The 115,343-nt window shown below is 67.9% G+C and carries 104 protein-coding genes, 1 pseudogene and 1 riboswitch (2 of these 106 cut by a window edge); of the genes and pseudogenes, 48 read left to right on the forward strand and 57 right to left on the reverse strand.

What is annotated here, in order from left to right; all coding sequences use genetic code 11:
- The 4 genes in view from MHN84_RS03860 to MHN84_RS03875 are tightly spaced (at most 54 nt apart) and all read left to right on the forward strand, a layout consistent with a single transcriptional unit that may run on beyond the window.
- Nucleotides 1-731 carry the 3' portion of a cyclopropane mycolic acid synthase family methyltransferase gene (locus MHN84_RS03860; protein WP_241203311.1) on the forward strand. Its footprint begins 217 nt before the window's first position, so the window shows 731 of its 948 coding nt (coding positions 218-948); its start codon lies beyond the left edge, outside the window; the stop codon is at nt 729-731.
- Nucleotides 732-781: 50 nt separating this feature from the next.
- A complete protein-coding gene (locus MHN84_RS03865; RefSeq protein WP_241203312.1) occupies nt 782-1,678 on the forward strand; it encodes a cyclopropane mycolic acid synthase family methyltransferase in 897 nt (298 codons plus the stop codon).
- Nucleotides 1,679-1,732: 54 nt separating this feature from the next.
- Nucleotides 1,733-1,942: a DUF2945 domain-containing protein gene (locus MHN84_RS03870; protein ID WP_241203313.1), complete on the forward strand. Its 210-nt coding sequence runs from the start codon at nt 1,733-1,735 to the stop codon at nt 1,940-1,942.
- Nucleotides 1,939-2,286 carry a DUF3140 domain-containing protein gene (locus MHN84_RS03875; RefSeq protein WP_241203314.1) on the forward strand — a complete coding sequence of 116 codons (348 nt, stop codon included), beginning with the start codon at nt 1,939-1,941 and terminating at the stop codon, nt 2,284-2,286. Before MHN84_RS03870 ends, MHN84_RS03875 begins: the two co-directional genes overlap by 4 nt.
- Nucleotides 2,287-2,356: 70 nt before the next feature.
- On the opposite strand, the gene MHN84_RS03880 is transcribed toward MHN84_RS03875, so the two are convergent.
- Entirely contained in the window at nt 2,357-3,241 is an 885-nt protein-coding gene (locus MHN84_RS03880; protein ID WP_241203315.1) for an amidohydrolase family protein, read from the reverse strand.
- 16 nt (nt 3,242-3,257) lie between these two features.
- On the reverse strand, nt 3,258-4,673 hold the full coding sequence (locus tag MHN84_RS03885) for an aldehyde dehydrogenase family protein (RefSeq protein ID WP_241203316.1): 1,416 nt from the start codon (nt 4,671-4,673) through the stop codon (nt 3,258-3,260).
- A 135-nt stretch (nt 4,674-4,808) separates the two neighbouring features.
- Here MHN84_RS03885 and MHN84_RS03890 point away from each other — a divergent pair, with 135 nt between their 5' ends.
- Nucleotides 4,809-4,964, forward strand: coding sequence for a hypothetical protein (locus MHN84_RS03890; RefSeq protein WP_241203317.1), 156 nt, complete (start codon nt 4,809-4,811; stop codon nt 4,962-4,964).
- Between the two features lie 59 nt (nt 4,965-5,023).
- The gene (locus tag MHN84_RS03895; protein WP_241203318.1) at nt 5,024-5,440 is read left to right on the forward strand and encodes a hypothetical protein; all 417 of its coding nucleotides are present in this window, start codon (nt 5,024-5,026) and stop codon (nt 5,438-5,440) included.
- Here the strand turns inward: MHN84_RS03895 and MHN84_RS03900 are convergent.
- From MHN84_RS03900 to MHN84_RS03935, 8 genes are all read right to left on the reverse strand, one after another.
- On the reverse strand, nt 5,428-6,144 hold the full coding sequence (locus MHN84_RS03900; protein ID WP_241203319.1) for an SDR family oxidoreductase: 717 nt from the start codon (nt 6,142-6,144) through the stop codon (nt 5,428-5,430). The genes MHN84_RS03895 and MHN84_RS03900 overlap by 13 nt on opposite strands.
- A complete protein-coding gene (locus MHN84_RS03905; protein ID WP_241203320.1) occupies nt 6,137-7,090 on the reverse strand; it encodes a 3-oxoacyl-[acyl-carrier-protein] synthase III C-terminal domain-containing protein in 954 nt (317 codons plus the stop codon). The genes MHN84_RS03900 and MHN84_RS03905 overlap by 8 nt, the downstream gene beginning before the upstream one ends.
- A complete protein-coding gene (locus MHN84_RS03910; RefSeq protein ID WP_241203321.1) occupies nt 7,087-7,335 on the reverse strand; it encodes an acyl carrier protein in 249 nt (82 codons plus the stop codon). Before MHN84_RS03910 ends, MHN84_RS03905 begins: the two co-directional genes overlap by 4 nt.
- 13 nt (nt 7,336-7,348) lie before the next feature.
- Entirely contained in the window at nt 7,349-7,603 is a 255-nt protein-coding gene (locus MHN84_RS03915) for a lipoyl domain-containing protein (RefSeq protein ID WP_241203322.1), read from the reverse strand.
- A complete protein-coding gene (locus MHN84_RS03920; RefSeq protein ID WP_241203323.1) occupies nt 7,600-8,580 on the reverse strand; it encodes an alpha-ketoacid dehydrogenase subunit beta in 981 nt (326 codons plus the stop codon). The genes MHN84_RS03915 and MHN84_RS03920 overlap by 4 nt, the downstream gene beginning before the upstream one ends.
- A complete protein-coding gene (locus MHN84_RS03925) occupies nt 8,577-9,476 on the reverse strand; it encodes a thiamine pyrophosphate-dependent dehydrogenase E1 component subunit alpha (protein WP_241203324.1) in 900 nt (299 codons plus the stop codon). The genes MHN84_RS03920 and MHN84_RS03925 overlap by 4 nt, the downstream gene beginning before the upstream one ends.
- Nucleotides 9,477-9,666: 190 nt before the next feature.
- Nucleotides 9,667-11,019: an ammonium transporter gene (locus tag MHN84_RS03930; RefSeq protein ID WP_241203325.1), complete on the reverse strand. Its 1,353-nt coding sequence runs from the start codon at nt 11,017-11,019 to the stop codon at nt 9,667-9,669.
- Between the two features lie 168 nt (nt 11,020-11,187).
- Nucleotides 11,188-12,030 (reverse strand): PHB depolymerase family esterase, encoded by an 843-nt coding sequence (locus tag MHN84_RS03935; RefSeq protein WP_241203326.1) that lies wholly within the window; start codon nt 12,028-12,030, stop codon nt 11,188-11,190.
- Between the two features lie 95 nt (nt 12,031-12,125).
- Here MHN84_RS03935 and MHN84_RS03940 point away from each other — a divergent pair, with 95 nt between their 5' ends.
- The gene (locus tag MHN84_RS03940) at nt 12,126-12,773 is read left to right on the forward strand and encodes an NAD(P)H-binding protein (RefSeq protein WP_241203327.1); all 648 of its coding nucleotides are present in this window, start codon (nt 12,126-12,128) and stop codon (nt 12,771-12,773) included.
- 94 nt (nt 12,774-12,867) lie between these two features.
- On the opposite strand, the gene MHN84_RS03945 is transcribed toward MHN84_RS03940, so the two are convergent.
- The 6 genes from MHN84_RS03945 to MHN84_RS03970 are packed head-to-tail and all read right to left on the reverse strand — an operon-like array spanning nt 12,868 to nt 19,439.
- On the reverse strand, nt 12,868-13,338 hold the full coding sequence (locus MHN84_RS03945; RefSeq protein WP_241203328.1) for an SRPBCC family protein: 471 nt from the start codon (nt 13,336-13,338) through the stop codon (nt 12,868-12,870).
- Nucleotides 13,339-13,343: 5 nt separating this feature from the next.
- Nucleotides 13,344-13,601 carry an antitoxin gene (locus MHN84_RS03950; protein ID WP_241203329.1) on the reverse strand — a complete coding sequence of 86 codons (258 nt, stop codon included), beginning with the start codon at nt 13,599-13,601 and terminating at the stop codon, nt 13,344-13,346.
- A gap of 10 nt (nt 13,602-13,611) precedes the next feature.
- The gene (locus MHN84_RS03955) at nt 13,612-15,990 is read right to left on the reverse strand and encodes an HAD-IC family P-type ATPase (RefSeq protein WP_241203330.1); all 2,379 of its coding nucleotides are present in this window, start codon (nt 15,988-15,990) and stop codon (nt 13,612-13,614) included.
- Entirely contained in the window at nt 15,987-17,570 is a 1,584-nt protein-coding gene (locus tag MHN84_RS03960; protein WP_241203331.1) for a serine hydrolase, read from the reverse strand. Before MHN84_RS03960 ends, MHN84_RS03955 begins: the two co-directional genes overlap by 4 nt.
- Nucleotides 17,571-17,598: 28 nt before the next feature.
- Nucleotides 17,599-18,705 carry an MBL fold metallo-hydrolase gene (locus MHN84_RS03965; RefSeq protein WP_241203332.1) on the reverse strand — a complete coding sequence of 369 codons (1,107 nt, stop codon included), beginning with the start codon at nt 18,703-18,705 and terminating at the stop codon, nt 17,599-17,601.
- Complete coding sequence (locus MHN84_RS03970; RefSeq protein WP_241203333.1) at nt 18,705-19,439, reverse strand: enoyl-CoA hydratase; 735 nt, start codon at nt 19,437-19,439, stop codon at nt 18,705-18,707. The genes MHN84_RS03965 and MHN84_RS03970 overlap by 1 nt, the downstream gene beginning before the upstream one ends.
- A 25-nt stretch (nt 19,440-19,464) precedes the next feature.
- Here MHN84_RS03970 and MHN84_RS03975 point away from each other — a divergent pair, with 25 nt between their 5' ends.
- Nucleotides 19,465-20,937: a carboxyl transferase domain-containing protein gene (locus MHN84_RS03975; protein WP_241203334.1), complete on the forward strand. Its 1,473-nt coding sequence runs from the start codon at nt 19,465-19,467 to the stop codon at nt 20,935-20,937.
- A gap of 4 nt (nt 20,938-20,941) precedes the next feature.
- Here MHN84_RS03975 and MHN84_RS03980 read toward each other — a convergent pair whose 3' ends face one another.
- The 3 genes from MHN84_RS03980 to MHN84_RS03990 are packed head-to-tail and all read right to left on the reverse strand — an operon-like array spanning nt 20,942 to nt 23,935.
- Nucleotides 20,942-21,202 (reverse strand): hypothetical protein, encoded by a 261-nt coding sequence (locus MHN84_RS03980; protein ID WP_241203335.1) that lies wholly within the window; start codon nt 21,200-21,202, stop codon nt 20,942-20,944.
- Nucleotide 21,203: 1 nt separating this feature from the next.
- The gene (locus MHN84_RS03985) at nt 21,204-23,198 is read right to left on the reverse strand and encodes a YhgE/Pip domain-containing protein (RefSeq protein WP_241203544.1); all 1,995 of its coding nucleotides are present in this window, start codon (nt 23,196-23,198) and stop codon (nt 21,204-21,206) included.
- 14 nt (nt 23,199-23,212) lie between these two features.
- The gene (locus MHN84_RS03990; protein WP_241203336.1) at nt 23,213-23,935 is read right to left on the reverse strand and encodes a hypothetical protein; all 723 of its coding nucleotides are present in this window, start codon (nt 23,933-23,935) and stop codon (nt 23,213-23,215) included.
- Nucleotides 23,936-23,976: 41 nt separating this feature from the next.
- On the opposite strand from MHN84_RS03990, the gene MHN84_RS03995 reads away from it, so the two are divergent.
- Both MHN84_RS03995 and MHN84_RS04000 read left to right on the forward strand, forming a co-directional pair.
- Nucleotides 23,977-24,669: a hypothetical protein gene (locus MHN84_RS03995; RefSeq protein ID WP_241203337.1), complete on the forward strand. Its 693-nt coding sequence runs from the start codon at nt 23,977-23,979 to the stop codon at nt 24,667-24,669.
- Nucleotides 24,670-24,696: 27 nt separating this feature from the next.
- The gene (locus tag MHN84_RS04000) at nt 24,697-25,572 is read left to right on the forward strand and encodes a crotonase/enoyl-CoA hydratase family protein (RefSeq protein ID WP_241203338.1); all 876 of its coding nucleotides are present in this window, start codon (nt 24,697-24,699) and stop codon (nt 25,570-25,572) included.
- Nucleotides 25,573-25,575: 3 nt separating this feature from the next.
- Here MHN84_RS04000 and MHN84_RS04005 read toward each other — a convergent pair whose 3' ends face one another.
- On the reverse strand, nt 25,576-26,022 hold the full coding sequence (locus tag MHN84_RS04005; protein WP_241203339.1) for a hypothetical protein: 447 nt from the start codon (nt 26,020-26,022) through the stop codon (nt 25,576-25,578).
- A 32-nt stretch (nt 26,023-26,054) separates the two neighbouring features.
- Between MHN84_RS04005 and MHN84_RS04010 the strand changes: the two genes are divergently transcribed.
- Nucleotides 26,055-27,167 (forward strand): epoxide hydrolase family protein, encoded by a 1,113-nt coding sequence (locus tag MHN84_RS04010; protein WP_241203340.1) that lies wholly within the window; start codon nt 26,055-26,057, stop codon nt 27,165-27,167.
- Here the strand turns inward: MHN84_RS04010 and MHN84_RS04015 are convergent.
- From MHN84_RS04015 to MHN84_RS04025, 3 genes are read right to left on the reverse strand one after another with little or no spacing between them, the layout of a single operon-like run.
- Nucleotides 27,164-28,780: an AMP-binding protein gene (locus MHN84_RS04015; RefSeq protein WP_241203341.1), complete on the reverse strand. Its 1,617-nt coding sequence runs from the start codon at nt 28,778-28,780 to the stop codon at nt 27,164-27,166. The two genes, MHN84_RS04010 and MHN84_RS04015, sit on opposite strands and share 4 nt — an antisense overlap.
- Complete coding sequence (locus MHN84_RS04020; RefSeq protein WP_241203342.1) at nt 28,777-30,471, reverse strand: AMP-binding protein; 1,695 nt, start codon at nt 30,469-30,471, stop codon at nt 28,777-28,779. The genes MHN84_RS04015 and MHN84_RS04020 overlap by 4 nt, the downstream gene beginning before the upstream one ends.
- A 59-nt stretch (nt 30,472-30,530) precedes the next feature.
- Nucleotides 30,531-31,445, reverse strand: coding sequence for a LysR family transcriptional regulator (locus tag MHN84_RS04025; protein WP_241203343.1), 915 nt, complete (start codon nt 31,443-31,445; stop codon nt 30,531-30,533).
- Nucleotides 31,446-31,553: 108 nt separating this feature from the next.
- Here MHN84_RS04025 and MHN84_RS04030 point away from each other — a divergent pair, with 108 nt between their 5' ends.
- The 3 genes from MHN84_RS04030 (at nt 31,554) to MHN84_RS04040 (ending at nt 35,509) form a co-directional block, all read left to right on the forward strand.
- Nucleotides 31,554-33,044: an APC family permease gene (locus MHN84_RS04030; protein WP_241203344.1), complete on the forward strand. Its 1,491-nt coding sequence runs from the start codon at nt 31,554-31,556 to the stop codon at nt 33,042-33,044.
- 159 nt (nt 33,045-33,203) lie between these two features.
- The gene (gene hisD, locus MHN84_RS04035) at nt 33,204-34,553 is read left to right on the forward strand and encodes a histidinol dehydrogenase (RefSeq protein WP_241203345.1); all 1,350 of its coding nucleotides are present in this window, start codon (nt 33,204-33,206) and stop codon (nt 34,551-34,553) included.
- Between the two features lie 5 nt (nt 34,554-34,558).
- On the forward strand, nt 34,559-35,509 hold the full coding sequence (locus MHN84_RS04040) for a carbon-nitrogen hydrolase family protein (RefSeq protein ID WP_241203346.1): 951 nt from the start codon (nt 34,559-34,561) through the stop codon (nt 35,507-35,509).
- An 8-nt stretch (nt 35,510-35,517) separates the two neighbouring features.
- Here MHN84_RS04040 and MHN84_RS04045 read toward each other — a convergent pair whose 3' ends face one another.
- Genes MHN84_RS04045 through MHN84_RS04055 form a run of 3 tightly spaced genes read right to left on the reverse strand, consistent with a single transcriptional unit; the run spans nt 35,518 to nt 41,157 of the window.
- The gene (locus MHN84_RS04045; protein ID WP_241203347.1) at nt 35,518-37,338 is read right to left on the reverse strand and encodes an ABC transporter ATP-binding protein; all 1,821 of its coding nucleotides are present in this window, start codon (nt 37,336-37,338) and stop codon (nt 35,518-35,520) included.
- Nucleotides 37,335-39,206, reverse strand: a complete 1,872-nt coding sequence (locus MHN84_RS04050) for an ABC transporter ATP-binding protein (protein WP_241203348.1) — start codon at nt 39,204-39,206, stop codon at nt 37,335-37,337. Before MHN84_RS04050 ends, MHN84_RS04045 begins: the two co-directional genes overlap by 4 nt.
- Nucleotides 39,199-41,157 carry an ABC transporter ATP-binding protein gene (locus MHN84_RS04055; RefSeq protein WP_241203349.1) on the reverse strand — a complete coding sequence of 653 codons (1,959 nt, stop codon included), beginning with the start codon at nt 41,155-41,157 and terminating at the stop codon, nt 39,199-39,201. Before MHN84_RS04055 ends, MHN84_RS04050 begins: the two co-directional genes overlap by 8 nt.
- A gap of 86 nt (nt 41,158-41,243) precedes the next feature.
- Between MHN84_RS04055 and MHN84_RS04060 the strand changes: the two genes are divergently transcribed.
- Genes MHN84_RS04060 through MHN84_RS04070 form a run of 3 tightly spaced genes read left to right on the forward strand, consistent with a single transcriptional unit; the run spans nt 41,244 to nt 44,118 of the window.
- A complete protein-coding gene (locus MHN84_RS04060; RefSeq protein WP_241203350.1) occupies nt 41,244-42,014 on the forward strand; it encodes a potassium channel family protein in 771 nt (256 codons plus the stop codon).
- A gap of 39 nt (nt 42,015-42,053) precedes the next feature.
- Nucleotides 42,054-42,764: a two-component system response regulator PrrA gene (gene prrA, locus MHN84_RS04065; RefSeq protein ID WP_239736230.1), complete on the forward strand. Its 711-nt coding sequence runs from the start codon at nt 42,054-42,056 to the stop codon at nt 42,762-42,764.
- A gap of 13 nt (nt 42,765-42,777) precedes the next feature.
- On the forward strand, nt 42,778-44,118 hold the full coding sequence (locus MHN84_RS04070) for a HAMP domain-containing sensor histidine kinase (RefSeq protein ID WP_241203351.1): 1,341 nt from the start codon (nt 42,778-42,780) through the stop codon (nt 44,116-44,118).
- A 7-nt stretch (nt 44,119-44,125) separates the two neighbouring features.
- Here the strand turns inward: MHN84_RS04070 and MHN84_RS04075 are convergent, their stop codons facing one another.
- Entirely contained in the window at nt 44,126-44,488 is a 363-nt protein-coding gene (locus tag MHN84_RS04075; protein WP_241203352.1) for an FKBP-type peptidyl-prolyl cis-trans isomerase, read from the reverse strand.
- Between the two features lie 9 nt (nt 44,489-44,497).
- Nucleotides 44,498-45,235 (reverse strand): SDR family oxidoreductase, encoded by a 738-nt coding sequence (locus tag MHN84_RS04080; RefSeq protein WP_241203545.1) that lies wholly within the window; start codon nt 45,233-45,235, stop codon nt 44,498-44,500.
- 43 nt (nt 45,236-45,278) lie between these two features.
- On the opposite strand from MHN84_RS04080, the gene MHN84_RS04085 reads away from it, so the two are divergent.
- Both MHN84_RS04085 and MHN84_RS04090 read left to right on the forward strand, forming a co-directional pair.
- Nucleotides 45,279-45,527 (forward strand): DUF2630 family protein, encoded by a 249-nt coding sequence (locus MHN84_RS04085; protein ID WP_241203353.1) that lies wholly within the window; start codon nt 45,279-45,281, stop codon nt 45,525-45,527.
- Entirely contained in the window at nt 45,524-47,092 is a 1,569-nt protein-coding gene (locus tag MHN84_RS04090; RefSeq protein ID WP_241203546.1) for an NAD(P)/FAD-dependent oxidoreductase, read from the forward strand. Before MHN84_RS04085 ends, MHN84_RS04090 begins: the two co-directional genes overlap by 4 nt.
- On the opposite strand, the pseudogene MHN84_RS04095 reads toward MHN84_RS04090, so the two are convergent.
- From MHN84_RS04095 to pdxH, 7 genes and pseudogenes are all read right to left on the reverse strand, one after another.
- Nucleotides 47,089-47,319: pseudogene (locus MHN84_RS04095) on the reverse strand (HNH endonuclease); the annotation flags it as partial. The gene MHN84_RS04090 and the pseudogene MHN84_RS04095 overlap by 4 nt on opposite strands.
- 30 nt (nt 47,320-47,349) lie before the next feature.
- Entirely contained in the window at nt 47,350-47,769 is a 420-nt protein-coding gene (locus MHN84_RS04100) for a MarR family winged helix-turn-helix transcriptional regulator (protein ID WP_241203354.1), read from the reverse strand.
- A complete protein-coding gene (locus tag MHN84_RS04105; RefSeq protein ID WP_241203547.1) occupies nt 47,759-49,192 on the reverse strand; it encodes an MFS transporter in 1,434 nt (477 codons plus the stop codon). Before MHN84_RS04105 ends, MHN84_RS04100 begins: the two co-directional genes overlap by 11 nt.
- Nucleotides 49,193-49,335: 143 nt before the next feature.
- Nucleotides 49,336-50,640, reverse strand: a complete 1,305-nt coding sequence (locus MHN84_RS04110) for a citrate synthase (protein WP_241203355.1) — start codon at nt 50,638-50,640, stop codon at nt 49,336-49,338.
- 123 nt (nt 50,641-50,763) lie between these two features.
- The gene (locus tag MHN84_RS04115; protein ID WP_241203356.1) at nt 50,764-51,414 is read right to left on the reverse strand and encodes a TetR family transcriptional regulator; all 651 of its coding nucleotides are present in this window, start codon (nt 51,412-51,414) and stop codon (nt 50,764-50,766) included.
- A gap of 70 nt (nt 51,415-51,484) precedes the next feature.
- The gene (locus MHN84_RS04120) at nt 51,485-52,756 is read right to left on the reverse strand and encodes an MFS transporter (protein WP_241203357.1); all 1,272 of its coding nucleotides are present in this window, start codon (nt 52,754-52,756) and stop codon (nt 51,485-51,487) included.
- Nucleotides 52,756-53,385, reverse strand: coding sequence for a pyridoxamine 5'-phosphate oxidase (pdxH, locus tag MHN84_RS04125; protein WP_241203548.1), 630 nt, complete (start codon nt 53,383-53,385; stop codon nt 52,756-52,758). The genes MHN84_RS04120 and pdxH overlap by 1 nt, the downstream gene beginning before the upstream one ends.
- A gap of 95 nt (nt 53,386-53,480) precedes the next feature.
- Between pdxH and MHN84_RS04130 the strand changes: the two genes are divergently transcribed.
- The 4 genes from MHN84_RS04130 (at nt 53,481) to MHN84_RS04145 (ending at nt 56,576) form a co-directional block, all read left to right on the forward strand.
- Nucleotides 53,481-54,599, forward strand: coding sequence for a citrate synthase 2 (locus MHN84_RS04130; RefSeq protein WP_241203358.1), 1,119 nt, complete (start codon nt 53,481-53,483; stop codon nt 54,597-54,599).
- A complete protein-coding gene (locus tag MHN84_RS04135) occupies nt 54,596-55,210 on the forward strand; it encodes a maleylpyruvate isomerase family mycothiol-dependent enzyme (RefSeq protein WP_241203359.1) in 615 nt (204 codons plus the stop codon). The genes MHN84_RS04130 and MHN84_RS04135 overlap by 4 nt, the downstream gene beginning before the upstream one ends.
- Nucleotides 55,211-55,312: 102 nt before the next feature.
- Complete coding sequence (locus MHN84_RS04140; RefSeq protein ID WP_241203549.1) at nt 55,313-55,744, forward strand: VOC family protein; 432 nt, start codon at nt 55,313-55,315, stop codon at nt 55,742-55,744.
- Nucleotides 55,745-55,799: 55 nt separating this feature from the next.
- Nucleotides 55,800-56,576, forward strand: a complete 777-nt coding sequence (locus MHN84_RS04145) for a DUF4239 domain-containing protein (RefSeq protein WP_241203360.1) — start codon at nt 55,800-55,802, stop codon at nt 56,574-56,576.
- Here MHN84_RS04145 and MHN84_RS04150 read toward each other — a convergent pair.
- Nucleotides 56,573-58,246 carry a 4Fe-4S binding protein gene (locus MHN84_RS04150; RefSeq protein ID WP_241203361.1) on the reverse strand — a complete coding sequence of 558 codons (1,674 nt, stop codon included), beginning with the start codon at nt 58,244-58,246 and terminating at the stop codon, nt 56,573-56,575. The two genes, MHN84_RS04145 and MHN84_RS04150, sit on opposite strands and share 4 nt — an antisense overlap.
- A gap of 18 nt (nt 58,247-58,264) precedes the next feature.
- Nucleotides 58,265-59,293 carry a diiron oxygenase gene (locus MHN84_RS04155; RefSeq protein WP_241203362.1) on the reverse strand — a complete coding sequence of 343 codons (1,029 nt, stop codon included), beginning with the start codon at nt 59,291-59,293 and terminating at the stop codon, nt 58,265-58,267.
- 216 nt (nt 59,294-59,509) lie between these two features.
- On the opposite strand from MHN84_RS04155, the gene serC reads away from it, so the two are divergent.
- Both serC and sepH read left to right on the forward strand, forming a co-directional pair.
- A complete protein-coding gene (serC, locus tag MHN84_RS04160; RefSeq protein ID WP_241203363.1) occupies nt 59,510-60,625 on the forward strand; it encodes a phosphoserine transaminase in 1,116 nt (371 codons plus the stop codon).
- Between the two features lie 88 nt (nt 60,626-60,713).
- Entirely contained in the window at nt 60,714-61,535 is an 822-nt protein-coding gene (sepH, locus tag MHN84_RS04165) for a septation protein SepH (RefSeq protein WP_241203364.1), read from the forward strand.
- On the opposite strand, the gene MHN84_RS04170 is transcribed toward sepH, so the two are convergent.
- The gene (locus MHN84_RS04170) at nt 61,503-61,787 is read right to left on the reverse strand and encodes a DUF2537 domain-containing protein (protein ID WP_241203365.1); all 285 of its coding nucleotides are present in this window, start codon (nt 61,785-61,787) and stop codon (nt 61,503-61,505) included. The two genes, sepH and MHN84_RS04170, sit on opposite strands and share 33 nt — an antisense overlap.
- Nucleotides 61,784-62,605, reverse strand: coding sequence for an RNA methyltransferase (locus tag MHN84_RS04175; RefSeq protein ID WP_241203366.1), 822 nt, complete (start codon nt 62,603-62,605; stop codon nt 61,784-61,786). The genes MHN84_RS04170 and MHN84_RS04175 overlap by 4 nt, the downstream gene beginning before the upstream one ends.
- Before the next feature lie 44 nt (nt 62,606-62,649).
- Here MHN84_RS04175 and MHN84_RS04180 point away from each other — a divergent pair, with 44 nt between their 5' ends.
- Complete coding sequence (locus tag MHN84_RS04180; protein WP_241203367.1) at nt 62,650-62,898, forward strand: DUF2530 domain-containing protein; 249 nt, start codon at nt 62,650-62,652, stop codon at nt 62,896-62,898.
- An 18-nt stretch (nt 62,899-62,916) separates the two neighbouring features.
- On the forward strand, nt 62,917-63,372 hold the full coding sequence (locus tag MHN84_RS04185; RefSeq protein WP_241203368.1) for an SRPBCC family protein: 456 nt from the start codon (nt 62,917-62,919) through the stop codon (nt 63,370-63,372).
- A gap of 4 nt (nt 63,373-63,376) precedes the next feature.
- Here MHN84_RS04185 and MHN84_RS04190 read toward each other — a convergent pair whose 3' ends face one another.
- Nucleotides 63,377-64,126, reverse strand: coding sequence for a DUF3027 domain-containing protein (locus tag MHN84_RS04190; protein ID WP_241203550.1), 750 nt, complete (start codon nt 64,124-64,126; stop codon nt 63,377-63,379).
- Between the two features lie 245 nt (nt 64,127-64,371).
- On the opposite strand from MHN84_RS04190, the gene MHN84_RS04195 reads away from it, so the two are divergent.
- Both MHN84_RS04195 and MHN84_RS04200 read left to right on the forward strand, forming a co-directional pair.
- On the forward strand, nt 64,372-66,039 hold the full coding sequence (locus MHN84_RS04195; RefSeq protein ID WP_374238310.1) for an MFS transporter: 1,668 nt from the start codon (nt 64,372-64,374) through the stop codon (nt 66,037-66,039).
- Nucleotides 66,036-66,518 carry a DUF2771 domain-containing protein gene (locus tag MHN84_RS04200; RefSeq protein WP_241203369.1) on the forward strand — a complete coding sequence of 161 codons (483 nt, stop codon included), beginning with the start codon at nt 66,036-66,038 and terminating at the stop codon, nt 66,516-66,518. The genes MHN84_RS04195 and MHN84_RS04200 overlap by 4 nt, the downstream gene beginning before the upstream one ends.
- Nucleotides 66,519-66,590: 72 nt before the next feature.
- On the opposite strand, the gene MHN84_RS04205 is transcribed toward MHN84_RS04200, so the two are convergent.
- Together MHN84_RS04205 and MHN84_RS04210 are read right to left on the reverse strand one after the other, a co-directional pair.
- The gene (locus MHN84_RS04205) at nt 66,591-67,607 is read right to left on the reverse strand and encodes a glutathione S-transferase family protein (protein ID WP_241203370.1); all 1,017 of its coding nucleotides are present in this window, start codon (nt 67,605-67,607) and stop codon (nt 66,591-66,593) included.
- Nucleotides 67,608-67,641: 34 nt separating this feature from the next.
- Nucleotides 67,642-68,052, reverse strand: a complete 411-nt coding sequence (locus tag MHN84_RS04210) for a cold-shock protein (protein WP_143818490.1) — start codon at nt 68,050-68,052, stop codon at nt 67,642-67,644.
- 177 nt (nt 68,053-68,229) lie between these two features.
- On the opposite strand from MHN84_RS04210, the gene MHN84_RS04215 reads away from it, so the two are divergent.
- The 4 genes from MHN84_RS04215 (at nt 68,230) to MHN84_RS04230 (ending at nt 71,726) form a co-directional block, all read left to right on the forward strand.
- The gene (locus tag MHN84_RS04215; protein WP_241203371.1) at nt 68,230-68,643 is read left to right on the forward strand and encodes a YccF domain-containing protein; all 414 of its coding nucleotides are present in this window, start codon (nt 68,230-68,232) and stop codon (nt 68,641-68,643) included.
- Nucleotides 68,640-69,704, forward strand: a complete 1,065-nt coding sequence (gene moaA / locus MHN84_RS04220; RefSeq protein WP_241203372.1) for a GTP 3',8-cyclase MoaA — start codon at nt 68,640-68,642, stop codon at nt 69,702-69,704. The genes MHN84_RS04215 and moaA overlap by 4 nt, the downstream gene beginning before the upstream one ends.
- Before the next feature lie 2 nt (nt 69,705-69,706).
- The gene (locus MHN84_RS04225; protein ID WP_241203373.1) at nt 69,707-69,955 is read left to right on the forward strand and encodes a MoaD/ThiS family protein; all 249 of its coding nucleotides are present in this window, start codon (nt 69,707-69,709) and stop codon (nt 69,953-69,955) included.
- Between the two features lie 242 nt (nt 69,956-70,197).
- Nucleotides 70,198-70,406: riboswitch (cyclic di-AMP (ydaO/yuaA leader) on the forward strand.
- Between the two features lie 9 nt (nt 70,407-70,415).
- Nucleotides 70,416-71,726 (forward strand): transglycosylase family protein, encoded by a 1,311-nt coding sequence (locus MHN84_RS04230; RefSeq protein WP_241203374.1) that lies wholly within the window; start codon nt 70,416-70,418, stop codon nt 71,724-71,726.
- A 6-nt stretch (nt 71,727-71,732) separates the two neighbouring features.
- Here MHN84_RS04230 and MHN84_RS04235 read toward each other — a convergent pair whose 3' ends face one another.
- The 4 genes from MHN84_RS04235 to MHN84_RS04250 are packed head-to-tail and all read right to left on the reverse strand — an operon-like array spanning nt 71,733 to nt 73,313.
- Nucleotides 71,733-72,158, reverse strand: a complete 426-nt coding sequence (locus tag MHN84_RS04235) for a molybdenum cofactor biosynthesis protein MoaE (RefSeq protein WP_241203375.1) — start codon at nt 72,156-72,158, stop codon at nt 71,733-71,735.
- The gene (locus MHN84_RS04240) at nt 72,155-72,658 is read right to left on the reverse strand and encodes a molybdenum cofactor biosynthesis protein B (RefSeq protein WP_374238311.1); all 504 of its coding nucleotides are present in this window, start codon (nt 72,656-72,658) and stop codon (nt 72,155-72,157) included. The genes MHN84_RS04235 and MHN84_RS04240 overlap by 4 nt, the downstream gene beginning before the upstream one ends.
- Entirely contained in the window at nt 72,646-73,116 is a 471-nt protein-coding gene (gene moaC, locus MHN84_RS04245; protein ID WP_241203376.1) for a cyclic pyranopterin monophosphate synthase MoaC, read from the reverse strand. The genes MHN84_RS04240 and moaC overlap by 13 nt, the downstream gene beginning before the upstream one ends.
- 2 nt (nt 73,117-73,118) lie before the next feature.
- Complete coding sequence (locus tag MHN84_RS04250; RefSeq protein WP_241203377.1) at nt 73,119-73,313, reverse strand: hypothetical protein; 195 nt, start codon at nt 73,311-73,313, stop codon at nt 73,119-73,121.
- A 55-nt stretch (nt 73,314-73,368) separates the two neighbouring features.
- On the opposite strand from MHN84_RS04250, the gene MHN84_RS04255 reads away from it, so the two are divergent.
- Nucleotides 73,369-75,633: a helicase-associated domain-containing protein gene (locus MHN84_RS04255; protein WP_241203378.1), complete on the forward strand. Its 2,265-nt coding sequence runs from the start codon at nt 73,369-73,371 to the stop codon at nt 75,631-75,633.
- On the opposite strand, the gene MHN84_RS04260 is transcribed toward MHN84_RS04255, so the two are convergent.
- Nucleotides 75,630-78,737 carry a hypothetical protein gene (locus MHN84_RS04260; RefSeq protein ID WP_241203379.1) on the reverse strand — a complete coding sequence of 1,036 codons (3,108 nt, stop codon included), beginning with the start codon at nt 78,735-78,737 and terminating at the stop codon, nt 75,630-75,632. The genes MHN84_RS04255 and MHN84_RS04260 overlap by 4 nt on opposite strands.
- A 403-nt stretch (nt 78,738-79,140) precedes the next feature.
- Here MHN84_RS04260 and MHN84_RS04265 point away from each other — a divergent pair, with 403 nt between their 5' ends.
- The 3 genes from MHN84_RS04265 (at nt 79,141) to MHN84_RS04275 (ending at nt 81,841) form a co-directional block, all read left to right on the forward strand.
- Complete coding sequence (locus tag MHN84_RS04265; RefSeq protein WP_241203380.1) at nt 79,141-80,790, forward strand: DNA repair helicase XPB; 1,650 nt, start codon at nt 79,141-79,143, stop codon at nt 80,788-80,790.
- On the forward strand, nt 80,787-81,146 hold the full coding sequence (locus tag MHN84_RS04270; protein ID WP_241203381.1) for a VOC family protein: 360 nt from the start codon (nt 80,787-80,789) through the stop codon (nt 81,144-81,146). The genes MHN84_RS04265 and MHN84_RS04270 overlap by 4 nt, the downstream gene beginning before the upstream one ends.
- Nucleotides 81,147-81,223: 77 nt before the next feature.
- Entirely contained in the window at nt 81,224-81,841 is a 618-nt protein-coding gene (locus tag MHN84_RS04275; protein WP_374238312.1) for a hypothetical protein, read from the forward strand.
- 189 nt (nt 81,842-82,030) lie between these two features.
- Here MHN84_RS04275 and MHN84_RS04280 read toward each other — a convergent pair whose 3' ends face one another.
- The 3 genes from MHN84_RS04280 to MHN84_RS04290 all read right to left on the reverse strand — a co-directional run bounded on the left by MHN84_RS04280 (nt 82,031) and on the right by MHN84_RS04290 (nt 97,223).
- Nucleotides 82,031-94,573: an Ig-like domain-containing protein gene (locus MHN84_RS04280; RefSeq protein WP_241203382.1), complete on the reverse strand. Its 12,543-nt coding sequence runs from the start codon at nt 94,571-94,573 to the stop codon at nt 82,031-82,033.
- Between the two features lie 659 nt (nt 94,574-95,232).
- Nucleotides 95,233-96,225, reverse strand: a complete 993-nt coding sequence (locus tag MHN84_RS04285; protein ID WP_241203383.1) for an LLM class F420-dependent oxidoreductase — start codon at nt 96,223-96,225, stop codon at nt 95,233-95,235.
- A gap of 23 nt (nt 96,226-96,248) precedes the next feature.
- On the reverse strand, nt 96,249-97,223 hold the full coding sequence (locus tag MHN84_RS04290; protein ID WP_241203384.1) for a helix-turn-helix domain-containing protein: 975 nt from the start codon (nt 97,221-97,223) through the stop codon (nt 96,249-96,251).
- Nucleotides 97,224-97,293: 70 nt separating this feature from the next.
- On the opposite strand from MHN84_RS04290, the gene MHN84_RS04295 reads away from it, so the two are divergent.
- Complete coding sequence (locus MHN84_RS04295; RefSeq protein ID WP_241203385.1) at nt 97,294-97,452, forward strand: hypothetical protein; 159 nt, start codon at nt 97,294-97,296, stop codon at nt 97,450-97,452.
- A gap of 133 nt (nt 97,453-97,585) precedes the next feature.
- Here the strand turns inward: MHN84_RS04295 and MHN84_RS04300 are convergent, their stop codons facing one another.
- From MHN84_RS04300 to MHN84_RS04315, 4 genes are all read right to left on the reverse strand, one after another.
- Nucleotides 97,586-99,733 (reverse strand): 3-hydroxyacyl-CoA dehydrogenase NAD-binding domain-containing protein, encoded by a 2,148-nt coding sequence (locus tag MHN84_RS04300; RefSeq protein WP_241203386.1) that lies wholly within the window; start codon nt 99,731-99,733, stop codon nt 97,586-97,588.
- Nucleotides 99,734-99,744: 11 nt separating this feature from the next.
- Complete coding sequence (locus tag MHN84_RS04305) at nt 99,745-100,956, reverse strand: acetyl-CoA C-acetyltransferase (protein WP_221351252.1); 1,212 nt, start codon at nt 100,954-100,956, stop codon at nt 99,745-99,747.
- Nucleotides 100,957-101,155: 199 nt separating this feature from the next.
- Nucleotides 101,156-101,344 carry a hypothetical protein gene (locus MHN84_RS04310; protein ID WP_241203387.1) on the reverse strand — a complete coding sequence of 63 codons (189 nt, stop codon included), beginning with the start codon at nt 101,342-101,344 and terminating at the stop codon, nt 101,156-101,158.
- Between the two features lie 51 nt (nt 101,345-101,395).
- The gene (locus MHN84_RS04315; RefSeq protein WP_241203388.1) at nt 101,396-102,406 is read right to left on the reverse strand and encodes a helix-turn-helix transcriptional regulator; all 1,011 of its coding nucleotides are present in this window, start codon (nt 102,404-102,406) and stop codon (nt 101,396-101,398) included.
- Between the two features lie 219 nt (nt 102,407-102,625).
- Between MHN84_RS04315 and urtA the strand changes: the two genes are divergently transcribed.
- The 7 genes from urtA to MHN84_RS04350 are packed head-to-tail and all read left to right on the forward strand — an operon-like array spanning nt 102,626 to nt 108,921.
- Nucleotides 102,626-103,867, forward strand: coding sequence for an urea ABC transporter substrate-binding protein (gene urtA / locus MHN84_RS04320; protein WP_241203389.1), 1,242 nt, complete (start codon nt 102,626-102,628; stop codon nt 103,865-103,867).
- A gap of 4 nt (nt 103,868-103,871) precedes the next feature.
- Nucleotides 103,872-104,579, forward strand: coding sequence for an urease subunit beta (locus MHN84_RS04325; RefSeq protein WP_241203390.1), 708 nt, complete (start codon nt 103,872-103,874; stop codon nt 104,577-104,579).
- A 1-nt stretch (nt 104,580) separates the two neighbouring features.
- Nucleotides 104,581-106,296, forward strand: coding sequence for an urease subunit alpha (ureC, locus tag MHN84_RS04330; protein WP_241203391.1), 1,716 nt, complete (start codon nt 104,581-104,583; stop codon nt 106,294-106,296).
- A 13-nt stretch (nt 106,297-106,309) separates the two neighbouring features.
- Nucleotides 106,310-106,930 carry an urease accessory protein UreG gene (gene ureG / locus MHN84_RS04335; protein ID WP_241203392.1) on the forward strand — a complete coding sequence of 207 codons (621 nt, stop codon included), beginning with the start codon at nt 106,310-106,312 and terminating at the stop codon, nt 106,928-106,930.
- Nucleotides 106,927-107,754, forward strand: coding sequence for an urease accessory protein UreD (locus MHN84_RS04340; RefSeq protein ID WP_241203393.1), 828 nt, complete (start codon nt 106,927-106,929; stop codon nt 107,752-107,754). Before ureG ends, MHN84_RS04340 begins: the two co-directional genes overlap by 4 nt.
- Entirely contained in the window at nt 107,751-108,242 is a 492-nt protein-coding gene (locus MHN84_RS04345) for an urease accessory protein UreE (RefSeq protein WP_241203394.1), read from the forward strand. Before MHN84_RS04340 ends, MHN84_RS04345 begins: the two co-directional genes overlap by 4 nt.
- Nucleotides 108,223-108,921 carry an urease accessory protein UreF gene (locus MHN84_RS04350; protein WP_241203395.1) on the forward strand — a complete coding sequence of 233 codons (699 nt, stop codon included), beginning with the start codon at nt 108,223-108,225 and terminating at the stop codon, nt 108,919-108,921. The genes MHN84_RS04345 and MHN84_RS04350 overlap by 20 nt, the downstream gene beginning before the upstream one ends.
- Here MHN84_RS04350 and MHN84_RS04355 read toward each other — a convergent pair.
- On the reverse strand, nt 108,918-110,024 hold the full coding sequence (locus MHN84_RS04355) for an alkene reductase (RefSeq protein ID WP_241203396.1): 1,107 nt from the start codon (nt 110,022-110,024) through the stop codon (nt 108,918-108,920). The genes MHN84_RS04350 and MHN84_RS04355 overlap by 4 nt on opposite strands.
- A gap of 58 nt (nt 110,025-110,082) precedes the next feature.
- On the opposite strand from MHN84_RS04355, the gene MHN84_RS04360 reads away from it, so the two are divergent.
- The gene (locus MHN84_RS04360) at nt 110,083-111,006 is read left to right on the forward strand and encodes a DUF5996 family protein (protein WP_374238315.1); all 924 of its coding nucleotides are present in this window, start codon (nt 110,083-110,085) and stop codon (nt 111,004-111,006) included.
- A gap of 14 nt (nt 111,007-111,020) precedes the next feature.
- Here MHN84_RS04360 and MHN84_RS04365 read toward each other — a convergent pair whose 3' ends face one another.
- Nucleotides 111,021-112,301, reverse strand: a complete 1,281-nt coding sequence (locus MHN84_RS04365; protein WP_241203398.1) for a dihydrolipoamide acetyltransferase family protein — start codon at nt 112,299-112,301, stop codon at nt 111,021-111,023.
- Nucleotides 112,301-114,484 (reverse strand): thiamine pyrophosphate-dependent enzyme, encoded by a 2,184-nt coding sequence (locus MHN84_RS04370; RefSeq protein ID WP_241203399.1) that lies wholly within the window; start codon nt 114,482-114,484, stop codon nt 112,301-112,303. The genes MHN84_RS04365 and MHN84_RS04370 overlap by 1 nt, the downstream gene beginning before the upstream one ends.
- A 154-nt stretch (nt 114,485-114,638) precedes the next feature.
- Between MHN84_RS04370 and MHN84_RS04375 the strand changes: the two genes are divergently transcribed.
- Nucleotides 114,639-115,163 carry a VOC family protein gene (locus tag MHN84_RS04375; protein WP_241203400.1) on the forward strand — a complete coding sequence of 175 codons (525 nt, stop codon included), beginning with the start codon at nt 114,639-114,641 and terminating at the stop codon, nt 115,161-115,163.
- Between the two features lie 4 nt (nt 115,164-115,167).
- On the forward strand, nt 115,168-115,343 hold the 5' portion of the coding sequence (locus MHN84_RS04380; protein WP_241203401.1) for a GntR family transcriptional regulator. Its footprint extends 487 nt past the window's final position; only the first 176 of its 663 coding nucleotides appear in the window; the start codon lies at nt 115,168-115,170; its stop codon lies off the right edge, out of view.

Here is a 115,343-nt window from a genome sequence, read left to right on the forward strand (position 1 = left end):
AGATCGACCTGTCGCTGGGCAAGCTGGGACTGAAGCCCGGCATGACGCTGCTGGACATCGGCTGCGGCTGGGGCGCGACGATCATGCGGGCCGTCGAGAAGTACGACGTCAACGTCATCGGGCTGACGCTGTCGGAGAACCAGAAGGAACACATCGAGAACCACTGGTTCGCCAACTCGACCAGCAAGCGCAGCATGGAGGTGCGGCTGCAGCCCTGGGAGGAGTTCGAGGGCCAGGTCGACCGCATCGTCTCAATCGGCGCCTTCGAGCACTTCGGCTTCAACAAGTACGACGACTACTTCAAGAAGACCTACAGCTGGATGCCCGACGACGGCGTCATGATGCTGCACACGATCATCATTCCCGAGGATGAGGAGATCAAGGCCAAGGGACTGCCCCTGACCATGTCCAACGTGCGGTTCATCAAGTTCATCATGGACTACATCTACCCGGGCGGTCGTTTGCCGCTGGCGTCGATGGTGCGCGATCACGCGGTCAAGGCCGGCTACACGATCACCCGCGAGCAGCACCTGCAGCCGCACTACGTGAAGACCCTCGACACGTGGGCGTCTAACTTGGAGAACAAGAAGGACGAGGCCATCGAGATCACCTCCGAGGAGATCTACGAGCGATTCCTCAAGTATTTGCAGGGCTGCGCCAACCTGTTCCGCGACGGTTACACCGACGTCGCGCAGTTCACCTGCGAAAAGCAGGCATTGACGTCTGTGTAGTAATTTGAACGTTCGCCATCGGTGCGGATGAATTGGAGGTCGGTCGGGGAATGGGTAAGGGCGCTGCAGGGCAGTCCACGACGAAAAAGGACATGACGCCCCACTTCGAAGAAGTGCAGGCGCACTACGATCTCTCCGACGAGTTCTTCGGTCTCTTCCAGGATCCGTCGCGAACGTACAGCTGTGCCTACTACGAGCGCGACGACATGACGCTCGAAGAGGCCCAGATGGCCAAGATCGATCTCGCGCTGGGCAAGCTGAACCTCGAGCCGGGTATGACGCTGCTCGACATCGGCTGCGGCTGGGGCTCGGTACTCCAGCGGGCCGTGGAGAAGCACGACGTCAACGTCGTCGGCCTCACTCTGAGCCGCAACCAGTGTAAGTTCGCGCAGGAACTGCTCGACGGGCTCGACACCGACCGCTCCCGGCGGATTCTGTTGCGCGGCTGGGAGCAGTTCGACGAACCCGTCGACCGGATCATCAGCATCGAGGCGATCGAGGCGTTCCCTCAGGAACGCTACGAGCCGTTCTTCAAGATGTGCAGCAGCGTGCTGCCCGACGGCGGGCGCATGCTGTTGCAGGCGATCCTCGGCCATCCGCTGAAGAAGTGGCCGGAGATGGGCATCCCGATCACGATGACCGATTTGAAGTTCATGCGGTTCATCGCCAAGGAGATCTTCCCGGGCGGATCGGTGCCCGGCGAGGAGAACATCGTCGAGTTGTCCACCCAGGCCGGCTTCACCGTCGAGCAGACGCAATTCCTGAACGCCGATTATGTGCGGACGCTCGACACGTGGGCCGAAGCCCTCGAGGCCCATCACGACGAGGCCGTGGCCGCGACGTCCGAAGAGGTCTACCAGCGGTACATGAAGTACCTCGTCGGCTGCAGCGATTTCTTCAACCGCGGCATCAGCGAGCTCGGGCAGTTCACGCTCGTCAAAGCCTGACCGCGTCACCCTTCGGTCACGTCTGATCACGTGCCGGCCGGGTACCCGCAGCCCATGAGCGAACTGAACAAGGGCGACAAGGTCACCTGGCAGAGCCACGGCAACACCGTGAAGGGCACCGTGGAGGAGAAGATCACCTCCGATACCGAGGCGGCGGGTCGCACGGTGCGGGCATCCTCTGACGACCCGCAGTACCGCGTGGTCAGCGACAAGAGCGGCAATGACGCCGTGCACAAGCCCGAGTCGCTGAACAAGAAGTCGTGAGCGGCTCGAGCGAGAGCGACTCCGACACCTACGACGAGTTCTCCGATGCGGTCAACATGACAGCCTCGGAGATCGAGAAGTGGCTGGACACCGACGAATCGCAGGAAGTCGGGCAGAAGTCGTCGTCAGGCGGAGAGTCGACGGGGCACGAGAGTGGACGGCGCATCGTCGAGATCCTGCACACCAAGAAGGCCGAGCTGACCGACGACGACTACGCGCACATGCGCAAGGTGGTGGGCTACGTCAAGCGCCACCGTGCGCAGGGCCCGGACTCCGACGTCGAGCACAGCCGGTGGCGGTACTCGCTGATGAACTGGGGCCACGATCCGCTGAAGAAGTCCTGACAGCCCCGGCGAGCAGACGCGAAGTCGAGCCATCCAGGCCCTGAATACTCGAGTTCGCGTCTGCTCGCCGTCATGAGGTGACCCCGAGGACCCGCAGGGCGTTCTGCTTGTAGATCAACGGCAGCGCCGCCGGGTCGATGTCGAGTGTCTCGAAGTCGCGCCGCCACCGCTCGAGTCGCAGATACGGGTAGTCGGTCCCGAACAGCGCCTTGGTGCGCAGCTGCCGACTCAGCGCGTGCACCAGCTGCGGCGGGAAGTACTTGGGGCTCCAGCCCGACAGGTCGACATAGACGTTCGGCTTGTGCGTGGCGATCGCGATCTGCGCGTCGACCCACGGCACCGCCGGGTGAGCCATCACGATGGTCAGGTCCGGGAAGTCAGCTGCGACGTCGTCGAGCAGCATCGGATCGCTGTAGCGCAGCTTGATGCCGTATCCGCCGGGCAGTCCCGATCCCATCCCCGTCTGCCCGGTGTGGAACAGCGCGGGTACCCCGGCCTCGGCGATGGCGTGATAGATCGGGTAGTGGGCTCGGTTGTTGGGCTCGAACGCTTGCATGCTGGGGTGGAACTTGAAGCCTTTGACCCCGAAGTCGCGCACCAGTTCGTGGACGCGGTGCACGGCGTGGCGGCCCTGGTGGGGATCGACGCTGCCGAACGGGATCAATACGTCGTTGTTGCGCTCCGCACCCAGCACCAGATCTTCGATGGAGTTCGGTGTGTGTCGCATTCCGTGCCGGGCGTCGATCGTGAACACGACAGCGGCGGTGTTGTGCCGGCGGTACTGGTCGGCGATGGTGTCGACGCCGGCCACGATCCCCTGCGGCATCTTGAAATACTTCGCCGTCGCCTCTATCAGGACATCGTCGTATGCACGGTGACCGTGTCCGTCGATCTCGACGTGGGTATGGATGTCGATCGCCTCGATGCGATCGAAATCGATGCCATAGGTGTACATTTCGCAACTCACCCCGCTACGCCGAGATCACCGCCTTGATCTCGAGGTACTCGTCGAAGCCGAACCGACCCCATTCGCGGCCGTTGCCGCTGCGCTTGTAACCGCCGAACGGCGCCGCGATGTCGAAGGCGTGGTTGATGGCCACCGCACCCGCGCGGATGCGCTTCGCCACAGCGCGCGCCTGATCGGAGTCGGCACCGGAAACATAGCCCGCCAACCCGTAATCGGTGTCGTTGGCGATCGCGACCGCGTGGTCGAGATCGTCGTAGCCCAGGATGCACAGCACAGGCCCGAAGATCTCCTCCCGCGCGATGGTCATGTCGTTGGTGACATCGGCGAACACCGTCGGTTTGACGTAGTAGCCGGTGTCCAGTCCCTCGGGCCGCCCGGGTCCACCGGCGACCAGCGTCGCCCCCTCGTCGATACCCCGGCTGATCAGGCCCTGGATCTTCTCATACTGGGCCTTCGACGCCACCGGGCCGATGGCTCTCGTGTCCGCCGGGTCGCCGACGCGAACGGCGAGCGCCGCCTCTCTCGCGGCGTCGATGGCCTCGGCCATGCGGGTGGCCGGGACGAGCATGCGCGATGGCGCGTTGCAGCTCTGTCCGCTGTTCAACATCATCGCGGTCGTTCCGGCGGTGACACTGCGGGCGAACCGGTCGTCGTCGAGCACGATGTTCGGGCTCTTGCCACCGAGCTCCTGGGTCACCCGCTTGACCGTTGCGGCGGCGTTCTTCGCGACCTCGATACCGGCGCGGGTGGACCCGGTGAACGAGATCATGTCGATGTCGGGATGCGCCGACAGCGCCGCCCCCACCCCGGGACCGTCACCGAACACGAGGTTGTACACACCCGCGGGAACGCCTGCCGCAGCGAGGATTTCAGTGAAGATCTGAGCGGAGAACGGCGCCAACTCCGAGGGTTTGAGCACCATCGTGGCCCCGGTGGCCAGCGCGGGGAACACCTTGCAGGCGATCTGGTTGAGCGGCCAGTTCCACGGCGTGATGAGACCGCAGACCCCGATCGGCTCCCGGACCACCTGCGTGCTGCCCTGTTGCTCGGAGAACGCGAAGGTTTTCAGCGTCTCGATCGCCGAGAGCAGGTGCCCCATTGCGAGGTTGACCTGGGTTCCCCCGGCCAGGGACGGCGGTGCCCCCATCTCTTCGTGCACCGCATCGGCGAGGTCGCCGTGACGGCTGCGGTACTCGGTGAGGATCGCCGACAGAAGGTCGAGCCGGTCGTCACGGCTGGTCTGTGACCACGTGGCGAACGCCCGCCGCGCGGCTCCGACAGCGAGGTCCACATCGGCGGAGGAGCCCAACGCGATGCGGCCGGCGACGTTTTCGGTGGCCGGATCCTCGACATCGAGGGTGTTGGGCCGCAGCGGGGGAACCCATCGGCCGTCGATGTAGAACTCGAGATATTCGCGCATGACCCCACTGTTCCTCACCGCGTCGGAGTGGGGGGGTCTTCGGCGAAGGGAATCATCGGTTTGGTTTTGACGGATCTGGTAATTCCTTCTTTCGCAATTATGACGTGACCATGTCCTTCGAAGATCGGATTGACCATGATCGTGCTCGGCATCATCCTCCTGTTGATCGGCTGGTTCACCAGCCTGAATATCCTCACCACGATCGGCGGGATCCTCGTGGTGGTCGGAGTGGTGCTGTGGATTCTCGGCGCCGTGGGCCGTCCCGTCGGCGGGCGAAAAGTCTGGTACTAGCGGGCCGACACATGCCGCCAAAGCCCACGGGCTTTGGCGGCATGCGGCATCGTTGATCCATGACCCCTCAGAAAGTCCCCAGTCCCAAGGAGATCAGGGCGGCTGCGCAGGCTGCGGCCGACGCGGCCCAGACGGTCGCGTCCACTGCGATGCGCATTCCCCCGGCCTCCATCCAACTGGCTGCCGAGATGCCCGACCTGATCGAGAACCTGGCAGCGGCCACCGCGCGACTCAATGCGGTGATCGACCGCACCGAACGCTATCTGGCGTTGGCCGACCCCATGCTGCGCACGTTGGATGCGCTGCTCCCCCAACTGGAAGCGCTCGTGGCCACCGGCAACGACGTCTACCGCACGGTGTCGACGATGCCCGGTGTGTCGACGCTGGGCAGGTTCACCAACCGAGGCGCCGAGCCACCCCGCGAGGAGAAGCCGCCGCGGCGGCGCGCCTCGCGCTCCAAACCTCAGCCCACATAGATCGTCTCTCCGGACGTCGGCGGTGCGTCGATCGCCGCCACGACCGCGTCGGCGAACTCCGCCACCGTGGGTAGAGGTCCTGCGGCCCGCCGGGCCGCCACCGCATCCGGATCGGCGCGTTGCAGCAGCCGCAGCGCCACCGACCCTTCCAGCAGATCCCCCGACACCACGACGAACGTCACGCCCCGGGCGTCGAACTCGTCCTGCAGCGCCCGCAGCGCCGTCTCCCCGGCGTGCTTGCTCTCCGCCACTTCCGCGTAGCCGGCGATCGGCACCGGCCGCCGGCCGAAGAAGTGCGCGGGATGGCTGGTGACGAACACGATCACTCCCCCGCGCGGCATGATCGCCAACGCCCGGCGCGCAACGGCCAGCTGCGCGTCCCGATTGAGCCGACGGGCGTAACCGGCGGTCGCGTGACGCTCCAGACCACCGGAGGCGTTGAGCACCAACACCTTCAAGATTCCCAAGCGGGACACCTCGTCGAACATGGCGCCCACGGCGTGCTCGTCGCACAGGTCCGCCTGTACCGCCGTCGCGTCGGCACCGGCCTCACGCACCGCAGCGACGACCTCAGCGGCGCGGCGCTGCTTCTCCCGGTAGTTGACGACGACATGCCGGCCTTCGCGTGCCGCCCCGACGGCGACCCCGGCACCGACGCCGCGTGAGGCGCCGGTCACCACGACGACGTCGGGACGATCACCCATCGGGGTCGAGGCGAGCGGCGGTGGCGCCGGAGAGGTCGTAATCGACCATGACGCCGCCCCACGCCTCACCCGAGCCGTAAGCGACCAGCAGCGCGCGACCCTCGGTGGGAATCGCATTCTGCCGCAGCGATTCTCCCAGCGCCAACGGGATCGACGCCGCCGACGTGTTGCCGAAATTCTCGACGCAGTCGACGAACACGGCGTTCCCGATGTCGGCTTCGTCGCGGACCCGTTGCAAGATGCGGGAATTGGCTTGGTGACCGATCACGATGGCCGGTTCCACGTCACCCTCTTGGAGGAGCTTCGCCGTCTCGGTCATCGTGCGGACGGCGCGATGGTAGACGCGGATCCCATCGAGCTGGATACCCTGGCCCATCTGGCCGCGCATCAGATCCGCACCCGCGCCGTCGGATCCGGCGTGCCAGCGGTGCTTGCGGAACGCCGGTCGGGGGGCGAGCAGTACCGCACCGGCGCCGTCCCCGAACAGCGGGCCCGTGTTGCGGTCGGTCTTGTCCAGCATCCGCGACATCGCCTCGACGCAGCACACGATCACCGCCGAACCGTCGCCCCCGTCGCACAGGGACAATCCGGAGATCAGGCCGTAGATGAAGCCGCTGCACGCCGCGGACATGTCGAAAGCCAGGACGTCGTGCGGCAATCCGGCCTTGGTGGCCACTCGCTGGGCGATTCCCGGCACCGCCCCGCCGGCCGAGCTGCTGACCACCAACAGCGCGGAGATGCGCAGGTCCTGGTGACGGGCGACGAGCGGAGCGCACACCCGCGCGGCGACGTCGTCGAGGGCTTCGTCGTCGTCCATCCACCACCGTGCGGCGACGCCGGTGCGGCGGCGAATCCACTCGTCGGTGAGCCCGATGCTGTCGAAGAACGCGTTCGGGACGTGCTCTCCCGTTGTGGCCGTGACGATATCGACGATGCCGGCGTTCACGGTGTGCCGATCAGTCCCATGAAGTAGCTCTTGATGTCCGCGGGGCTGACACACTCGTCGAGCCGCTCGAGGTCTGCCTCGACGCTGAACTCCTTCTCCAGGAGTTCGGTGAGTTCAGCCACGTCGAGCGAATCGAGATCGAGATCCCAGACCGCCGTGGTGAAGTCGTCGACGCCGGCGTCGGGAGATCGACGCCGGACGATCTTGAGCATGATGGTGTTCATTCGTTCTTCGATGGATGACATCGCCTTCGACCTTTCACCGTCGCTCGTCGAGTTTGTACAACACCGCTCCTGATGTGGTGATCGACCGGGCACCGACCACTATTTCAACCACCGTGCCGGCCTTTTCGGCCATCAGATCGACACTGCTCTTGTCCGTCTCGAGAACGGCGACCACATCGCCGCGCTCGACGGCATCACCGACCGAGACCAGCCACTCCACGACCAGCGCATCGGTCAACCCGTGACCGAAGTCCGGGACGTGGATGTCGACCGTCGAATCCCCGCTCACCGGCACATCTCCTCGATCACGCTGACGATGGCGGGTTGATCGACCAGATGATCGGCCTCGAAATCCGCGGGCGGGTAGATGTGGCGCGCTGGCGCCAGCCGGCGTATGGGGGCAGTGAGGTCGGGCCAGGCTCGCTCGCCCACCGTCGCGGCCAATTCCGCACCGACACCGCAGAATTCGATCGCCTCGTGCACGATCAGCAGCCGCCCCGTCCGGGACACGGAGGCGAGCACCGTGTCGACGTCCATCGGCGCGATCCAGCGCAGATCGACCACCTCCACGTCGACCACGCCGGCCAGCTCGTCAGCTGCGGCGAGAACCTCTTCGAGCACCGCGCCCCAGCCTGCCACCGTGATGTCGGTTCCGGATCTGATCACGCGTGCCCCCAACGCGGACAGCGGTTGCGAGTTCGCCCTGGCCTGCCGTCTGCGATGCCAATACAGGCGTTTGGGCTCGAAGAAGATCACCGGTGCGCCGAGGTGGCATGAGTACTCGAGCATCGCCGCCGCGTCCTCCGGCGACGACGGATAGGCGACATGCAACCCCGGTGTGTGGGCGAACAGTGCCTCGTTGGATTCACTGTGGTGCTCGACCGCGCGGATGCCACCGCCGACGGGCACCCGCACCACCAGATGCAGGTCCAGCTCACCGTTCCACCGCGTGATCATCTTCGCTGCCTGCGTGACGATCTGGTTCATCGCCAGGTACACGAAACCGTCGAACTGGATCTCGCAGATCGGTTTCAAGCCCGCCATCGACATCCCGATCGCCTGCCCGACGATCGACGATTCGGCGAGCACAGCGTCGCGCACCCGGCCCGCGCCGAAGCGGCTCTGCAGCCCCCTGGTCACCCGGAAGACACCGCCCAGGCGTCCGATGTCCTGTCCCACGAGAACGACCGAACCGTCGCGTTCCATCAGATCGGAGAGGGCGCCATTGAGCGATTCGGCCAGGCAGCTGGGCCGCGGGGAGGTCATCGACCGAATGCCTCCACCATCGCACGGCTGTGCGCTTCGATGTCGCGGTCGACCCCGGCGAGCCACGCGTCGTCCACGACGCCGGTGCTGAACAGCCTGTCGCGGTAACGCTGTACCGGATCGTTGGCGACCGCCGCGGCCAATTCCTGCTCGTCGCGATAGAGCGTGTGGGCATCGGAGCTGCTGTGTCCCGCCGTTCTGGTGGTGTGCAGCTCGATCAGGCCCGGAGTACCGGTGGCCTCGACGTGTTCGCGCGCGGTGACACATTCCCGATAGGCGACATCAGGATCCTCGGCACGCACCGACCACGAGGTGATGCCGAACCCGCGGGCCCGCTCGGCGATGCTGGTGCGCATCTGTTCGTGGCTCGGCTTGGAGATCGCCCACCCGTTGTTCTGCACGACGAACAGCACCGGTACCGATTCGACCGCCGCGAGGTTCATCGCTTCCGAGACGTCGCCCTCGCTGGTCGCCCCGTCACCGAGGTAGACCACCACCATCTCCGATAGGTTCTGCAGCCGCCGGGCGATCGCGAAGCCGACTGCGTGCAGCGTCTGTGCGGCCACCACCAGCGTGTACGGAAAGAACCGGTGCCGGCGCGGATTCCATCCGCAGAAGGTACGGCCGGCCCACTGCGCCACCAGTCCGACGCCGTCGATACCGCGCACGATCGCAACGGCGTGTTCGCGATAACTCGGGAAGATGGTGGTCGATTCGCCGATCGCCATCGCCGACGCCACCTGCGCTGCTTCCTGGCCGTGGCACGACAGCCACAGATCGACCCGGCCCTGGTTCTGGAGACGCACCGCCTCTGCGTCCACGCCGCGTGCGACCAGCATGTGGCGCAACATCGCGCGGCTGGTCTGCACATCCACAGACGTTGCCAGATCGGTCAATTCAGCACCGTTCCTGTCGGCGTCAACGACTACGACCTACCCAATGGCATCCCGCGACCAGCCCCGGGGATGCGTAGAGGTGCTCGTTCACGCAACGCTGTGACTGACCTTCGGAACAAAATTCTTAGCCACTGTAACTTACCGCACCGTCGAATACACCGGGTGCATGAATTCAGGGCACCGCTTGCCGTCAGTCCGGCTGTGACGCCTGTTCGCCAGGGGCGGTCGACCGAGGCCGTGTCGATTCCGAGGTCGGCCCTCCGGTTCCGAACGCTGCCGTCCGGGGTGGGGCGCCGTGCCCGAGCGCATGGCCGTGAACACCCTCGGCATAGGCGGTTTCGGCGTGCTGCGAGAAGTCCACGCCGGACACCTCGTCCTCGGCGCTGATGCGGAAGCCGATCACCCTGTCGATCGCCTTGGCCAGAAGAAACGATGCGGCGAAGGCGTAGCCCGCGACGACGACGACCGCCACCGCCTGCTTGCCGAGCTGACCGACGCCGCCACCGTAGAACAGACCGCTCGCCCCGCCCGTCATCGTGGCGGACGCGAGAAGCCCGATGAGCACGACCCCCACCACGCCCCCGACGAAGTGCACCCCGACGACGTCGAGGGAATCGTCGTATCCGAAACGGAACTTCAAGCCGATGGCGAAGGCACACACCACGCCGGCGACCAGACCCACCACCGCGGCACCGAACGTGGTGACGGTCCCGCACGATGGCGTGATCGCGACCAGGCCGGCCACGACGCCGGATGCCGCGCCGAACGTCGTCGGCTTGCCGTCGCGAATCTGTTCGACCGTGAGCCACCCCAGCATGCCCAGGCAGCCGGCGACCAAGGTGTTCAGGAAGATCGCGGCGGCGGTCCCGTTGGCGGCCAGGGCGGAGCCGGCGTTGAAACCGAACCACCCGAACCACAGCAGGCCCACGCCGAGTAGGACGAACGGCAGGTTGTGCGGGCGCATCGCCTCCTTCTTGAAGCCGATGCGCGGCCCCAGGACCAGGGCAAGCGCCAACGCCGATGCGCCCGAGACGATCTCGACGACCAACCCGCCGGCGTAATCGAGCACACCCCAGCGCATCAGCCATCCGCCGGGTGCCCACACCCAGTGCGCGACAACCGAATACACCACGATCACCCACAGCGGGACGAAGACCACCCACGCCGCGAACTTGGCCCGATCGGCGATCGCGCCACTGACCAGTGCGGCCGTGATGATCGCGAAGGTGAGCTGGAACGTCACGAACAGCAGCTCGGGAACCTGCCCGTGCACGGTGTCTGCGGTGATCCCGCCCAATCCGAGGTGGGACAGACTGCCGATCACCCCGCCGGCGCGGCTGTCGGAGAACGCCAGGCTGTAGCCGGCGAGCAACCACGTCACCGTGACCAATGGGATCGCGATGAAGCTCATCATGATCATGTTGAGCACGCCGGTGGTGCGGACCATCCCGCCGTAGAAGATCGCCAGACCCGGCGTCATCAACAGCACCAGGGCGGTGCTGGCCAACAGCCAGGCGGTCGCTGCGGGATCGATCTGATTCACGTTCGCACTCCTTCGGGCGGTCCCGAACGAGGATGTCGGCCGCTCGTTTCGGCAAAGCGGCGATCATGTTTCCGGCATGTTTCGCGCGGTCCCGCCCGCATGCACCCGTCTCACCCGCCGGGATCACGCCCGGCGCGGCGGGGTGCGTCGCGCCCGGCTACCCGGCGGTCAGCGCCCGTGGGCGGCGAAGAAGTCGGCGCCCGCCTGGCCGGCGTCGTAGCCGAATCCGGTGGGCCAGACGTGCCCGCCGCCGCCGATGATCACGAACTCGACCGCCGTGCCGTCGGCGCAGCCGATCGACGATGACCGACCCGGTGCGTCGACGGGCGGAGGGCATCCGTCGATGGCACGCCAGCGATTGACCAGTTCTGGTGCGGAGACGATCACGCTCGGCCCGCCTCGGCCGACCATCGGGCCGCCGCCGAACGGGACCACTGGATCGGCATCGCCGTGTACGGCGAGCACGGACACCGGCCGCGACGGCGCGCACGGCACCGTCGCACCGAGCGTCCCGGCGACCGACACCACGGCGGCGACCAGATCGGCGCGCTCACAGGCCAGCCGCTGGGCCATGAAGCCGCCGGCCGACATGCCCGTGACGAACACCCGGCCCGGGTTGACGCCGTACTCGCCGGTGAGCTGCGTGATCAACGCGGAGAGGAACCCCACGTCGTCGACGCCCTGCCGCTCGGGGACCGAACCACCGCGGCCGTCCGCCCAGCTCATGTCGACGCCGTCCGGGTACGCGACGACGAAACCGTGCCGGTCGGCGATGGCGTCGTAGTTGGTCCACGCCTCCTGGTCACGGCCCGTCTGCCCCGCACCGTGCAGGTTGATCACCAGGCCGGTGACGGCGCCAGGGGGCACGTGCACCGAGTAGGTGCGCTGCAGACCGCCGACCTGGAGGCCCTGCGCCGGCCCGGGAGCGGCGGAGGCCGGAACGGCGGATGCGACGACGGTGACCACCGATGCGGCCAGCGCGGTCAGGACACGGACGACTGCCAAATGCACGGGCGCCAGTATCGACCCGACGGTTTCGCCCGGATCACGCCGGGGCACGGTGGTACACACGCACACCAGTGTCCCCGACCGAGGAGGAATCGACGATGCAGGTTGTCATCGCAGGCGGTCACGGCAAGATCGCAGTGATCACCGAACGGCTGCTCGCCGCGCGCGGCGACCAGGCCGTGGGATTGATCCGCAACCCGGACCATGCCGCCGACGTGGAGGCCACCGGTGCCCGAGCGGTCGTGGTCGACCTCGAGAGCGCGACCGTCGACGAGGTCGCCGGCCACCTGGCCGGCGCGGACGCCGTGGTGTTCGCTGCCGGCGCGGGCCCCGGCAGCGGCGCCGCACGGAAGCAGAGCGTCGACCGGGATGCCGCGATCCTGTTGGCCGACGCCGCCGAAGCGGCCGGTGTGCAGCGCTACGTGATGATCTCGGCGATGGGTGCCGACGCCGACACACCCGATGACGCAGCCGACGACGTCTTCGTGGCCTACCTTCGCGCCAAAGGCGCCGCCGACGACGAAATACGTTCGCGGACAATCCTTTCGACGACCATTGTGCGGCCAGGCCAGCTGACCGACGACGCACCGTCCGGGCGGGTCACGATCGCCGAGAGCACCGGCCGGGGCAAGATCGCGCGGGCAGATGTCGCGGCGGTCATCGTCGCGGTGCTCGACGCACCGGCGACCGCGGGCCGCACGTTCGAAGTGATCGCCGGGGACACCCCTATCGCCGACGCGCTCTAGCCGACTCCCGCGAGCAGACGCGAACTCGAGCTTTCTGGGGCCTCCTCAGCTCGAGTTCACGTCTGCTCGCCGGCAGAACTCTCGCGGCAAGAACTCAGGAGGGCGCGAACACGGCCTTGAAGCGGTTCAGCGACTCCTGGATGTCGCTCTGCAGCGCGCTGGCCACCACCATGCCGATGGGACCGAACAGCGCAGGCCCGCCCAGATGCACGTCGAACTGCACGTTCGAGCCGACGGGAATGTCTGTGCCCGTGTCTGCGCGCGTGCCTGCGGCGGGCCGCACCTTGCCGATCAGCTTCACCTTGACCCCGCCGCGCCCGACGCCGTTGAGCGTCATGGCCTCCGGCGGCTTGAAGTGCACGACCGTCCACGAGATGCGGTTGAGCATGCCTTTCACTTCGACGATCGAGTCGAGTGTCGTGCCCTTGTCGATGGTGTCGGGCAGCGGCGAGCGCCACATCCGGTGGATGGACAACCATTCCTTGAAGCGGGACAGATCCGACGCGCTCTCCCACGCCTGTTCGGGCGGCAGAGGCACGTCGACGGACACCGAGAGCTTTGCCATCGGCGTTACGACACCGGAGGCGCCGTCGGAGGCTCCTGCTGCGGCGGAACCGGCGGCTTGGCCGTCCCGGGCTGACCGGGGGCGCCGGGCTGTCCGGTCTGGTCGCTGACGGCCTTCTTGGCGGCGTCCTGCACCTTGTCGACAGTCGAGGCGTACTTGCCCTGCGTCTTCTTGTCCACGAGGTCACCGGCCTTGTCGATCACGGTGTCCACTTTGTCGGCGTTCTTGGAGAGAAGATCTTTCGCCTTGTCCAAAAATCCCATGCCCCCGACTTTACCGTTCTGGCGAACGCCACAGCCTGCGGGTTTCACCGAGGAGCCTGCCCTGCACCCACCAGATCACCTCCACGGCCGCCGCCCCGAGCAGCCCGATGACCAGCGCCGTCGAGGTGGTCGCCAGGTTCGTCGGATCGAGCAGGAACACCTTCTGCGCCACCGGCAGGCTGAAGATCAGCACATAGGCCAGCGCGGACGCGACAACCAGGGCGACCCGCCACCACTCATAGGGTCGGGCCACCACCGCGAGCACCCACAGCGCCGACACCAACAGAGTGATCAGCGCCGCGGTCGAGGCCTGCGTCTGCTCGACCGCGGTGGCGGCGCGCCCCTGGTAGGCCAACAGGTAGGACACGAACGTCGCCAGGCCCACCACCACACCCGAGGGAAGCGCGGCGGTCATCACCCGGCGCACGAACCCGGAGTGAGCGCGCTCGGCATTGGGCGCCAACGACAGGATGAACGCCGGCACACCGATCGTGAACCAGGCGGCGATGGTGACGTGGATCGGCTGGAACGGGAACAGGAGCGGATCGGTGCCGAAGATCTTCGCCGACAGACCCGCGACCCCGACCAGGACCGCGAGCAGCACCGAATAGACGGTCTTGGTGAGGAACAGGTTGGAGACCCGCTCGATGTTGCCGATCACCCGCCTGCCCTCGCCCACGACGTAGGGCAGGGTGGCGAACTTGTTGTCCAGCAACACGATCTGAGCAACTGCGCGGGACGCCGAACTCCCCGATCCCATCGCCACGCCGATGTCGGCGTCCTTGAGGGCCAGCACGTCGTTGACGCCGTCGCCGGTCATCGCGACGGTGTGGCCGCGCGACTGCAGGGCGTGCACCATCGCCCGCTTCTGGTCGGGCCGCACCCGGCCGAACGTCGTGCATTCCTCCAAGGTCTCGGCCAGGCGATCGGGTTCGGTAGGCAACCGGCGCGCATCCATCGTCTCACCCGCGAGACCGAGGGAGGCCGCCACCGCACCCACCGACACCGCGTTGTCCCCGGAGATCACCTTCACCGAAACCCGTTGCGAGGCGAAGTATTCGAGGGTGTCGCGAGCGTCAGGCCGCACCCGCTGCTCCAGTACGACCAACGCCGCCGGGGTGACCGGGCCCGGAGCCTGCGGATCGTCGACCGGTACGTCGGCCGACCCCAGCAGCAGCACGCGCAGACCCTGCGCACCGAGCCGCTCGGCCTGCGCGGCCGCCGACGACGTCGGGTCGAGCAGCACGTCCGGCGCACCGATCACCCAGTTACCGTGCTCCCCGTACGACGCCCCGCTCCACTTGGTGGCCGACTTGAAGGGTGCGGTGGCGGTGGCCGTCCAGCCCGGCGGCATGCGGTACGCCTCGGCGATCGCGGCCATGCTGGCGTTGGGCCTGGCGTCATCGGCCGCGAGCTGGGCGAGCACGTCGGCGAAAGCGCTACCGTCCAGCGGCTCGACCTCGCTGACCCGCATCCCGTTCTCGGTGAGCGTGCCGGTCTTGTCCGCGCACACCACGTCCACCCGGGCCAGCCCCTCGATGGCGGGTAGCTCGTTGACCAGACACTGCCTCCGCCCCAGTCGGACCACGCCGACGGCGAACGCGATCGAGGTCATCAGCACCAGGCCCTCGGGCACCATCGGCACCAGCGCGCCGACCATGCGCAGGACGGATTCCCGCCAGCCCGCATCGGTGGTGAACAACTGGGTGTAGATGGTCAGCGCCCCCGCCGGCACCAGCAGGTAGGTGATGAACTGCAGGATCCTGTTGATGCCGCTGCGCAGTTCGGACTTCACCAACGTGAACTTGCTGGCCTCCTCGGCGAGCTTGGCGGCGTAGGCCTCCCGGCCCACCTTGGTGGCGCGGTAGACCCCGCTGCCCGCCACCACGAAGCTGCCCGACATCACGTGATCGCCGGAATTCTTGGTGATCGCATCCGCTTCTCCGGTCAGCAGCGACTCGTCCACCTCCAGGTTCGCCGCGTCGACGACGTCACCGTCGACGATGATCTGGTCCCCCGGGCCGAGCTCGATGAGATCGTCCAGCACCACCTCGCTCGGCTGCCGCGGCGCGGTACCGGACTGCCTGCGCACCAACGGTTTCGCCTGACCGACGATCGCGAGCCTGTCCAGGGTGCGCTTGGCCCGCAGCTCCTGGATCATGCCGATTCCACTGTTGGCGATGATCAGCAGACCGAACGCCCCGTTGATCACCGACCCGGTGGCGAGCACGATGACGAGCAGCACCCCGAGTATGGCGTTGATGCGGGTGAACACGTTGCCGCGCACGATCTCCGACACGCTGCGTGCGGCGCGCGTCGGGACGTCATTGGTCTTGCCCTCGGCAACTCGCCGGGCGACCTCGGCATCCGACAGGCCCGCGGCGGTCACCGCGTGAACACTCCCTTGCCCTCGGAGTTGTAGTAGTCCAGCGTCAGGCGGGGCCCGTCGAACGTCGCCGATGCGACCGTGCCGGGCGGCGCGTTCTCGGTGATGAAGTCGTAGGCGAATGTGTTGCCGTCCCAGTGTCGCAGCGGCACATCGAGATTCGCTCCGATCCGAAGCCGTAGGGCACCGTCGACCTCGGTCACGGTGGCGGGGCCCCAGAAGTCGTTGCGATACGTCCCCAGATAGTTCGACAGCGGCGCCGCGGGCGCCGGCGCGGCAGGTGGCTGCTTGCCGGACAGGGAACCTGTCGGTGCATCGATCTGCGCGAAGGCCTTGGCGTAGAGAGTGCGCCAGTCTTCGTGGATCTCACCGAACTGCACCAGATCGGCGAACTCGGCGGTCAGTGTCTCCGGCACCCCGGTCGGCGTCGCGTTGGTGAGCGCGACGATCGCGACGTCGGCCGACGGCAGGATCAGGATGTTCGATCCGGCACCCAACTCGAACGCGCCGGAGTGACTCAGTTCGGTGCGTGCCGCCGATGTGGTGCCGACGTTGAACCCGAATCCGTAGAAGCCCGTGCGCATCGCGGGTTCGGTGGCCGGGCTGGACACCGACTGCGGAGTCAGCGCCGGCAGCAGCGCCGCCGGGTCGATCACAGCCCGGCCCTGGAAGGTCCCGTTGCCCAGCACCATGGCCAGCCAATGCGTCATGTCCGTCACCGAGGCGCTGGCACCGCCGGCGGGGGCCTGCGCGTCGGCGTCCCGGACGAACTGCGGCCGATAGGTGCCGTCGATGCGAATGTGGCCCACCGCGCGATCGGGGCGGCGGGCGTAGTCGGCGAACCGGAAGCTGGCCGTCGTCATGCCGAGCGGACGGAACAGGACGTCGGTGGCGAGGTCCTCCCACGGCTTGCTCGCCGCCGCGGCTGTCGCCTCCGCACCGGCGGTGAATCCGAAGTTGGTGTAGGCGTAGGAGATCCGAAACGGATCGAGTGGATAGTCGCGCAGTTTCTCCAGGACCTGCCTGCGGTCGTAGCCGAGATCCTCGAGCAGGTCACCGGCGTGGTCGGGCAGCCCGGAGCGGTGCGACATCATGTCCCCGATCGAGACCATCGGGGTGACGGCCGGATCGGCGAGCGCGAACCACGGCAGCTTCGACACGACCGGGGTGTTCCAGTCGACGGTCTTCGCGCCGACCTCGTGGGCCACCACCGACGCCGACAGCGATTTCGACACCGAGGCGAGCTGGAACACGGTGTCCGAGCCGACCGCGTTGTCGGCGCCGTCGGGTCTGGTGAGATCTTTCTTGCCGAAACCTCTGGCGTACACGGTCTTTCCACCATGCACCACAGCGACGGCCATCCCGGGAATGCCGGAGGATCTCATCAGCTCCTCGGCGAGCCCGTCGAGCTGGGCCACTGCGCCTTCGACCGCGTCGGCGGGCAGCGGCATCGCCGGCACCAACGGCGGAGGCGTGTCGGCGTTCAGGCTCGGCGGAGCTGCCGACGTCGTCGTATTCGACGAGGGTGCGGCGCCGCAGCCGGCAGCCAGCAGGGACAGCACGGCGAGCACGGCCAGTTTCATGATCGAAACGGTAACCCGCGGCTGGTCGTTACAGCCGCCACCAGGGGTCGAACGTCGAGTCGCGGTCCACCCGGCCACCCGGGATGGGGACCGCGATCCGGACGCCTTCGGCGTCGGCAGCCACCACCAGCCGTTCGGCCGGCTCGGCCCAGGGGTGCGGCGCCAGCCGGAACGTCGCCCAATGGATCGGCATCATCAGTCCGCCGTCGGTCATGTCGAGGTGGGCGCGCACCGCGTCTTCGGGGTTCATGTGGATGTCGGAGAAGGCCGGGTGGTAGGCGCCGATCGGCAGCAGGGTCAGGTCGAACGGCCCGAACTCGGCACCGATCTCGGCGAAACTCTTCGTGTATCCGGTGTCACCGCCGAAGAACGCTCGGTGCTGGGGCCCCATCACCACCCACGACGCCCACAGCGTGGTGTCGCGGGTGAACAGCCGGCCGGAGAAGTGCCGGGCCGGGGTGCAGACCAGCGTGAGGTCCCCGATGCGGTGCGATTCGTACCAGTCGAGCTCGACGATGCGGCTCTCCGGGATGCCCCACTTCCGCAGATGCGCCCCGATGCCCAGCGGCACCAGGAACGGGGCCCGCTGGCTGTGCGTGAGCGCGATGACGGTGTCGATGTCGAGATGGTCGTAGTGGTCGTGGCTGATGATGATCGCGTCGACCGCGGGCAGCGCCTCGATCAGCAGCGGGATCTCGTGCATGCGCTCCGGACCGACGGCGCGCGACGGTGAGCACCGTCGGCTCCACACCGGGTCGGCCAGCACGCGGTAGCCGTCCACCTCGATCAGCGAGCTGGAGTGGCCGTACCAACTCGCCGCGACGGTCTGCGCGTCCGGATGCACCTTCGGCGGATCGGCGATCGGGATGGGCCCCGGCGGCTTGCCCTTGGAGCCGGCATTGGCCAGGTCGCGCAGCAGCGTGCGCTGCGCCTCCCGGTCCACCGTCATGCCGGACGGGGGCTCCAGATTGACGAACTTGCCGTCGCGGTACTGCGGGGAGCGCCGGGCCACCGGAGCGATCTCGGCGGGTGTGGCGCCCAACGAGGCCGAGGTGCCCTGCAGCGCCCGCAGTACCCAGCCGGCACCGAGCAGGGAGGCCGTCCCGAAGCCGAAGCGCAGCGCCGTGGAGAACATCAGGCGCCCTGGAATTTCGGCGCGCGCTTCTCGATGCGGGCCACCTGCGCCTCGATGATGTCCTGACTCTTCCACGCCTTGTCGAACAGCTCCTGATGCGCGGGCCACGGGTCCTCGTAGGCACCGTCGTCGTTGAGCACCCGCTTGGCGTGCTGCAGCGCCAGCGGCGCGTAGCCCGCGATCTCCTGGGCCCAGGCCTGGGCGTCGGCCAGCGTGCCGATCCGGTTGGCCATTCCGGTCTGCAACGCCGCCTCCGACGTCAGCCGCTCGGCGGCCAGCAGCATGCCGCGCGCGCGGCCGGCGCCCACGAGCGAGGTCAGCCGGCGGATGCTCCAGTTGTCCAGCGCTATGCCGTACTTGGCGACCGGGAACTGGAAGTAGGCCTCGGGCGCGACCACGCGCAGATCGCAGATCATCGACAGGATCACTCCGGCGCCGATGGCCGGGCCGTTCACCGCCCCGATGACGGGCAACGGCGCCCGGTCGATCGCCAGGTTCAGCGCCCGCGCCTTGTCCGGCAGCTCGTCGGCCACGCCCTGGCCGCCGGACAGATCGGCGCCGGAGCTGAACACATGGCCGGCGCCGGTGAGCACGATCGCGCGGACGTCCTCGCTGCCCGCTTTCTCGATCGCCTCGCGCAGACCGTCGACGAGTTCGGAGTTCAGGGCGTTGCGCCGCTCCGGACGCTGCATCTCCAGAGTCAGCACGTGGCCGTCACGGGTGGCTTCAATCATGGGCCCAGCCTATTAGCCTCGAGCTGTGAGCCGGATCCGCGCCCTCGAGCTGCGCGACGCCGTTCTCGACGACGAATCCTTCGTGAGCTGGGATTCCGCGCCTCTCGAGGTCCCGATGTCGGACGCCTACCGGCGCGAACTGACCGCTGCCGGCGCGGCGAGCGGTCTCGACGAGTCGGTGCTGACCGGGGAGGGCCGGGTGCTCGGCCGCCGCGTCGCGCTGGTCGTGTGCGAGTTCGACTTCCTGGCCGGGTCCATCGGCGTGGCCGCCGCGGAACGCATCGTCGCGGCGGTGCACCGGGCCACCGCCGAGCGGCTACCTCTGCTGGCCTCGCCCAGTTCGGGGGGCACCCGCATGCAGGAGGGCACCGTGGCCTTCCTGCAGATGGTCAAGATCACCGCCGCTGTGCAGCAGCACAAGCAGGCCCATCTGCCGTACCTGGTGTACCTGCGGCACCCGACCACGGGCGGGGTGTTCGCATCGTGGGGCTCGCTGGGTCATGTCACCGCCGCCGAGCCGGGCGCGCTGATCGGGTTTCTCGGACCGCGCGTCTACGAGCACCTCTACGGCGAACCCTTCCCCGCGGGCGTACAGACCGCGGAGAACCTTCGCCGTCACGGCGTGGTCGACGCGGTGGTACCGCTCGACGTCCTGCGCGCGACCATCGACCGCACCCTGACCGTGGTGTCAGACCCGCCCGGCACCGCCCCACCGGCTCCCCAGCCCGAGACGCTGCCCGACGTGCCTGCCTGGGACTCGGTCGAGCTCTCCCGGCGTCCGGACCGGCCCGGGATCGGCGCGCTGCTGCGCCACGGCTCCACCGAACGGGTCCTGCTGTCCGGTACGGGACAGGGCGAGGCCGCGACGACGGTGCTGGCGCTGGCGCGGTTCGGCGGCCAGCCCGCCGTCGTCCTCGGTCAGCAGCACATCGTCACCAGAGTGGTCGGCCCCGCTGCGCTTCGCGAGGCGCGGCGCGGCATGGCGCTGGCGGCAGGTCTGCAACTGCCCCTGGTGCTGGTGATCGACACCGCGGGCCCCGCGCTGTCGGTCGAGGCCGAGGAGGACGGTCTGGCCGGCGAGATCGCGCGCTGCCTGGCCGATCTGGTGATGCTGGACACCCCGACGCTGTCGATCCTGCTGGGGCAGGGCAGCGGCGGCCCCGCCCTGGCGATGGTGCCGGCCGATCGCGTGATCGCCGCGTTGCACGGCTGGCTCGCACCGTTACCGCCCGAGGGCGCGAGCGCGATCGTGTACCGCGATGTCGACCACGCCCCGGAACTTGCTGCGGCACAGGGTATTCGATCCACCGACCTGCTGCGCAGCGGTATCGTCGACGCGATCGTGCCAGAACATCCCGATGCCGCCGACGAACCGCGCGCGTTCATCAGCCGGCTGTCGGACACCATCGCCGCCGAGCTGCACGCCTTGAGGACGGCGCCCGCCGAGCAGCGCCTCGCCGCCCGCATCGAACGCTATCGCCGCATCGGCCTGCCCTGAGAGCTCACAGGAGCAGAGCGAACGCGCAGACCGCGACCTGCAGCACCAGCCCGCCCAACGCGAGCCACGCGGCCGGCCGCTTCCTGACCACCTGCGAGATCGTCACGGCCAGGGTGACCATGAGCATCGCGAACCCGCCGTAGCCCAACACCGCACCATCGCCGTGGGAGAGGAACATCGCAGCGCGCCAACAGAAGGCCTGCAGGAGGAGCAGCACCACGGCACCGGCGAAATCCTTGAGCCGTCGATCGTCGTCGCGGCTCACGTCAGACCTCGATCGGTGGGTGGAGCCGCTCGATCGTGTACTGGCGGTTGCGCCGCGCCGCCCAGGCACTGGCGGCCAATGAGGCCAGCAGCACCGCCGACAGGACCGCGATCGCCGTCCACAGCCGAGCATCCACACCGCCGACGATCAACTGGCGTAACCCGTTGACCGCGTAGGTCATCGGATCGAAGGGGTGCAGGATCTGGAAGGGCTTCGCGGTGGTCTCGACCGGGTAGATCCCGCCGGCCGAGACCAGCTGCAGCATCAGGAACGCCAGTGTGGCGACGCGGCCGACCGCGACGCCGAGCACCGCGTTGAACGCCTGGATGAGAGCCAGGAAGGCGCCCGCGACGAGTGCCAGGAACGCGACCGTGGCCAGCGGATAGACGGCCTGCAAGCCCACCCCGAAGTGCACGACCACGTACATCACCACCACCTGGCAGACCACGATCAGCAGGCCCGGCCAGTACGACGCCAGCACCACACGCAGCGCGCCCAGTCCGTTCACGATGGGTCGGGATTGCAACGGTGTCAACAACATCCACACGATCAGCGCGCCGATGAACAGGGCCAGCGGGAGGAAGAACGGCGCGAACCCGGTGCCGAACGTCGCCGCCGGATGGGTGTTGCGCAGATCGAGCTCGGTCGGTGCGGCGAGGGTGCGCGCGACCTCGGTACGCTGCTGCGGATTCCACGACGGGATCTGTTGCGCGCCCTGTCGCAAGCGGGTGGCCAGCTCCTGCCCACCGGTGCGCAACTGCGCGGTGCCGTCGGCGAGTTGATGCGCGCCGGAGGACAATTGGTTGCCCCCGGCCGTTAGTTGACCCAGACCCGCATTCAGGCGCTGCGCACCGGAATCCAGTTGATGGACCCCGTCGCGCAGCTGCGCGACGTCGGAACGCAGACCGCCGTTCAGAGCCCGCGTCAGGAATGTCCGTAGTCGGCTGTGGGGGTCGCCGAGTTCTCCCTCGAGCGTCGCGGCGCTGTCGCGCAGCCGGATCAGCCCGTCGTCGGTCGTGGGATCGATGCCCTGCGCACGCAGCAGGTGCTGCGCGCCGGCGAGCGCCTGCCCGGCGTCACGAGCCGCGGGATCGGGGTTGTTCTGCAGGAATCCGACGGCCTGGTCGACGATCGCAGCCGCCTGAGCACTGTTGATGTTGAGCGCGGCGATCCGGTCGGTCGTCGACCGGACGGCACCGGAGAGGTGCTGCGCGGCGCCGGCGACCTCGTCGGGATTCAGGCCCAACCCGCCCACCCGGTCGAGCACGTCGAGCAGCGGTGCGGTCGCTGTGTCGACGGACCCGCTCAGGCGCCGGGTGCCCGCGGCGAGTTGCGCCGATCCCGTCTGCGCGGCGCGCAGGCCCGAGGTCAATGTGTCCGCGCCCCCGGCGAGCCGGTGTGCGCCGTCGTCGGCGGAGACCAGACCATCGGCCAGTTGCTGGGCGCCGCCGGCAGCCTGATCGAGACCCGAGCCGGCATCGACGAGGCCGTTGACCACGGTGCCGATGCCGCGTTCTCCGATCTTCGCGTTGACCTGGTTGAGGATCTCGCGTGAGGCGTTCTGTCCGATGACGGTGCCGAGATAGTTGTTCGCGTCGTTGAACGTGAACTGCAGCGGTGCCTGCGCAGGACGGGGCCCGGCGGGTGATGCCACCAGCTCGGAGAAGTTCTCCGGCAACGTGATCGAGAAGTAGAAGCGGCCGTCGGCCACACCGTCGGCGGCCTCCTGCGCGGAGACCTCCGTGAGGTCCAGCTGGCCCGAATCGAGCAGCGCGCGGGCGACCTCGTCACCGGCGTTCACCTGGGCGCCCTGCACCTCGGCGCCGCGATCGGCATTGACCAGCGCGACCGGCACCTTGCCCACCTCGGCGAACGGATTCCAGAACGCCCACAGGTACATCGCGCCGTACAGCAGCGGCAACAGGATGATCGTGACGAGCGCGATCCGCGGCATCAACCCGTGCGAGTACCGCTTGAGATCCGTGCCCAGTGACATACCGGCCAGTACCACTACGCCCCACCTTCCTGATGTCTCGCCAGTTCGGCGCGGGCGACGCCGGCCACCGGTATCTCTCGCAGCCCGGGGCGGGCCGCGACGCCGTTGACGCTCGCCGTCAGCACGGTCTGTTCGCGGCCGAGATCGACCAGACGGTCGACCAGCAGCTCGCGGTTCGCGTCGCTGGTGACCTGCTCGAGGTTGCCCACCACGAGCAGCGCGGGGCGTCTGGTGTTGGCGAGTGCGATACGCAGCAGCAGACCGTCGAGCTCGGTCAGCTCCTCGACGAACTCCGTGCGGGGCGGCAGCGGCAACTCACCGAAGACAGGCCCGCACACGCGCCGCAGATCGTCGTCATCCGCGCGGCGAATCAGCTTGTACCAGGGCGCATCCCAGCGCAGCTGCTCGGTGATGAGATCACCCACGGTGACGGACTCGGCGACGGTGTCGAGTTCGTCGATGCCGGCCAGGGCCGCAACGGCGAAGATGTCGCGGGCGCGGGTCCGTCCGAACACCGTCAGCGACCCCGACGTCGGACGCATCCGCCCGGCCAGCGTCATCGACAGCGCAGTGCGCCCCGACCCTGCCGGACAGACCATGACCGTCACGCCCGCCGCGGGGACGTCGAGGTCGACCGGCCCGTACACCGGACCCCACGGACCGCGCAGCGTGAGCCCCCGCGCGACGATCGCGGGCTCGGAGTCGTCGGGGACTGGATCTGACGGCGCGTCCGGCACAGGGGCAATCCCACCACATGACCCGGTGGCATTCTGGGCATGTGGAGGCGCTGTTGCAGTTCGCCGGAAACTACTGGTGGCTGGTCTTCCCGCTCGGCGGGGTGATCGGCGGCGCCGCGCGCGGCATCTCGGCCGCCAACGAACGCCGTGCCCAGCGTCGGCTCGAGCGGTACCGCATCAAGCAGGAGACGAAAGTCGCGCTCGCCAGGGAGAAGGCCTCGGGCGCAGCCTCCGCCGAGACCAGGCGCCGCGAGCTGACCAAGGTGCTCGAGCGCCACGATGCCACCGATGCGCGCTGGCTCTCCTACGAACTGGACGTCGCGAAGCTGCTCGACTTCCCGGTGATGACGGACATGCGGGAGCCGTTGACGCTGGCGTTCCACAAGGCGAAGAGCCGGGCCGACCTGCTGCGGCCCGCGCACGCCGACGACGTGCTGGGCGACCGCGATGCCGCGGCCGCGTATCGCGACGCGGTCGGCGACTACGTCGCCGCGTTCGATGCCGCCGAGGCCGAAGCGACCCGGCGGCGGCGCAGCGACTTCTCCGCCGACGACCAGGACCGGCTGGCCCGCGCCCAGCATCTGTTGCGCTTGGCCGGCGACGACGCCGCCACACCGCAGGAGCGCCAGAACGCCTACGGCCGGGCGCAGAAAGAACTGGCCGGTCTCGTCGTTCTCCCCATCGCCACCCGCGCGGCGATCGAACGCACGGTGCTCGGCGAACTCGAAGCGTGAGCCGGGGCGGTCGGTAGCCTCACCGACGTGGATTACGAAACCCTGCACTGCACCGTCGATGCCGACGGGGTCGCGCTGCTGACGTTGTCGCGCCCCGATCAGCTCAACGCCTTCACGGTGACGATGGCCCGCGAACTCGAGCGGTTCTTCACCGTCGACGCCTACGACGACGCGATCCGTGCCGTCGTCGTCACCGGCGCCGGCCGCGCGTTCTGCGCGGGCATGGACCTCTCGGCCGACGGCAACGTGTTCGGTCTGGACGAGAGTCTGACGCCGACACCGGAACAGGTGCAGGCCGACTACGCGACCGAGCCGTTGCACAGCGGCATCCGCGACACCGGCGGCCGCGTCACCCTCGCGATCCACGCGCTCCCCAAACCCGTCATCGCCGCCATCAACGGCGCCGCGGTGGGCATCGGCGCGACGATGACGCTGGCCATGGACATCCGCGTGGCGTCCGAGAATGCCCGGATCGGTTTCGTGTTCGGCCGCCTGGGCATCGTGCCCGAGGCCTGCTCGTCGTGGTTCCTGCCCCGGCTGGTCGGCATTCAGCAGGCGCTGGACTGGGTGTACTCGGCCGACATCCTCACCGCCGAGGACGCGCTGGCCGGCCGGCTGCTGCGCTCGGTGCATCCGGCCGATTCGCTGGTCGCAGATGCGGTCGCGCTGGCGCGCAGCTACGTCTCCGGACGTTCGCCGGTGGCGCTGGCGCTGGCCAAGCAGTTGATCTACCGCAACGGCGCCGTCGAAACTCCGCTGCAGGCACACCTCAGCGACTCGCTGGCGATGTTCTACACCTCGCTCGGCGACGGCAAGGAAGGCGTCGCGGCGTTCCGGGAGAAGCGGGCACCGAACTTCACCGGCAGCGCGACTGAACTGCCGCGGATCTTCCCCGAGGGCTGAGCGTCACGCCATCGCCAACGCGGTGAGCATGGCGCCGGAAGTGATCAACAGCAGCGGCACCCGCAACAGATTGCGCCGCGTCCAGCGCACCGCCGCGGCCTCGTCGACGTCGGCAGGATCGGTGCGTTCGAACTCCGCCGCCCGCGGGACGAGGTCGAACAGCGCCCACAGCCGCATCGTGGCGTGGCTGACCAGCGCCACCAGCAGCGGAATCCCGATCGCCGAGTCCCCCCACGTCAGGATCAGGGTGACGATCAGGAGAACCTCGAACACGACGGGCGCGGGCAGCCAGAACCGGATGCGCGCGATACCGCCGTTGCGCGACTGAATCAGCCCCGGGCGCCTCGGCCAGTACGGATCGACGACGAGCGCCTCGTAGAGGGCGGCACCCAGGCAGACACAGGCGGCCAGCGTGGTGGCGGCGAGCAGAACGAGCGTCGGGGTGGACACGAGGTCCGATTATCCCGGTGCCAGGATGGGTCATGCCCGACATCTCCGAGTTCCGCATCGCGATCCCCGACACCGACCTCGCCGACCTGCAGGACCGGCTGACCCGGACCCGATGGCCCGAACCCGAATGCACCGACGACTGGAGCCAGGGCCTGCCGCTGTCCTACGCGCGCGAGCTCGCCGCCTACTGGCGCGATGACTACGATTGGCGCACAAGGGAAGCCGCGTTGAATCGGTTCGACCAGTTCACCACCGAGATCGACGGGTTGCCGATCCACTTCGTGCACCAGCGCAGCGGTCGCGATGACGGCGAGAAAGCCTTCCCGCTGTTGATCACCCACGGCTGGCCGGGCTCGATCGTCGAGTTCTCCAAGGTGATCGAGCCGCTGACCGCCGCCGGATTCGACGTCGTATGCCCGTCGCTTCCGGGTTACGGCTTCTCGGGCAAACCCACCGCGACCGGCTGGGGCGTCGAACGCATCGCGGCGGCGTGGGACGAGCTGATGGTTCGCCTGGGCTACCGGCGCTACGGCGCCCAGGGCGGCGACTGGGGCTCGGCAATCACCACACAGATCGGCCGCAACGAGGGCCACTGCGTGGCAATCCACACCAACATGCCGATCGGGCGGCCGCCGAAAGACCTCAGCGACATCACCGCCGAGGAGCGCGAGGTGCTCGAGGCCTACGCCGAGCACCAGCAGTGGGGCACCGGTTACTCCAAGCAGCAGTCGACGCGCCCACAGACGCTGGGCTACGGGCTCACAGATTCGCCCGTCGGACAGATGGCGTGGATCGTCGAGAAGTTCTGGGCCTGGACCGACAGCGACGGGCACCCGGAGAACGTGCTGACCAAAGACGAGATGCTCGACAACGTGATGCTCTACTGGCTGACGGCCAGCGCGGCGTCGTCGGCAAGGTTGTACTGGGAGAGCTTCGGCTCGTTCCGCGACGGCGGTCGGGTCGAATTGCCCACGGGCGTCGCGTCGTTCCCCAAGGAGATCCTGCGCTCGTCGCGCCGCTGGTGCGAAGCGACCTACAACATCACCCGCTGGACCACGATGCCTCGCGGGGGACACTTCGCCGCGTTCGAACAGCCCGAACTGTTCACCGACGACGTCGTCGCGTTCTTCTCCGAATTCCGCTAGAGGCCGAAGATCTCGACGCTGCGCTCGCGCATCTCGACCTTGCGCACCTTGCCGGTGACGGTCATCGGGAACTCGTCGACCACGTGCACGTAGCGCGGGATCTTGTAGTGCGCCAACGCCTCCGACGCGAACTGCCGCAGGGCGGCCGCGTCGAGTGCCGGCCGGCCCGGGCGCATCCGGAGCCAGGCGCAGACCTCCTCCCCGTAGGTGGGGTCCGGCACACCGATCACCTGGGCGTCCTCGATGTCGGGATGGGTGTAGAGGAACTCCTCGATCTCGCGCGGGTAGATGTTCTCCCCGCCGCGGATCACCATGTCCTTGATGCGGCCGACGATCGTGCAGTAGCCGTCCTCACGCATGACCGCGAGATCACCGGTGTGCATCCACCCGTCGGGGTCGATCGCCTGCGCGGTCTTCTCGTCGTCGTTCCAGTAACCGAGCATGACCGAGTAGCCGCGGGTACAGAACTCGCCGGGCTCGCCGCGCTCGACGGTCTCGCCGGTGTCGGGGTCGATCACCTTGATCTCCACATGCGGGTGCGCCCGCCCGATCGTCGCCGTACGCCGCTCCAGATCGTCGTCGACGCGCGTCTGGCAGGACACCGGCGACGTCTCGGTCATGCCGTAGGCGATCGCGACCTCCGCCATGTTCATGTCGTTGACGCAACGCTTCATCACCTCGACCGGGCACACCGAGCCCGCCATGATCCCCGTCCGCACCGTCGACAGGTCGCGCCGGCCGAAGTCGGCGTGGTTCTGCATCGCGATGAACATCGTCGGGACCCCGTACACCCCCGTGCACCGTTCCGCTTCGATGGCGCTCAGCGTCGATCCCGGATCGAACCCCGGCGCGGGGATCACCATCGTGGTGCCGTGACTGGTGCAACCCAGGTTGCCCATCACCATGCCGAAGCAGTGATAGAACGGCACCGGGATGCAGAGCCGATCCCCAGGGCCCAACCCGATGAGCTCGGTGGTGAAGTAGCCGTTGTTGAGGATGTTGCGATGCGAGAGCGTCGCACCCTTCGGGAAACCCGTTGTGCCCGAGGTGTACTGGATGTTGATCGGGTCGCGGTTGTCGAGCCCGGCGGCACGGCCGACGAGCTCGTCGACCCCCACCGCGGACGCCCCGGCGCGCAGCGCATCCCAGTCGGGAGTGCCGATGAACACGACATCGGTCAGATGCGGAACGGACCCCCGGACCTCACGGACCATGCTCACGTAATCCGAGGTCTTGAACGACGTCGCGGCGATCAGCAACCGCGTCCCCGATTGCTCGAGCACATAGGCGAGTTCGTGCGTTCTGTACGCCGGATTGATGTTGACCAGGATCGCGCCCACCTTGGCGCACGCGTACTGCGCGATGGTCCACTGCGCGCAGTTCGGCGCCCAGATCCCGACGCGATCGCCCTTCGCGATGCCTTTCGCCATCAGGCCGCGGGCGATGACGTCGACCTCGGCGTTCAGCTCGGCGTAGGAGTACCGAAGACCCTGCGCGACATCGACGAGCGCCTCGACACCACCGTGGCGAGCCGCGGCGCGTTCCAGGTTCGCGCCGATGGTCTCCTCGAGGATCGGCGTGTCGACCGGACCGGCCTCGTAACTGGCGCTCATGACAACAGATCCTCGTACCGGTGTTCGGTCTCGATGGGCGTACCCGCGGCATGCGCCTCCTCCTCGCGGCGGCGCAGGTCGACGCGGCGGATCTTGCCCGAGATCGTCTTGGGCAGGTCGAAGAACTCGACGCGGCGCACCTTGAGGTAGGGCGCGAGGTGGTCGCGGCTGTACTGCAAGATCTGCCGGGCTGTTTCGGCGTCGGCAGACCAGCCTTCGGCAAGTGCGACATAGGCCTTGGGCACGGCGAGGCGGGTGTCGTCGGGAGCGGGCACGACGGCCGCCTCGACGACGGCCGGGTGTTCGATGAGCACGCTCTCCAACTCGAACGGCGACACCTTGTAGTCGGAGGACTTGAAGACGTCGTCGGTGCGGCCGATGTAGGTGATGTAGCCGTCGGCGTCGCGGTTGGCCACATCCCCGGTGTGGTAGTAGCCGTCACGCATGACGTGCGTGTTGCGCGTCTCGTCGCCGAGGTAGCCGGTCATGAGATTCGGCGGAGCCTCACCCAGGTCGAGGCAGATCTCCCCCTCCTGCGCCCGTTCTCCGGTCAGCGGGTCGATCAGCACGACCGGCACCCCGGGCATCGGGCGACCCATCGAGCCGGCCTTCACGGGCTGTCCCGGGGTGTTGCCGACCGCCAACGTCGTCTCGGTCTGGCCGAACCCGTCCCGGATCGTCAGACCCCATGCCTTCTCGACCCGGGAGATCACATCCGGGTTGAGCGGCTCGCCCGCGCCGAGGATCTCCCGTAGTCCCTCGGGCCTGGCACCCAGATCGGCCTGAATCAGCATGCGCCACACGGTCGGCGGCGCGCAGAACGTGTTAACCCCGGCGCGGCGCAGCTGGTGCAGCAACGCCGCGGCGTCGAAGCGGGCGTAGTTGTAGACGAAGATCGTCGCCTCCGCGATCCACGGCGCGAAGAAGCAACTCCACGCATGCTTGGCCCACCCGGGTGAGCTGATCGCCAGGTGGACGTCACCGGGCCGCACCCCCAGCCACGCCGCCGTCGTCAGATGCCCGACCGGGTAGCTGACCTGAGAATGCTCGACCAGCTTGGGCTTGCTGGTGGTGCCCGAGGTGAAGTAGATCAGCAACGGGTCCGACGGCACCGTCCCCGGCTCGAACGGACCCGCGGGTTCCACGGCGGCGGCCTCGGCGTAGGGATGCCAGCCCGGCACCGGCTCTCCCACCGCGATGCCGACGAACGAGGCGTCCACCCCGTCGAATTTCGCGGCATCGCCGGAGTTGGCGATCACGAAACCGGCGCCGCCGCGTCGCAGCCGATCCGCGACGTCGTCGTGGCCGAGGGCCGCCGTGGTCGGCATGATCACCGCGCCGAGCTTGGCCACCGCGAGCATCGACTCCCACAGTTCGACCTGGTTGCCCAGCATCAGGATGACCCGGTCCCCGCGACCGACGCCCACCTCCTGTAACCACGTCGCCACCTGATCAGAGCGCGCGGCCATCTGCCCGAAGGTCACCTTCTCTTCGCTGCCGTCCTGCTCGACGATCCACAAGGCGACGTCCTGCGGGCGGTCGGCAGCGACGATGTCGAACCAGTCTGTCGCCCAATTGAACTGCCCCGTGATGCTGGGCCACTCGAAGGTCTCGACGGCCGTGTCGTAATCACCGATCATCTCGATGAGGTGGTCACGTGCCGCGCGATACCGATCGGTGTTGGTGGTCATGGCTGACCACGATCCACGTCACCCGGGTCCGACCGCTACCCCCCACGAGAAAATATCTGCTACTCGGGTGCGGGCGAGCGCCCGCCGGCGAGAGTCTGGCGGGCCAACTTCGCAAGCTCCTTCGTCGCGGGCGACAGGATCGTCGACTGCTTCTGGATGAGCGCGACCGTGTCGAAGAGCGGCTCGTCCAACGGCAGATACCTGACGCCGGGTGGCGCGACCGCGGATTCCGCGACGGCCTTGGCCACGACGGTCTCGCCCGCGCCCGCCGCGACCAGATCCAGTGCGGTGTCGACCTGTTCGACCTCGATCACGGGCTCGAGCGCGAGGCCCCGCAACAGCGCGCGTTCCGCCAGTTGGCGGCGTGTGGGATCACGCCATCCCGCGTGCGCGTCATAGAGAATCAGCTTCGCCGCCACCATGTCCTCGATGGATACGGGGCCGGTACGCCACGGGTACGACGTCGCGAAAACCACCTCGTCCTTGCGCAACGGCGTCACCGACAGCTCGTGCGTGTCCACGGGAAGCACCACCAACCCGGCCTCGAGGGCGCCGTCGCGAACCAGGTCAGCGACGTCGGCGGAATTCACACCGATGACGCGGAGTCGCACATTCGGGTACTCGGCATGAAACGACGTCAGCAGATCCGCCATCGCGTAGAACTTCGCGTTACGCAGCAATCCGAACGACGCCACGCCGCCCTGCAGACCGGTGACCGCCCGCAAGGCCCGGTCGGCACCATCGGCCGACGCCAGCGTCTGCTCGGCCAGTGGCATCAGCTCCTCTCCGGGCGTGGTGAGAATCAGCCGGCGCGCACCGCGAACGAAAAGCGGTGTGCCGTAGCTCTGTTCGATACGCCGGATGGTCTCGGAGACGGTGGGTTGCGACATGTGCAGCTGCTTGGCCGCCGCCGTGAACGAGCCGCACTGCGCCGCCGTGACGAACACGCGCAGCTGGATGAGCGACAGTGACATAGGTAAACACGATAGCAGTCCTCGGTTTTCACAAGGTTGTCCTCTTACTCGACCGTTCATACGCTGGCGAGAACCACGATCGCGCAATTGCAATCCAGGAGGATCACCATGGACACCTCGGAGGAGGACCGCCAGCTCGGTGAGCTCGGCTACACCCAGAAGCTCAGCCGGTCGGTGGGAGGAGTGTCGTCCTTCTTCCTCGGCTTCTCCGTCATCAGCGCCACGACCGCGGTGTTCTCCGGGTTCGGATTCGGGTTGAGCACGGCGGGCCCGGCCTTCGTGTGGACCTTCCCACTCGCGGTCGTCGTGTTCTTCGTGTGGGCGCTGATCGCCGCCGATCTGGTGGTGAAACTACCTCTCGCGGGATACGCCTACCAGTGGACCAGCCGGCTCGTCAGCCCGCACCTGGGCTGGTTCACCGGCTTCGCCGGTGCCGTCGGATTCATCAGTGGTTTCACCGGCGTCGCGTTCGTGATGTCCGGATACATCGGCAGCCTGCTGGGCATCGAGATGACCACGACTGCGCAGATATTCACGTCGATCGTCGTCGTGCTGCTGTGCGTCCTGATCAATGTGTACGGTGTGCGGCTTGCCACCATGCTGAACAACATCGGGGTGGCGCTGGAACTGGTGGTGACGATCGGCGCGACGGTCTTCATCGCGATCGTCGCGTTCTTCGTCACCAATGAACATCAAGGCATCGAGTTCCTCTTCTCCGGCGGTGCCGCAGGTGATTCCACGTCGCCCTACGTCATCGTCTGGCTGACCGCGAGCCTCGGCTGCATCTTCGGACTGCTCGGCGTGGAGGCGGCCGCAGACGTCGCCGAGGAGACGAAGAACGCCCGTCGCACCATCCCGCGCACGATGTTCCTCGCCCTCGGGGTGGCGTCGGCGATCGAGTTCTTCATGTACATCGTCTTCCTCCTGGTGATCAAGGATCCGGCCACGCTGTCGGACAGCGCGTCACCGATCACCGACCTGTTCGCACAGCAGGTTTCGCCGTGGTTCTCGAAATTGGTGATCGCCCTGGCGCTCACCAACATCCTGGTCTGCGTGCTCGCGAGCATGCTCGTCGCCACGCGTCTGGTGTATGCCCTGGGCCGCGACAACATGCTTCCCGGCTCCCGCGTGCTGCGTGAGGTCTCCGCCACGCACAAAGTGCCGACGTATGCCGTGTGGGCGACGGGACTGGTGTCGCTGGCGCTGCTGCTGTCCGCGCTCGCCAACCAGCAGACCTTCTCCTACATCGTCGGGATGTCGGCGCTCGGGTTCTTCGCCGTCTACCTGCTCACCACGGCCGGACTCGTCGTCGCCAACGCACGCAAGCGGATCCCGCAGGGCACCGCGGGGGTCTTCGACCTCGGCCGGATGCGATTGCCGGTCTACGTCTTCGGTCTGGTGGTGTTCGGGTCGGTCATGTGCGCGCTGCTGTTCCTGCCCGACTTCCGGGCCAACGCCATCGTGTTCGTCGTGGCGATGGGCCTGGCCGCCGTGTGGTGGCTCGTCGTCCTGAGAGGACGCATCGCCCGTGGCGATGCCGGGCCGAGGTACGCCCTGGCGACCGCAGAACGGCAGGACTCCGCCGCTGCCACCTATTGAGGTTCGTTCACGAGCACCGTGGAGACCAAGGCCCGTCCGGGTCTTGGTCTCCACGCGTTTCCGACGCACACACAGTTGCAGACGTATAGGGACACCCTCTGGCTCACCTCGGAAATCACTGTCTGGTCCGACGCCTTGCGACTGCCTACCGTGAAGTCCATGCGTTATTCGACTCCTCTTCTCGACCGCCTGCAGGGCAGGTTTCGGCACCTCAAGCGTCCCCTCGTCGACGTGCCCGCCGCGCAACGGGATCCCGCCGTCATCGACACCGTCACCTCGATGCTCCGGGACATCGAGGCCAGGGGCCTCGACGCCGTACGCGATTTCAGTCGTGCGCTCGACCACGACGACCGCCAGGATTTCGAACTCTCGCAGCGCGACATCGCCACGAGCGGAGACCGCCTGCCGCGCGACCTCAGGGAGGCCATCGACCTGGGGTCGGAGCGCACCCGCGCGTTCGCGCAGGAGCAGCGCTCGCACCTGGTCGGATTCGAGACCGAGCTGTGCCCCGGCCTGGTGACGGGAACCCGGTATGTCCCCGTGGCGCGCGTGGGCGCCTACCTGCCGGCGGGCCGTTTCCCGCTGACCGCATCGGCGTTCATGACGGTGGGAGTCGCCAAAGTGGCAGGCGTGCCGACGGTGATCGCCTGCACGCCACCACAACCCGACGGCAGCGCGAACGACGCCGTCGTCTACGCGGCACACGTGTCCGGAGTCGACCGGGTGTTCATCCTCGGAGGCGTGCAGGCGCTCGCCGCGATGGCGTTCGGTCTCCTCGGCGAGCTTCCCGTCGACATGCTCGTGGGCGCGGGCAACGCCTATGTCGCCGAGGCGAAGCGACAGCTCTTCGGCACGGTGGCCATCGACCTGCTCGCCGGCCCGTCGGAGGTCGCCGTGCTGTCCGACGAGACGGCCGACCCCGAGATCGTCGCCGCCGATCTGCTCGGCCAGGCCGAACACGGCACGAATTCGCCTGCCGCTCTTGTCACGACGTCCGAAGAGCACGGGCGCGCGGTGATCGCGGCGGTGGAGCGGCAGCTGGACGGCCTGTCCACCGAGCAGATCGCCGGACCCGCCTGGCGGGACTTCGGCGTGGTGACGGTCGCCGACGATCGCGAGACCGCCGCGCTGCTGATGGACGACCTCGCGCCGGAGCACCTGGAGGTCATCACCGCCGACGACGGTTGGTATCACGACCGGCTGAAGAACTACGGGTCGATCTTCCTCGGGCAGTGGAGCACGGTCGCCTATTCCGACAAGGGTATGGCGGGCACCAATCACGTCCTTCCCACGGCCGGCGGCGCGAAGCACAGCGCCGGGCTGTCGGTGTCGCGGTACCTCAAGCCGCTGACCTATCAGCGCGTCACGCGGGAAGCGACGCCCCTGCTCGCCAACGCCGTCCAGGTCATCTCCGATTCCGAGGGCATGGCCGCCCACAGCGCGACCGCCAGGCGCAGACTCGCCATCTACGCCGAGACCGTGGGCGCGGAGCAGGGCGTAGGAGGATGAGCGACATGGATCAGACTCTCGTCGTCGGCGCCGTCCAAATGGCACCCTTGTTCCTCGACCGTGCGGCCACCCTCGACAAGGTCGAGCGGTACATCGACGAGGCCGGTGCGAGCGGGTGCCGCCTCGTCGCCTTCGGGGAGACACTCGTACCCGGCTATCCGTTCTGGCTGGGACGCACCGACGGGGCGAAGTTCAATTCCGACCTCCAGCGGGAGATCCATTCGCTGTACCTGCAGGAAGCCGTGCAAATCGAGGCCGGCCATCTCGACGGCGTGCGAGAAGCCGCACGGCGCAACGTCACGACCGTCGTGCTCGGCGTCGCCGAGCGCCCCGCCGACCGCGGCGGCCACAGCATCTACTGTTCCGCGGTGACGATCGATGCGAGCGGCGACGTGGCGTCCGTGCACCGAAAGCTCACTCCCACATACGAAGAGCGACTCAGCTGGTCCAGCGGCGACGGCCACGGACTCGTCACGCACGCACTGTCGCCGTTCACCCTCGGCTCGCTCAACTGCTGGGAGAACTGGATGCCGTTGTCGCGCACCGCGCTGTATTCCCAGGGCGAGGATCTGCACGTCGCGCTGTGGCCGGGCGATGTCTACGACACCGCCGACGCCACCCGGTTCATCGCGCTCGAATCCCGGTCCTATGTCATCTCCGTGTCCGGCGTATTGCGCCGCGAGCACATTCCCGACGTCATGCCGGGCGCGGACATGATGCGCGAGGCGAGCGACGAACAGATCAGCACCGGCGGGACGTGCATCGCCGCACCCGACGGCAGCTGGGTTGTCGAACCGATCGCCGACACCGAGGGACTGACCGTGGCCACTCTCGACCACGGTCAGGTGCGCCGGGAGCGCCAGAACTTCGATCCGGCAGGCCATTACGGTCGTCCCGATGTGACCAGACTCGTGGTCGACCGTCGGCGCCAGGCACTGACGACCTTCACGGACTGACCGTCGCGTCAGGCCAGCGATTGCACCCAGGACCGGTGCAGCGCGGCGTAATGCCCGCCGTCGCGGCCAGTCAGCTCCTCCGGCGAGCCGTCCTCGACGATGCGGCCGTGCTCGAGCACCAGCACCCGGTCGGCGATCTGCACGGTCGAGAGCCGGTGGGCGATCACGATCGCAGTGCGCTCGGCGAGCACCGTTTCCAGCGCCCGCTGCACCATCCGCTCACTCGGGATGTCCAGCGACGAGGTGGCCTCGTCGAGAATCAGCACCGCGGGATCGGCCAGGAACGCGCGCGCGAACGCGACCAACTGACGCTGGCCGGCCGAGAGCCGGCCACCACGCTTGGCGACGTCGGTGTCGTATCCATCGGGCAGTGCGGCGATGAAGCCGTCCGCGCCGACCGCCTCCGCCGCAGCCCGCACCTCCGCATCGGTGGCGTCGGGCTTGCCGAAGCGGATGTTGTCGGCGACCGTGCCGTCGAACATGAAGTTCTCCTGCGTCACCATGACCACGTGGCGGCGCAGCTCGGTCTGCCGCACATCGCGCAAGTCCACCCCGTCGAGGGACACGCTGCCCGACACCGGGTCGTAGAACCGGGTGACCAGCTTGGCGATCGTGGTCTTGCCCGCGCCGGTGGTGCCGACCAGGGCGACGGTCTGCCCGGCGGGAACCACGAGGTCCAGCTGCGGCAACACCGGCCGATTCGGGACGTAGGAGAACCGGACGTCGCGGAAGGCGATCTCGCCGCGCACGGTGTCGAGGGCGACGGGCTCGGCCGGGTCACCGATGCCGGGTTTCTCGGCGAGCACCCCGGCGAGCTTCTCCAGCGCCGATGACGCGGACTGGAAGGTGTTGAAGAACTGTGAGATCTCCTGCATCGGCTCGAAGAACATCCGCAGGTACAGCAAGAACGCGGCCAGCGTCCCGATCGTCATCTCGCCGTGCAGCACCCGGTACCCGCCGTAGATCAGCACGACACCGGTGGTGATGTTGCCGACGAACTTGACGCCGGGCATGAAGATCGCCAGCAGCTTGAACGTCTTCTCGTTGATGACCCGGTAGCGGTCGGCGACGTCTTCGAAGATCTGCTGGTTGCGCGGCTCCCGGCGATAGGCCTGCACCGCCTTGATGCCCGTCATGGTCTCGACGAACTGCACGATCACCAGCGCCGAGATCTCGCGCACCTCACGGTAGATCCGGGACGACTCGCGGTGGAACCACGCAACGAGCACGACCAGGATCGGGAAGGCCGCCAGACACATCAGCCCGAGTTCGGCGTCGAGCGTGATCAGCAGGATGGCGGTGCCGACAAGGGTGAGCACCGCGGTGATCAGGCTGTCGAAGCCCGTCTCCAACATGTCCTGGATGGCCTCGACGTCGTTGGTGGAGCGGCTGACCACCCGGCCCGAGGTGTAGCGATCGTGAAAGGCGATGTCGAGGCGGCCGAAATGGCGGAACACCCGTCGGCGCAGTTCCCGCAGCACGCGCTGACCGACGCGACCCGAGCGGCGCAGGAAGAACATCCGCGCACTGGCCTGTACGAGGACCACGGCGCACAGCACCCCGACGATCGTCATCAACGTCGTCGCCGGCCCACCCTGCAGCAGCGGCGGGATGCCGTTGTCGATTCCTCTCTGCACCAGGATCGGAACCGAGAGGCGCGCAACGTTTTCCACGACCACGACGACGGCGAGCGCGGCCACCGTCCACTTGTAGGGACGCAGCAGCGAGCCCAGCAGCGCGCGGGCCTCGCGGCGCCGCGGCACCGATTCGTCGATGGGGAGGTCGTCGTGCTCGTCGAAGCGTCCGCGCCAGTCCGGGGCCACACTCACGTCTGCCCCTCCAGGATCTCGTGATCCAACCGCGCCCGCTCGGCCCGCTGCTCCCAGTCGGCCTCGCGTTCACAGCCGTCGTCGAGTTCGTCGTCGGCGGCCAGCAGGTAGCGGTACGCGGGGACATCGGCCAGCAGCTCGGCGTGCGTGCCGACGTGGGTGATGGTCCCGTTCTGCAGCAGCGCCACCCGATCGGCGAGCAGCACCGTCGACGCGCGGTGGGCCACCACCACGCCGGTGACCGCGTGCAGGACGCGGCGCAGCGCCTCCTCGACGACGGCCTCGGTGTGCACGTCCAGAGCGCTCAACGTGTCGTCGAGAACCAGGATGCGCGGGGCGGCCAGAATGGCGCGCGCCAGCGAAAGACGTTGTCGCTGACCGCCCGACAGGCTCATCCCCTGCTCACCGATGCGGGTGTCCAGACCGTAGGGCAGGTCGTAGACGAACTCCGCCGCCGCCACCTCGACGGCCTGACGCAGCTCGTCGTCGGTCGCCCCGGGGTTACCGAGGCGCAGATTCTCTGCGACCGACATCGAGAACAGCGTCGGATCCTCGAACGCCGTGGCCACCGCCTTCCGCAGCGCCTCGAGACTGAGCTCGCGGATGTCCTGGGCGTCGATGCGGATCTCGCCCTCGGTCACGTCGTAGAGCCGAGACAGCAGACCCACCAGCACCGACTTGCCCGATCCGGTCGCGCCGACCAGCGCGAGCGTCTCCCCCGGCTCCACGGTCACGGTGACATGACGCAGCGCCCAGTCGTCGGAGTCCGGGAAACGGAAGCCGACGTCGACGAGCTCGAGGCGGCCTCCCCGCGGCGTCGCATCACGCGGGCCGTCGGTGATCTCGCGCGGCGCATCGAAGATCTCGGCGATGCGGTTCGCCGCGGTGAAGGACTCCTGCGTCATCGACAGCAGGAAGCCGAGCGACGCGATCGGCCACACCAGCGAGAGCATCATCGTGATGAACGCGACCAACGTGCCCATCGTCACGTAGCCGTGGCCGGCAGCGTAGGCACCGAAGCCGAGCACGAGGATCAGCGTCAGGTTCGGGATGATCTCCAGCAGCGTCCAGAACTTGGCCGACACCGACACCCGGCGCACCTGCGTCTCGTACAGATCGGTGAGTTGCTCGTCGAAGCGGTCGTAGACGTAGTCCTCGCGGCCGAAGGACTTGACCACGCGCAACCCGAGCGCGGCCTCCTCCACGTGGGTGGCTACGTGGCCGGCCTGATCCTGGGCCTGCCGTGACAGCCGCGTGTACTCCTGCTGGAAGTGCAGCACCGTCAGCGTGATCGGCACGATCGACACCAGCACCACCACACCGAGCGGCCAGTACATCGCGAGCAGGATCGCGGTGACGATGGTGATCTGCAGGATGTTGAGGATCAGGAATGTGAGCCCGAACGACATGAACCGCCGAATCGAGCTCAGGTCGTTCATGATTCGCGACAGCAGCTGACCGGACTGCCAGCGGCCGTGGAACGACATCGGCAGGATCTGCAACCGCGCGTAGAGGTCTTTGCGGATGTCGGCCTCGACGCCCATCGTCGCGCGGGCCACCAGCCATCGCCGGATGAACCACAGCGCCGCCTCGGCGATGCCCAGTCCCATCGCCGCGGCGCCCAGCGTCCACAGCCCCTGCTGGTCCTGGTGTCGCACCGGCCCGTCGATCACCGCTTTGGTCATCAACGGGATTCCGACCGTGGCACCCAGACTCGCGAAGGCCACGGTGAACATCAGGATCCAGCGCCCGCGGTACGGGAGCAGGTACGGCAGCATCCGCCACAGGTCCGAGCTGGGCCTCACCCGCCGGGGCCGCGGCGCGATCGCGGGCGCTGCGCGCAGCGCGTTGGTTCCGGAGTCAGCCACTCACAACATCTTCCCACTGCGAGCAAGTGGTTAACCCATCTAGCGAATGCGCGCGGCGGCACGGCAGGTGCGCGTGCGTGCCCGACGGCGCGCCGAACTGCGTGCGGTAGAGCTCGGCGTAGCGGCCGCCGCGCGCCAACAACTCCGGATGTGTGCCGCGCTCGACGATCTGTCCGTCTTCGACGACGAGGATCACATCGGCCGCACGGATCGTCGAGAGACGGTGGGCGATCACCAGCGACGTGCGGCCGGCCAGCGCTTCTGCGAGCGCCTGCTGCACCTTGGCCTCGGACTCGGAGTCCAGGGATGCCGTCGCCTCGTCGAGCACCACCACCCGCGGCGCGGCCAGCAGCAGGCGCGCGATGGTCAGGCGCTGACGCTGACCGCCGGAGAGCCGGTAGCCGCGCTCCCCGACGATCGTGTCGAGACCCTCGGGCATGTCGGCGACCACGGTGTCGAGCCGGGCGCGGCGCAGCGCCGCCCAGATCTCGTCATCCGTGGCCTCCGGGGCGGCGAGCGCCACGTTGGCGCGGATCGTCTCGTGGAACAGGTGCCCGTCCTGGGTGACCATGCCGACGGTGTCCTTCAGCGACGCGAAGGTCGCGTCACGCACGTCGATCCCGTTGAGGCGGACGGCCCCGGACGACACGTCGTAGAGCCGGGCCAGCAGCGATGCCGTCGTCGACTTCCCCGCCCCCGACGAGCCGACGAGCGCGATCATCTGGCCGGGCTCTGCGGTGAACGAGATACCGTGCAGCACCTCGTCGCCGCCACGATCGTCCAGCTCACTGACGTCTTCGAGCGAGGCCAGCGACACGGTGTCGGCGGCGGGATAGGCGAACCGGACGTCGTCGAACTCGACGGTGACCGGACCGTCGGGGATCTCGACCGCGTCGGGCCGCTCCTGGATCAGCGGTACCAGGTCGAGCACCTCGAAGACCCGCTCGAAGCTGACCAGTGCGGTGGCGATCTCGACGCGCGCGTTGGCCAGCGCGGTCAGCGGCGCGTAGAGGCGGGTCAGCAGCAGGGCCAGCGACACGATGGCGCCGGCCTGCAGCGTCCCACCCAGCGCCAGCGCGCCGCCCAGCCCGTACACCAGCGCGAGTGCCAGCGCCGACATCAGCGTCAGCGAGTTCATGAAGGTCGACTGCAGCATCGCGGTGCGCACCCCGATGTCGCGCACCCTGCCGGCCCGCACGCCGAACTCGCGGGACTCGGCGTCGGTGTCGCCGAACAGTTTGATCAGCGTCGCTCCCGGCGCAGAGAACCGCTCCGTCATCTGCGTGTTCATCGTCGCGTTGTGGCCCGCGGCCTCCCGCGACAGCGTCGCCATCGCCCTACCGATGCGGCGCGCGGGAAGCAGGAACAGCGGCATCAGCGCCAGCGACACCACGGTCACCTGCCAGGAGATGCTGATCATCACCGCCAGCGTCAACGTCAACGTGACGATGTTCGAGACGACGCCGGACAAGGTGTCGGAGAACGCGCGCTGCGCGCCCATCACGTCGTTGCCCAGCCGGCTCACCAGCGCACCGGTGCGTGTCCGGGTGAAGAAGGCGACCGGCATGCGCTGCACGTGATCGAACACCGCGGTACGCAGATCCAGGATCAGACCCTCGCCGATGTTCGACGACAACCATCGCGTCAGCAACGACACCGCGGCCTCGGCCAGCGCCACGCCGGCGATCACCACGGCCAGCATCACCACCGTCCCCACGGCGCCCCCGTCGGTGATCTCGTCGACCACGCGGCCCGCGAGCAAGGGCGTCGCCACCGTCAGCACCGCGCCGAGGACGCTGACCAGCAAGAACCAGCCGAGCATGCGGTGATGCCGCGCAGCGAACCGCCAGATACGCGCCATCAGCGGGCGATCTGCCAACCCGTGCAGATCACCGCCCCGGGCGTGCGTCTGCCGGTACAGCGACTGCCGGGCAACTGTTTCCAAGCTCATCTCATCACCGTAGAACCTCAACATTGGATGAGGTCAAAGCCTTCCCGGCAGGTTCAGCTCAGCTCCAACGGGTAACTTCCGATGACGTGACGGAGTCAAGACAGGCAAGACTGCAGAACTGGCAGCGTCGGACCGAGTTGCCGCTGGCCGGAGTCGCGGTGCTGTTCCTGGCCGCCTACGCCACCAGCGTGTTGGCCCGGCCCCAGGGCGCGATGGCATGGACGCTAGGCCTGATCACCGCCATCACGTGGTTCGTCTTCGTCGTCGACTACCTGGTCAGGCTGACCCTGGCCGAGAACCGCTGGCGCTGGTTCTACCGGCACCTGTTCGACCTCGCCATCGTCGTGCTGCCGATGCTGAGACCGCTGCGGCTGCTGCGATTGGTGACTTTGATCGCGGTGCTGCAACGTGCCGTCGGCGACGCCATCCGCGGGCGTGTCGTGCTCTACACGGTGTCGGGAGCGCTGCTGCTGGTGTTCGTCGCCTCGCTGGCCGTGCTCGACACCGAGAGGGGCCAACCCGGCGCGCAGATCGAGAACTTCGGCCAGGCCCTGTGGTGGTCGGTGACCACGATCACCACGGTGGGTTACGGCGACCTGACCCCGGTGACGACCACCGGGCGGATCATCGCGGTGTTCCTGATGATCGGCGGAATCAGCCTGGTCGGTTCCATCACGGCCACATTGGCGTCGTGGATCGTGCAGCGCGTGTCCGACGAGGACGAAGAGGGCCGCTCGGTGACGACTGCCCACGTCGACACACTGCTCACCGAGATCGGCGAGCTGCGCGAAGAGGTGCGACGCTTGCGCAGCGAAACCAGCGAGATCAACCGCCAGGCTGCCGCGTCGGCCCGGTAACGGGCAGGTTCCCGCAGCCTGGACCTCTCGTCAGGCAAGATTGCGGGCATGGACAGTGCAGTGGGTTCGCCCCGGGTGCTCGTGGTCGATGACGATCCCGACGTGCTGGCCTCGCTGGAGCGCGGCCTGCGTCTGTCCGGGTTCGACGTGTTCACCGCCGTCGACGGTGCCGAGGCGCTGCGCAGCGCCACCGAGACGCGACCGGACGCCATCGTGCTCGACATCAACATGCCGGTCCTCGACGGTGTGTCGGTCGTGACCGCGCTGCGTGCGATGGACAACGACGTGCCGGTCTGTGTGCTCTCGGCCCGCTCCTCCGTCGACGACCGGGTCGCGGGTCTCGAGGCCGGCGCCGACGACTATTTGGTCAAGCCGTTCGTGCTCGCCGAGCTGGTCGCCCGGGTCAAGGCGCTGCTGCGCCGGCGCGGGTCCACCGCGACGTTCTCGTCGGAGACCATCGCCGTCGGCCCGCTCGAGGTCGACATCCCCGGCCGGCGCGCCCGCGTCGACGGGGTCGACGTCGACCTCACCAAACGCGAATTCGACCTGCTGGCCGTGCTCGCCGAACACAAGACCGCCGTGCTGTCGCGGGCGCAGCTCCTCGAGTTGGTGTGGGGTTACGACTTCGCGGCCGACACCAACGTCGTCGACGTGTTCATCGGCTACCTGCGCCGCAAGCTGGAGGCCAACGGCGCACCGCGCCTGCTGCACACCGTGCGCGGTGTCGGTTTCGTGCTGCGACAGCAGTAGCGGGCAACCCGTCATGATCGTGGTGTCGCGCATCTTCCGACGCACGCCGTCGCTGCGCACCCGCGTGGCATTCGCCACCGCGATCGCCGCGGCCATCGTCGTCGGCATCGTCGGTACGGTCGTCTGGGTCGGCATCACCCAGGACCGCAAGGAGCGCCTCGACCGTCGGCTCGACGAAGCCGCCGGCTTCGCGATCCCGTTCCTGCCGCGCGGCCTGGACGAGATCCCGCCGTCGCCCAACGACCAGGACGCCGTCATCACCGTCCGGCGCGCCGACGGCCAGGTGACCTCGAACTCCGTCGTACTGCCCGAACTGCCACCCGGCTACGCCGACACCACGGTCGACGGGGTGCGCTACCGGGTGCGCACCGTCGAGCTGTCCACGCCCGAGCCGATGTCGGTGGCCGTCGGCGCCACCTACGACGCGACGATCACCGACACCAACAACCTGCACCGGCGGGTGTTGATCATCTGCACGATGGCGGTGGGCGCGGCGACGTTCGGCGGGTGGCTGCTCGCGGCGTTCGCGGTGCGGCCGTTCAAGCGGCTGGCTCAGCAGACCCGCCAGATCGAGGCGGGTGACGAAGCGCCCGACATCGACATCCGCGGCGCCACCGAGGCCGTCGAGATCGCGGACGCCATCAAGGGTCTCGTCGGCCGCGTATGGGAAGAACAGGGCCGCACCAAGGCGGCGTTGGCCTCGGCCCGCGACTTCGCGTCGGTCTCGGCCCACGAACTGCGGACCCCGCTGACCGCGATGCGGACCAACCTGGAAGTGCTCGCGACGCTCGACCTCGCCGAGGAACAGCGCAAGGAGGTCGTCGGCGACGTCATCCGCACCCAGACCCGGATCGAGGCCACGCTCGGCGCGCTGGAGCGGCTGGCGCAAGGAGAATTGTCCACCGAGGACGACCATGTGCCCGTCGACATCACCGAACTCCTGGACCGGGCCGCGCACGACGCGATGCGGGTGTATCCCGATCTGGAGGTGTCGCTGGTGCCTGCGCCGACGGTGATCATCGTCGGGTTGCCCGCAGGCTTGCGGCTGGCGGTCGACAACGCGATCGCCAATGCGGTCAAGCACGGCGGCGCGACCCGCGTGCAGCTGTCCGCGGTCAGCTCGCGAGCGGGAGTGGAGATCGCGATCGACGACGACGGCGTCGGCGTGCCCGAGGAGGAGCGCACGGTGGTGTTCGAGCGGTTCTCCCGGGGCTCGACGGCGTCGCACTCCGGCTCAGGCCTCGGGTTGGCGCTGGTGGCTCAGCAGGCCGACTTGCACGGCGGCACAGCGGCATTGGAGGCGAGCCCGCTGGGCGGGGCGCGCCTGCTGCTGCGGCTGCCGGGGCCGAGCTAGTTTTCGGCTAGCGCGTGCCGAGCAGGTCGATGACGAAGATGAGGGTCTTGCCCGACAGGCGGTGTCCGCCGCCGGCCGGACCGTAGGCCTGCTCCGGCGGGATCGTCAGCTTGCGCCGGCCGCCGACCTTCATCCCCGGGATGCCGTCCTGCCAGCCCTGGATCAATCCGCGCAACGGGAACTCGATCGACTCACCACGGTTCCAGGAGCTGTCGAACTCCTCGCCGGTGTCGTACTCGACGCCCAGGTAGTGCACTTCCACGTTCGCACCCGGGACCGCTTCGGGGCCGTCGCCGACGACGATGTCTTCGATCACCAACTCGGTGGGTGCCGGGCCGTCGGGGAAATCGATCTCGGGTTTGGTCGCCATCCGCCCACCCTAGCCCGGCGACCTGACCTCCTCGGGCTGCAGCCACTCGGTGGGCCGCAGCAGCACCACCTCCGGCAGGATGCACGCCGCCGACAACCGTGTCGTCATCCGCACGACCTCCGCCACGTCGCGCGGCGTGATCATCGTCGACGCCTCGATGGCGCTGCGGTAGACGTCGGCCATCGCCGTGTCGACCAGGCCCGGGCAGATCGCGGTGGCCTTGATGCCCGAGGTAGCGAGCTCGTCGTGCAGCGACTCGGTGAACCCCACGACGGCGGCCTTGGTCGCCGAATACGACGACAGCGTGGCCTCGCCGCGCTTGCCCGCATTGGACGCCGTGTTCACGATCTGCGCCTGTTTGCGCTGGCGCACAGCCTCTTTCAGCAGCGGTTGGCACTTCGCGGTCAGCAGCACGACGGCGCGGATGTTGACGGCCAGTTGCGCGTCGAGGAAGTCCGCGGTGATGTCGGCGACGGCCCGGTTCCCGGCGATCCCCGCGTTGTTCACCAGCAGGTCCAGTGACCCGTGCCGCTCGGTATGGAATGCGACCACCTCGTCGAGGAAGGAGTCCTCGGCCAGCGATCCGGCGATCGTGTGGACGGCCGACCCGCCGAGCGACGCGGCCACCGCGGCCAGCTTCGCCGGGTCGCGGCCCACCAGGGTCAGGGCATATCCCTCCTCGTGCAGGGCCGCCGCGATCGCCGCTCCGATACCGCCCGACGCCCCCGTCACCAGGGCACTACGCATGGTCACCGGTTCATTAGATCGCGCCGGGGGGCAGACTGTAGGCGTGGCCAACGACGAAGACATCCTTGCCCAGGTGAATCAGCTCGTCGCGGAGGAGAAAGACCTCCGCTCCAAGCTGCAGCACCATGAGATCGACGAGTCCGAAGAGCACCAGCGGTTACGCGCGGTGGAGGTCCAACTCGACCAGTGCTGGGACCTGCTGCGCCAGCGGCGAGCCCTCCGCGAGACCGGCGGCGACCCGACCGCAGCGCAGGTGCGTCCGGCCGACGAGGTCGAGGGCTACCTGAACTGAGCAGCGCCACGGACCCCCGCGCCGACGTCGTCATCGTCGGCGGCGGGCACAACGGCCTGGTGGCGGCCGGTTACCTCGCCCGGGCCGGTCGCCGCGTGCGTCTCCTGGAACGTCTCGACCACGTCGGCGGCGCCGCGGTGTCGGCGTACGCGTTCGACGGCGTCGACGCGCGACTGTCGCGGTACTCCTATCTGGTGAGCTTGCTGCCGCAGCGCATCATCGACGACCTCGGGGTGCGTGTCCGCCTCGTGCGGCGGCGCTGGTCGTCCTACACACCGGACCCGGCGTCGGGCGGCCGCACCGGACTGCTGGTCGGCCCGGCCTCGACGTTCGGCGCGGTGGGCGCCGCCGACGACGAGGCGGGCTTCGACGCCTTCTACCGGCGCTGCAACAGCCTGACGTCACGGGTGTGGCCGACGCTGACGGAGCCGTTGCGAACCCGTTCGGATCTGCGCCGGCACGTCGTGAGTGTCGCCGGAGCCGATGCGGAATGGGCCTGGCGTGCTGTTGTCGAGGAGCCGGTCGGTGCGGCGATCACCTCGGCGGTGCGCCACGATCTGGTCCGCGGGGTGATGGCCACCGACGCGCTGATCGGAACCTTCGCCGCGCTCGAGGATCCGGCGCTGCAGCAGAACGTGTGCTTCCTGTATCACCTGATCGGCGGCGGCACCGGGGACTGGGATGTGCCGGTCGGCGGGATGGGCGCGGTCAGCGGAGCGCTCGCCGCGGCAGCTGCGGGTTTCGGCGCCGAGATCCTGACCGGAGCGGAGGTCGAGTCGATCACGCCCGACGGCGAGGTGCGCTACCGCCACGGTGGTACGCAACATCTCGTCGCCGCCGACCACGTCCTGGCCAATGTCACACCGGCCGTGCTGGCCCGACTGCTCGGCGAAGCCGCACCCGACGTCGCACCCGGTGCGCAGGTGAAGGTGAACCTGATGCTGCGGCGGCTCCCCCGTCTGCGTGACGACAGCGTCACCGTCGAGCAGGCCTTCGGCGGCACCTTCCACATCAACGAGACCTACAGCCAACTCGATTCGGCGTACCGGCAAGCTTTCGACGGCGTCGTGCCCGAACCTCTCCCGTGTGAGATCTACTGCCATTCGCTGGCGGACCCGACGATCCTGTCGGATGAGCTGCGCGCCTCGGGAGCGCAGACGCTGACGGTCTTCGGGCTGCACACACCTCACCACCTGATGACCACCGGCACTCCGGAGCGCCTTCGCGACACGCTGACGTCGGCGGTGCTGACATCACTGAATTCGGTTCTCGCCGAACCGATTCACGATGTCCTGATGGAGGACGCCGCGGGCCGGCTGTGCATCGAGACCAAGACGACAGCGGACCTCGACGATGCGTTGGGCATGACCAACGGCCACATCTTCCACGGTGCGTTGTCGTGGCCCTTCGCCGAGGACGACGACGAGTTGTCTACGCCGGCGCAACGCTGGGGGGTAGCCACCGCGCACGAGCGAATCCTGCTGTGCGGGTCGGGATCTCGCCGCGGTGGCGCCGTCTCGGGCATCGGGGGGCACAACGCGGCGATGGCGGTACTGGGCCGCTAGCTGGCTGATCCGGGTTCGTAGGGCTGGTGCCACCACCGCTGGGCGCGTTCGCCCGTGGCGCCGGGGCACGGTGCGACGTCGGGCGGTGGCTGAGTCGGGGTGCGGGCCAGCGACGCGGAGGTCAGGGCGCGGCCGGCGGCGTCGGTGACCACGAGCTGGTCGGCGGGCCCGGTGATCGTGATCAGGCCGCGGTGATGGGCCCGATGGTGATACGGACACACCAGCGCGGATGAAAACGGCTCTGGGGATAGACCACCTCAGCGGCCCGCGAGCTTGTCCAACAGCGACCGCAGTGTCGCCAGATCGTCGGCGCCGAGATCGGTCAGCATCGGCGGTGCCGGGTCACGGACGTCGTCGATGGTGCGCACCAGCTCGCGCCCCGCATCGGTCAGCGACACCACCTTGCAGCGCCTGTTCTGCGGGTTGACCTCGCGGACCACGAGTCCACGCTCCTCCAGGTCGTTGATCGCGACCGTCGCGGCGGGTGCGTCGATGGTCGCTGCCGCGGCGATGTCCTTCACCGTCATCGGAGCCCGGCGCAGACGCATCAGGATGCGTACCCGGCTGAACGGCAGCCCCGAGCGGTCCACCACGAGACGCTTCCATCCGTCGAGGTTGTCCATGACGAGGGCGGACATGTCGCGCCACACCGCGTCGGCCATCGACTCACCGGACATGAGCACCCACCGGCGTCGGCGTTCCGGCAATCAGCGGCGCCAACCGGTCGGCGGACCGCTGCGCGCGTTGCGAGGTGGAGAACACTCCGAGCGCCAGGATCACCAACCCCAGCGCGACGCAGACGAACCACAACGGTCGGGCGGCCGTCGCGAAATCGGCGCCGCCCATCGTGATCGCCGAGCCGGCGACCGAACCGCACAGCGCCACACCGACACTGACGCCGACCTGCCGGCTCGTCGACGTGACCGCCGACGCGGCTCCGGCGCGATCCAACGGCATTCCGCTGACCGCCGCGTTCGTGATCGGGGCGTTGACCATGGCGAACCCGATGCCGAAGACGGCGAACACGATGACCAGCCACCACACCGGGGTGGAGCCCGTCAGGAAGGTCAGCATCGTCGCGGCCACCGCGATCATTGTCCCGGCGATCACCAGCGAGGGGCGCGCGCCGAACCGGCCGACCAGGCGACCCGACAGCGGAGAGAAGATCAGGGCACCGATCGCGATGGGCAGGTAGATCAGGCCGGTGTGCATCGCCGAGTAGCCGCGCTCGCCCTGCAGGTAGAGCGACATCATGAACAGGAACGCACCCCAGGCGGAGAAGGCGCTGACCGCAGAGATGGTGGCCGAACTGAACGGGATGCTGCGGAAGAAACGCAGATCCAAGAAGGGGTCGTGGCGCCGTGATTCGTAACGCAGGAACGCGGCCAGTGCCACCGCAGCGGCGACGGCGGTGCCGACGACCCGGGGATGCGACCAGCCCAGCACCGGACCTTCGATGAGGGTGTAGACCACGCCGAACAGTGTGATGACGGCCAACAGCTGCCCGACCGGATCGACGCTGCGCATGGTCGCCGACTTGGTCTCGGGAACGAAGACGGCCGTGAGGATCAGGGCACCGGCGCAGATCGGCAGGTTGATCCAGAACACCGAGCGCCAGCCGATCGTCTCGATGAGCAGGCCGCCGACGATGGGCCCGGCTGCCATCGAGATGCCGGTCACCCCACCCCAGATGCCGAGCGCCCGGGCCCGCTCTTGGGGTTTGACGAAGATCTGCGAAATGATGGACAGCGCAACTGGATTCATCATCGAGCCGCCTATTCCCTGCAGGAAGCGGGCACCGATCAGCGCGTCGATGCTGGGCGCGAGGCTGCAGGCCAGCGAGCCCAGCGCGAACAGGCCCAAACCGATCTGGAACACGCGCCTGCGGCCGAACCGGTCACCGGTGGCACCGGAGAGCATCAACAGCGAGGCCAGGACCAGCGTGTAGATGTCGAGCACCCACTGCATCTGCGACGGTGACGCCGAGAGATCGGTGCGGATCGACGGAATAGCGACGTTGACGATCGTGGCGTCCATCGACACGATCAGCAGGCTCAGGCAGCAGGACACCAGGACGATCATCTTGCGCCGCTGCGTCAGCGTGCCGACAGTTTCATTCACACAACTATTGTGAAACTACAACCTTCGGGTGAGCAAGCCAAATCCCGTGACGAATTCGACATAATGGCGAAGATCACTCGCCTTTTGGCGCCCGAACGTCGGTTTGGGCGAAAAGGGAAACGCTAGCGGGCGCCGAGGTCGGTGTAGTCGCGCTCGGTGTAGCCGGTGTAGATCTGCCGCGGCCGGCCGATCTTGTTGGGCTCGCCGTGCATCTCCCGCCAGTGCGCAATCCACCCCGGGAGCCGGCCCAGCGCGAAGAGCACCGTGAACATCCGCGTCGGGAAGCCCATGGCCCGATAGATCACGCCGGTGTAGTAGTCGACGTTCGGGTAGAGCTTGCGCTCGACGAAGAAGTCGTCGGTCAGCGCGATCTCCTCGAGCTCCTTGGCGATGTCGAGCAGCTCGTCCTGCACGCCGATCTTGCCCAGGATCTTGTCGGCCTGCTCCTTGACGATTCGCGCCCGCGGGTCGTAGTTCTTGTACACGCGATGGCCGAAGCCCATCAGCTTGACGCCGTCCTCGCGGTTCTTGACCTTCTTGACGAACGTCGCGACGTCGTCGTCACCCTTGCGGATCTTCTCGAGCATCTCCAGCACGGCCTGGTTGGCGCCGCCGTGCAGCGGGCCCCACAGCGCGTTGATGCCGCCGGAGATCGACGTGAACAGGTTGGCCTGCGAGGAACCGACCAGACGCACCGTCGACGTCGAGCAATTCTGCTCGTGGTCGGCGTGCAGGATGAACAACATGTCGAGTGCGCGCACGAGCTCGGGGTCGACCTCGTAGGGCTCGGCGGGGAACCCGAACGTCATCCGCAGGAAGTTCTCCACCAGCGTCAGCGAGTTGTCCGGATACAGGAACGGCTGGCCCTCGGACTTCTTGTAGGCATACGCCGCGATCGTGGGCAGCTTGGCCAGCAGCCGGATGGTCGAGAGCTCCACCTGCTGCGGGTTGAACGGGTCCAGCGAATCCGGGTAGTAGGCGCTCAGCGCGTTCACCGCGCTGGAGAGCACCGGCATCGGGTGCGCATCACGGGGGAAGCCGTCGAAGAACCGCTTGAGGTCCTCGTGCAGCAGGGTGTGCCGCTGGATCTGGGTGGTGAACTTCTCCAGCTGATCGGCGGTGGGCAGTTCGCCGTAGAGCAGCAGGTAGCTGACCTCGATGAAGCTGGACTTCTCGGCGAGCTGCTCGATCGGATACCCGCGGTAGCGCAGGATGCCGGCATCCCCGTCGATGTAGGTGATCGCACTCTTGGTCGACGACGTGTTGACGAAACCGCCGTCGAAGGTGGTGTAGCCGGTCTTGGCCAGCAGAGACCCGAGCGCGATGCCGTCAGCACCCTCGGTCGCTTTGACGATGTCGAGTTCCAACTCCCCGCCGGGGTAGGACAGGGTGGCGTGCTCTTTCCCGGTTTCGGCGTTATCGGCCACTGGGATCCCTTCGGGTCGGTTCTCACGGGCTCGGGGAGGTCTTACTGCAAGTCTGACTACAGAAGGTAGTCCCATTCCGACGGGCACGCCCGCGGGGGTCGCCGAGGCCGGGTCACGTCGGGATCACACGGGTTGCCCGACCCCCGCAAACTCGACCATGAAGTCCGCGTAGACCGACTCGAACGCGGCGACACACGCGTCCACGTCGACATTGACCAGCCTCGACGTCTGGCCCATGACCTCCTGCAGCGCGGTCATCAACACGCCGCCGAACACGGCCGCTATCAACCTGACCCGCCGGTCGTCGACCGGCACCCCCACGCGGTCGGCGATCGCCACGTCCACCGGGCTGGCACGGAACTCCACGACGGCCTGCTGCAGCGTCGACGACGACGAGGTGATCCGCAGGATCTGCATGAACCGGTACGACGTCAGGGCACCCGCAGGCGCCAGCTTGGTGCTCTGCGCCATCCCGATGTAGGACCGGCGGAGCGCCTCGAAGTGACTGATCTCCGGTGGCTGGGTGAGCAGCTCGGCGGCCACCCGGTCGAGCACTTCGTCGATCAGGGCGAGCGCGATCGCATCCTTGGTGGCGAAGTACCGGCTGAAGGTGCGCGGCGAGACGTCAGCGCTCGCAGCGATCTGATCGACCGTCGTCCCGTCGAATCCCTGCCGATCGCACAGCGCGATCGCGGCGTCCATCAGCGTGGCGCGGGTACGGCGCTTCTTGCGCTCGCGAAGCCCGAGCACGGGCTCCCCCCTGACATCACCCACGAAAAGGGATGCTAATCGGCCCGGAGGCGTCGCGAGGGGGGATTGAACTGCAGATTCGCCGACCGCTCGATCACCGGACCCCGGGTACCCGATAGCGGATGAACGCCGGTACCGCGAGCGCCGCGAGCACCACCCCGATCACCACGAGCACGCCGCCTCCCGCCGCGGCGACGGTCGTGCCGACAGCGGCGGCCACCGCCCCGTGGGCGGCGTCAGCCAGCCGGGGCCCGCCGGCGACCACGACGGTGAAGACGCCCTGCAGGCGCCCGCGCAGCTCGTCCGACGCCGCCTCCTGCAGGATCGTCGACCGGAACGCCGCGGACACCATGTCGGCCGCACCACCGAAAGCCAAGCATCCCAACGCAATCCACAGCATCACCCCCGCAGCCCCGTTGGCCGCCCCGGCCGCCAGGCCGAAGCCCACCATCGCCAGACCCCAGGCCACGATCGCGCCGACCACCGCAAGCCCCTGCCGGCGGATACGGGGCAGCCAGCCGGAGAAGATGCCGCCTGCCACCGCGCCCGCCGACATCGCGGCCGCCAGCAGCGCCATCGTCGTGCCGCCCGTCACCGGACCACCGAAGCTCTCGTGGGCCATCTGCGGGAACAATGCCCGCGGCATACCGAAGATCATCGCGATCAGATCGACCACGAACGACATCAGCACGACGCGGTTGCCGGCGAGGTAGCGGAAGCCGTCGAGCACTGCGCCCAGACCGTAGCCCGGCGCGCCCTCTCCGGTCAGCGACGGCGGCATCGGGGTCAGCCGGACCGTCGCCCACACCGCGGCGAGACAGGTCAGCGTGTCGATGAGGTAGAGCGCCGACAGGTCGACCCAGTGCAGGAGTACACCCGCCAGCAGCGGGCCGGCGATCGCGCCGAACTGCATGACCGTCATGTTCAGCGCGTTGGCCGCGGGCAACTGACCGATGGGCAGCATCCGCGGGATCGCCGCCGAACGGGTCGGCGAGTTCACCGCGAAGAACGCCTGCTGCACCGACAGCAGGCTCAGCACGACCCAGACGCTGTTGATCGCCAGCGCCGCCTGCAGCCACAGCAGCGCGGAGGAGACCGTCAGCCCGGTGGAGGTGATGATCAGCAGCTTCCGGCGATCCATCGCATCAGCCCAGGCGCCTCCCCACAGCCCGAACACGACGAGCGGCACGAGCGCGAACAGTCCGGCCAGACCGACGTAGAGCGAATTCTGGGTCAGCGCGTACAGCTGGACCGGGACCGCGAAGATCGTCAGGTTGGCACCGACCACCGTGACGATGCCGGCAGACCAGAGCCGCCGGAAGTCCGGGGTCTGCAGCGGCGTCGTGTCGGCGAAGAGCCGCCCCACTACGGTTGGAGGCGTTCGACGCGACCCTCGCGCACGCGAATCCTGTTGTGCAGACGGTTCTCCCGGCCCTGCCAGAACTCGATCTCCTCGGGCGCGATGACATAGCCACCCCAGTGCGGCGGGACGGGCACCGTCTCGGTGTCGGCGAACCGTTCGGTGACCTCGGCGAGCTGGCGGCGCAGCGCATCGCGCGAGGCGATCGGGCTGCTCTGCGCCGAGGCCCACGCCCCCAGCTGGGAGCCCCGCGGGCGTTCCGCCCAGTAGGCGGCGGTCTCGGCGGCCGACACCTTGGTCACCGGCCCGCGGACGTGTACCTGCCTGCTGAGCGAGTACCAGGGGAACGTCGCCGAGGCATACGGCACGGCCGCCAGCTGGCCACCCTTGGCCGACTCGTAATTCGTGTAGAAGGTGAGGCCCGATGCGGTCACGCTCTTGCACAACACGGTGCGGGTGACGGGTCTTCCCGCCGCGTCGACCGTGCCGACGACCATCGCGTTCGGTTCGACGACCCCGGCCTGCTCGGCGTCGGCCAACCAGCTGGTCAGCAGCGCGAGCCAGCCCTGGTCGAGCCAGTTCTCCTCGAGGTCGGCGCTGCCGTCCTTCTCGACCGACCCGTACTCCACCCGCATGCGCGCGAGGTGATCCGATGTGCTCACGCGATCACGCTACGCCCGGGGTACGACTGGCAGTTTCGGCGGCGGGGGGTGGTGCAAGAATCACGCCCATGACTGCGGTTCCCAAGGATTTCGCCCCCGGGCTCGCGGGCGTGGTGGCGTTCGAGACCGAGATCGCCGAACCCGACAAGGACGGTGGCGCGCTGCGCTATCGCGGTGTCGACATCGACGATCTGGTGGCGAACCGGGTGAGCTTCGGCGACGTCTGGGGCCTGCTGGTCGACGGCCGGTTCGGGCCGGGTCTCGCGCCCGCCGAACCGTTCCCGCTGCCGGTGCACAGCGGCGACGTCCGCGTCGACGTCCAGGCCGGTCTGGCGATGCTGGCACCCATCTGGGGTCTGAAGCCGCTGCTGGACATCGACGACCAGACCGCGCGCGATGACCTGGCGCGGGTGTCGGTGATGGGACTGTCCTACGTGGCGCAATCCGCGCGCGGTATCGGGGTGCCTGCCGTCCCCCAGCGTCTGATCGACGAATGCCCCACGGTCACTGCACGATTCATGACGCGGTGGCAGGGGGAACCGGATCCGCGCCACATCGAGGCCATCGACGCCTACTGGGTGAGCGCCGCCGAGCACGGCATGAACGCCTCGACGTTCACCGCGCGCGTCATCGCATCGACCGGTGCCGACGTGGCGGCCGCATTGTCCGGCGCCGTCGGGGCGATGAGCGGTCCGCTGCACGGCGGCGCACCCGCCCGCGTGATCCCGATGATCGAAGAGGCCGAACGCACCGGCGACGCCCGCGCCGTCATCACCGGAATCCTGGACCGCAACGAGAAGCTGATGGGGTTCGGTCACCGCGTGTACCGGGCCGAGGACCCCCGGGCCCGGGTCCTGCGGGCCACCGCCAAGCGACTCGACGCGCCGCGTTACGACGTGGCCGCCGCGCTGGAACAGGCCGCGCTCACCGAGCTGCGGGAACGCAGGCCCGACCGCGCGATCGAGACCAACGTGGAGTTCTGGGCCGCCGTGATCCTCGATTTCGCGCAGGTGCCGCCGGCGATGATGCCCGCGATGTTCACCTGCGGCCGCACCGCGGGCTGGTGCGCCCACATCCTCGAACAGAAGCGTCTCGGCAAGCTGGTGCGGCCGTCGGCGATCTACGTCGGTCCGGCGCCGCGAAGCCTCGAGTCGGTCGACGGCTGGGATTCCCTGGCCCGGCCATGACCACCGAACGGACCGTTTTCGCCTCCGCTGCAAGCTATTTCGCAGCCCTCGTGCGGCAGATTCCCGCGGATCGATGGGATGCGCCGGGGCTCGGCGACTGGACGGTGCGCGACCTGGTCGGGCACACGTCGCGTTCGCTGATCACCGTCAGCACGTATCTGCGCACCACCGCGTCCCACGAGGACGTCGCCGAACCCGCCGACTACTACGTGCGCATCAAGGACTACGCCGCCGGTGTGGGCGCCGAGGCGATCGTGGAGCGCGGCCGGCAGGCAGGCCGTGACCTCGGGCCGGACCCCGTCGCAACGATCGACACCCTGGTCGACCGCGTGCTCGGCGAGATCGACGCCGCCGGCGACCCGCTGATCGAGGTGATCGGCGGACTCGGCCTACGGCTGAACACGTACCTGCCGACGCGGACCTTCGAGATCGCGGTGCACGGTCTCGACATCGCCGCCGCGGTCGGGCTCACCGTGGACCCGCCGGTGGAGGTGCTTGCCGAGGCTGCCGCTCTGGCCGGCCGCATCGGAGCGCATCTGGGGCAGGGCCCGGCGATGCTGCTGGCGTTGACCGGGCGTGCTGCCCTGCCATCGAGCTTCTCCGTCGTCTGAGCCGATGAGTTCTGCACGCCGGCACGGTCAGTACGGACAGCCAACCGGCCACCAGAGAAGGAGATATCCGTGGCATCCGACAAGGCCCTCGACAACACCCCGATGCTCGTTCCCCACCTCGTCGTCGGCGACGCCGCCGCGGCGCTGGATTTCTATGCCCGCGCCTTCGGCGCCGAGGAGATGGTGCGGCTGCCCGGCCCCGACGGGAAGCTGATGCACGCCTGCATACGGATCAACGGGTCGATGGTGTTCCTCAACGACGACTTCCCCGAGTACAACGACGGCGTCTCGGCCACCCCCACCGCGCTGGGCGGCACGCCGGTCACCCTGCACCTGCACGGCGCCGACGTCGACGGTCGGTTCCAGCGGGCGCTCGACGCGGGCGCCACCGTCGTCAACCCTCTCGAAGACCAGTTCTGGGGTGACCGCTACGGGGTGGTGCGCGATCCGTTCGGCCACCACTGGGCGCTCGCCGAGTCGGTACGGGAGGTCGACGTCACCGAGATCGCCGCGCAGATGAGCAGCGACGCCTGAGGTTCCCCTGGTGTGTTTGCCAGGCTAGATGGGACAGGCCAGCAATAATCCGACGATGATCTGGTTGCTCCAGTTCCCCCCTGTGCTTCTCGGCATTCTGTGGGTCGTCGTCATCGTGGGGATCTCCGTCGGTGGTCTGATCCTGTTCCGCAAGACGGTGTCGCACACCCGGCTGGAGAACGCGAATCCGGTGTCCAGTGCGGTGTTTCAAGTCGCAGGGGTGCTCTACGCCGTACTGGTCGCGTTCGTCGTCGTGGTGGTGTGGGAACAAATGGGCGACGCCGAGGACGCCAGCGGTAAGGAGGCCTCGGCCGTCGCCGAACTGCTCCGCGACTCCGCGGCGCTACCAGCCGCGAACCGGGACGAGGTGGAGCGCAGCCTGATCGCGTACACGCGGGACGTGATCGACAACGAGTTCCCGAGGATGCGCCGCGGCGAGGCCATCTCCGAGCAGTCCGAGGCGCTGGACACCGTGTGGAACTCGTATCTGAAGGTGCAGCCGGAAACGCGCAACGAGATCGCGTTCTTCGATCATGCGATCGTGCGGCTGAACGACCTGAGCGCCAACCGGAAGTTGCGGGTGTCCACGGGCGAGGCTTCGGTGCCGGCCGAACTGTGGGTGCTGCTCATCGGTGGCGGCGCCGTGCTGATGGCGTTCACCTACCTGTTCGGCACGCGTGACCTGCTGGTCCACGGACTGGCGATCGGGTTGACCGCATCGTTGCTCGCCTTCGTGATGTACCTGATCTTCGCGTTGGAGCATCCGTACGTCGGTGCGCTGTCGGTGCAACCCACGGCGTTCATCAACGTGCTTACCTACTGGAACAGTTAGCGCAGCAGGCCCGCCAGCAGCCGACGGTGCATGGGTTCGGCGGGCGCACTCGCCGCGACGCGCAGCATCTCGTCGACCGTCGTGAACTTCACCCGCGGACGCTCGCCCTGACCGCGGGCCACTTCCGCGGCGTCGATCGCCTTCCATCCCGCAGCGTCGACGACCTCGGGCTGCCTGCCGCGCACGAAGCGGTCCAGCGCCGAGGCGCGCTCGCGCGGTTCGGCCAACAGTCCTGCGTTGTAGTCGGCGACCAGCGTGTGCACGGTCTCGGCCGCACAGGACTTGTTCGTGCCGATGAAGCCCGTGGGGCCGCGTTTGATCCAGCCCGCCACGTAGCTGCCGCGCATCGGGTCGTCACCGTCGAGAACGCGGCCACCGTCGTTGGGGACGACGCCGGCGGTCTCGTCGAACGGCAGACCGCTTATCGGCATGCCGCGATAGCCGATGGAGGTCAGCACGGCACCCGACTCGAGCGTGACGGTGTCGTCCGTGCCGGTGATCTGGAACTCCATCCCGGTGACTCGCTCCGACCCCAGCACCCGCGCCGGTGTGAGGCGGTAGGCGAGCCGGATCCGCGGACGGGAAATCGGCGCGGTGCTGTCCCCCAGCTTGCTCAGGATCTCGAGTTTGCGCCGGGTCAGATCGTCGGTCACCTCGGCGAGATCCTCCCGGACCCGCTGGTGATCCGCGGGGTCGAGGACGACGTCGCAGCGGGCCGTGAGCCCGATCAGTTCGGGCAGCGTGAACGCCGAGGCGGCCGGACCGCGCCGCGCGGCGATCACCACCTCGCGAACCTTCGACGCACGCAGGGCCTCGAGCGCGTAATCGGCGATGTCGGTGCGTGCCAACGCATCCGGATCGGTGGTCAGGACGCGCGCCACGTCGAGCGCGACATTGCCGTTGCCGACGACGATCACCCGCTCCCCGCTCAGATCGACGGCGAGATCGGCGAAGTCGGGATGGCCGTTGTACCAGGCGACGAACTCGGTGGCGGTGCCCGCACCCGACAGACTCATGCCCTCCACGTCGAGGCGCTTGTCGGTGGGCGCGCCGACGGCGTAGAGCACCGCGTGATGGTGCTCGAGCAACTCGTCATGCGTGAGATCCGATCCCACCTCGACGTTGAGGTAGAACCGGAAGTCTCGACGGGCCGCGATCGTGTCGAACAGAGCCGTGACCCGCTTGGTCGCCTGATGGTCGGGGGCCACCCCGGCGCGCGCCAACCCGAACGGGGTGGGCAGCTTCTCGAACACGTTGACCTGCACCCCGGATTGGGTCAGCAGCTCGTCGGCGGCGTACATGGCCGCCGGGCCGGAACCGACGATCGCCACCCGCAACGGTCCCCTGCCACGGGCGTGCACCTGCGGCGCTTCCGGCACCGGAGCCAGCTTCGACGTCGGCGGCAGCTTGCCTTCGCGCTTCGGGTAGAACCCCGCGTTGATCTCGACGAACGGCAACTGCTCAGCGGTGAGCTTGCTGTCCGGCGCGATCGCCCCGACGGGGCATGCCGAGACGCAGGCTCCGCAATCGACGCAGGCGACCGGGTCGATGTGCAGCATCTCGGCGGTGGCGAAGCCCGGCTCGTCCGGCGACGGATGGATGCAGTTGACCGGACACGCGAAGACGCAGGACCCGTCGCTGCAACACGACTGGGTGATGACGTGAGGCATGGGAACGTCCTGGTGACGCTAGGCGACCGCGGCCAGGTGTTCGCGCTGCGGCTCGCTGCGGTACCGGCTGGGCTTCCCGCCGATCCGGCAGATCCGCCACATCAACTTCGCGAACGGGTTCATCAGCCCGGTGTCGTGGGCGAGCATCCGCACGTCACCGAACATGTCGCGCAGCATCTGCCGCGACTCCGGGGACTTGAAGAAGATGTCCTTGCGCACCGACCGCGGGATGTCGAATTCCTGCCAGAACGCCTTCGGCGGGACGATGATCGCCGAACACAGCACACGCATCACGACCGGGACGTACAGCGAGAGCCAGAACCGCTTGCGGCGCGGCAATTCCGGCACGCGCTTGCGCAGATACTCATGGGCGAACGAGATGTGCCGGGCCTCCTCGGCGACGTGAATCGCCATGACGCGCTCCATGATCGGATGCAGGGCCTTGCCCTCGCGCAGCACGTTCTTCTGGGTGTGGTCGATCGGTTCCTCACCGGCGAGGATGCCGAACCAGAACGGGATCGGCAGTGGACCGGCGACCAGCGGGATCGCGGGTTGCACCCACTTGAGCAGTTTCGGCATACCCGGCACGTCGGCGCCGATGCGGTTCACCATCTCCTGGAACATCAGGGTGTGGTTGCACTCCTCGACCGCCTCGTGCAGGCAGTACCGGTACTCGGGCGAGCCGTTGGGGGTCCAGAACGCGTACTCCATCAGCCCGCGGATCAGGATCGATTCGAAGTGCAGACCGACCTTGGCGACATTGGCCTGCCGCCACATGCCGATCTCGATCTGCCGCTCCTTGGGCTGCGATCGGTACCACTCGTGCTTACCGATGGGATCGGTCGCCGGCAGGATCCACCGCTCGTCGTTCGGGGTGACCGTGAACTCCGGCGAATCCCAGTCGATGTCGGTGTAGGGGTTGAAGTTGCGCCGCACCGACCCCTCGGACAGCGTCTTCAACGTGTCGACGTATTCGGCGTCGTCGAAGACGTCCATGTTCTTGCGCCAACGCCGGATGATCTTCGTGCGTGCTTCTTTGACCGCCATCGGGAGCCTCCATTCCCTCGCGTGAGGTTTACATTCAAGTACCCGTTGTCCAAGCACAGTACCCACGGTCCCAGGAATTGAACAGGGCAATTTCCTGAATGTGCGCTGGGCGCGTTATCCCGGTCACACGTGACCCAGATCACTACCGCAGGTCCGCGTCCACCCGGATTCCCACCGGATTCGAGACCTACACCCCGCCGGTTCTACGCTTGCCCCATGGCTGCGGACCTCACAATTCCCGACGACCTCAAGCCCCGCGACGGCCGCTTCGGCTGCGGACCGTCCAAGGTGCGTCCCGAACAGCTGACCGCGCTCGCCGAGGCCGGACACCTGTTCGGCACCTCGCATCGGCAGGCGCCGGTGAAGAACCTGGTCGGCCGGGTCCGCGACGGCCTGCGCCAGCTGTTCTCACTACCCGAGGGATACGAGGTGGTCCTGGGCAACGGCGGCTCCACCGCGTTCTGGGACGCCGCGGCGTTCGGGCTGGTCGACACACGGTCACTGCATCTGACCTACGGCGAGTTCAGCGCGAAGTTCGCCTCGGCGGTCGCCAAGAACCCGTTCGTCGGGGACCCCGTGGTGGTGAAAGCCGACGCCGGCAGCGCTCCCACGCCGACGTCGGACCCGTCTGTCGACGTCATCGCCTGGGCACACAACGAGACCTCCACCGGCGTCGCCGTCGGAGTGCAGCGCCCGGAGGGCTCGGGTGACGCGCTGATCGTCATCGACGCCACCTCGGCTGCCGGCGGACTCCCCGTCGACATCAGCGAGGCCGACGCCTACTACTTCGCCCCGCAGAAGAACTTCGCCGGCGACGGCGGCCTGTGGATCGCGCTGATGTCCCCGGCCGCACTGGCCCGCGTCGAAGCCATCGCGGCGTCCGGGCGCTGGGTGCCCGACTTCCTCTCCCTGCCCATCGCGATCGAGAACAGCGTCAAGAACCAGACCTACAACACGCCCGCGATCGGCACGCTGGTGCTGCTCGCCGAGCAGATCGACTGGCTGCTCGGCAACGGCGGCCTGGACTGGGCGACCAAGCGCACCGCGGACTCGTCGTCGCGGCTCTACTCCTGGGCCGAGGCGTCGTCCTTCGCCACCCCGTTCGTCACCGATCCGGCGCTGCGCTCCGCCGTCGTCGGCACCGTCGACTTCGCCGACGAGGTCGACGCAGCGGCCGTGGCCAAGACGCTGCGCGCGAACGGCATCGTCGACACCGAGCCGTACCGCAAGCTCGGCCGCAACCAGCTGCGGGTGGGCATGTTCCCCGCCGTGGAACCCGACGACGTCAGCGCGCTGACCGCGTGCGTCGACTGGGTGGTCGAGCGGTTGTAGCGACTGCCGCGTGTCACCGCGGTAACGAGGAGATAACGCAGTAGGGTGACCGCGTATCGGGCTCAGCGCAGCCCGAGAGGAGGTCGCCATGCGGGAACTGAAGGTCGTCGGACTCGAGGTCAACGGCACACGGATCATCTGCGAGACCGACGACTCCGGCGAGAAGTTCGTGTTGCGCTCCGATGAGCGGCTCAAGGCCGCCGTGCGTGGCGACCGGGCCGGCTCCAACCAGACCACGATCGATGTCGAGGTGCCGAACATGCTGCGCCCCCGAGAGATTCAAGCCAAGATCCGCGCCGGAGCCTCGGTGGAGCAGGTCGCCACGGCCGCGGGCGTCGACATCGCCCGCGTGGAACGATTCGCCCACCCCGTCCTGCTGGAGCGCTCGCGTGCGGCGGAGCTGGCCACCGCCGCCCACCCTGTGCTGTCCGACGGTCCGTCGGTCCTGACGCTGCTGGAGACGGTGACCGCCGCGCTGATCGCGCGCGGGCTCGACCCCGAGAAGACCGAGTGGGACGCCTGGCGCAACGAGGACGGCCGCTGGACGGTGCAGATGGCGTGGAAGGCCGGCATGTCCGACAACGTCGCGCACTTCCGGTATGCCCCGGGCGCCCACGGCGGCACCGTGACCGCGTTCGACGACGCCGCCTATCAGCTGATCGACCCGAGCTACGCCCGGCCGCTACGGCCGCTGGCCCCGGTGGCGCAACTCGCACTCGGAGACCCCGAACCCATCGCGCCGGCACCGGCACCGCAGCCGGCTCCCCCGGCGGCTCGAGCACCGGAACCGGAACCGACGGTCGACGAGACCCCCGACGCGAAACCCTCGCGACCCAAGAAGGCGCGGCCGACTGTCCCCGCGTGGGAGGACGTGCTGCTAGGCGTACGTTCCAGCGGCGGCCAGCGCTAGCAACCCGACCCAGGCGGCCACGACGCCCACCCCGGCGCCGAGCACGAACCAACGCCACACCGGCGCCTTGCGCCAGCCCCACACCGTCGGCGCCAGTCCCCCCACGGCGACGAGATTCAACCCGATCGCCAGCAGCGGACTCACCCGCATCAGCCCGATGCCCAAGACGATGAGGGCGGCGGCGAGCACGGCGGCGACAAAGGCCGCGACGGTCAGCCCGGTACCCCAGGGAGTCGGCTCGTGGGGCTTCACGGCGCGAGCCTATCCCGCTCGTAGAACGCCAACGCCGCTGCTGTCGCCACGTTCAGAGAGTCCGTTCCGCGCGACATCGGGATGCGCGCGCGGACATCGCACGCGCGCATGGTGTGCTCGGCCAGACCCGGCCCCTCCGCGCCGACGAGGATGCCCACCTTCTCGCCGACCAGGTCGTCCATCGCGTCGGCCAGCCGCTGCGCGCCGGCGGCCGGGGTCATCGCCACCAAACGAAACCCGTTGTCGCGCAGCATGTTCAGATCACCCGGCCAGTTCTGCGCCCGCGCGAACGGAACAAGGAGCGCGTGTCCCATCGAGACGCGTACCGCGCGGCGGTACAGCGGGTCGGCACATCCCGCGCCGAAGATCACCGCACCAACTCCCAGCCCCGCGGCGTTGCGGAAGATCGAGCCGAGATTCTCGTGGTCGTTGACCCCTTCCAGCACCGCCACCGTGCGCGCACCGTCGAGCACCTGGGGCACCGCCAGCTCCGGGGCGCGCGACGCCGACGCCAGCACACCGCGGTTGAGGTGGAACCCGACCACGTCGGCCATCACCTCCGCGCTCGCCCGGTAGTACGGCGCGTCGAGCCCGTCGAGATCGGTGCCGAGCTCGGCCAACCGGCGGTCGGTGCCCAGCAGCGCCCGCGGACGGAACCGCGACGCCAGCATCCGCTGCACCACCAGCACGCCCTCAGCGATCACGAGCCCCTTGCCGCTGGGCAGATCGGGCCGCCGGTCGACGCTGTTGAGGTCACGGAAATCATCCAGTCGCGGGTCGGTGGGGTCGTCGACGTCGACGACGAGGGCGGCGGGCACGGCGACCGACACTACCGACGCGTGATCAGTTACGTTGGGCCGCGATGACGACCACGCCCCCCGAACCGCCGCCGCTGCCGCGCGCCCTGACCTCCCCGTGGCCGGTGATCGTCGTGATCACCGGCGGGTGGCTGATAGCGACGCTGCTCGCGTTCACGGTCGAGGCTTTGGCGCCGTGCCGGCCCGTCAGCCTGGCCGGGCTCGGCGTGGGTGTTCTTGGCACGTCGATCTTTCTGTGGCAACGTCACGCCGTGCGCCGCGGATCGCGCGGAGCACAGAGCGGTTTGGACTGACACGAGGAGAACACCGTCATGGCGGCGCCCATTCTGCAAGCGCAGATCGACATCAACGCACCGGTCTCGACCGTGTGGAAGCTGGTCTCCGATGTGGAGCGGATGCCACAGTGGAGCCCCCAGTGCCGCTGGACGAAGGCGATCGGCGGAGTGCGTCAGGGCGCCCGCATGGTCAACCTGAATCGCCGCGGAATGTTGTTCTGGCCCACGACCGCTCGCATCACCGAGCTCGTGCCCGAGAAGAAGCTGGCGTTCAAGGTCAGCGAGAACCACACGGTCTGGAGCTACGAACTCGAACCCACCGAGGCCGGCACCCGGTTGGTGGAGACCCGCCGCGCCGAGAACGGCACCACCACCGCGGTGTCGGCGTTCGCGGTCGACAAGTTCATGGGCGGGGAGACCAGCTTCGAGCAGGAACTCATCGAGGGCATGAACAACTCGCTGGAGCGCATCAAAGCGGCCGCCGAGCGCTAGCGAGCTAGCTGGAGCGCTCTTCGGTGCGCTCCACGAGATCGAGCACGCCGTCGTCGAACGGGTCGAACTGGGGCGATCCCGAGCCCTTCGGCGCCGGCGTGTCCGAATGGGCGCCGCAACCGTATTCGGCGTCGACCACGCGCCCGTCGGCGGCGTACTCGTTGGCGCACACCCCGAACATCACACCCAACGCCCCACCGAGCGGGACGTAGAACCCGCAGTCCCGACACATCCGGCGGGTGGCGCGTGCCATCGCCGACCCCGGGCCGAAGTCACCGTCATGCCAGCGCTGCGCAGCGTCGCCACGCCCCCACAGGCTCAGCACCTGACGACGGCCCAGTCCGACCTCGACGGCCACCTCGTCGATCTGCGGGTCGCCGGTCCCCATGAACCCCGGCACCAGGCGCGGATCGTCGGCGGGGGGAGCCAGCAGGTCGCCGGGGCCGAGATCGCCCGCGCGCACCCGCTCCTCCCAGGGCACCCATTCCGGCGCGAGCAGCGCCGACGGGCCGGGGACCAGGACGACCTCGCTGATGGTGACCTGCGCGGCGCCCGACCAGGCCGCGACCACGACGGCCCACTGCCAGCCCCGGTAGCCGGTCACCTCCGCGACGAACCGGTGGGTGGCCGAGGACTGGTCTTCGATCTCGGCGCCGAGGTAGTCGCCGACAGTGTCGGCACCACTGAACTCAGCGATCGCGGAGCGGGCGTCGTCGACCGCGCCGAGCAGCATGGCTTCGAGCTCGGCGGACATCGGCTCCGGCTCGGCCGGTTCGGTCGGTTCGGCAAGCTCGGTCGGCTCGGCAGGCTCGGTCGATGCGGCCGGCTCAGCTGACGGCTCGACCGCCGACTCGGGTGCCTCGGCGGGCGGCTCGGCCTCGGGCGAAGAGGGTTCGGTCACGCTGTCCATCGGTGTTCATCTTGCCCGACGGAGCCGGTGGCGAGCCACACCGGTTGGCTGCACGTCCCCTGTCGCCTCCATGAGGGAGAATCGAGCGCGTGACAGGAGCGCGGCGCGACCACCAGGACCCCGCCGGTCCGACGGGCGGACGCTACTACCCGCCACGTCCGCCCGTCGGGGAACATCCGGGCATGGCCAACTACCCCAGCGACCCGGTGGTTACCGACGGTAGGCGCGCCTCGTCGACGACCAACCACAGCGGCAACCGATGGTTGCCGCCGCTGGACGAGCACGACCGTCGTCGCCACCACAGCCGCTTCGACGAGGACCGGGCCGCCGGCGCCGAGAAGGTGACGGTCACCCGCGCCGCCGCGCAGCGCAGCCGCGAAATGGGCTCGAAGATGTACGGTCTGGTCCACCGGGCCGCCACCGCCGACGGCGCCGACAAATCCGGGCTGACGGCTCTGACCTGGCCCGTGGTGGCGAACTTCGCCCTCGACGCCGCGATGGCGGTCGCCCTGGCCAACACCTTGTTCTTCGCCGCCGCGACCGGTGAGAGCAAGAGCCGGGTGGCGCTCTACCTGCTCATCACGATCGCCCCGTTCGCGGTCATCGCTCCGCTGATCGGCCCTGCGCTGGACCGCCTGCAGCACGGCCGCCGCGTCGCCCTGGCCGCGTCCTTCGGCCTGCGCACCGCGCTGGCGGTGATCCTGATCGCGAACTTCGACAGCGCGACCGGCAGCTTCCCGTCCTGGGTGCTGTATCCGTGCGCGCTCGGCATGATGGTGCTCTCGAAGTCCTTCTCGGTGCTGCGCAGCGCCGTGACACCGCGGGTGCTGCCCCCGACCATCGACCTCGTCCGGGTCAACTCGCGGCTGACGATGTTCGGCCTGCTCGGCGGCACAATGGTGGGCGGCGGTATCGCGGCCGCGGCCGAGTGGGGATTCCAGCTGTTCGCCATGCCCGGGGCGCTCTACGTCGTGGTCGCAGTGTCGATGGCCGGCGCCGTTCTGGCGATGCGGATACCGAAGTGGGTCGAGGTCACCGAGGGTGAGATCCCGGCCACGCTCAGCTACCACAGCAGGCCGGACGGGTACTTCCGCGATCCGCCCGCCGCGAAGGTTCGCCAACCGCTGGGCCGCAACATCATCGCCGCGCTGTGGGGCAACTGCACGGTCAAGGTGATGGTCGGCTTCCTGTTCCTCTACCCCGCGTTCGTCGCCAAGGCCCACGACGCCAGCGGCTGGGAACAGCTGCGCATCCTCGGGCTGATCGGCGCCGCGGCCGCGGTGGGCAACTTCATCGGGAACTTCACCGCGGCGCGGCTGAAACTCGGCCATCCGGCGCAGCTCGTGGTGCGCTGCGCGATCGCGGTCACCGCGATGTCGCTGGCCACCGCGCTGACGGGCAGTCTCCTCGTCGCCGCGGCGACGACCCTGGTCACCTCGGGCGCCAGCGCGATCGCCAAGGCCTCCCTGGACGCCTCACTGCAGGACGACCTGCCCGAGGAATCACGCGCGTCGGCGTTCGGGCGCTCGGAGTCGCTGCTGCAGCTGGCGTGGGTGGTGGGTGGTGCGACGGGGGTGCTGATCTACACCGAGCTGTACGCGGGGTTCACCACGATCACCGCGCTGCTCATCCTCGGTCTGGCGCAGACGATCTTCAGCTACCGCGGCGAATCCCTGGTTCCGGGGTTGGGCGGCAACCGTCCCGTGCACGCGGCGGCTGAGGGTGTGCGCGTTGAGTCGGCGGTGTCCGGCGAGTGAAACGAGTCATCGCCGTCCTCGTCGCCGTGGCGCTGCTCGCGTCGGCCGCCACCGGGGTCCTGGTGTGGCGGCTCTCCCGGGAGGCGGGCCCCGACCTGCCCGAGATCTCGGCCTTCTCCGCCGGCCAGCTGACCCGGGTCGGCCCGTACCGGTTCTGCCGGGTGCTCAACCCCACCGACTGCATGGTGCCCGCCGACCAGGGCGAACTGACCGTCTCGGGCCGTCACCCGGTGCAGTTGTCGCTGCCCGCCGAGATCGCGAAGGCGCCGTGGGTGCTGCTGCGCGCCTACGAGGACGGTGACGTGGTCGAGGAGTTCCGACCCGACGCCCGGCTCGCGGTGACGATCCCCACCGTCGACGCCCAGCGCGGACGGCTGACCGGTTTCGCGGTGCAGCTGCCGACGCTGGTGCGCGATCAGGACGGAAACGAGTTCCCCGTCCCGCACGCGGAGTGGTCGGTCCGCACGAACTGGAGCTGACCGGTCACGAAGGTGCACTGACGGTCGTGATCGGCGTGCGTCAGCAACCGTAGGAGCACTCTCGCGACGACATCAACCGGCGCTGTGCGCCGCAGGCACCTGCTCGCCCTCGCGCGGCGGCCCCGGCGGCGTCCCGTCGCCGAAAGGATTGCCGCCCAGCGCTTCTCGCCCGTGCGGGGTGAGCCAGTTGGCCAGGTCCGGGCCCTTCGGCACCACACCAGTGGGGTTGATGTCGCTGTGCACGATGTAGTAGTGCTGCTTGATCTGCACGAAGTCGATGGTGTCGCCGAAACCGGGCGTCTGGAACAGATCCCGCGCGTACGCCCAGAGCACCGGCATCTCGGAGAGCTTGGTGCGGTTGCACTTGAAGTGTCCGTGATAGACGGGATCGAAGCGGGCCAGCGTGGTGAACAACCGGACGTCGGCCTCGGTGATCGTGTCGCCCACCAGATAGCGCTGGTCGGCCAACCGGTCGGAGAGCCAGTCGAGCGCGGTGAACAGCCGATCGTAGGCCCGCTCGTAGGCCTTCTGGGAGCCCGCGAAGCCGCAGCGGTAGACCCCGTTGTTGACCTCGGTGTAGATCCGCTCCGCCACCTCGTCGATCTCTGCGCGCAGCGGCTCGGGATACAGGTCCGGGGCACCGTCGCGGTGATGGGCGGTCCACTCGGTCGACATGTCGAGCGTGATCTGGGGGAAATCGTTGGTGACGACCTCTCCGGTGGGCACGTCGACGATCGCGGGCACGGTGATGCCCTTCGGATAGTCGGGGACGCGCTTGTTGTAGGCATCGCGCAGGAAGTGGATACCGAGCACCGGATCGACGCCGCCGGGATCCAGATCGAAGGTCCAGCTGCGCTCGTCGTGCGTGGGACCGCAGAAGCCGATGGACAGCGCGTCCTCGAGACCGAGCAGGCGACGGACGATGATCGTGCGGTTGGCCCACGGACAGGCCCGCGCCACCACCAACCGGTAGCGGCCCGCCTCGACCGGGTAGCCGTCCCGGCCGTCGGCGGTGATGCGGGTGGAGATGTAGTCGGTGTCCCGGTCGAAGTCGCCGCCGGAGTTCGACGGGTCGGCCACGTAGCTCATGGACTCTGTCTTACCCCGTCGGGCCGCCGACGACTCAGGCGTCGAGTTCGCGGGCGACGGCCTTGACGACCTCCGAGACGCGGCGGGCCACCTTGCGGTCCGGGTAGCGCCCCTTGCGCAGCTCTGGCTGGACCGCGCCCTCGAGCAGCGTGATCATGTCCTCGACCATGCCGTGCAGCTCGTCGGGGCTGTGCTTGTGCTCGACGGTGGCCGCCTCGCGGCGGGTCCGGGTCAGGCTCGGCGGCGGATCGATCAGCTTCAGGCTGAGCGCCTGGGGGCCGCGACGGCCGGCTGCGACACCGAATTCCACGCGCTGGCCCGCCTTGAGGCCCTCGACACCGGCGGGCAACGCCGAGGAACGCACGTACACGTCCTCGCCGTCTTCTTGCGAGAGGAACCCGAAGCCCTTCTCCGCGTCGTACCACTTCACCCGGCCGGTAGGCACTGGTCTCACCTGCTTGTCTGTCTGAGCCGATTCGTCCGCGCCCCACGGGGTACAGACCGCTTACATAGAGGAAGCGCCCCGCCTGCGCCGGGACGCGTCGCAACGATCCTACTCGGACGTCGCCGCAGCCAGCACCCCCTTAACTCGGTAGGCTTGCCGGACCGCGGGAGGAAGAAGATGCGCCTGATCTTGAACGTCATCTGGTTGATCTTCGGTGGCCTGTGGCTGGCGCTGGGTTACCTGCTCGCCGCGTTGATCTGCTTCGTTCTGATCATCACGATCCCGTTCGGCTTCGCGGCGCTGCGGATCGCGGTGTACGCGCTGTGGCCATTCGGCCGCACGATCGTCGACAAGCCCGGTGTGCGCCCCGGCGCCCTGATCGGCAACATCATCTGGCTGCTCGTGGCCGGCATCTGGCTGGCGATCGGACACGTGTTGACCGCCATCGCGATGGCGATCACGATCGTGGGCATTCCGCTGGCGCTGGCGAACCTGAAGCTGATCCCGGTGTCCCTGATGCCGTTGGGTAAGGAGATCGTCCCGGTCGACGGCCACGCCGCCACCGGCGTGGCAACCGGATACCCGCGATGAGCGCCGTCGCTCTCGGTGTGCCGACCGTGCGCGGCGTGTCCCAGGGTGCGCCCGCCCACGGCCCGCTCGTCGACACGTTCGGCCGGGTCGCCACCGATCTGCGGGTGTCGCTGACCGACCTGTGCAACCTGCGCTGCACCTACTGCATGCCCGCCGAGGGGCTGGACTGGCTGCCATCAGAGCAGAAGCTGACCGTGGACGAGCTCGTCCGGCTGCTCGAGCTCGCCGTGACCCGCCTCGGGATCACCAGCGTGCGCTTCACCGGCGGCGAGCCGCTGGTCGTCCCGCACCTCGAGCGGGTGATCGCCGCGACGGCCGCGCTACGGCCCCGCCCGGAGATCACGCTGACCACCAACGGCGTCGGCCTCGCCGGACGTGCCGATGCGCTGAAGCAGGCCGGTCTGGACCGCATCAACGTGTCCTTGGACACCGTCGATCCGCAGCGCTTCGCCGCGATCACCCGGCGTGACCGGCTGGATGCGGTGCTGGCCGGTCTGCGCGCGGCGAAAGCCGCCGGCCTGGCCCCGGTCAAGGTCAATGCCGTGCTCGACCCCGTCAGCGGCCTGACCGACGCGCTCGCGCTGCTGCGCTTCTGTCTGGCGCACGGCTACCAGCTGCGCATCATCGAGCAGATGCCGCTGGATGCGGGCCACTCCTGGCGCCGCGATGCGGCGCTGTCGGCCGACGAGATCCTGGCCAGCCTCCGCGGGGAGTTCACCCTGACCCAGCACCCGGCGCCGCGAGGCTCGGCGCCCGCCGAGCTGTGGCAGGTGCGCGACCCCGACGGCGCTGTCATCGGCGATGTCGGCATCATCGCCTCGGTGTCGCACGCGTTCTGCGCGAGCTGTGACCGGACCCGGCTCACCGCCGACGGCCAGGTGCGCAACTGCCTCTTCGCCCGGGATGAGACCGATCTGCGAGGCCTGCTGCGGTCCGGCGCCGACGACGACACCGTCGAAGCCGCGTGGCGTGCCGCGATGTGGGGCAAAGCTGCCGGACACGGCATCAACGACCCGGGGTTCGTCCAGCCCAACCGCCCGATGAGTGCGATCGGCGGCTGATCGTGGCGGTGACTGTGCGCTACTTCGCCGCTGCGCGCGCGGCGGCCGGGGTGGACCACGAATCGGTCGACGTGAACGAGGCCGCGACGGTCGCCGACGTGGTGGAGGTCCTTCGCACGCGGGGTCCGGAGCTGGAACGGGTGCTGGCGCGCTGCTCGTACTTGCGAGACGGGGTCGCCGTGCGCGACATCTCGACTCCGCTCGGGTCGGCACAGACGATCGATGTGTTGCCGCCGTTCGCCGGCGGGTAGATCCCCGTTCGCACGGTGATGTATTCCGTGATTTACGTCACATCACGGAATGGTCACGGGATGGCTACGGCGAGGTAGCGACGCCGGGCACCTGCAGGAACAACGCGCCCGCCAGGCGTTTTAGAGATTTTTTAGTATTTGCCGAGGTCGGCGACACGGCGACAGCGGCGAGGTGACGAGAATCTGGCGAGCCATTACCGTTCTGGACCAGGCCGGTCGCCCCCACTGACCGGCTCACCGCGAGACCAGTAGCGCCGAGCTCCATCCGCTGGTCCGCGGGGACGACGAGACACACCTGGATGGAGGCGGGGGACCCACCGGTCCACCGAAAGGACCTGGAGCCGTCACCGGCTCCTAGGGGTGAAGCCGACGCCGTTTCGACGCCGCCGGCCGGGCGACCTCTCCAGCCCGAACCCGACAGCTGACCTCGCGGGCGCAGACGAGAGGACCACGCGCACCTATGAGTGGACGGCATCGCAAGCCCACGACTTCTTCTGTCAGCGTCGCCAAGATCGCCGTCACCGGCGCGGTCATCGGAGGCGGCAGCCTGGCTCTGGCCGGTACCGCAGGCGCCGCGACCGACAATGAATGGGACCGGGTCGCCAGCTGCGAGTCCGGCGGAAACTGGGCGATCAACACCGGCAACGGCTACCAGGGTGGGTTGCAGTTCTCGCCCAGCACCTGGTCCGGCCACGGCGGTGGCGAGTTCGCCCCCGCGGCCCACCTGGCCACCAAGGACGAGCAGATCGCCGTCGCCGAGCGTGTGCTGGCGACGCAAGGCAAGGGCGCGTGGCCCACGTGCGGCGGGCCGCTCTCCGCCGCAACACCCCGCAACGTCGTCGCCGAGGTCGCCAACGAAGCTCCCCCGGCGCCCGCAGGACCTCTCGGCCTGCTGCCTCCCCCGCCGCCGGCAGGCCCGCTCGCGCCGCCTCCGCCGCCTGCGCCGTTCGACGCGATGGCCGCGCCGCTTCCGGCTCCCCCGGTCGACCCGATGGCCCCGCCGCCCCCGGCGCCCGCACCGGCTCCCGTCGATGCCGCACCGCTGGACGCCCCGCTGCCTCCCCCGCCGGCACCGGTGGTCGATGTCGCGAACACCACACCGGCCACCGACCCGATGGTTCCGCCCCCGGCTCAGCCGGTGGTCAACGCCGCTGATTGGGACGCCGCGCAGAATCCCGCACCGGCTGACCAGCCGCAGGTGTGGGCCCTGCACCCGGGCGACCTGCCGCAGCAGCCAGCCCCGGCGGCTCCCCTTCCCGCCCCGGCCCCGGCTCCCGTCGCAGCCCCGGCCCCGGCTCCCGTCGCAGCCCCGGCCCCGGCACCTGTCGCAGCCCCGGCCCCGGCTCCCGTCGCAGCCCCGGCACCGGACCCGCTGGCCCCGCTGAACGCTGTTGCGGTTCCCGGCCCGGCTTACGACATCGCCAACCAGGCGATCTCCGGTGATCTGCCGATGCCCGACGGGATGCCGCATCTGGCCAGCCCGCAGAATCTCCCGCCCGGCACGACGGCCGATCCGAACGTGGTCGCCGACCCGAGCCCGAACGTGACCTACCTGAAGGACATCTGGCACGCCATCCAGACACAGGAGATCTCGGGCAAGGACGCGCTGCTCGCACTCACGCAGCGGCCGCTCACCAGTGGTCCTGCAGCGCTTCAGCCGCTTCCGGCGGGTGCTCCGGTTCCCGGTGCGCCGGTCGATCCCGCGGCGCCGCCGGCCCCGCCCGCCCCGGGTGCACCGGTTCCGCCGGCCCCGGTGCTGCCGCCGTCCTGAGCTCCGCTACGCGGAGTTGACCCACTCGTCGGTGCCGTCGACGAAGAACTGGTGTTTCCACACCGGTAGCAGTTCCTTGACGCGGTCGACCAGTCGCGCGCATGTCTGAAATGCCGCGCCGCGATGATCGGCGGCCACCACCGCGATCAGCGCGGCGTCCCCGATCTGCAGGGGACCCACGCGGTGACTGACGGCGAGCGCCCGCACGCCGGTGCTCTCTGCGGCCACCTCGGCGGCGACATCGGCGAGCACCTGGGCCGCCGACGGATGCGCGGAGTACTCGAGCCGGGTCACCCACCTGCCGCCGTCATGGTCACGAACCACCCCCGCGAACGACACGACAGCGCCCGCGGCGTGACGGGCCACCAGTGCCTCGTGCTCGGCTGCATCGATCGGATGCTCGGTCAGATCTGCTCGGACGACCTCGGTCATGGTCGGTGATCTCCCCCACGCAATTGGTCGAGGGCGTGATACAGCACGGCGTCGAGGACGCTCAGACCGTCCCGCACACCGCCGAGTGAGCCGGGGAGATTCACGATCAGCGTCCTTCCGGCGATGCCACAGAGCCCGCGGGACAGCACCGATGTCGGCACCTGGGGCAGACCCGAGCGTCGGATCGCATCGGCCAGTCCGGGCACTTCGTAGTCGAGCAGAGCCGCCGTCTGCTGCGGGGTGGCGTCGGTGGGCGAGATACCGGTGCCCCCGGAGGTGATGATCACGTCGGGCGCGTGCCGCGCGTGCCGCAACGCCTCTCGCAGGGCCGCCCCGACGGGCTCGCCGTCGGCGACCACCATCGGCGGCGGTGTGTGGATCGCACGCGCGGTGAGCCAGTCGACGATCACCGGGCCGCAGCGGTCGGTGTAGACGCCCGCCTGGGCGCGGGTGGACGCGATGACGACCAGCCCGGAACGCGGGCCGGTCACCTCGACCACGGGCCCGTCTTACCGCCCTCTTTGTGCAGCACCCGAATGCCGTCGATCGACGCCGCACGGTCGACGGCCTTAATCATGTCGTAGACCGTCAGCGCGGCCACGCTGACCGCTGTCAGCGCCTCCATCTCGACCCCGGTGCGATCAGTGGTGCGCACGGTCGCCGTGATGCCGACCTGGTCGCCGGAGACGTCGAAGTCGATGTCGACGCCGGTGATCGCCAACGGATGGCACAGCGGCACGAGGTCGCTGGTGCGCTTGGCCGCCAGGATGCCCGCCACCCGGGCGGTGGCCAGCGCGTCACCTTTGGGCAGGCCGTTCGTGCTGATCAGGTCGACGACGTCGGTGCGTGTGCGGACAGTGCCCGCGGCCACGGCTGTGCGCTTCGTGACGTCCTTGGCGGTGACGTCGACCATGTGGGCGGCGCCGGTCTCGTCGAGGTGCGAGAGGCGGTCCGCCATCGCTACTTGTTGATGACGGTCGAGGACTGGATGAACGGAAGCTCCTCCGCCGGCACAGGGAACGTGATGTCGCCGAACGGCGACAGTGCCCCGGTGCGGTCGGCGGCCAGCTCGCTGACGGCGTGGTCGTCGGCGTCGCTCGTCGGCCAGCCGGGATCGACGTATCGGTTCTTCTTGTCATCAGCCACGGATGACATTGTGGCAGGCCGATCGCCGACTGGCGAGGGTGGGAGGCTGCTTTACGCTGGTCAGGTGAGCGCCAAGAGCCCCGGTGTGCCGTTGGGCGTGTGGTTGGCCGAGCGCGATGACGAGGCACTGATCAGGCTGCTGCGGTCGCGGCCCGACCTGACCCAGCCGCCGCCGGGCACGATCGCCGCGCTGGCGGCCCGCGCCGCCGCCCGACAGTCGGTCAAGGCAGCCACCGACGATCTCGACTTCCTGCACCTGACGGTGCTCGACGCGCTGTTGACCCTGCATGCCGAGACCACGGCGGTCACGTTCGGCGAGCTGGCCGCGGCGCTGGGCGAACGAGCCGACGAGACGTCCGTACGCGCCGCCATCGACGTTCTCGTCGAGCGCGCGCTGGTGTGGGGCGACATCACCGGCGAGGGGGCGCTGCGGGTCGTCGCCGAGGCCGCGAACGGGCTCCCCTGGTATCCGGGCCAGGCGACACTCGAACCGCAGGCACTCTCCGCGGCCGAGGTCACGGACGCTCTCGACGCAGTCGACGGCGCAGCTCGGGACTTGCTGGACAAGCTGCTCGAGGGTTCTCCGATCGGCCGCACCCGCGACGCGCTGCCCGACGCTCCCCAGGAGCGACCCGTCCAGCGGCTCTTGGCGGCCGGGTTGCTGCGCCGACTCGACGCCGACACCGTGATCCTGCCGCGGCTCGTGGGACAGGTGCTGCGCGGCGAGACGCCCGGTCCGGTGAGTCTGACCCGTCCGGACCCGACGGTGACGACGACGTCGACCGCTGACGTCGACGCCGTCGCGGCCGGCGCTGCGATCGACCTGCTGAGGGAAATCGATCTCGTACTCGAGAACCTCAGCGCTACACCGGCTCCCGAGCTGCGCAGCGGGGGCCTCGGCGTTCGCGAGGTCAAGCGGCTCACGAAGGCCACCGGAATCGACGAGCGCCGGTTGGGCTTGATCCTGGAGGTGGCGCTCGCCGCGGGACTGATCGCGGCGGGGGTTCCCGAGCCCGAGCCCCCGGACACCGGTTCCTACTGGGCGCCGACGGTGGCCGCGGACCGGTTCATCGAATCTCCCACGGCGGTGAAATGGCATCTGGTGGCGTCGGTGTGGCTGGACCTGCCGGGCCGGCCGAGCCTGGTGGGCAGCCGCGGACCTGACGGCAAACCGTATGCGGCACTGTCGGATTCATTGTTCTCGACGGCGGCCCCGCTGGATCGCCGACTTCTTCTGACGATGCTCGCGGACCTCCCGCCGGGGTCAGGCGTCGACGCTGCAAGCGCATCCCGCGCCATGGTCTGGCAACGGCCCCGCTGGTCGGCGCGTCTGCAGCCCGATCCGGTGGCCGACCTGCTAACCGAGGCGCACGCCGTCGGCGTCGTCGGCCGTGGGGCGCTGGCCGCTCCGCTGCGCAGACTCCTCGCCGGCGACGACGAGCAGTCCGTGATCGCCGCGATGGACAAGGCGCTGCCGTCCCCGATCGACCATTTCCTGGTGCAGGCCGATCTGACGGTCATCGTCCCGGGACCACTGGAGCGGGAGCTGGCCGAGCAGCTGGGCGCGGTCGCCGCTGTCGAATCGGCCGGCGCCGCGATGGTGTACCGCATCGACGAGGCATCGGTGCGGCGGGCACTCGACACCGGCAAGACCGCGGGCGAGCTACACGCACTGTTCGCCCGGCACTCGAGAACCCCTGTGCCGCAAGCATTGACGTATCTCATCGACGATGTCGCCCGCCGGCACGGACAGCTGCGGGTGGGCATGGCGACCTCGTTCGTGCGCTGCGAGGACGCGGCGCTGTTGGCCGCCGCGGTCAGCGCACCCGCCACCGAAGCCGTCGAATTGCGCCTTCTGGCACCGACGGTCGCCGTGTCCCAGGCCCCGATCTCCGAGGTGCTCGCCGCGCTGCGCGGCGCCGGGTTCGCTCCTGCGGCTGAGGATTCCGCCGGGGCGATCGTCGATCTACGCAGCCGCGGCTCCCGCGTTCCGGCGCCGGGTCGGCGCCGGACCTTCCGGCCCGGCACCACCCCGACCGACCAGACCCTGGGTGCGATCGTCGCCGTGCTGCGCAAGGTCGCCGCGACACCGGCGTCCGGTCTACGGCTCGATCCGGCGGTCGCCATCTCCGAATTGCAGCACGCCGCACATCATCAGGAGTCGGTGGTGATCGGCTACGTCGACCCAGCGGGTGTGGCGAGCCAACGCGTGGTCGCGCCGATCAACGTCCGCGGGGGTCAGCTGACCGCCTACGACCCCGCCTCAGGTCGGGTTCGCGAATTCGCAATCCACCGCGTCACCTCGGTGGTGTCGGCGGATCCGGGCTAGATCAAGGACACGGTCGTCAACACCAGTCCCGCGACGAGCGCCGACAGGTTCGTATCGTCGACCACGTTCACCGTTATCGTGCGGGTCGGCAGGACGCCCAGTTGTGTCGCCTTGAAGGTGACCGCCTTGAGGGCCTGCTCGTACTGAGCGATCGTGGCCGTTCCGGACAGCGTCAGGACTCCGGTGCTCGAGTTGTACGTTCCCGTCACCGGATTGCCGCTGATCACGGTGTAGGCGAGGGTGTCTCCGCTGCGGAAGCCCGCGGTGATCGCCACCGAGGCACCGGTCAACATCGTCGAGTCGGTGTCGCCGATCATGGCCGACGTGATGGGCTTGACGGTGTTGTTCACCTTGACGAGCGTCGCGCCGATCGTGGCGATCGTCGGCCGGTCCGGATTCTTGACTCCGACCAGGACCGCGGCGGGCAGGAGAGTGCTCACACCGGAATCGTCGACCACATCGATGGTGACCGTGCGTGTTTCGAGCAGCCCGGCGCCGCCGGTGGCGGTGAACGTGACGGCCTCCAATGCGGCTTCGTACTGGGCCAGGGTGGCCGTGCCCGACAAGGTCAAGGTGTCGGAGCCGTTCCACGTCGCCGACACGGGGTTGCCGTCGATCGCGGCGAAGCTCAGGAGATCGCCGGCCTCTCTGCCTCCGGTGATCTTCACGGTCGCACCGGTGAGCACGGTCGAATCGAGGTCGCCGATCTCGACGTTGGAGGCGACCTTGATCCCCGACTTGCCCAGCGTGTAGGTGGGCGGCAGCGACAGCACGGTGACCAGGGGCCGAAGCGGCGCGATCGTATTGGCGAAGACCACGCCCGGAACAGGGCTGGTGTCGCCGTCTTCCTCGCTGACGGTGATCGTGACCGACCGGGTCAGCCCGACTTGCGTTGCGCTGAACGAGATCGCCTCGAGCGCCGCGGTGTACTGCTCAACACTGGCCAGGCCCGTCAGTACGACGGTCCAGTCGTTGGGTCGGCTCACGTCGATCGTGGAGCCGTCCGGGGCGGTGTAGGTGAGTTTGTCGCCGGTGAGGCGCCCCGTCGCGATGGTAATGGTTGCCCCCGTGAGGTTTCCGTTGTCGGCGTTGGCGATCAGTACCGACGAGAGCAGTTTCACGGGTGGCTTGCCGATGGTGTGAACCGGCAGGCCGACAGGGGTGACGGTCAACGGGAGTTCCACGACGATCGCGGGCAGGACGCCGATCACGAACGTCGTAGGGAGGAGGCTGTCGACGCCGTCGGTGTCGGTCAGGGTGACGTTGACGGTCCGCAGTCCGAGTCCGAGTTGCGTTGCCGTGAAACTGATCGCCTTGAGTGCCGACTCGAACTCGGCGAGCGTGCCCGGTCCCGTCAGGGTCACGGTCCTGTTGTCGTCGCTGAACGTCGCCGAGATCGGGCTCTCGTCAGGCGCTTCGTAGGCGAGCGCGTCGCCGGACAACTTGTCGATGCCGAGCGACACCGTGACCGAAGTCAGCGATGGTGAATCGAGGTCGGTGATCTGGGCGACCGACATCAACGTGACCGGGCTACCGCCCAGTCGGAACGGGCCACCGCCCAGGGCGAACAAGGACGGCGGCAGTTGGACTGCAGGCAACAGCAGGAGGAGCACCCCCGCGGGTATCACATTCTCGACGCCTTGCTCGTCGGTGAGAGTGATCTCGATGGCGCGGCTGGCCAGCCCGAGTTTGGTTGCGCTGAAGGTGATCGCCTTCAACGCGGCCTCGTAATCGGCCAGGCTGGCCAGACCCGAGAGCGTCAGCGTGCGGTTGTCGTCACTGAACGTCGGTGCGATCGCGCTGTCCGGGGGCGCACTGTAGCCCAGCACATCACCGATCTGCTTTCCGCCGGCGATCGCCACAGTGACGCTCTGCAACTGCGCCGAGTCCACGTCGCTGATCGCCGCCGCGGACAACAGTTTCACCGGGTCGCTCTTCACGACGTAGGGCAGCGCCGGGGTGGCGATCAGCGACGGCGGCAGCTGGAGGAGCGGATCGACGGTGAAGGCCACGGTCTGCCGGTACGTGTCGGCCTGCGCCAACCCGATCAGGCGCGCGATGGAATGCAGCACGCTCAGAAGACCCGGCAGATCCACGGAACTGTCGCTCACCACGACAGTGAATTGAACCGGCCGCGGATTACCCAGAACCGGTGTCGTCGGCGTGTAGAGGAAGGTGCCATCGAGCGGGTTGCGGATCACGAGTCCACCGCCGTCGGGTTGCTCGATCTGGTAGGTGAGCGGGTCGTCGTTGGGGTCGTAGGCGTCGATCCGCACGACGACCTGGCCGGTGATGAGTTGCTCGGTGGTGACCGATCGCACGACCGGCGTCTTGTTGAACAACGTGTGGTTGATCAGTCGGCGTACGTAGGCCAGCAGCGCGTCGTCGACCGGCGACGATGCCGGTGTCGTCGAGTCGGACAGCGGGGTCACGTCTTCGGCCGCCGCGGGCGCCTGCAGACTCACCGCCTCCAGCGGCGCAACCTGCGGCGCGGTGGTCGGGACACGGGAGAAGATCCGCCGCATCGGCGTCGGCGTCGTCGGCGAGGCGGTCACCGGCGAGACGGTGACGGCGTCGCCGTCCGCGCTCTGCTCACCGGCAGCGCTCAGATCGGTTGAGGTGGACGCCTCGACGTCGCTCTTGGTGTCGCGCGTCTCGCCGACATCGGCATGCTTGCCGCGCCGGGTGCCGTCGAGCTTGAGGTGCCATCGACGCGGCGGGGCCGCCGTGTCGTGATCAGTCGCGTCGGCGTCGTCGGTGCGCCCGGCCCGGCGATTCTTGCGTGTCTCCGCGGCCGTGGGGCCGGTCGAGTCGGCGTCGGCGCGCACCGTGTCCTGCGCGGTGCTCGCCGCCGAGACACTCGACTCGGCGTCTCCCTCGCTGGCGGCGGCGACGCCTGTCGCGGAGTGCGCCACCGCGAGCCCGATGCCCAGAGAGACGGCCAACGCCCCCACCCGTCCGACGGGAATCGCCGACCAGTTCTGCTCGGCTCGGTGTCGTGCCGGTCCGCGGAGTTCTGCACCGTCGAGGAGTCGTGCAGCCGCCCAGAACTGCCCTGTAGCGGCGTTCCGCGACATCCGATGCCCGTCAGTACTTCCACTCATGCGCCCGGCCTCCGTACCGCGTTCAGTCCCCCGTGACTGTTCGCCCCCCGACGACAGAGCTGGGCGTGGGCCGCTGCGATTATGGCCATTACCCCGCGTAGCGCACATTAGGGCAAATTGACGTGTGCGACTATCATTTCTGTGAAAATCCCATGGAATCGAGTTTCAGCAAGCGCTCATCGTTCTCTGAGGTGGTGCGGCGACATTCTCAGCTATTTTCACTGGACACGCCACGTCGGCCTGCCGCGCCCGATCTGCGCATCCGGCGGCAGATTGCGCAACCCGAGACGCCATCCGGCCACCGCAACTGTCGTCGAGACGGAGACCGTGCCGCGCGGACGACAGGGCCGCTTGTCGTCCTCGTGCGGATAATGGGAAGGATGACTTTCTCACGAGGCCGCGCATGACCGACGGCCCATTGATCGTGCAGTCGGACAAGACCGTGTTGCTCGAGGTCGACCACGAACAGGCCGGCGCTGCGCGCGCAGCGATCGCGCCGTTCGCCGAACTCGAGCGTGCCCCCGAGCACGTGCACACCTACCGCATCACCCCGCTGGCGCTGTGGAACGCCCGCGCAGCCGGCCACGACGCCGAACAGGTCGTCGACGCTCTCGTGTCCTTCTCCCGGTACGCGGTGCCCCAGCCGCTGCTCGTCGACATCGTCGACACCATGGCGCGCTACGGCCGCCTGCAGCTGGTCAAGCATCCCGCCCACGGACTGACATTGGTGAGCTTCGACCGCGCGGTCCTCGAAGAAGTGCTGCGCAACAAGAAGATCGCGCCCATGCTCGGTGCCCGTATCGACGACGACACGGTGATCGTGCACAACAGCGAGCGCGGCCGGGTCAAGCAGATGCTCCTCAAGATCGGTTGGCCGGCAGAGGATCTGGCCGGATATGTCGACGGCGAGGCGCATCCGATCACGCTGGAACAGGACGGCTGGGAGCTGCGCGACTACCAGCAGATGGCCGCCGACTCGTTCTGGGATGGCGGCTCGGGCGTCGTCGTGCTCCCGTGCGGGGCGGGCAAGACGCTGGTCGGTGCCGCGGCGATGGCGAAGGCCGGCGCCACGACGCTGATCTTGGTCACCAACACCGTCGCCGGCCGCCAGTGGAAGCGCGAGCTGATCGCCCGGACCTCACTGACCGAGGAGGAAATCGGCGAGTACTCCGGCGAGAAGAAGGAGATCAGGCCGGTCACGATCGCGACCTACCAGGTGATCACCCGGCGCACCAAGGGCGAATACAAGCACCTCGAGTTGTTCGACAGCCGCGACTGGGGGCTGATCGTCTACGACGAGGTGCACCTGCTGCCGGCGCCGGTGTTCCGGATGACGGCCGACCTGCAGTCCCGCCGACGGCTCGGGCTCACCGCGACGTTGATTCGCGAGGACGGCCGCGAGGGCGATGTGTTCTCGCTGATCGGCCCGAAACGCTACGACGCGCCGTGGAAGGACATCGAGGCTCAGGGGTGGATCGCCCCGGCGGAGTGCATCGAAGTGCGCGTCACGATGACCGACAACGAGCGCATGCTCTACGCCACCGCCGAACCGGACGAGCGCTACAAGCTCTGCGCGACCGCGCACACCAAGATCAACGTCGTGAAGTCCATCCTGGACCGTCACCCCGGGGAGCCCACCCTGGTGATCGGCGCCTACCTCGACCAGCTCGACGAACTCGGCGTCGAGCTGGACGCACCGGTCATCCAGGGATCGACGAAGACCGCGGAGCGCGAGCAGCTCTTCGACGCGTTCCGCACCGGTGAGATCCGCACGTTGGTGGTGTCCAAGGTGGCCAACTTCTCCATCGATCTGCCTGAGGCCAGTGTCGCCGTGCAGGTGTCGGGGACGTTCGGTTCGCGACAGGAGGAAGCCCAACGGTTGGGCCGGCTGCTGCGTCCCAAGGCCGACGGCGGTGGGGCGGTGTTCTATTCGGTGGTGTCGCGCGACAGCCTCGACGCCGAGTACGCCGCACACCGGCAGCGGTTCCTCGCTGAACAGGGCTACGGCTACGTGATCAAGGACGCCGACGACCTGTTGGGGCCGGCGATTTGACCGTCGGACGAGTGGTTCCGACCATGACGGTGGTCGATCTGCCCGCCGCCGTCACGCAATACCGCGCGGTGTTCGACCTCGACGTCGTGATGGACCACGGGTGGATCGTGACGCTCGCCGCCCCTGACCGCCGGCACCAGCTCAGCCTGCTGACCCAGGACGCGAGCGCCGGGGTCAACCCGACGGTGTCGATCGAGGTCGACGACGTCGAGGCCGCCTACCGAGGGGCAGTGGCGGCGGGCGTCCGCATCGTCCATCCTCTCAGCGAGGAGGAGTGGGGCGTGCGACGGTTCTTCTTCGAAGACGCCGCCGGCAACGTCGTGAATGTGCTGTCACATCTCCCCGGTTCCAGCTGACCGGGCGCGCGTCGGCCGTGAAGCGGCTAGCCTCATTCCTCGAGTCGGGACGAGCTCGAGGCACGACGAAGGAACCCATGACGACAGACAGGCGCGACCAGCGCGCCAGAACTCTGCGCTGCGCCGTCGGCGTCGCCGCTGCGATGGCGTTCGGTGTGCTCACGCCGGCCGCCCTGGCCGGTGCTCAGCCGGTCCCGACGCCCGTCCCCGGGCCTCCGGCACCCGGCCAGCCGGTGGCTGTGCCGGTCGATCCTGCGGTCGCCGCGCCGCCTCCCGCGCCGCCGGGCCCGCCGATGGTGCCCGAGATCCCCAATGCCCAGTACGGCTCCGGTGACGGTCCGCTGGGCTTCCTGCGCGATGCCTGGCACCAGGCGCGCGACCCCTATGGCTTCCTGGGGACCGCTGACATGCCGAACATGCCGCCTCCGGGTGCTCCGCCGCCGGGGGCGGGCCCGCCGCCGCCCCTGCCGCCGGGCTACAAGTCGCTCAACGCGCCGGGATCGGAGACGCCATCTACGGCCCCGCAGGGCGGCGGTCCGGCGTTGCCGCCGGGGTACTACCCGGTCGACGGCCCGATGCCGCCGGGCTACGAGTGGGGCGTGCCGCCGCCACCGCCCCCGCCGGACCCGAACGCACCCAAGCCGTACGTACCGGTGGTGTCACCGCCTCCGCCGCCGCTGTTCCCGACGCAGTAGCGCTGGGATCAGCCAGAAGCGTCACGACGTCAGCGTTGCGGTCGATGGCGGAATTGGCCGGCGCAACGGATGTCGCCGCCGCCGGGCAGAGCTTTCATGGCCGTTCATCCCTCGACGCAGGTGACGTCGCGAACGCGAGCGGTTGTTCAGCGTCGAAGTGACGGAGGGGGGCCCCGCCCGCTATCTCGATCACAGGATCAACGTCAGCGTTCCAGATGCCGTGTTGCTGCTCAACCCTTGTGCGTCGCGGACGACCATCGCGATATTGCGGAATCCGAGAAGATTCAACCCGGTTTTCGAGAAACGAACGGACTGGAGCACGGACTGGTACTCGGCAACCGTTCCGAGTCCACTCAGGGTGAGCACTCCTCCGGAGTAGTTGCCGGTGATGTTGCCCGTCGCAGTGAACGACAGGACATCGACGCTCTGCACGTTGGTGATCGTGACGATCGCCTGATCCAGGAACGACGAGTCATCGAGGATCACCGCCGTCGGACTGACGACTTGTGCACCGAGGAGCAGGACGCCTCCGCCCAATGGAGCCGTGAGAACGGGGGCCGAGTTGGCCGTCTGCGTGATGAGCGCGGTGGCGTTCGGACTGACGGCGCCGAGCGAGTCGGTGACTGTGAAGGTGATGGTCTTCAATGCGGTCGTCCCGGATACGCCCGACGCGAAGGTCACCGACCGCAGGAGTTGTTGGTAGGTCGCTGTACTGGCATTGCCGACGAAAGTCAGAACCCCGGTGGCGGTATTGAAGTTGCCCACGATTCCCGACGTCGGTGTGAAGGAGAGGACGTCTCCGGGGGCGAAGTTGCCGGTGATCGCCACCGATGCTCCCTGCATTGTCGGAGAATCCAGATCCAGCACGGTGAGAAGCGGATTGACCGCCACGGCGGTGTTACCGGCGGTGTAGATCGGCCCCAGCAGCGTGGTCACCAGTGGTGACAGGTTCACCGGCGCCGCCACCACGGTCACCGCCACAGAACCCGGGAGGCTCGTCGCGTTCTGAAGATCGGTCACCGTGAACGACACAGTCTTGATCGTTGCCAGAGCGGAGGTACCGGTGGATATCGTCACCGAGCGAAGCAGCTGCTGGTACACATTCACATCGGCGTTACCGGTGAAGGTCAACGTGCCCGTCGCACCGTCGTAGGAGCCGGAGATCCCCGGCTGTGCACCCCAACCGAGGACGTCGCCCGCCGCGAAATTCCCGACGATCTTCACTGTTGCGCCTTTGAGCGTGGCGGAGTCGAGGTCGAGCAGCGACAGGTTGCCGTCGATGATGAGCGGTGTACCACCCGCTGTGTAGGAAACGTTGACGCTAGACGTGACGACAAGCGGGGCAACGTTCAGCGGTGCCGAAACGATCGTCATTGCAACAAGACTCGGACTGCTGACCCTGCCGTCAGCATCGGTTACCCGGAAGGACAGGCTCTTGATGGTGGCCAGTGCGCCGCTGGAGGTCGAGTAGGTCACCGACCTGAGTACCTGCTGATACTCCGCGAGCGTGCCGGCACCCTCGAAGGTCAGAACGCCGTTGCTATAGCTCCCGTGGATGTCACCCAGCGTCTGGAACGACAGCGTCTCCCCTGCTCCAGCTCCGCCGACGATCGACACCACCGCTCCGGACAGCATCGACGAATCGGCATCGAGCAGAACCAGATTCGGATCGACGGCGGTAGCCGTGCTGCCGGCCGTGTAGTTCACGTTGGCCACAGACGTGACGACGACGGGGGTGGCCAGGATCGGGAGAGACAACACTGTTACTGCAACCGAACCCGCAACGCTGGTCGCCAGAGTGTCATCGGTGACCGTGAACTCGATGGTGCGGACTGACGTCGACGCCGTCGAGCTGGTGGCGAATTTCACCGATCGCAACAGGTTCTGATACTCACCGACACTTGCATTCCCCTCGAAGGTGAGAACGCCACCAACGAAGTTCGCTTCCACGTCGGGCGGCAGTGTGCCCCACGACAATGTGTCGCCGGCTTCGGGACCAACAATCGTCACTGTGGCACCCGAGATGGTGTCCGAGTCACCATCGAGGAGGATGAGCGCCGGGTCGACGGTGACCGCGGTCGAACCAGCCGTGTAGGGGACACTGACGATCGAGGTGAGGACGATCGGCGCCGCAGCGGGGAGCCCGACCACGGTCACCGCGGTCGCCACCGGCATATTGGAATTACCATCGGCATCAGTCACGGTGAACGACACCGTGGACACCCCCGCCGAGGCGGAGGTCAGCGTGATCGATTGCAGCAGCTGCTGATACACCGCTGCACTCGCCGCCCCGGTGAACGTGACCTGTCCGCCGATCGAGTCGTCAGCGCTGATACCACCCGAGAGCGTCCATCCCAGGACACCGTCGCCGTCGACCGTGACAACCACGGACTGAATGTCCGAGTCCGGATCGGTCAGCACTGCGATCGGGCTGACGGTGATCGGCTGACCGGTCGCGCCCGCCGCGGCCGGCGCGACGATCAGGACCGGCGACACTTCCACCGGACCCAAACCGACCACCGTCACCGCCGTGACGACCGGCAGACTGGAATTACCATCGACATCAGTGACCACAAACGACACGGTGGAGATCCCCGCCGAGGCGGAGGTCAGTGTGATCGACTGCAGCAGCGGCTGATACACCGCTGCACTCGCCGCCCCGGTGAACGTCACCTGACCGGTCACCGAATCATCGACCCCGATCCCGTCGGGCAGAGTTCCCCAGCCCAGCGTTCCCCCACCGGTGACGGTCACCACCACGGACTCGATATTGGAGTCCGGATCGGTCAACACTGCGGACGGGCTGACGGTGATCGGCTGACCCGTCGTGCCCGCGGCCGCCGGGACCACGATCAGGACCGGAGACACCTCCACCGGACCCAAACCAACCACCGTCACCGCCGTGACCACCGGCAGACCGGAATTACCATCGACATCAGTGACCACAAACGACACCGTGGAGATCCCCGCCGAGGCAGAGGTGAGTGTAAGTGATTGCAGCACTTGCTGATACACCGCAGCGCTCGCCGCGCCGGTGAGCGTGACCTGTCCGCCGATCGAGTCGTCAGCGCTGATACCACCCGAGAGCGTCCATCCCAAGACACCGTCGCCGTCGACCGTGACGACCACAGACTCGATGTCGGAGTCCGGATCGGAGAGCACTGCGATCGGGCTGACGGTGATCGGCTGACCGGTCGTGCCCGCCGCTACCGGCGCCACGATCAGGATCGGGGACACCTCGACCGGGCCCAAACCGACCACCGTCACCGCCGTGACGACCGGCAGACTGGAATTACCATCGGCATCAGTCACGGTGAACGACACCGTGCTGACTCCGGCCGAGGCGGAGGTCAGTGTGATCGATTGCAGTACTTGCTGATACACCGCAGCGCTCGCCGCCCCGGTGAACGTCACCTGCCCGGTCACCGAATCATCGGCGGTGATGCCGCCGGGCAGAGTTCCCCAGCCCAGCGTTCCCCCACCGGTCACGGTCACCACCACAGACTCGATGTCGGAGTCCGGATCGGAGAGCACCACCACCGGAGACACCGTGACCGGCTGACCGGTCGTGCCCGCCGCCACCGGCGCCACGACGAGGACCGGCGACACCTCCACCGGACCCAACCCGACGACCGTCACCGCCGTGACCGCGGGCAGCGCGTTGGGGTTGCCGTCAACATCAGTCACGGTGAACGACACCGACTGCAGGCCAGGAGTCGCCGAAGTGAGGGTGATCGACTGCAGCAGGGTTTGGTAGGTCGCCGCACTGGCCGCGCCGGCGAACGTCACCTGACCGCTTACCGAATCATCTGCGGTGATCCCGGCCGGCAGCCCCGCCCACCCCAGCGTTCCGCCCCCGGTCACGGTCACCACCACCGACTCGATATCGGAGTCCGGATCGGTCAGCACCACCACCGGAGACACCATGATCGGCTGACCGGTCGTGCCCGCCGCCGCCGGCGCCACGACCAGGACCGGAGACACCTCCACCGGACCCAAACCAACCACCGTCACCGCCGTGACCACCGGCAGACCGGAATTACCGTCGGCATCAGTGACCTCGAACGACACCGTGGAGATCCCCGCCGAGGCAGAGGTCAGAGTGATTGACTGCAGCAGGGTTTGGTAGGTGGCCGCCGACGCCGCCCCGGTGAACGTCACCTGACCGGTCACCGAATCGTCCGCGGCGATGCCGCCGGGCAGCGTTCCCCAGCCCAGCGTTCCGCCACCGGTGACGGTCACCACCACCGACTCAATGTCGGAGTCCGGATCGGTCAGCACCACCACCGGAGACACCGTGACCGGCTGACCGGTCGTGCCCGCCGCTACCGGCGCCACGACCAGGACCGGGGACACCTCCACCGGACCCAACCCGACCACCGTCACCGCGGTCGCCACCGGCAGACCGGAATTACCATCGGCATCAGTCACCGTGAACGACACCGTGCTGACTCCGGCCGAGGCGGAGGTCAGTGTGATCGACTGCAGCACTTGCTGATACACCGCAGCGCTCGCCGCCCCCGAGAACGTCACCTGCCCACCGATCGAGTCGTCAGCGCTGATACCACCCGAAAGCGTCCATCCCAGGACACCGTCGCCGTCGACCGTGACGACGACCGACTCGATGTCAGAGTCCGGATCGGTCAGCACCACCACCGGAGACACCGTGATCGGTTGACCGGTCGTGCCCGCCGCCGCCGGCGCCACGACCAGGACCGGCGACACCTCCACCGGACCCAAACCGACCACGGTCACCGCGGTCGCCACCGGCAGACTTGAATTACCGTCGGCATCAGTGACCTCATAGGACACCGTCGACAGTCCCGGCGTAGCCGAGGTCAGCGTGATCGACTGCAGCAGGGTTTGGTAGGTCGCCGCACTGGCCGCCCCAGTGAAGGTGACCTGACCGATCACCGAATCATCTGCGGCGATGCCGCCAGGCAGCGTTCCCCAGCCCAGCGTCCCGCCACCGGTCACGGTCACCACCACCGACTCGATATCTGAGTCCGGATCGGTCAGCACTGCGATCGGGCTGACGGTGATCGGCTGACCGGTCGCGCCCGCGGCCGCCGGCGCCACGACCAGGATCGGAGACACCTCCACCGGACCCAAACCGACCACCGTCACCGCCGTGACGACCGGCAGACTGGAATTACCATCGACATCAGTGACCACAAACGACACTGTGGAGATCCCCGCCGAGGCGGAGGTCAGTGTGATCGACTGCAGCACTTGCTGATACACCGCAGCGCTCGCCGCCCCCGAGAACGTCACCCGCCCACCGATCGAGTCGTCAGCGCTGATACCACCCGAAAGCGTCCATCCCAGGACACCGTCGCCGTCGACCGTGACGACCACGGACTCAATGTTGGAGTCCGGATCGGACAGCACTGCGATCGGGCTGACGGTGATCGGCTGACCGGTCGTGCCCGCCGCTACCGGGGCCACGACCAGGACCGGGGACACCTCCACCGGACCCAAACCGACCACCGTCACCGCCGTGACGACCGGCAGACTGGAATTACCATCGACATCCGTCACCGCGAACTCGACCGTGGAGAACCCGGCCGAGGCGGAGGTCAGTGTGATCGACTGCAGCACTTGCTGATACACCGCAGCGCTCGCCGCGCCGGTGAACGTGACCTGTCCGCCGATCGAGTCGTCAGCGCTGATACCACCCGAGAGAGTCCATCCCAGGACACCGTCGCCGTTGACCGTGACGACCACAGACTCGATGTTGGAATCGGGATCGGACAGCACCACGATCGGGCTGACGGTGATCGGCTGACCGGTCGTGCCCGCCGCTACCGGCGCCACGATCAGGACCGGCGACACCTCCACCGGACCCAAACCAACCACCGTCACCGCCGTCACCGCGGACAGCGCGTTGGGGTTGCCATCAACATCAGTCACGGTGAACGACACCGTGGAGATCCCCGCCGAGGCAGAGGTCAGTGTGATCGACTGCAGCACTTGCTGATACACCGCAGCGCTCGCCGCCCCGGTGAACGTCACCTGACCGCTCACCGAATCATCGGCGGTGATGCCGATAGGCAGGGCTCCCCAGCCCAGCGTTCCGCCACCGGTGACGGTCACCACCACCGACTCGATGTTGGAGTCCGGATCGGACAGCACCACCACCGGAGACACCCTGACCGGCTGACCGGTCGTGCCCGCCGCCGCCGGCGCCACGATCAGGACCGGGGACACCTCCACCGGACCCAAACCAACCACCGTCACCGCGGTCGCCACCGGCAGACCGGAATTGCCGTCGGCATCAGTGACCACGAACTCGACCATGGAGATCCCCGCCGCGGCGGAGGTGAGTGTGATTGATTGCAGCACTTGCTGATACACCGCAGCGCTCGCCACCCCGGTGAACGTCACCTGACCGGGAGTCTCATCATCAACCCCGATCCCGACGGGCAGAGTTCCCCAGCCCAGCGTCCCGCCACCGGTGACGGTCACCACCACCGACTCGATGTTGGAGTCCGGATCGGACAGCACCACCACCGGAGACACCGTGACCGGCTGACCGGTCGTGCCCGCCGCTACCGGCGCCACGATCAGGACCGGGGACACCTCCACCGGACCCAAACCGACCACCGTCACCGCCGTGACGACCGGCAGACTGGAATTACCATCGACATCCGTCACCGCGAACTCGACCGTGGAGATCCCGGCCGAGGCGGAGGTCAGTGTGATCGACTGCAGCACTTGCTGATACACCGCAGCGCTCGCCGCTCCCGAGAACGTCACCTGACCGCTCACCGAATCATCGGCGGTGATGCCGCCGGGCAGGGTTGCCCAGCCCAGCGTTCCGCCACCGGTCACGGTGACCACCACCGACTCGATATCGGAGTCCGGATCGGAGAGCACCACCACCGGAGACACCGTGACCGGCTGACCGATCGTGCCCGCCGCCACCGGGGCCACGATCAGGATCGGCGACACCTCCACCGGACCCAAACCGACCACCGTCACCGCCGTGACGACCGGTAGACCGGAATTACCATCGACATCCGTCACCGCGAACTCGACCGTGGAGATTCCGGCCGAGGAGGAGGTCAGTGTGATCGACTGCAGCAGGGTTTGGTAGGTGGCCGCACTGGCCGCCCCAGCGAAGGTGATCTGCCCGGTCACCGAATCATCTGCGGTGATGCCGCCGGGCAGAGTTCCCCAGCCCAGCATCCCGCCACCGGTCACGGTCAACACCACCGACTCGATATCGGAGTCCGGATCGGAGAGCACCACCACCGGAGACACCGTGACCGGCTGACCGGTCGTGCCCGCCGCTACCGGCGCCACGATCAGGACCGGCGACACCTCCACTGGACCCAAACCAACCACCGTCACCGCCGTCACCGCGGGCAGCGCGTTGGGGTTGCCATCAACATCAGTCACGGTGAACGACACCGTGGAGATCCCCGCCGAGGCAGAGGTCAGTGTGATCGACTGCAGCACTTGCTGATACACCGCAGCGCTCGCCGCCCCGGTGAACGTCACCTGACCGCTCACCGAATCATCGGCGGTGATGCCGATAGGCAGGGCTCCCCAGCCCAGCGTTCCGCCACCGGTGACGGTCACCACCACCGACTCGATGTTGGAGTCCGGATCGGACAGCACCACCACCGGAGACACCCTGACCGGCTGACCGGTCGTGCCCGCCGCCGCCGGCGCCACGATCAGGACCGGGGACACCTCCACCGGACCCAAACCAACCACCGTCACCGCGGTCGCCACCGGCAGACCGGAATTGCCGTCGGCATCAGTGACCACGAACTCGACCATGGAGATCCCCGCCGCGGCGGAGGTGAGTGTGATTGATTGCAGCACTTGCTGATACACCGCAGCGCTCGCCACCCCGGTGAACGTCACCTGACCGGGAGTCTCATCATCAACCCCGATCCCGACGGGCAGAGTTCCCCAGCCCAGCGTCCCGCCACCGGTGACGGTCACCACCACCGACTCGATGTTGGAGTCCGGATCGGACAGCACCACCACCGGAGACACCGTGACCGGCTGACCGGTCGTGCCCGCCGCTACCGGCGCCACGATCAGGACCGGGGACACCTCCACCGGACCCAAACCGACCACCGTCACCGCCGTGACGACCGGCAGACTGGAATTACCATCGACATCCGTCACCGCGAACTCGACCGTGGAGATCCCGGCCGAGGCGGAGGTCAGTGTGATCGACTGCAGCACTTGCTGATACACCGCAGCGCTCGCCGCCCCGGCGAACGTGACCTGACCGCTTACCGAATCATCGGCGGTGATACCGGCCGGCAGCCCCGCCCAGCCCAGCGTTCCGCCCCCGGTCACGGTCACCACCACCGACTCGATGTCGGAGTCCGGATCGGACAGCACCACCACCGGAGACACCCTGACCGGCTGACCGGTGGTACCCGCCGCTACCGGCGCCACCACCACCAGCGGCGCCGTCGCCGCCGGAAGACCCAGCACGGTCACGATCGACGTGGCGGGCACGCTCGTCTTGCCCTGATCATCGGTCACGGTGAAGGTGACCGTGACAATCCCGGTGCTGCCCGAGGTAAGCGTGATCGACTGCAAGAGCTGCTGATACGCCGCCACACTCGCCGCACCCGTGAACGTCACCGAACCCGCACCCGGCGTCGCGACCACACCCGAGGGCAGAGCGCCGTAATTCAACGTGCCGCCCGACGCGGAAACGGTGGCTGAACCCAACTGCGTCGAATCGATGTCGGTAATAACGACGGCCGGACTGACGGTAACTGCGCTACCCGTTGTGCCTCCCGCCACTGGCGCGACGACCACCAGCGGAGCCGCGGCCGCCGGAAGACCCAACACAGTCACCACCGACGTCGCGGGCACACTCGTCTTGCCTTGATCATCGGTCACGGTGAACGTGACCGTGGCAATCCCCGTGCTACCCGAGGTGAGCGTGACCGACTGCAGCAATTGCTCATAATCATCAAGCGACGCGAGGCCCGTGAACGTAACCGAAGTGCCCGCGCCTGGGATGGCGACCACACCCGTGGGCAGGGTGCCGTAGCCCAGAGTTCCGCCCGACGCCGTCACTGTCGCCGAAGCCAGCTGCATCGAATCGATATCGGTGATCACCACAATCGGCGATACCGTCACGGCACTGCCGGTCGTGCCGGCCGCTGCTGGTGCAGTAATCAGGAGCGGCGGAATCTCCACCGGAGCACTCAGGACGGCGACCACCGTTGTGGACGGCACACTGGCCTTGCCCTGGTCGTCCGTAACGGTGACGCTCACGGTCACGAGTCCAGCGCTGCTCGATGTCAACGTGACCGACTGCAGTATCTCTTGATAGGCCGCCACGGATGCAATGCCAGTGAACGTCACGGAGCCCGCATCTCGCGTTGCCGTCACACCGGTGGGCAAATCTCCGTACGCCAAAGAGCCCGAAGACGCCGACACGGTCGCAGCCGTCATACTCGCTGAGTCCACATCGGAGATGACAACTACCGGGCTCACCGCGATTGCAGTCCCCTTCACACCCGTCGCGGTCGGTGCGGTCACGACCAGTGGAGCGGAGGCTAGAGCGAGGCCAAGCAGGGTCACGATAGTGGTCGCGAGCGCGCTGGTGTTCCCTTGATCGTCGGTTACGCTGAACGACACTGCATCGATGCCAGCGGATGATGATTGCACTGTAATTGACTGCAGTAGTTGCTGATAAGACGCGACCGACGCGGCACCTGTGAACGTAATCGAGTTTGCTCCCGTTGTTGCGGTGACTCCGTTCGGCAGCGTGCCATATCCGAGCGCGGCTCCCGCTGCCCCGCCCACTTTGACTGTTGCTGACGCCAATTGGGGTGAGTCGATGTCGGTGATCACAACTACCGGCGACACCGTCACCGGACTACCGGTTGTGCCCGCCGTCACCGGCGACACCACCACCAGCGGCGCCGCCGCCACCGGAAGGCCCAACACGGTCACGATCGACGTCGCCGGCACGCTCGTCTTGCCCTGATCATCAGTCACCGTGAACGTGACCGTGACAATCCCGGTGCTGCCCGAGGTCAACGTGACCGACTGCAACAGTTGCTGATACGCCGCCACACTCGCCGCACCCGTGAACGTCACCGAGCTACCCGCACCCGGCGTTGCGGTGACCCCATCAGGCAACGTCCCGTAAGTGAGCGTTCCGCCCGTGGCGGTCACCGTCGCCGACGCCAACTCCGTCGAATCGATGTCGGTGATCACCACCACCGGCGACACCGTCACCGGACGACCGGTTGTGCCAGCCGCCACCGGCGACACCACCACCAGCGGCGCGGCCGCCACCGGAAGCCCCACCACCGTGACCACCGACGTCGCCGGCACGCTCGTCTTGCCCTGATCATCAACCACCGTGAAACTCACCGTGACGATGCCCGCAGCACCTGAAGTCAGCGTGATCGATTGCAACAGTTGCTGATACGCCGCCACCGACGCCGCACCCGTGAACGTCACCGAGTTCCCAACCGGTGTGGCAACCACCCCATCCGGCAGACTGCCGTAACCCAGCGTCCCCCCCGTGGCGGTCACCGTCGCAGACGCCAACTCCGTCGAATCGATATCGGTGATCACCACCACCGGCGACACCGTCACCGCTGCGCCAGTCGTGCCGGCTGCGAGGGGCGCAGTGACAATCAACGGAGGCGTTGCCACGGGTAGACCGACAAAGGTGACGACCGTGCTGACGGGGATGCTGGTTTCGGCTTGGTCGTCAGTCAGTGTGAAGGTCACCGTCTTGACACCGACGTTGGCCGACGTCAGCGTGATTGACTGCAGCAGTTGCTGATACGCCTCCACTGTGGCGGCGCCGACGAATGTCACCGATCCTTCGCCGACCGTCGCTGTCACACCCGTTGGCAGCGGCCCGTAGCCCAGTACGTCACCTGCTTCGGCGTCGCCAACGGTGACTTTGGCTGAGGACAATTTTTGCGAGTCGAGGTCGGTGACCACGACCACCGGCGACACCCGTACCGCGGTTCCGGCAGTCCCGAGCGCCAGAGGCGTGACGACGAGGACGGGTGGGACCGCCACCACGATGACAGTGGCCACCCCCGCAACCAGACTCTGGAGCCCGACGTCGTCTTTCACGGTGATCGAGGCGATGCGCGGAGCGCCGCCCTGTGTCGTCGAGAAGGAAATCGCCTTCAGCGCAGCCTCGTACTGAGCGAGCGTTGCCGAGCCCGACAGGGTGAGAATCTTCGTGGTGGAATTCCATTGTGCAGTCACCGGATTGCCGGGCGGCGCTGTGTAAGTCAGTAGGTCACCGCTTCGGCCGTTGGTCAGCGACACCGTCGCAGACTGCAACATGGTCGAGTCGACGTCCGTGATGATCGCACTCGACAACAGTGCGACCGGACTCGATCCAACGACATAGGTCCCCGCGCCCGTGGTCACCACAACCGGGGGTACTTTGACGATCGGGTTGACCGTCACGGGAACGGTGACCGTCACCTCGTCACGCTCGGCGATACCGATCGCCCTGGCGAGGGTGTGGAAGATCGCCCGGGCCAACTTGAACGGCCCCCGCAGATCCTCGCTGCCGTCACTGATGATGACTTTGAAGCTGTCCTGCAGAGGGTTTCCCGTCACGACAGTGGTCGGCGTGTAGATGAATTGACCGGTGATCGGATCACGCGTGACGAGGCCATGAGCCGGCTGCACGATGACGTACTTCAGCGGGTCGCCGTTGGGATCGTGGGCATTCAGATCGACGAGCACCTGCCCGGTGATCGTCTGGCGGCTCTCGATGGGCCCGTAGACGGGCGACTCGTTGAAGAACGTGTGCTGAATCTGCCTGCGCACCCAGGCCAGCAGGCCGTCGAACCACGGGGCGGTCGCGGGCGCACGTGGGTCGAGAAACGGCGATATCGTGCCCGACACCAGAGCGGTCATCACCTGCACCGCTTCGACCCTCTGCTCGACCGGTGGGGCAGATATCGTGGCCGGGGCGACCCGCTCCTCGCGCAGAGTGGAACGCACCCGCACCGGTCGGGCGTTCGACTCTTCGCTGACCCCGTCAGGCTCGTCCCCGGCCTCGATCGGAGCGGCATCCGCGTCGATTACGTCCGGTTCGCCCACCCCCGAGGCAGGGGCCACCGGCGGGTTCTGCGTCTGTTCTGACGTCTCCCGACGACCTCCGGACTCCGTGGATGTCGCGGACTCCATCACCGGTATCACCGCTTGATCGGAGTCGTCCTCTGGGTTGGAGTCGCTGACCGCGGGGGCTGGTTCTTCTTCGGTGACCTGGAGTTCTTCGGCGTCGGAGTCGTCCTGTGACCCGGGGTCTGCAGCTTCAGTGTCGTCAGGAGGCTCTGTGGCGGCGTCCTGGTCGACCGTGCCTCCGGCTGCGTCGTCTGCGGCGTCGGATGTTGCAGTGGGAGAGGCTGTGCCGCGCGCCTTCTTCTCGGAGGCAGCAGTGCGAGAGAACAGCTTGTGCGGACGCGAATCGGCCTTCTGCGCCTTTGGGCCCGGCGAAGTGGTGGCCGTTTCGGTGTCTGCGTGGGCGAGGCCGACCGAGTTCGCAATGGCGAAGCCGACCCCCAGCGAAACAGCGAGTGCCCCGATCCTGCCGACGGGCAGGGTGTACTTCGGGACGACGCGGCGGGCGTGCCGGGTCGAAGCCGGATCACGCGCGTCGCCCAAGAGCAGCCGGGCCGACCAGAACTCCTGTTCAGGTCGTGCGTTCTCGGTGCGGGCTGCGCGATGGCGGGGAGCTGCACACATAGGTGTCCTCCGTTTGCTGCGTGCGGTTCCCCCCTGACGATGGACTCAGAAGCCGTCGCGCTGCCCACGCAATCACGGACGACCAACTCGTGTGGTTCGACCCGTCTCGAGCGCATACGATGCTGCGCGAACTCAATGCCGCCCCCGGCAATCAACTGAGCCAACTGATTAGCTGAGCGCTCGCTCGAACCCGGCAATGAACGCTCCGCTAGGGAGAAGATTAGGACAACCGAGGGGGATGTTTGTGACGATTTCAAGAAAATTGTTGTCGCCGCAAATTTTGGCAGAGCCCGGCAGTTGAAATAGCTACGATGCACCGCCATCAAACACCGATGGCGTACTGTCTGGGCTTCGTCGCTGGCCACCGCCCTTCGCGACGTTATCCAAGGATCGACGACCGCGGCACCCCGCCGGCGCCACCGCCGGCATCAGCAGAGGCGATCGCCTGTCACGGCGCGGCGCGCCGATTCGCAGTGCCCCGGGCCGAGACATCATTGCTCGATGAGCGACCAGCCCGAGGCGAGAGACGTGCGGCATGCATGGCCGCGAGCCACGGGGACAGGGCGCAAGAGCGCGATCGCACTGCATGAACCAACAGCGGGTCCCGCTCACTGGGCAGGAACGGTCACCGGATCTCGCGTTTGCCGACGGGGTTGCGCTCAGGCCAGCGCGGGGATCACTTCGCGCTCGAAGAGTTCGATTCCGGAGCGGTCGTAGGCCGCCTCGGGGAAGTAGCAGATCACATACTCGCAGCCGAGATCGCGGAGTTCCTGCAGCGCGTCGACGATCTGCTCGGGCGTGCCGCAGCCCGACTGCGGGGTGCGCATCGAGTCCACCATCGCGTCGGCAGCGGGGTCGCCCGCCAGAGCGGCGATCCGTTCCCGAACCCTGGTGCGACGGTCGTTGACCTCACCCTCGGTCGCCCCGACGATCATGTTCAGGTTGGCCGACCGAACGATCGTGTCGAAGTCGGTGCCGACGTCGCGGCAGTGTGCGGCAAGCACATTCGACTTGTGCGCGAAGCCCTCCGGCTCCGAGGTGAAGTTCGTGTACTGGGCATACTTCGCCGCGATGCGCAACGTGACCTTCTCCCCGCCACCGGCGATCCACAGCGGAATTCCGGAGCGCTGCAACGGTTTCGGCGCCACGATCGCGCCCTCAACCTGGTAGTGCGTACCCGAGAAGTCGACCACTCCCTCACGCCATGCATCGGCCATGATCTGCACTCCCTCGTCGAGGCGAGCAAGGCGCACACCTGCGGAGGGAAATCCGTAACCGTAGGCACGCCATTCGTGTTCGTACCAACCGCCGCCGATGCCCATCTGGATCCGGCCGCCGGAAATGACGTCACAGGTGGCCGCGACCTTGGCCAGATAAACCGGGTTGCGATAGCTCATCGCCGTGCACATCTGGCCCAGCTTGATCCGTGAGGTACTGGCCGCGTACGCGGCCATCAGCGACCACGCCTCGTGGGTCGCCTCGGACGTCGGCACGGGGACAGTGTGGAAGTGGTCGTAGACCCAGAGCGAGTCCCAACTCTCACCACCGTCGACGTAGGCGGCCAGATCGCGCATCACCCCCCACTGATCACCGGGATCGATGCCGACCAGATCGAGACGCCAGCCTTGCGGGATGAAGAGTCCGAAGCGCATCCCCCGACTCTAAGCGCATCCCGCTACGGCGCCACCGAACCAGCGAAGCAGCCGCGGTATTCGCTCGGTGTGGTGTGCATCTGCCGGACGAAGTGGTAGCGGTAGGTCACCGGTGACTCGAATCCGACACGTGCGGCGATCTGCTCCACCGACAGGACAGAACTTTCCAATAGCGGCAGGCTGGCCTGAATCCGTTGCTCGGTCAGCCATTTGATCGGCGTGCTGCCCGTCGCCTTGGCGAACTGCCGGAGGAAGCTGCGCCGCGACATCGCACTCTGAGCCGCCATGTCGTCCAACGTGATCGCCGTATCGAGGTGCTCCAGCGCCCAGGCCATCGCAGCGGCGACACGGCCGTCTGCAGATGGTGCAGGGACCGGTGTCTCGATGTACTGCGCCTGACCGCCCGCCCGGTGCGGCGCGATGACCAGCCGTCGCGCGACGTCATTGGCCACGGCCGCACCATGGTCGGACCGCACGATGTGCAAGCACAGGTCCAGACCTGCTGCGCAGCCCGCGCTGGTGAGCACGCGCCCGTTGTCGACGTAGAGAGGCGTGCGGTCGATCTCGATGTTCGGATAACGGCGCTGCAGGACGTCGGCGTAGAGCCAGTGGGTGGTCGCCGATCTTCCGTCGAGTACGCCGGCCTCGGCGAGCGCGAACGCGCCGGAACAGATCGAGACCAGGCGCGCCCCCCGCTGGTCTGCGGCACGAACGGCCTCGATCAGCGCCGCAGATGCGGGCGCATCGATGTTGCCGACGCTGGGGATGACGACGGTGTCGGCGCCCGCGAGTTCTGCGAGCCCGTACGACGTGCGCACCGTCGCGCCGCCCAGGAGACGCACCTCGGGCGACTCGGCACACAGCTGGACCGAGTACCACGGTTCGCTGATGCCCGCGGAGAATCTCTCGTTGAGTTCGGTGATGCCGAAGATCTCCGCTGCAAGGCCCGACTCGAATCCCGTCATCCCGTCGTAGGCGAGAATGGCGACAGTGTGCATGTCACTATCTTAACGAGTAGTGGCGTCAGGGCCACTGGTCGCGCCGGAGCGGCCCCCGCATGATCGAGTCATGTTCTACAAGCGACCGCCACGCACGCTCGACCATCGGTTCTTCCGCCTCCTTCGCGAGGCCGTCGCCGGCATTCACGCCGCCAACGGCATCGCCCACGGAGTGGCGCCGGCGTCCACGTCGGCCGCCCGCGGGTCCGAGGAGCCGTCACCCCGCTGAGCCCTCCAAGCCGAGCGCGGCCACGCGGCGCAACGACAAAGGGCTGCGCCTCTACGAGACGATGCCGCTACCTGCTGACACATGAAGAATCCCCCGGAGCCGTTGCAGCTCCGGGGGATTCGACTGATGACTACTAGCTCGTCAGCGACGACGGCGGGGTGAACCGCTCGCCGTACTTGGCCGCCAGTTCCTTCGCGCGGGCGACAAAGGCGTCCTTGCCGACGCCGCCGGCGCCCTGGTAGCCGACGATGAACTGCGCCGACCCACCCGTGTAGGGCGGGTAGCCGATGCCCATGATCGAGCCGATGTTCGCATCGGCGGTCGAGGTCAGCACGCCCTCGTCGAGACACTTCTGCGTCTCGAGCGCCTCGGCGAACAGCATCCGATCGATCATGTCCTGCAGCGGCATCTCGGTGTTCGTACCACCGAACGTGTCGGCCAGGCCCTCCCACAAACCGACGCGCTTGCCGTCGACGTACTCATAGAAGCCCGCGCCCTTGAGCCGCGACGGACGACCGATTTCGATCATCTTGTTGACGACCGCCTCGGCCGGGTGCGGCTCGTAGGTGCCGCCCGCCGCCTCGGTCGCTTTGCGGGTCTCGCCGGCGATCTTCTGCATCAGCTCGAGGTTCAGCTCATCGGAGAGCTGCAGCGGGGCCGCCGGGTAACCGGCCTGCGAACCTGCCTGCTCGATGCTGGCCGCGGGCACACCCTCGCCCAGCATCGCCAGTGCCTCGTTGACGAACGTGCCGATGACGCGGGAGGTGAAGAAGCCGCGGCTGTCGTTGACCACGATCGGCGTCTTGCCGATGGCCAGCGTGTAGTCGAACACCCGGGCCAACGCTTCGTCAGAGGTCTTCTCGCCCTTGATGATCTCCACCAGAGGCATCTTGTCCACCGGAGAGAAGAAGTGGATACCGATGAAGTCCTCTTGGCGCTTCACACCGGTCGCAAGACCGGTGATCGGCAGCGTCGAGGTGTTCGACCCCAGCAGTGCGTTGGGTTCGACGATGTCCTCGATCTCCTGGAACACCTTGTGCTTGAGGTCCTGGTTCTCGAACACCGCTTCGATGACGAAGTCGACGCCCTTCAAATCCTGCGGGTCGGCCGTGGGATGGATGCGGCCCAGCAGAGCGTCGGAGCGCTCCTGAGTGGTGCGTCCGCGCTCGAGAGCCTTGGCCTCCAGCTTCTCGGAGTAACCCTTGCCCTTGTCGGCGGCTTCCTGCGAAACATCCTTCAGCACCACGTCGTAACCGGCCTTGGCCGAGACGTAGGCGATGCCGGCGCCCATCATGCCCGCGCCCAGCACACCGATCTTGCGGATCTCCTGCTTGGCGATGCCGTCAGGACGAGATGCGCCGCCGTTGATCGCCTGCAGATCCAAGAAGAACGCCTGGATCATGTTCTTGGCGGTCTGGCCGGTCACCAGCGAGGTGAAGTAGCGGCTCTCGATGCGGGTGGCGGTGTCGAAGTCGACCTGGGCACCTTCGACGGCCGCGTCGAGAATCGCGCGTGGCGCAGGCATCGGAGCACCCTTGAGCTGCTTGCGCAGCAGCGCCGGGAACGACGGCAGGATCGCGGCGAGCGCGGGATGCGACGGCGTGCCGCCGGGCATCTTGTAGCCCTTCTGATCCCAGGGCTGGGTGTGGGCTTCCGGATTGGCTTTGATCCAGGCCTTGGCGGCCGGCACCAATTCCTCGACGCTGCCGACCAATTCGTCGACCAGACCGATGTCCTTGGCCTTACCCGGCTTGAAACGCGTTCCCTGCGAGAGGATCTCCATGAACGCCTTCTGGATACCGAACATCCGCACGGTGCGCGCCACGCCGCCGCCGCCGGGCAGCAGACCCAGGGTGACCTCGGGCAGGCCGATGACCACACCCTTGGTGTCGGCGGCGATGCGGTGGTGGCACGCGAGAGCGATCTCCAAACCACCGCCGAGAGCGGCACCGTTGATGGCGGCGACCACGGGCACGCCGAGGGTCTCCAGCTTGCGCAGGTCGGCCTTGATGAACTCCACCTCGGCGAACGACTCCGCGGCGTTCTCCGGGCCCACCTTCATCATGCCCTTGAGATCGCCACCGGCGAAGAACGTCTTCTTCGCGCTGGCGATCACCACACCGGTGATCGAATCCTTCTCCTGCACAAGCCGCTCCACGGCATTGTGCATGGACTCCTTGTAGTGCTCGTTCATCACGTTGGCCGACCCGGTCGGGTCGTCCAGCGTCAGGGTGACGATGCCGTCGGCATCCTTGTCCCACTGAATAGTGTTCTCTGCCATGGTCATATCTCCTAGACGCGCTCGATGATGGTGGCCACGCCCATGCCGCCGCCGATGCACAGCGTGACAAGTGCACGCCGCGCGCCGCGCCGCTCGAGCTCGTCGACCATGGTGCCGGTGATCATGGCGCCGGTGGCACCCAACGGGTGTCCCATCGCGATGGCGCCACCGTTGACGTTGAGCTTCTCGTCGGGGATGTTCAAGTCCTTCTGGAACTTCAGCACCACCGAGGCGAACGCCTCGTTCAGCTCGAACAGGTCGATGTCGTCCACGGTCAGGCCCGCCCGGTCGAGCACCTTCTTGGTGGCCGGCGTCGGACCGGTCAGCATGATGACGGGGTCGGCACCGGACGTCGCGGTCGCGACGATGCGGGCGCGCGGGGTGAGGCCCTGCGACTGGCCGGCCTTCTCGCTGCCGATCAGCACCAGCGCCGCGCCGTCGACGATGCCGGAGCTGTTGCCGCCGGTGTGGACGTGGTTGATCTTCTCGACATAGTGGTACTTCTGCAGCGCCACATCGTCGAAGCCACCCATCGCGCCGATACCGTCGAACGCGGTCTTGAGCTTGGCCAGACCTTCGGGTGTGGTGTCGGGCCGCATGTGCTCGTCGTGGTCGAGCACGACGAGGCCGTTCTGGTCCTTGACCGGGACCACGGACTTGGCGAAGTAGCCACCCGACCACGCTGCGGCCGCCCGCTGCTGGCTGCGCAGCGCGTAGGCGTCGACGTCCTCGCGGGAGAAGCCCTCGATGGTGGCGATCAGGTCGGCCCCGATGCCCTGCGGGACGAAGCCGACGCGGTAGTTGGTCTCCGGGTCACTGGCCCAGGCGCCGCCGTCAGAGCCCATCGGCACCCGGCTCATCGACTCGACGCCGCCGGCCAGCACCAGGTCGTCCCAGCCGGAGCGCACCTTCTGGGCGCCCAGGTTGACGGCCTCCAGGCCCGAGGCGCAGAAGCGGTTGAGCTGGAATCCGCCGGTGGTCTCGGGCAGGCCGGCCACCAGGCCCGCGGTGCGAGCGATGTCGCCGCCCTGGTCGCCGACCGGGGACACGACACCGAGGATCACGTCGCTGATCAGCGTCTCGTCCAGGTCGGGGTACCGCGACCGGATCTCGTCGATCAGACCGACGACGAGGTTGACGGGCTTGATCTCGTTCAGCGACCCGTTGCGCTGCTTGCCGCGCGGGGTTCGGATCGCCTCGTAGATGAAGGCTTCTTCGGACATGTGATCTCCAGGTCCTGTTCAAATCGGATTCCGCGATGCGCCCATGACGGACGCCGCGGGGAGGCTGCTCCTCTAGCGGCATGCTAGCAGCCTCGCCCAACCGCTTGGTTGGGCCCTGGAGTCACCCGGCGAGCAGACGAGAACTCGAGCTATCGGAGGTCAGATAGCTCGAGTTCGCGTCTGGTCGCGGGAGGAAGGGTTAGTCGGGTGAGCCTTCGGTGTCGTCGAAGAACGACCACTCGCCGTCGTGCTCGACCTCCATGCGCCACCCCAGCTCCGAGTTGTCCGCCTTCTGGTCGACGAACCAGGCGTGCGCGTCGTCGGCGTTCTCGATGTCCTTGGTGTCGACGACGTCACCCTTGGGGTTGAGCACACGGTAGGTAGCCATGCGCGGGGTGTTCCCCCGCACCGGGCGTCGCACACCTCGAGAAATCTGACGTCAAACAGCCACGGATTGTCGTCCCACCAGACCGCGCAGCACGTGCGCCGACAGCAGGCCCAGCGCCACGGCTTGTGACGCGCAGGCCGCGCGGTTGGACGCACCCAATTTCACCGATGCACTCTCCAGGTGATGTCCCGCCGTGCGGGCACTGATGTAAAGATGCTCCGCGATCTGCGCGTTAGTCAGGCCGCACACGGCCAGCGTCAAGGCGTCCAGTTCGCGAGCCGTGATTCCCAGTGGTAGCGGTGCCCGCGTCACCAGGAGCACCGCGCACAGGCTGTCTCCCCGGAACCGCGGTGAGGTTCCGATGCGCCGCACATGCAGCCACTCGCCGCCGTCGTGAATCCTCAGGCCGTCGACGGCACATGCTGCGGCGGTGCGAAACATGCAGGCGAGTTCTCCGACGAGAAGCGGATCCAGCAGCTCGGTGGTGGTGTCCCCGCGCCGCAGCAGGTGGACGCGGCCGTGCTCGTCGACCGCCCACGCCTGTGCCTCCGGCGCCACGAGCTCGGCCACCATCCGCGGGCGCACGGAGAAGTCGAGCTGCGCGGCGATCTGCGCCCGCAACGTGTTGATCTCCGCCACGTCGCCGTCGCTGGGATAGCGCGGATCGTCGCAGTTGACGTGGAGAGTGCCGACGTAGGTGCCGTCGGCAGTCACCAGACGCGCGGACAGGCCTTCGTCGAATCCCGCCGGACGGAACACGTTGTTGACCGAGTAGCCCTCGCGGTAGTCGGGAAAATCGCGCCAGCGCAACGCCCCGAGACCGTGGACTCGCATCGCGTCGAACAGGGGGTCGTTGTCGACGAACCACGAATTGAAGTGCTCCATCACCTGCTCCGGGTAGTCACGGTTCGCGACACCGACATGACAACGCTGAATCGGATCCCACAGGCAGATCGCCGACGCCGACGACGCGGCGCGGGCACCCAACGCATCGAGCATGTCGTGGGCCCGAGTCTCCATGCTCAGCGCACTTCCGAGTACGTCGCCGTAGATCCCAGCCATGCTCACGTGTTCCTTCGCCGTCCCGCCGGTCCGTCACGCCATCATGTGCAGGCGGTGTTTCTGGGACGTTTCCGATGCGAGGCAGCGCGGAAACGGTGCGCCGATTTGGGAGATTTCTCCCATGGTCGGCTCGCGCTGGTCTTCCTAGGCTGGGCGACACCCAAACACTGGTCCCACAGCGCGGTGCGGACATCGACACCTCACCGAGGGGCGACCCCCATGAACAGAATCCGTTGCACCATCGCGCTGCTCGCCGCCGCGGCAACTGTCCTCGCCGGATGTGGCAGCAGGGCGGGAGACGAGAACGCCGCCGCTTCACGGACCGGCTGCGCCGACACCTCCGGCGACGTCGTCAAAATCGGGGCGATCAACTCCCTCTCGGGCGGGCTCGCGGTCAGCGAGTCGGTGATCCGCGACGCGATCGTGCTGGCGGTCGAACAAGTCAACGCCTCCGGCGGGGTATTGGGCAAGCAATTGCAGCTGGTCGGTGAAGACGGTGCGTCAGAGCCCACGATCTTCGCGGAGAAGGCCCAGAAGCTGGTTCAATCTGATTGTGTTGCCGCAGTTTTCGGCGGATACACCTCAGCCAGCCGCAAGGCGATGCTGCCGGTCTTCGAAGACGACAACGCACTGCTCTACTACGGCCAGCAGTACGAGGGCCTGGAGAGCTCGCCCAACATCTTCTACACCGGCGCGACCACCAACCAGCAGATCATCCCCTCGCTGGACTACCTGAAGCAACAGGGTGTCAAGTCGCTCTACCTGGTCGGCAGTGACTACGTGTTCCCCCGGACCTCGAATGCGATCGTGAAGGCATATGCCAAGGCCAACGGCATCGAGATCAAGGGTGAGGACTACACACCGCTGGGCTCGACCGACTTCTCGACCATCGTCAACAAGATCCGCACCGCCGATGCAGACGCCGTGTTCAACGTCGTCGTCGGCGATTCCCTGGTTGCCTTCTTCCGCGAGTACCAGAACTCCGGCCTGACCGCCGAAGCCATGCCGGTGATGTCGATGTGCGTGGGCGAGGAAGAGGTCCGCAGCATCGGGGCTCGAACTCTGACGGGCCAGCTCTCGTCGTGGAACTATTACCAAACGCTCGACACGCCGCAGAACGCGACGTTCGTCGCCGACTTCAAGAAGCGGTTCGGCGCCGACCGGGTGACCTCGGATCCGATGGAGTCCGCCTACGCCGCTGTCTACCTGTGGAAAGCGTCGGTGGAGAAGGCCAAGTCATTCGGCGTCGACGACATCCGCATCGCCGCCGGAGGCGTGTCGATCGACGCCCCCGAGGGCAGGATGACCGTCGACGGCGAGAACCACCACGTGACCAAAACCGCGCGAATCGGCCGAGTGGGTGCGGACGGACTGATCTATCAGGTGTGGCAGTCGCCGGCGCCGATCGAACCCGACCCCTACCTCAAGGGCTACCCCTGGGCCGCGGGAATCACGGGCTGACACCATGCATCTGACCCCCAAGGACGAGGATCGGCTGCTGCTGTTCCTGGCCGCCGAGTTGGCGCGCAAGCACCGCTCGGCCGGCTTGGCCCTGAGCTACGCCGAGGCACGCGCGCTGATCGCCGACGAGGTGGTCGAAGCAGCACGGGCCGGCGCATCCGTCGCCGAGGCTGCGGCGCACGGCGCCGCGGTACTGACCGACGACGACGTCATGCCTGGCGTGAGCACGCTGCTGGGCTCGGTCCAGGTGGAGGCGTTCTTCGCAGACGGGCAGAAGCTGGTGACCGTGCACGATGCGATCACTCCCGGCACCGGAGCGACATCCGAGCCGGATGTGGTGCCCGGGGAAGTTCTGCCCTGCGCAGGAGAATTGGAGCTGAACGCGGGCCGCGCGGGCGTCATCCTCGTCGTGGAGAACACCGGAGACCGCCCCATCCAGGTGGGATCGCATTTCCACTTCTTCGAGGTCAACCGTGCACTGCGTTTCGACCGCGCCGCGGCCTTCGGGATGCGCCTGGACATACCGTCCGGCACCGCCGTGCGTTTCGAACCCGGCGAACAACAGGAGGTGGCGGTGACCACTTATGGCGGCGAGCGCGTCGTGATCGGTCAGAACGACGTGACCAACGCGGCGACGACGACCGCTCCCGCCCCCGACGTGATCGACCGTATGCACGATCTCGGTTTCCTCGACTCACCCGGGGAGATCTGAGGTGGGACATCGGATCAGCCGCAGCCATTACGCCGAGCTCTACGGGCCCACCACCGGTGACCGTGTCCGGCTCGCCGATACCGAACTTCTCGCCGAGGTCGAACACGATGCGACCGTGTACGGCGACGAATCCGTGTTCGGCGGCGGCAAGACGATGCGCGAGGGCATGGCCGTGCACGGTGACATCACCCATGCCGACGGGGCCTTGGACTTCGTCATCACCAATGTGCTGATCATCGACGCTGTGCTCGGAATACGCAAGGCGGACATCGGCATTCGGGACGGACGGATCGCCGGGATCGGCAAGTCCGGGAACCCGAGGACGATGGACGGCGTCGATCCCGAGCTGATCATCGGAGCCGGCACCGACATCCGCGCGGGCGAAGGCATGATCGCCACGGCGGGAGCCATCGATGTGCATGTGCACTTCGACAGCGCCGGCCTGGTCGAGGAGGCCATCTCCAGCGGCGTGACCACGATGATCGGTGGAGGGCTGGGACCGGTCACGGTCGGCATCACGTCGTCGGGGCCGACCAACCTCGCCCGGATGCTGCGGGCGGCCGAGGGATTCCCGATGAACTTCGGTTTCATCGGCAACGGCAGCGCATCCAGCGTGGCGCCGCTCATCGAGCAGGGGCTGGCCGGAGCCATCGGCTACAAGATCCACGAGGACTGGGGGGCCACCCCTGCGGCGATCCGAGCCTCACTCGACGCGGGCGACGAACTCGATCTGCAGGTGCAGATCCACACCGACACCCTCAACGAGTCAGGGTTCTTCGAGGACACCATGGCGGCGATCGGCGGCCGCCCGATCCACACCTACCACGCCGAGGGCGCCGGCGGCGGCCATGCGCCCGACATCATGCGGGTCGTCGGGGAGCCGTACTGTCTGCCCTCGTCCACGAACCCGACGAACCCCTACACGTTGAACACCTTCGACGAGCACCTCGACATGGTGATGGTGTGTCATCACCTCAATCCGCGGATCCCCGAGGACGTCGCGTTCGCCGAGTCACGAATCCGCCGCGAGACCATCGCGGCCGAAGACGTCCTGCATGACCTCGGCGCCATCTCCGCCATGGGTTCGGACTCTCAGGGCATGGGCCGCATCGGCGAGACCATCGCCCGCACATGGCAACTCGCCTCCCACATGAAGGCCACCCGTGGGTCGTTGCCGGGTGACGAGGGCACCGGCGCCGACAACGCACGCATCCTGCGGTACATCGCCAAGCTGACGATCAACCCCGCCCGCCTGTTCGGGATCGACCACGAGATCGGCTCGCTGGAGCCGGGCAAACTCGCCGACATCGTGCTGTGGGAACCCAAATTCTTCGGCATCAGACCCGAGGTGGTGTTCAAGGGCGGCTTCCCGGCGTGGTCGGTGATGGGAGAGGCCAACGCGTCGTTGATGACGTGCGAGCCGCTGCGGTACCGGCCCCAGTGGGCCGCGTTCGGCCGTGCCCCCGCCGATGTGTCGGTGAACTTCGTCGCCGGCGCCGCGCTGGAGAGCGGCCTGGGGGAACGCCTCGGGCTGGCCACTCGGCTGGTGGCGTGCCGGGGTGCCCGCGCCCTCACGAAAGCCGATCTGCTGCACAACGACTACCTGCCCGACATCACGATCGAGCCGGATACCTATCGCGTGATCGTCGACGGTCGGCCGTGTGTGAGCGAGCCGATGACCCGGGTGCCTCTGGGCCGCCGGTACACCCTCAAGTGACAGGAGCTCAGACATGTCCGATGTCGTACGGCTGGGTATCGGTGGCCCGGTCGGATCGGGAAAGACCCGGCTCGTCGAGTCCCTGGTGCCCGAACTGATCCGAGCCGGCCTCAGCGTCGCGGTGATCACCAACGATCTCGTCACCGACGAGGACGCCCAGCGGGTACGCCGCAGCGGAGTCATCGACCCCGAGCGTGTTCTGGCGGTCGAGACCGGCGCATGCCCGCACACCGCCATCCGCGAGGATCCGTCTGCCAATCTCGCTGCCGCACAGCGGCTGTGCCGGACGTTCGAGGATCTCGACGTCATCCTGATAGAATCCGGCGGTGACAACCTGGCCGCCACCTTCACCTCGGATCTGGTGGACTACTGGATCTTCGTCATCGACACCGCGGGGGGTGACGACATCCCTCGTAAGAAGGGTATCGGCCTCCTGCAGGCGGATCTCCTGGTCGTCAACAAGATCGACCTGGCGCCGCTGGTCGGCGCCGATCTGGACGCCATGCGTCGCGACTGCGCCGTGGCCCGACCGGTCAAGCCGACCGTCTTCACCGATCTGCACTCCGGTGAAGGCCTCACCCAGCTGACCGAACACGTCCTCGCCGGCGCGATGTTTCCCGTGGGGACCCGGTGACGACGATCCGCCCCGGCACCCTCGACATCCACGTCGTGGCCGACGCGTCAGGGCGCACACGTGCGGCGCGACTGCACCAGCGGTATCCGCAGCGGGTCACGACCCCGCTGCACATCGATCCCGACCGGCCGGGAGCAGCGATGTTGTGCGTGCAAAGCCCCAGCGGCGGAACATTTTCCGACGATGATCTGACAACTGCGGTGCGGTGCGGCCCGGGCACCGAACTACGCCTGACCACCCAGGCAGCAACCCAGGTCTTCGCCGGTGACGGCCCGGGCTCGCGGCACAACCTGTCGTTCACCGTCGACGCGGGAGCACACCTCGAGTACCGCCCCGGTACCGTCATCCCGCACGCCGGCTCCACGTTCACCCAGCTGCTGCGCGTCGACGTCGACACCGGTGGCCTCTATCTCGGATGGGACGCCGTCGCCGCCGGCAGGATCGCGCACGGCGAGCGGTTCCGCTTCGCTTGCTATGACAATGCGTTCGTCGCCACCGTCGACGGTCACACCGTTGCCCGAGACAGGCAGCTGATGGAGCCGCGCGATGGCCGAAGTGGACCGTTGATCGAGGACGACTATCTGGCCACATTCATCGCTGTCGCGCCCGGACGTCCGATCGGCGCGCTCTTGCACGAGATCAGGCGGGCACTCGACGACTACAGCGGCGGCGCGGGCGCACTGCCGGCCGGCATCGGGGTCTTCGTGCGGTTGGGGGCTCCGAACGCGCCCGCGCTGATCCGCGTCCGTGAGCGATTGTTCGAAGCCTGTCGCGCCTGGTCGCGGTCCGAGGTATCGACGCGAGCCTTCGGGCAGGTTGCGTGAACGCGCAGGCCGACCTGGGCGATGCCGACGACCCCGGGTTCGACGGCCGCATGCACCACCACGTCGACATCGGTTGGGGCGATGCCGGTAAGCACCGCCAAGTCGTGACCACGGACACCGGACTGCAGATCCGCATCGCTCTGCCGCGCGGGTCGTTCCTGCGGGCCGGCGAGGTGATCGCCGACGACGGAGAGTCGATCGTCGTGGTACGTCGGCCCGCCGAACCGGCCATCACCGCGCGCTTCGACGACCATGCCGACGCCGCCGGAGCGCGCCGGATGCTGTTGCTGGGATATCTGCTGGGCAACCAACACGCGCCGATCGACGTCTCCGACAGCGACGTCGCCGCACCGCTGTTCACCAGCGAGCAGGCAGCGGCCGAACTTCTCACCGACCTCGGAATCATCGGCACCGTCGCACCCGTACCGTTGGCTCCCCTGGGCTGGTCCCGGACGTCATCGAGCACCCATGCCGGCCATCACCACTGAGGCCGCGGTCGCACTTGCACTGTGGATGCAGCTGCACGACAGCGCTTTCCCGGCGGGGCGCATGGTGCACAGCCACGGTCTGGAGGAGTGGCTGACCGAGAGGCCCGACGTCGGCCCCGACGACATCGGCGCGGCGGTGATGCGTTACCTGGCCGACAGCTACGCGCCGCTGGATGCGGTCTTCGTCGCCGCCGGGTGGCGCGCCCACGCGCTCGATGACCGACTGCTGGAGCTGGATCGGCTCCTCGACTCCTACAAGCTGTCCGACAATGCGCGCACGGCGTCGACGTCAACGGGTCGGCAGCTGGCCTCGACCGCCTATGCCAGCGGATTGGCCACTGAATCCGACTATTTCGCGGCAATCATGACGGGCGCCACGCCGGGCCACAACGCCGTCGCCGAGGGAGCGCTCCAGGCGCAGATGGGAGTCGAGCTGGCCGCAGCGGTGCTGGGTTCTCTGCGAACTCAGCTGGGCTCGATGTTGAGCGCGGCGATCCGGCTGGGGCGGCTCGGCCCCTTGGCGAGCCAGCGGATTCAAGCCCACAACGTCGCCCGCATCGTCGACCTCGTCGAACAGGCGTGCCTGCGGGATGTCAGCGACGTGTGGAGCACGGCGCCGACTCTCGAGATCGCCGGCATGCGCCACGAAGCCCGGACGTCCCGGCTATTCGCCACCTAAGCCGGCTGGGAAGCGGCGAGTTCGTCCAGAGTCGGGTAATCGATGTAGCCGGCGGGCCCCGGTGCGTAGAACGTCGCCACATCGGGCTCGTTCAACTCCGCTCCGGACTCCAGCCGCGTCACCAGGTCGGGGTTGGCGAGGAAGGCCCGTCCCACGGCGGCCGCGCTGATCACACCCCACGCGGCGAGGTTCTCCAGCATCGCGAAATCGGTGTCCACGGTGCGGGGCGTGTTCAGCACCAGCGTGCCCTCCCACTGGGTCCGCAGCGCCGCGAACGCATCGGCGGAGGGCTCGCTGACGATGTGCAGGTAACCGATGTGCAGCGACTTGATCCGGCAGAGCAGGGCTTCGTACGCGCTGATCTGGTCGATCTCCGACATGTCCCCCGCAGCGTTCCCGGGGGAGATTCGCAGGCCCACACGATCGGCGCCGATCTCGTCGGCGACGGCCTCGACGACCTCGGCCGCAAACCGCGCCCTGTTCTGCGGGGAACCCCCGTAGGCGTCGGTGCGCTGATTGACGACGTCGGAGAGGAACTCGTGCAGCAGATAGCCATTGGCGGAATGGATCTCGACACCGTCCATGCCCGCGTCGACGGCCCGGCGAGCAGCAGAGCGGAACTGTCCGACGATCGAGGCGATCTCGTCGGGCGTCAACGCGCGCGGTACCGGCAACGGTTTCTTCCCGGTGGGCGTGTGCGTGACCATGTCGGCGGCGATGGGCGACGGCGCCACCGCCTCGAAGCCGCTGATCTCCGGGTGAGCCATCCGCCCGACGTGCCAGAGCTGGACGAACATCGCGCCGCCCGCACGGTGCACCGCTGACGCGATATCGGCCCAGCGGTCCTGCTGACGATCGGTGTAGATGCCCGGCGTGTTCATGTATGCGCCGTTGGCCTGCTCGCAGACCGCGGTGGCCTCGCTGACGATCAGACCCGCCTGCGCGCGCTGGCTGTAGTATTCGGCAGCCAAGGCCGACGGCGTGCCGTCGGCATCGGCCCGCGACCTGGTCAGCGGTGCCATGAAGATCCGGTTCTCGGTCGATAGGGCGCCGATCTGAAGGGGCTTACGTAGCGCCGCATCCGCGCCGAGGGTGAACGTCATGCTGCTCTACAGCGCACACGAACCCGGATCCATTCCCGCCGCTTTGGTCGATGATGGTCTGATGACACAGACGAACGGTTGGCCGACCCTGGTGGTAGCGGACTGGCAGGACACCCGAGACACGGTCCACCTGTGGACGCAGATCGTCGGTAAGGTGAAGTTGGCCGCCACGCCGACGGTCAACCACTGGTGGAACTCGGTGTTCTACACCGACGCCCGAGGCTTGACGACATCGCTGATGCGTTGGCGAGAAACGAGTTTCGATGTGAGCTTCGATTTCGTCGAGCATGTGCTGCTCATTCGGGTGACCGACGGCAGGTCTCGCAGCATGGCGCTGACGCCCCGCAGTGTGGCCGACTTCTACGCCGAATTCCGGGGCCATCTCGACGACCTGGGCATCGACGTGCCGATCAGCCCGACTCCCGTGGAGCTGCAGCACGCCATCCCCTTCGCCGACGACACCGAGCACGCCAGCTACGACGCCGCCGCGGTGACCGACTTCTTCACCTCGCTGGTCAGCGCCGACCGCGTGATGACCGACTACCGTGCGGACTTCACCGGTAAGAGCAGCCCGGTGCACTTCTTCTGGGGCGCTTTCGATCTCGCTGTCACCCGATTCTCGGGCCGGGAGGCGCCGCCGCATCCCGGCGGCGTGCCGAACTGCCCGGACTGGGTGATGACGGAGGCCTACAACGCCGAGGCGGCCAGTGCCGGCTATTGGCCGGGCGGGGCCGAGGAAGGTGTCTTCTACGCCTACGCCTACCCGCAGCCCGACGGCTACGACACCGCAGACCTCGGCGTCGACGGCGCCTCGTTCAACACCGATCTCGGCGAATTCGTCCTGCCGTACCGCACCGTGCGGACCGCCGCCGATCCCGCTGGGCTGTTGCGCCGCTTCCTCGATGCGACGGCAGCCACGGCGGCAGACCTCGCGATGTGGCCCGAGCAGCCGGTGCGCCCGCCGACACACCTGTCGCGCTAGGTGCGTCCGCAGGCTCAGATCAGGATCGTCAGCGGGTTTTCGATACGCCGCACGAACGCAGACAGCCATTGCGCCGCCACCGCACCGTCGATCACGCGGTGATCCGCGGACAGCGTCACCGTCATCACGGTGCCGACTGCCAGTTCGCCGTCGACGACCACCGGCTTTTGTACCGCACGTCCGACGGCGAGGATGCCGGAGTGCGGTGGATTGAGGATCGCCGAGAACTCGGTCACCCCGAACATGCCCAGATTGGACACCGAGAAACTGCCGCCTTCGAGTTCGGGTTGCTTGATCTTTCCGTCGCGTGCTCGGCCGGCGAGGTCTGCGACCTGCGCCGCTACCGCTGAGAGCGACAGTCGGTCGACTCCTCGCAGCACCGGGGTGAGCAGACCGCCGTCGACCGCGACGGCCACGGCGATGTCGGCTGCATGGAAGCGGCGCACCGAGTCGCCGTTCCAGATCGCGTTCGCCTCCGGAACCTCGATCAATGCTGCGGCAACGGCTTTGAGGACGAAGTCGTTGATCGACACCGTGGTGATGCCCGAAGCGTTCACGCTGCGGCGCAACTCCAGCAGTGCGTCCACGCGGCAGTCGGCCGTCACGTAGAAGTGCGGCACCGTCGTCTTGCTCTCGGTGAGCCGACGCGCGATGGCCTTTCGCATGCCGGACAGCGGGGAGTCGGTGAAAGCGGTGGAGTCTGATCGGGGTGGCACCGCCTGCGCCGACGGGACCGCTTCAGCAGGTTCGGGGGCGGCTTCCGTCACGGCGAGTCGGTCCACGTCGCGACGCACGATGCGTCCGCCCGGCCCACTGCCGGTCAACGACGACAGGTCGATTCCTCTCTCGCGCGCTATCTTCCGCACGAGAGGCGTGGCGAAGAGACGCCGGCCGTCGGCGGCTTCCGGCGATGCCACGGGAATGTCCGGCGAGACGGGGGCGGGACGGTCCGGGGCGATCTTCTCGATCACCGGCGCGCCCGACTCCGGGTCCCGTGCCCCCGCATCGACTCCGGCGTCCACCTCGTCGACGTCGTCGACGTCGTCGACCGTCTCACCCGGCGCGGCGACCACCGCGATCGGCTGGCCGACGGCGATGGTGGCACCCGGCTCGGCGATCAGGCGCGCGAGGACGCCCTCGACCTCCGCGGCATACTCGACAACCGCCTTGTCCGTCTCGATTTCGGCGATCGGGTCGCCGATGGCGATCTCCTGCCCGACGGACACCAGCCAGGTCTGGATGACCGCCTCGGTCGCATTGGCCAGCACCTCGGGCATGCGCATCACGGTGGCCATCAGAGGTTCTGCCCCATGCCGACGCGAATCTTCTCAAGACCGGCGACCACTTCCTCGGTGCGGGCGATGGCGGCGCGCTCCAGGACGCGCGAGATGCTGGGTGAGGCTTCCTCGCCGGAGACACGTTCGATCGGCTGGTCCAGCCAGTCGAAGAGCCGGCGCTGCAGCTCGTCGGCCAGCCACCCACCATAGGAGGTGCCGCGGGCGCCCTGCTCGACGATCAGCACCGCGTTGGTCTTGCGGACGCTGGCCTCGATGGTGTCCCAGTCGATCGAGGCCCGGTCCAGCCACCGCAGGTCGATCAGTTCCGCGTCGACACCGGTCTGCTCGATCGCTTCGAGGCAGTGCCCGACCATGGAGAGATAGCTGATGACCGTGACGTCGGAACCGGCCCGGCGGATCGCGGCCGTTCCCGGTGGGATGATGTAGTCCAGGTCTCCCTCGGGTAGCTGATCGGCGGTACCGTACAGGTCGACGTGCTCGATCACCAGTACCGGATCTTGCAGCGCCAGAGCCGCATTCATCAGACCCACATAGTCGGCTGCCGTCGATGGTGCGACGATGCGCCAACCGGGGCTGGTCGCGAAGATGCCCGCGGGATCCATCAGATGCTGCGAACCGTAGCCCGACCCCATCGCGACCTTCGTGCGCAGGACCAGCGGAACGGGGTTGTCGCCGCCGAACATGTGCCGCGCTTTGCCGATCTGGTTGAACACCTGATCGGCGGCCACCCACATGAAATCGGGGTACATGAACTCCACCACCGGCCGGAACCTGCCGTCGAGTGCCAGACCTGCGGCCAGGCCGGTGAAAGCATTCTCACTGATCGGCGTACCCACCAGCCGGTGCTCGCCGTACTTGGCGAGCCCCTTGGTGGCACCGTTGGTCCCGCCACCCAGTCGGTGCACGTCCTCACCGAAGATCACGATGCGCTCGTCTTCGGCCATGCGCCGATCCATCACACCGGAGACCGCCTCGATGAACTTCGCAGGTCGCCAGGAGCCGTCGTGCCGAGTGGGCTCCAGGACATCCCACGACGAGAGTTCCGAGGCGTCACCGCGGACACCGACGTTGACGAAGCCGGGGTCGGGCCACAGCTGCGGACGGATCTGCCGCTTGCCGTCGGTCGTCGGTTCGAGGAGTTGCGACACCGCGTCGTGCATCGCGGCTTTCGACGCGTCACGAAGATCGGCCACCCCCGCCTCGTCGATCAGACCCAGCCGGATCATCTGGGCGGCCGTCTTCTCGAGCGGATCGCGGCCGCGCCAGCGCTGCTCTTCGTCCTTGTCGCGGTAGCCGAACGCGCTGCCGGGGTAAGGCCCGTTCTGGTGGAAGAACCGGTAGACCTCGGCCTCGATGACGGCCGGGCCGTCGCCGCTGCGCATGCGGGTCGCGGCCTGTTCGGTCGCCAGGTGGACCGCGAGTGGATCCATTCCGTCGACGCGCCACCCGGGGATGCCGAAGCCCTGGCCGCGCACCGACAACCGGGTGTCGGCGGTAATCTCGTCGACCCGGGTGGACACCGCGTAGAGGTTGTTCTCGATGAAGAAGCAGAACGGTAGCTTCCAGACGGCGGCGAGGTTCATCGCCTCCAGCACCGAGCCGATCTGGCTCGATCCGTCCCCGAAGTAGCTGATCGTGAGATCGGTTGTCCCGCTGTGTTTCTGAGCCCAGGAATTTCCTGCGCCCATCGGCACACCGCCACCGACGATCGCATTGGTACCCAGCGCGCCGGCTTCGAACCACTGCAGGTGCATCGAACCGCCGCGACCTCGGCAGTATCCCTGAGCAAGACCGAGGATCTCGGCCAGGGTGCGCTGCAGTACCCGGCTGATCTTCGGGGTGATCGGCGCGGACGGATCGATGACTCCGCCCGAGACGTGGGTCAGCGCCTTGGCCAGAAACTGATGGTGGCCGCGGTGTGAACCGTTCACCGCGTCGGCCGACCGTAACCCGACGATGGAACCGACAGCGCCGCCTTCCTGACCGATGCTCGAATGCGCGGGCCCGTGCACCAGGCCTTCACCGGCGAGCTCCAGCACGGTCTCCTCGAAGGCGCGAATCACGTGCAGCTCAGCCAATATTGTGCCCAGCAACGCGGGGTCGGCGGCAGCCCAGTCCTCGTCGGTCGTCGTCAATTCGATCCACGGGCAGCCGGTGTCCAGACGGGTCTCGATTGGCACAATCCCTCATCTCATTCGGGCCGGCATCCCGGCCACGCCGATGTGACGCAGACCCCACCATAACCACATTGGATCCACTTTGGCCAGAAACCTTCCGAAAATGCCGGTTAGCCCGTATCGTGATCCGCAGTTGGGATCCATTTTGGAGGACTCTGTGGCTCTACCGGGACTGGTCGGCACCGATCACGTCGGCTTCACGGTGCCCGATCTCGAGCAGGCGCACGACTTCTTCGTGCGCGTGCTCGGGTGCACGCACGTCTACACGCTCGGGCCGTTCGCGCACGACGACGACTGGATGCAGGAGCATCTCAACGTGCATCCACGAACTGTGATGCGGGAGTTGAGGTTCTACCGGTGCGGCACCGGCGCCAACTTCGAGGTGTTCTCCTACGACCCCGCCGACGGTCAGGCCCCGCAGCCCCGCAACAGCGACATCGGCGGTCATCACCTGGCGTTCTACGTCGACGACATGGACGCCGCCCTGGCCTATCTGCACTCGGAGGGCATCAAGATCCTGGGTGAGCCGACCGCGAGCCGCAATGCCAGCGAGGGTCAGCGCTGGGTGTACTTTCTCAGCCCGTGGGGCATGCAGTTCGAATTGGTCAGCTTTCCCGGCGGCAAGGCCTACGAAGCGACGGCCGATGTCCTGCTGTGGGATCCGAGACGACCGGCGGACTGAGATCGTGACGAGCCAGCCACCTCTGCGTGACGGGATCACCGGCGCCCGCGTCGCCGACGAACTGCGCGCGGCCATCCTGCGCGGGGTGTATCCACCGGGTACCCGACTGCGCCAGGAGGAATTGGCGGGCCAGTACGGAGCCAGCCGTGTTCCAGTACGAGAAGCCCTGCGCACGTTGGA

The sequence above is a fragment of the Mycobacterium sp. PSTR-4-N genome (assembly GCF_022348085.1).
Classification (GTDB): domain Bacteria; phylum Actinomycetota; class Actinomycetes; order Mycobacteriales; family Mycobacteriaceae; genus Mycobacterium.

Excerpts from the sequence above, each read along its gene's own strand:
- MHN84_RS03865 (WP_241203312.1), top strand. The coding sequence starts at position 782 with ATGGGTAAGGGCGCTGCAGGGCAGTCCACGACGAAAAAGGACATGACG.
- MHN84_RS03870 (WP_241203313.1), top strand. The coding sequence starts at position 1,733 with ATGAGCGAACTGAACAAGGGCGACAAGGTCACCTGGCAGAGCCACGGC.
- MHN84_RS03880 (WP_241203315.1), bottom strand. The coding sequence starts at position 3,241 with ATGTACACCTATGGCATCGATTTCGATCGCATCGAGGCGATCGACATC.
- MHN84_RS03885 (WP_241203316.1), bottom strand. The coding sequence starts at position 4,673 with ATGCGCGAATATCTCGAGTTCTACATCGACGGCCGATGGGTTCCCCCG.
- MHN84_RS03890 (WP_241203317.1), top strand. The coding sequence starts at position 4,809 with ATGATCGTGCTCGGCATCATCCTCCTGTTGATCGGCTGGTTCACCAGC.
- MHN84_RS03895 (WP_241203318.1), top strand. The coding sequence starts at position 5,024 with ATGACCCCTCAGAAAGTCCCCAGTCCCAAGGAGATCAGGGCGGCTGCG.
- MHN84_RS03900 (WP_241203319.1), bottom strand. The coding sequence starts at position 6,144 with ATGGGTGATCGTCCCGACGTCGTCGTGGTGACCGGCGCCTCACGCGGC.
- MHN84_RS03910 (WP_241203321.1), bottom strand. The coding sequence starts at position 7,335 with ATGTCATCCATCGAAGAACGAATGAACACCATCATGCTCAAGATCGTC.
- MHN84_RS03920 (WP_241203323.1), bottom strand. The coding sequence starts at position 8,580 with ATGACCTCCCCGCGGCCCAGCTGCCTGGCCGAATCGCTCAATGGCGCC.
- MHN84_RS03940 (WP_241203327.1), top strand. The coding sequence starts at position 12,126 with ATGCAGGTTGTCATCGCAGGCGGTCACGGCAAGATCGCAGTGATCACC.
- MHN84_RS03945 (WP_241203328.1), bottom strand. The coding sequence starts at position 13,338 with ATGGCAAAGCTCTCGGTGTCCGTCGACGTGCCTCTGCCGCCCGAACAG.
- MHN84_RS03950 (WP_241203329.1), bottom strand. The coding sequence starts at position 13,601 with ATGGGATTTTTGGACAAGGCGAAAGATCTTCTCTCCAAGAACGCCGAC.
- MHN84_RS03960 (WP_241203331.1), bottom strand. The coding sequence starts at position 17,570 with ATGAAACTGGCCGTGCTCGCCGTGCTGTCCCTGCTGGCTGCCGGCTGC.
- MHN84_RS03965 (WP_241203332.1), bottom strand. The coding sequence starts at position 18,705 with ATGTTCTCCACGGCGCTGCGCTTCGGCTTCGGGACGGCCTCCCTGCTC.
- MHN84_RS03970 (WP_241203333.1), bottom strand. The coding sequence starts at position 19,439 with ATGATTGAAGCCACCCGTGACGGCCACGTGCTGACTCTGGAGATGCAG.
- MHN84_RS03985 (WP_241203544.1), bottom strand. The coding sequence starts at position 23,198 with ATGTCACTGGGCACGGATCTCAAGCGGTACTCGCACGGGTTGATGCCG.
- MHN84_RS04010 (WP_241203340.1), top strand. The coding sequence starts at position 26,055 with ATGCCCGACATCTCCGAGTTCCGCATCGCGATCCCCGACACCGACCTC.
- MHN84_RS04015 (WP_241203341.1), bottom strand. The coding sequence starts at position 28,780 with ATGAGCGCCAGTTACGAGGCCGGTCCGGTCGACACGCCGATCCTCGAG.
- MHN84_RS04020 (WP_241203342.1), bottom strand. The coding sequence starts at position 30,471 with ATGACCACCAACACCGATCGGTATCGCGCGGCACGTGACCACCTCATC.
- MHN84_RS04025 (WP_241203343.1), bottom strand. The coding sequence starts at position 31,445 with ATGTCACTGTCGCTCATCCAGCTGCGCGTGTTCGTCACGGCGGCGCAG.
- MHN84_RS04030 (WP_241203344.1), top strand. The coding sequence starts at position 31,554 with ATGGACACCTCGGAGGAGGACCGCCAGCTCGGTGAGCTCGGCTACACC.
- hisD (WP_241203345.1), top strand. The coding sequence starts at position 33,204 with ATGCGTTATTCGACTCCTCTTCTCGACCGCCTGCAGGGCAGGTTTCGG.
- MHN84_RS04040 (WP_241203346.1), top strand. The coding sequence starts at position 34,559 with ATGGATCAGACTCTCGTCGTCGGCGCCGTCCAAATGGCACCCTTGTTC.
- MHN84_RS04055 (WP_241203349.1), bottom strand. The coding sequence starts at position 41,157 with ATGAGCTTGGAAACAGTTGCCCGGCAGTCGCTGTACCGGCAGACGCAC.
- MHN84_RS04070 (WP_241203351.1), top strand. The coding sequence starts at position 42,778 with ATGATCGTGGTGTCGCGCATCTTCCGACGCACGCCGTCGCTGCGCACC.
- MHN84_RS04075 (WP_241203352.1), bottom strand. The coding sequence starts at position 44,488 with ATGGCGACCAAACCCGAGATCGATTTCCCCGACGGCCCGGCACCCACC.
- MHN84_RS04080 (WP_241203545.1), bottom strand. The coding sequence starts at position 45,235 with ATGCGTAGTGCCCTGGTGACGGGGGCGTCGGGCGGTATCGGAGCGGCG.
- MHN84_RS04100 (WP_241203354.1), bottom strand. The coding sequence starts at position 47,769 with ATGTCCGGTGAGTCGATGGCCGACGCGGTGTGGCGCGACATGTCCGCC.
- pdxH (WP_241203548.1), bottom strand. The coding sequence starts at position 53,385 with ATGCGGGTGGAGTACGGGTCGGTCGAGAAGGACGGCAGCGCCGACCTC.
- MHN84_RS04130 (WP_241203358.1), top strand. The coding sequence starts at position 53,481 with ATGACTGCGGTTCCCAAGGATTTCGCCCCCGGGCTCGCGGGCGTGGTG.
- MHN84_RS04135 (WP_241203359.1), top strand. The coding sequence starts at position 54,596 with ATGACCACCGAACGGACCGTTTTCGCCTCCGCTGCAAGCTATTTCGCA.
- MHN84_RS04140 (WP_241203549.1), top strand. The coding sequence starts at position 55,313 with ATGCTCGTTCCCCACCTCGTCGTCGGCGACGCCGCCGCGGCGCTGGAT.
- MHN84_RS04145 (WP_241203360.1), top strand. The coding sequence starts at position 55,800 with ATGATCTGGTTGCTCCAGTTCCCCCCTGTGCTTCTCGGCATTCTGTGG.
- MHN84_RS04150 (WP_241203361.1), bottom strand. The coding sequence starts at position 58,246 with ATGCCTCACGTCATCACCCAGTCGTGTTGCAGCGACGGGTCCTGCGTC.
- MHN84_RS04155 (WP_241203362.1), bottom strand. The coding sequence starts at position 59,293 with ATGGCGGTCAAAGAAGCACGCACGAAGATCATCCGGCGTTGGCGCAAG.
- serC (WP_241203363.1), top strand. The coding sequence starts at position 59,510 with ATGGCTGCGGACCTCACAATTCCCGACGACCTCAAGCCCCGCGACGGC.
- sepH (WP_241203364.1), top strand. The coding sequence starts at position 60,714 with ATGCGGGAACTGAAGGTCGTCGGACTCGAGGTCAACGGCACACGGATC.
- MHN84_RS04180 (WP_241203367.1), top strand. The coding sequence starts at position 62,650 with ATGACGACCACGCCCCCCGAACCGCCGCCGCTGCCGCGCGCCCTGACC.
- MHN84_RS04185 (WP_241203368.1), top strand. The coding sequence starts at position 62,917 with ATGGCGGCGCCCATTCTGCAAGCGCAGATCGACATCAACGCACCGGTC.
- MHN84_RS04190 (WP_241203550.1), bottom strand. The coding sequence starts at position 64,126 with ATGTCCGCCGAGCTCGAAGCCATGCTGCTCGGCGCGGTCGACGACGCC.
- MHN84_RS04205 (WP_241203370.1), bottom strand. The coding sequence starts at position 67,607 with ATGAGCTACGTGGCCGACCCGTCGAACTCCGGCGGCGACTTCGACCGG.
- MHN84_RS04215 (WP_241203371.1), top strand. The coding sequence starts at position 68,230 with ATGCGCCTGATCTTGAACGTCATCTGGTTGATCTTCGGTGGCCTGTGG.
- moaA (WP_241203372.1), top strand. The coding sequence starts at position 68,640 with ATGAGCGCCGTCGCTCTCGGTGTGCCGACCGTGCGCGGCGTGTCCCAG.
- MHN84_RS04230 (WP_241203374.1), top strand. The coding sequence starts at position 70,416 with ATGAGTGGACGGCATCGCAAGCCCACGACTTCTTCTGTCAGCGTCGCC.
- MHN84_RS04235 (WP_241203375.1), bottom strand. The coding sequence starts at position 72,158 with ATGACCGAGGTCGTCCGAGCAGATCTGACCGAGCATCCGATCGATGCA.
- moaC (WP_241203376.1), bottom strand. The coding sequence starts at position 73,116 with ATGGCGGACCGCCTCTCGCACCTCGACGAGACCGGCGCCGCCCACATG.
- MHN84_RS04250 (WP_241203377.1), bottom strand. The coding sequence starts at position 73,313 with ATGTCATCCGTGGCTGATGACAAGAAGAACCGATACGTCGATCCCGGC.
- MHN84_RS04260 (WP_241203379.1), bottom strand. The coding sequence starts at position 78,737 with ATGAGTGGAAGTACTGACGGGCATCGGATGTCGCGGAACGCCGCTACA.
- MHN84_RS04265 (WP_241203380.1), top strand. The coding sequence starts at position 79,141 with ATGACCGACGGCCCATTGATCGTGCAGTCGGACAAGACCGTGTTGCTC.
- MHN84_RS04275 (WP_374238312.1), top strand. The coding sequence starts at position 81,224 with ATGACGACAGACAGGCGCGACCAGCGCGCCAGAACTCTGCGCTGCGCC.
- MHN84_RS04280 (WP_241203382.1), bottom strand. The coding sequence starts at position 94,573 with ATGTGTGCAGCTCCCCGCCATCGCGCAGCCCGCACCGAGAACGCACGA.
- MHN84_RS04285 (WP_241203383.1), bottom strand. The coding sequence starts at position 96,225 with ATGCGCTTCGGACTCTTCATCCCGCAAGGCTGGCGTCTCGATCTGGTC.
- MHN84_RS04290 (WP_241203384.1), bottom strand. The coding sequence starts at position 97,223 with ATGCACACTGTCGCCATTCTCGCCTACGACGGGATGACGGGATTCGAG.
- MHN84_RS04295 (WP_241203385.1), top strand. The coding sequence starts at position 97,294 with ATGTTCTACAAGCGACCGCCACGCACGCTCGACCATCGGTTCTTCCGC.
- MHN84_RS04300 (WP_241203386.1), bottom strand. The coding sequence starts at position 99,733 with ATGGCAGAGAACACTATTCAGTGGGACAAGGATGCCGACGGCATCGTC.
- MHN84_RS04305 (WP_221351252.1), bottom strand. The coding sequence starts at position 100,956 with ATGTCCGAAGAAGCCTTCATCTACGAGGCGATCCGAACCCCGCGCGGC.
- MHN84_RS04310 (WP_241203387.1), bottom strand. The coding sequence starts at position 101,344 with ATGGCTACCTACCGTGTGCTCAACCCCAAGGGTGACGTCGTCGACACC.
- MHN84_RS04315 (WP_241203388.1), bottom strand. The coding sequence starts at position 102,406 with ATGGCTGGGATCTACGGCGACGTACTCGGAAGTGCGCTGAGCATGGAG.
- urtA (WP_241203389.1), top strand. The coding sequence starts at position 102,626 with ATGAACAGAATCCGTTGCACCATCGCGCTGCTCGCCGCCGCGGCAACT.
- MHN84_RS04325 (WP_241203390.1), top strand. The coding sequence starts at position 103,872 with ATGCATCTGACCCCCAAGGACGAGGATCGGCTGCTGCTGTTCCTGGCC.
- ureG (WP_241203392.1), top strand. The coding sequence starts at position 106,310 with ATGTCCGATGTCGTACGGCTGGGTATCGGTGGCCCGGTCGGATCGGGA.
- MHN84_RS04350 (WP_241203395.1), top strand. The coding sequence starts at position 108,223 with ATGCCGGCCATCACCACTGAGGCCGCGGTCGCACTTGCACTGTGGATG.
- MHN84_RS04355 (WP_241203396.1), bottom strand. The coding sequence starts at position 110,024 with ATGACGTTCACCCTCGGCGCGGATGCGGCGCTACGTAAGCCCCTTCAG.
- MHN84_RS04365 (WP_241203398.1), bottom strand. The coding sequence starts at position 112,301 with ATGGCCACCGTGATGCGCATGCCCGAGGTGCTGGCCAATGCGACCGAG.